Annotated in this window: 88 protein-coding genes and 1 pseudogene (2 of these 89 running past the window's edge); 52 read left to right on the plus strand and 37 right to left on the minus strand. The window is 41.0% G+C overall.

Translation table 11 applies throughout. The annotated features are described in order from the left end of the window. A protein-coding gene (locus ABJD64_RS04265; RefSeq protein WP_348177747.1) for a UDP-glucose/GDP-mannose dehydrogenase family protein crosses the window boundary here: on the minus strand, nt 1–1,305 show its 5' portion. The gene continues 9 nt to the left of window position 1, outside the view; 1,305 of the gene's 1,314 nt are visible here — the first part of the coding sequence; the start codon lies at nt 1,303–1,305; its stop codon lies beyond the left edge, outside the window. Nucleotides 1,306–1,528: 223 nt separating this feature from the next. Here ABJD64_RS04265 and ABJD64_RS04270 point away from each other — a divergent pair, with 223 nt between their 5' ends. The 6 genes from ABJD64_RS04270 (at nt 1,529) to ABJD64_RS04295 (ending at nt 7,415) form a co-directional block, all read left to right on the plus strand. After that, the gene (locus ABJD64_RS04270; RefSeq protein ID WP_348177749.1) at nt 1,529–2,692 is read left to right on the plus strand and encodes an acyl-CoA dehydrogenase; all 1,164 of its coding nucleotides are present in this window, start codon (nt 1,529–1,531) and stop codon (nt 2,690–2,692) included. 87 nt (nt 2,693–2,779) lie between these two features. Then, nucleotides 2,780–2,974 carry a 30S ribosomal protein S21 gene (rpsU, locus tag ABJD64_RS04275; RefSeq protein ID WP_348177751.1) on the plus strand — a complete coding sequence of 65 codons (195 nt, stop codon included), beginning with the start codon at nt 2,780–2,782 and terminating at the stop codon, nt 2,972–2,974. A gap of 63 nt (nt 2,975–3,037) precedes the next feature. Then, complete coding sequence (locus ABJD64_RS04280; RefSeq protein WP_348177753.1) at nt 3,038–3,916, plus strand: tyrosine-type recombinase/integrase; 879 nt, start codon at nt 3,038–3,040, stop codon at nt 3,914–3,916. A gap of 29 nt (nt 3,917–3,945) precedes the next feature. After that, nucleotides 3,946–4,245, plus strand: coding sequence for a ribosome-associated translation inhibitor RaiA (raiA, locus tag ABJD64_RS04285; RefSeq protein WP_348177755.1), 300 nt, complete (start codon nt 3,946–3,948; stop codon nt 4,243–4,245). Between the two features lie 141 nt (nt 4,246–4,386). Beyond that, nucleotides 4,387–4,722, plus strand: coding sequence for a helix-turn-helix transcriptional regulator (locus ABJD64_RS04290; RefSeq protein ID WP_348177757.1), 336 nt, complete (start codon nt 4,387–4,389; stop codon nt 4,720–4,722). Continuing rightward, the gene (locus ABJD64_RS04295) at nt 4,722–7,415 is read left to right on the plus strand and encodes an FtsX-like permease family protein (protein ID WP_348177759.1); all 2,694 of its coding nucleotides are present in this window, start codon (nt 4,722–4,724) and stop codon (nt 7,413–7,415) included. The genes ABJD64_RS04290 and ABJD64_RS04295 overlap by 1 nt, the downstream gene beginning before the upstream one ends. Nucleotides 7,416–7,456: 41 nt before the next feature. On the opposite strand, the gene ABJD64_RS04300 is transcribed toward ABJD64_RS04295, so the two are convergent. Continuing rightward, nucleotides 7,457–9,391 carry a T9SS type A sorting domain-containing protein gene (locus ABJD64_RS04300; protein WP_348202665.1) on the minus strand — a complete coding sequence of 645 codons (1,935 nt, stop codon included), beginning with the start codon at nt 9,389–9,391 and terminating at the stop codon, nt 7,457–7,459. 68 nt (nt 9,392–9,459) lie between these two features. Further along, nucleotides 9,460–11,115, minus strand: coding sequence for an SUMF1/EgtB/PvdO family nonheme iron enzyme (locus ABJD64_RS04305; protein WP_348177763.1), 1,656 nt, complete (start codon nt 11,113–11,115; stop codon nt 9,460–9,462). 247 nt (nt 11,116–11,362) lie between these two features. Here ABJD64_RS04305 and ABJD64_RS04310 point away from each other — a divergent pair, with 247 nt between their 5' ends. The 3 genes and pseudogenes from ABJD64_RS04310 to ABJD64_RS04320 all read left to right on the plus strand — a co-directional run bounded on the left by ABJD64_RS04310 (nt 11,363) and on the right by ABJD64_RS04320 (nt 13,215). Continuing rightward, complete coding sequence (locus ABJD64_RS04310) at nt 11,363–12,103, plus strand: alpha/beta fold hydrolase (RefSeq protein ID WP_348177765.1); 741 nt, start codon at nt 11,363–11,365, stop codon at nt 12,101–12,103. 27 nt (nt 12,104–12,130) lie between these two features. Then, a pseudogene (locus ABJD64_RS04315) lies at nt 12,131–12,295 on the plus strand (DnaJ domain-containing protein); the annotation flags it as partial. Nucleotides 12,296–12,924: 629 nt separating this feature from the next. After that, nucleotides 12,925–13,215: an antibiotic biosynthesis monooxygenase gene (locus ABJD64_RS04320; RefSeq protein ID WP_348177767.1), complete on the plus strand. Its 291-nt coding sequence runs from the start codon at nt 12,925–12,927 to the stop codon at nt 13,213–13,215. A 71-nt stretch (nt 13,216–13,286) separates the two neighbouring features. Here the strand turns inward: ABJD64_RS04320 and ABJD64_RS04325 are convergent, their stop codons facing one another. Together ABJD64_RS04325 and ABJD64_RS04330 are read right to left on the minus strand one after the other, a co-directional pair. Further along, complete coding sequence (locus ABJD64_RS04325; RefSeq protein WP_348177769.1) at nt 13,287–13,898, minus strand: DinB family protein; 612 nt, start codon at nt 13,896–13,898, stop codon at nt 13,287–13,289. A 107-nt stretch (nt 13,899–14,005) separates the two neighbouring features. Further along, the gene (locus tag ABJD64_RS04330) at nt 14,006–14,584 is read right to left on the minus strand and encodes a LytTR family DNA-binding domain-containing protein (protein ID WP_348177771.1); all 579 of its coding nucleotides are present in this window, start codon (nt 14,582–14,584) and stop codon (nt 14,006–14,008) included. Between the two features lie 342 nt (nt 14,585–14,926). Here ABJD64_RS04330 and ABJD64_RS04335 point away from each other — a divergent pair, with 342 nt between their 5' ends. Next, entirely contained in the window at nt 14,927–15,271 is a 345-nt protein-coding gene (locus ABJD64_RS04335; RefSeq protein ID WP_348177773.1) for a helix-turn-helix transcriptional regulator, read from the plus strand. Next, entirely contained in the window at nt 15,264–17,861 is a 2,598-nt protein-coding gene (locus ABJD64_RS04340; protein WP_348177775.1) for an ABC transporter permease, read from the plus strand. Before ABJD64_RS04335 ends, ABJD64_RS04340 begins: the two co-directional genes overlap by 8 nt. Nucleotides 17,862–18,022: 161 nt before the next feature. Here the strand turns inward: ABJD64_RS04340 and ABJD64_RS04345 are convergent, their stop codons facing one another. From ABJD64_RS04345 to ABJD64_RS04355, 3 genes are all read right to left on the minus strand, one after another. Next, nucleotides 18,023–20,620 carry an FtsX-like permease family protein gene (locus ABJD64_RS04345; protein WP_348177777.1) on the minus strand — a complete coding sequence of 866 codons (2,598 nt, stop codon included), beginning with the start codon at nt 20,618–20,620 and terminating at the stop codon, nt 18,023–18,025. Beyond that, nucleotides 20,607–20,933 (minus strand): PadR family transcriptional regulator, encoded by a 327-nt coding sequence (locus tag ABJD64_RS04350; protein WP_348177779.1) that lies wholly within the window; start codon nt 20,931–20,933, stop codon nt 20,607–20,609. Before ABJD64_RS04350 ends, ABJD64_RS04345 begins: the two co-directional genes overlap by 14 nt. A gap of 162 nt (nt 20,934–21,095) precedes the next feature. After that, a complete protein-coding gene (locus tag ABJD64_RS04355; RefSeq protein ID WP_348177781.1) occupies nt 21,096–21,848 on the minus strand; it encodes an MBL fold metallo-hydrolase in 753 nt (250 codons plus the stop codon). Nucleotides 21,849–21,937: 89 nt separating this feature from the next. Between ABJD64_RS04355 and ABJD64_RS04360 the strand changes: the two genes are divergently transcribed. Next, complete coding sequence (locus ABJD64_RS04360) at nt 21,938–22,420, plus strand: DinB family protein (RefSeq protein ID WP_348177783.1); 483 nt, start codon at nt 21,938–21,940, stop codon at nt 22,418–22,420. Here ABJD64_RS04360 and ABJD64_RS04365 read toward each other — a convergent pair. Beyond that, on the minus strand, nt 22,402–23,469 hold the full coding sequence (locus ABJD64_RS04365; RefSeq protein WP_348177785.1) for a PA0069 family radical SAM protein: 1,068 nt from the start codon (nt 23,467–23,469) through the stop codon (nt 22,402–22,404). The two genes, ABJD64_RS04360 and ABJD64_RS04365, sit on opposite strands and share 19 nt — an antisense overlap. A 174-nt stretch (nt 23,470–23,643) precedes the next feature. On the opposite strand from ABJD64_RS04365, the gene ABJD64_RS04370 reads away from it, so the two are divergent. After that, on the plus strand, nt 23,644–23,997 hold the full coding sequence (locus ABJD64_RS04370) for a hypothetical protein (protein ID WP_348177787.1): 354 nt from the start codon (nt 23,644–23,646) through the stop codon (nt 23,995–23,997). Between the two features lie 36 nt (nt 23,998–24,033). Here ABJD64_RS04370 and rmuC read toward each other — a convergent pair whose 3' ends face one another. Together rmuC and ABJD64_RS04380 are read right to left on the minus strand one after the other, a co-directional pair. Beyond that, the gene (gene rmuC / locus ABJD64_RS04375) at nt 24,034–25,371 is read right to left on the minus strand and encodes a DNA recombination protein RmuC (protein WP_348177789.1); all 1,338 of its coding nucleotides are present in this window, start codon (nt 25,369–25,371) and stop codon (nt 24,034–24,036) included. 54 nt (nt 25,372–25,425) lie between these two features. Next, nucleotides 25,426–26,382 (minus strand): CPBP family glutamic-type intramembrane protease, encoded by a 957-nt coding sequence (locus ABJD64_RS04380; protein WP_348177791.1) that lies wholly within the window; start codon nt 26,380–26,382, stop codon nt 25,426–25,428. A 182-nt stretch (nt 26,383–26,564) separates the two neighbouring features. Between ABJD64_RS04380 and ABJD64_RS04385 the strand changes: the two genes are divergently transcribed. Both ABJD64_RS04385 and ABJD64_RS04390 read left to right on the plus strand, forming a co-directional pair. Then, entirely contained in the window at nt 26,565–29,048 is a 2,484-nt protein-coding gene (locus ABJD64_RS04385) for a response regulator (RefSeq protein WP_348177793.1), read from the plus strand. A gap of 75 nt (nt 29,049–29,123) precedes the next feature. Then, nucleotides 29,124–32,105, plus strand: coding sequence for a CHAT domain-containing tetratricopeptide repeat protein (locus ABJD64_RS04390; RefSeq protein WP_348177795.1), 2,982 nt, complete (start codon nt 29,124–29,126; stop codon nt 32,103–32,105). Here the strand turns inward: ABJD64_RS04390 and ABJD64_RS04395 are convergent. Together ABJD64_RS04395 and ABJD64_RS04400 are read right to left on the minus strand one after the other, a co-directional pair. Then, nucleotides 32,102–32,839, minus strand: a complete 738-nt coding sequence (locus tag ABJD64_RS04395; protein ID WP_348177797.1) for a hypothetical protein — start codon at nt 32,837–32,839, stop codon at nt 32,102–32,104. The genes ABJD64_RS04390 and ABJD64_RS04395 overlap by 4 nt on opposite strands. Then, nucleotides 32,836–33,390, minus strand: coding sequence for a sigma-70 family RNA polymerase sigma factor (locus tag ABJD64_RS04400; RefSeq protein WP_348177799.1), 555 nt, complete (start codon nt 33,388–33,390; stop codon nt 32,836–32,838). The genes ABJD64_RS04395 and ABJD64_RS04400 overlap by 4 nt, the downstream gene beginning before the upstream one ends. A gap of 160 nt (nt 33,391–33,550) precedes the next feature. On the opposite strand from ABJD64_RS04400, the gene ABJD64_RS04405 reads away from it, so the two are divergent. Next, on the plus strand, nt 33,551–43,078 hold the full coding sequence (locus tag ABJD64_RS04405; protein ID WP_348177801.1) for a T9SS type A sorting domain-containing protein: 9,528 nt from the start codon (nt 33,551–33,553) through the stop codon (nt 43,076–43,078). A gap of 431 nt (nt 43,079–43,509) precedes the next feature. Here the strand turns inward: ABJD64_RS04405 and ABJD64_RS04410 are convergent, their stop codons facing one another. Further along, complete coding sequence (locus tag ABJD64_RS04410; protein ID WP_348177803.1) at nt 43,510–43,881, minus strand: co-chaperone GroES family protein; 372 nt, start codon at nt 43,879–43,881, stop codon at nt 43,510–43,512. A gap of 199 nt (nt 43,882–44,080) precedes the next feature. Here ABJD64_RS04410 and ABJD64_RS04415 point away from each other — a divergent pair, with 199 nt between their 5' ends. From ABJD64_RS04415 to ABJD64_RS04435, 5 genes are all read left to right on the plus strand, one after another. Beyond that, nucleotides 44,081–44,962 (plus strand): aldose 1-epimerase family protein, encoded by an 882-nt coding sequence (locus ABJD64_RS04415; protein ID WP_348177805.1) that lies wholly within the window; start codon nt 44,081–44,083, stop codon nt 44,960–44,962. Further along, nucleotides 44,928–45,827, plus strand: coding sequence for a DUF1684 domain-containing protein (locus tag ABJD64_RS04420; protein WP_348177807.1), 900 nt, complete (start codon nt 44,928–44,930; stop codon nt 45,825–45,827). Before ABJD64_RS04415 ends, ABJD64_RS04420 begins: the two co-directional genes overlap by 35 nt. After that, entirely contained in the window at nt 45,824–46,144 is a 321-nt protein-coding gene (locus tag ABJD64_RS04425; RefSeq protein WP_348177809.1) for a cupin domain-containing protein, read from the plus strand. Before ABJD64_RS04420 ends, ABJD64_RS04425 begins: the two co-directional genes overlap by 4 nt. Nucleotides 46,145–46,225: 81 nt before the next feature. Then, nucleotides 46,226–46,501 carry a hypothetical protein gene (locus ABJD64_RS04430; RefSeq protein WP_348177811.1) on the plus strand — a complete coding sequence of 92 codons (276 nt, stop codon included), beginning with the start codon at nt 46,226–46,228 and terminating at the stop codon, nt 46,499–46,501. Nucleotides 46,502–46,511: 10 nt separating this feature from the next. Beyond that, nucleotides 46,512–46,748 (plus strand): hypothetical protein, encoded by a 237-nt coding sequence (locus ABJD64_RS04435; RefSeq protein ID WP_348177813.1) that lies wholly within the window; start codon nt 46,512–46,514, stop codon nt 46,746–46,748. A 1-nt stretch (nt 46,749) separates the two neighbouring features. Here ABJD64_RS04435 and ABJD64_RS04440 read toward each other — a convergent pair whose 3' ends face one another. Continuing rightward, entirely contained in the window at nt 46,750–47,256 is a 507-nt protein-coding gene (locus ABJD64_RS04440; RefSeq protein WP_348177815.1) for a metallophosphoesterase family protein, read from the minus strand. Nucleotides 47,257–47,370: 114 nt separating this feature from the next. Here ABJD64_RS04440 and ABJD64_RS04445 point away from each other — a divergent pair, with 114 nt between their 5' ends. The 10 genes from ABJD64_RS04445 (at nt 47,371) to ABJD64_RS04490 (ending at nt 63,320) form a co-directional block, all read left to right on the plus strand. Next, the gene (locus tag ABJD64_RS04445) at nt 47,371–47,898 is read left to right on the plus strand and encodes a 3-hydroxyanthranilate 3,4-dioxygenase (protein ID WP_348177817.1); all 528 of its coding nucleotides are present in this window, start codon (nt 47,371–47,373) and stop codon (nt 47,896–47,898) included. 82 nt (nt 47,899–47,980) lie between these two features. Beyond that, nucleotides 47,981–49,276, plus strand: a complete 1,296-nt coding sequence (kynU, locus tag ABJD64_RS04450; RefSeq protein WP_348177819.1) for a kynureninase — start codon at nt 47,981–47,983, stop codon at nt 49,274–49,276. A 120-nt stretch (nt 49,277–49,396) separates the two neighbouring features. Continuing rightward, nucleotides 49,397–51,901: a nitrite reductase large subunit NirB gene (nirB, locus tag ABJD64_RS04455; protein ID WP_348177821.1), complete on the plus strand. Its 2,505-nt coding sequence runs from the start codon at nt 49,397–49,399 to the stop codon at nt 51,899–51,901. A 12-nt stretch (nt 51,902–51,913) separates the two neighbouring features. Further along, complete coding sequence (gene nirD / locus ABJD64_RS04460) at nt 51,914–52,291, plus strand: nitrite reductase small subunit NirD (protein WP_348177989.1); 378 nt, start codon at nt 51,914–51,916, stop codon at nt 52,289–52,291. Nucleotides 52,292–52,423: 132 nt separating this feature from the next. Beyond that, a complete protein-coding gene (locus tag ABJD64_RS04465; protein ID WP_348177823.1) occupies nt 52,424–53,770 on the plus strand; it encodes a histidine kinase in 1,347 nt (448 codons plus the stop codon). Between the two features lie 4 nt (nt 53,771–53,774). Further along, nucleotides 53,775–54,455 carry a response regulator transcription factor gene (locus ABJD64_RS04470; protein WP_348177825.1) on the plus strand — a complete coding sequence of 227 codons (681 nt, stop codon included), beginning with the start codon at nt 53,775–53,777 and terminating at the stop codon, nt 54,453–54,455. Between the two features lie 215 nt (nt 54,456–54,670). Continuing rightward, nucleotides 54,671–58,204 (plus strand): molybdopterin-dependent oxidoreductase, encoded by a 3,534-nt coding sequence (locus ABJD64_RS04475; protein WP_348177827.1) that lies wholly within the window; start codon nt 54,671–54,673, stop codon nt 58,202–58,204. Between the two features lie 30 nt (nt 58,205–58,234). Then, the gene (locus ABJD64_RS04480; RefSeq protein WP_348177829.1) at nt 58,235–59,656 is read left to right on the plus strand and encodes a rubredoxin; all 1,422 of its coding nucleotides are present in this window, start codon (nt 58,235–58,237) and stop codon (nt 59,654–59,656) included. A gap of 70 nt (nt 59,657–59,726) precedes the next feature. Beyond that, nucleotides 59,727–60,035, plus strand: coding sequence for a hypothetical protein (locus tag ABJD64_RS04485; protein WP_348177830.1), 309 nt, complete (start codon nt 59,727–59,729; stop codon nt 60,033–60,035). Between the two features lie 390 nt (nt 60,036–60,425). Beyond that, a complete protein-coding gene (locus ABJD64_RS04490; protein ID WP_348177832.1) occupies nt 60,426–63,320 on the plus strand; it encodes an IPT/TIG domain-containing protein in 2,895 nt (964 codons plus the stop codon). A gap of 203 nt (nt 63,321–63,523) precedes the next feature. Here the strand turns inward: ABJD64_RS04490 and ABJD64_RS04495 are convergent, their stop codons facing one another. Then, nucleotides 63,524–64,147 (minus strand): GyrI-like domain-containing protein, encoded by a 624-nt coding sequence (locus tag ABJD64_RS04495; RefSeq protein WP_348177835.1) that lies wholly within the window; start codon nt 64,145–64,147, stop codon nt 63,524–63,526. Nucleotides 64,148–64,306: 159 nt separating this feature from the next. Between ABJD64_RS04495 and ABJD64_RS04500 the strand changes: the two genes are divergently transcribed. Both ABJD64_RS04500 and ABJD64_RS04505 read left to right on the plus strand, forming a co-directional pair. Beyond that, nucleotides 64,307–65,029, plus strand: coding sequence for an ABC transporter permease (locus ABJD64_RS04500; RefSeq protein WP_348177837.1), 723 nt, complete (start codon nt 64,307–64,309; stop codon nt 65,027–65,029). Between the two features lie 136 nt (nt 65,030–65,165). Then, nucleotides 65,166–65,306 (plus strand): hypothetical protein, encoded by a 141-nt coding sequence (locus ABJD64_RS04505; protein ID WP_348177839.1) that lies wholly within the window; start codon nt 65,166–65,168, stop codon nt 65,304–65,306. 26 nt (nt 65,307–65,332) lie between these two features. On the opposite strand, the gene ABJD64_RS04510 is transcribed toward ABJD64_RS04505, so the two are convergent. The 5 genes from ABJD64_RS04510 to pyrF form a co-directional block, all read right to left on the minus strand. Continuing rightward, nucleotides 65,333–67,555, minus strand: a complete 2,223-nt coding sequence (locus ABJD64_RS04510; protein WP_348177842.1) for an amino acid permease — start codon at nt 67,553–67,555, stop codon at nt 65,333–65,335. Nucleotides 67,556–67,558: 3 nt separating this feature from the next. Continuing rightward, a complete protein-coding gene (locus ABJD64_RS04515) occupies nt 67,559–70,285 on the minus strand; it encodes a hypothetical protein (RefSeq protein WP_348177845.1) in 2,727 nt (908 codons plus the stop codon). Between the two features lie 64 nt (nt 70,286–70,349). Beyond that, complete coding sequence (locus ABJD64_RS04520) at nt 70,350–71,492, minus strand: class I SAM-dependent RNA methyltransferase (protein ID WP_348177847.1); 1,143 nt, start codon at nt 71,490–71,492, stop codon at nt 70,350–70,352. A 72-nt stretch (nt 71,493–71,564) separates the two neighbouring features. Next, complete coding sequence (locus ABJD64_RS04525; protein ID WP_348177849.1) at nt 71,565–72,926, minus strand: dipeptidase; 1,362 nt, start codon at nt 72,924–72,926, stop codon at nt 71,565–71,567. A gap of 425 nt (nt 72,927–73,351) precedes the next feature. Continuing rightward, on the minus strand, nt 73,352–74,164 hold the full coding sequence (gene pyrF, locus ABJD64_RS04530) for an orotidine-5'-phosphate decarboxylase (protein WP_348177851.1): 813 nt from the start codon (nt 74,162–74,164) through the stop codon (nt 73,352–73,354). 128 nt (nt 74,165–74,292) lie between these two features. Here pyrF and ABJD64_RS04535 point away from each other — a divergent pair, with 128 nt between their 5' ends. From ABJD64_RS04535 to ABJD64_RS04555, 5 genes are all read left to right on the plus strand, one after another. Then, a complete protein-coding gene (locus tag ABJD64_RS04535) occupies nt 74,293–74,592 on the plus strand; it encodes a hypothetical protein (protein ID WP_348177853.1) in 300 nt (99 codons plus the stop codon). Then, nucleotides 74,577–74,855: a hypothetical protein gene (locus tag ABJD64_RS04540; RefSeq protein ID WP_348195203.1), complete on the plus strand. Its 279-nt coding sequence runs from the start codon at nt 74,577–74,579 to the stop codon at nt 74,853–74,855. The genes ABJD64_RS04535 and ABJD64_RS04540 overlap by 16 nt, the downstream gene beginning before the upstream one ends. Before the next feature lie 9 nt (nt 74,856–74,864). Next, a complete protein-coding gene (locus ABJD64_RS04545; RefSeq protein ID WP_348177855.1) occupies nt 74,865–75,845 on the plus strand; it encodes a radical SAM protein in 981 nt (326 codons plus the stop codon). A 735-nt stretch (nt 75,846–76,580) separates the two neighbouring features. Continuing rightward, nucleotides 76,581–85,400, plus strand: a complete 8,820-nt coding sequence (locus tag ABJD64_RS04550) for an RHS repeat-associated core domain-containing protein (protein ID WP_348208191.1) — start codon at nt 76,581–76,583, stop codon at nt 85,398–85,400. Between the two features lie 12 nt (nt 85,401–85,412). Next, a complete protein-coding gene (locus tag ABJD64_RS04555) occupies nt 85,413–86,099 on the plus strand; it encodes a hypothetical protein (RefSeq protein WP_348177859.1) in 687 nt (228 codons plus the stop codon). Between the two features lie 113 nt (nt 86,100–86,212). Here ABJD64_RS04555 and ABJD64_RS04560 read toward each other — a convergent pair whose 3' ends face one another. The 5 genes from ABJD64_RS04560 to ABJD64_RS04580 form a co-directional block, all read right to left on the minus strand. After that, nucleotides 86,213–87,013, minus strand: a complete 801-nt coding sequence (locus ABJD64_RS04560; protein WP_348177861.1) for an ABC transporter ATP-binding protein — start codon at nt 87,011–87,013, stop codon at nt 86,213–86,215. Next, nucleotides 87,010–87,678 (minus strand): molybdate ABC transporter permease subunit, encoded by a 669-nt coding sequence (gene modB / locus ABJD64_RS04565; protein WP_348177863.1) that lies wholly within the window; start codon nt 87,676–87,678, stop codon nt 87,010–87,012. Before modB ends, ABJD64_RS04560 begins: the two co-directional genes overlap by 4 nt. Further along, complete coding sequence (gene modA / locus ABJD64_RS04570; RefSeq protein WP_348177866.1) at nt 87,679–88,437, minus strand: molybdate ABC transporter substrate-binding protein; 759 nt, start codon at nt 88,435–88,437, stop codon at nt 87,679–87,681. Between the two features lie 275 nt (nt 88,438–88,712). Next, nucleotides 88,713–89,123: a hypothetical protein gene (locus ABJD64_RS04575; protein WP_348177869.1), complete on the minus strand. Its 411-nt coding sequence runs from the start codon at nt 89,121–89,123 to the stop codon at nt 88,713–88,715. A gap of 112 nt (nt 89,124–89,235) precedes the next feature. Beyond that, nucleotides 89,236–89,652 carry a VOC family protein gene (locus ABJD64_RS04580; protein ID WP_348177871.1) on the minus strand — a complete coding sequence of 139 codons (417 nt, stop codon included), beginning with the start codon at nt 89,650–89,652 and terminating at the stop codon, nt 89,236–89,238. Between the two features lie 216 nt (nt 89,653–89,868). On the opposite strand from ABJD64_RS04580, the gene nqrF reads away from it, so the two are divergent. Continuing rightward, entirely contained in the window at nt 89,869–91,173 is a 1,305-nt protein-coding gene (gene nqrF / locus ABJD64_RS04585; protein ID WP_348177873.1) for an NADH:ubiquinone reductase (Na(+)-transporting) subunit F, read from the plus strand. A gap of 104 nt (nt 91,174–91,277) precedes the next feature. Beyond that, nucleotides 91,278–92,432 (plus strand): formimidoylglutamase, encoded by a 1,155-nt coding sequence (locus tag ABJD64_RS04590; RefSeq protein ID WP_348177875.1) that lies wholly within the window; start codon nt 91,278–91,280, stop codon nt 92,430–92,432. Here the strand turns inward: ABJD64_RS04590 and ABJD64_RS04595 are convergent. From ABJD64_RS04595 to ABJD64_RS04610, 4 genes are all read right to left on the minus strand, one after another. Next, on the minus strand, nt 92,429–92,614 hold the full coding sequence (locus tag ABJD64_RS04595) for a PspC domain-containing protein (protein ID WP_348177878.1): 186 nt from the start codon (nt 92,612–92,614) through the stop codon (nt 92,429–92,431). The two genes, ABJD64_RS04590 and ABJD64_RS04595, sit on opposite strands and share 4 nt — an antisense overlap. A 72-nt stretch (nt 92,615–92,686) precedes the next feature. After that, a complete protein-coding gene (locus ABJD64_RS04600) occupies nt 92,687–92,896 on the minus strand; it encodes a hypothetical protein (protein ID WP_348177880.1) in 210 nt (69 codons plus the stop codon). A gap of 182 nt (nt 92,897–93,078) precedes the next feature. Next, nucleotides 93,079–94,311, minus strand: coding sequence for a dipeptidase (locus ABJD64_RS04605; RefSeq protein ID WP_348177881.1), 1,233 nt, complete (start codon nt 94,309–94,311; stop codon nt 93,079–93,081). A gap of 94 nt (nt 94,312–94,405) precedes the next feature. Beyond that, on the minus strand, nt 94,406–96,280 hold the full coding sequence (locus ABJD64_RS04610; protein ID WP_348177883.1) for an ABC-F family ATP-binding cassette domain-containing protein: 1,875 nt from the start codon (nt 96,278–96,280) through the stop codon (nt 94,406–94,408). Between the two features lie 354 nt (nt 96,281–96,634). Here ABJD64_RS04610 and ABJD64_RS04615 point away from each other — a divergent pair, with 354 nt between their 5' ends. Then, nucleotides 96,635–97,165 carry an outer membrane beta-barrel protein gene (locus tag ABJD64_RS04615; protein ID WP_348177885.1) on the plus strand — a complete coding sequence of 177 codons (531 nt, stop codon included), beginning with the start codon at nt 96,635–96,637 and terminating at the stop codon, nt 97,163–97,165. Between the two features lie 67 nt (nt 97,166–97,232). Here the strand turns inward: ABJD64_RS04615 and ABJD64_RS04620 are convergent, their stop codons facing one another. Then, nucleotides 97,233–97,514 (minus strand): hypothetical protein, encoded by a 282-nt coding sequence (locus ABJD64_RS04620; protein ID WP_348177888.1) that lies wholly within the window; start codon nt 97,512–97,514, stop codon nt 97,233–97,235. Nucleotides 97,515–97,641: 127 nt separating this feature from the next. On the opposite strand from ABJD64_RS04620, the gene ABJD64_RS04625 reads away from it, so the two are divergent. The 3 genes from ABJD64_RS04625 (at nt 97,642) to ABJD64_RS04635 (ending at nt 99,495) form a co-directional block, all read left to right on the plus strand. After that, nucleotides 97,642–98,268, plus strand: a complete 627-nt coding sequence (locus tag ABJD64_RS04625) for a uridine kinase (protein WP_348177891.1) — start codon at nt 97,642–97,644, stop codon at nt 98,266–98,268. Between the two features lie 73 nt (nt 98,269–98,341). Beyond that, the gene (locus tag ABJD64_RS04630) at nt 98,342–98,914 is read left to right on the plus strand and encodes a hypothetical protein (RefSeq protein ID WP_348177893.1); all 573 of its coding nucleotides are present in this window, start codon (nt 98,342–98,344) and stop codon (nt 98,912–98,914) included. Nucleotides 98,915–99,075: 161 nt separating this feature from the next. Next, complete coding sequence (locus ABJD64_RS04635; RefSeq protein ID WP_348177896.1) at nt 99,076–99,495, plus strand: CBS domain-containing protein; 420 nt, start codon at nt 99,076–99,078, stop codon at nt 99,493–99,495. 49 nt (nt 99,496–99,544) lie between these two features. Here the strand turns inward: ABJD64_RS04635 and rocD are convergent, their stop codons facing one another. Then, nucleotides 99,545–100,780 (minus strand): ornithine--oxo-acid transaminase, encoded by a 1,236-nt coding sequence (rocD, locus tag ABJD64_RS04640; RefSeq protein WP_348177898.1) that lies wholly within the window; start codon nt 100,778–100,780, stop codon nt 99,545–99,547. Nucleotides 100,781–100,821: 41 nt separating this feature from the next. On the opposite strand from rocD, the gene ABJD64_RS04645 reads away from it, so the two are divergent. The 3 genes from ABJD64_RS04645 (at nt 100,822) to ABJD64_RS04655 (ending at nt 103,306) form a co-directional block, all read left to right on the plus strand. Further along, nucleotides 100,822–101,055: a DUF5522 domain-containing protein gene (locus ABJD64_RS04645; protein WP_348177900.1), complete on the plus strand. Its 234-nt coding sequence runs from the start codon at nt 100,822–100,824 to the stop codon at nt 101,053–101,055. A 76-nt stretch (nt 101,056–101,131) separates the two neighbouring features. Further along, nucleotides 101,132–102,595: an aminoacyl-histidine dipeptidase gene (locus tag ABJD64_RS04650; RefSeq protein WP_348177902.1), complete on the plus strand. Its 1,464-nt coding sequence runs from the start codon at nt 101,132–101,134 to the stop codon at nt 102,593–102,595. A gap of 144 nt (nt 102,596–102,739) precedes the next feature. Continuing rightward, entirely contained in the window at nt 102,740–103,306 is a 567-nt protein-coding gene (locus ABJD64_RS04655) for a hypothetical protein (protein WP_348177904.1), read from the plus strand. A 4-nt stretch (nt 103,307–103,310) separates the two neighbouring features. Here the strand turns inward: ABJD64_RS04655 and ABJD64_RS04660 are convergent, their stop codons facing one another. Next, nucleotides 103,311–105,575, minus strand: coding sequence for a UvrD-helicase domain-containing protein (locus ABJD64_RS04660; protein WP_348177906.1), 2,265 nt, complete (start codon nt 105,573–105,575; stop codon nt 103,311–103,313). 147 nt (nt 105,576–105,722) lie between these two features. On the opposite strand from ABJD64_RS04660, the gene ABJD64_RS04665 reads away from it, so the two are divergent. Further along, on the plus strand, nt 105,723–107,036 hold the full coding sequence (locus ABJD64_RS04665; RefSeq protein WP_348177908.1) for a Na+/H+ antiporter NhaC family protein: 1,314 nt from the start codon (nt 105,723–105,725) through the stop codon (nt 107,034–107,036). A gap of 9 nt (nt 107,037–107,045) precedes the next feature. After that, entirely contained in the window at nt 107,046–107,495 is a 450-nt protein-coding gene (locus ABJD64_RS04670; RefSeq protein WP_348177910.1) for a GNAT family N-acetyltransferase, read from the plus strand. Between the two features lies 1 nt (nt 107,496). Here the strand turns inward: ABJD64_RS04670 and ABJD64_RS04675 are convergent, their stop codons facing one another. Together ABJD64_RS04675 and ABJD64_RS04680 are read right to left on the minus strand one after the other, a co-directional pair. Next, the gene (locus ABJD64_RS04675; RefSeq protein ID WP_348177912.1) at nt 107,497–107,832 is read right to left on the minus strand and encodes a helix-turn-helix transcriptional regulator; all 336 of its coding nucleotides are present in this window, start codon (nt 107,830–107,832) and stop codon (nt 107,497–107,499) included. Between the two features lie 54 nt (nt 107,833–107,886). Continuing rightward, entirely contained in the window at nt 107,887–110,496 is a 2,610-nt protein-coding gene (locus ABJD64_RS04680) for an ABC transporter permease (protein WP_348177914.1), read from the minus strand. A gap of 217 nt (nt 110,497–110,713) precedes the next feature. Between ABJD64_RS04680 and ABJD64_RS04685 the strand changes: the two genes are divergently transcribed. Together ABJD64_RS04685 and ABJD64_RS04690 are read left to right on the plus strand one after the other, a co-directional pair. Beyond that, entirely contained in the window at nt 110,714–111,196 is a 483-nt protein-coding gene (locus ABJD64_RS04685) for a lipocalin family protein (RefSeq protein ID WP_348177916.1), read from the plus strand. A 13-nt stretch (nt 111,197–111,209) separates the two neighbouring features. Then, a complete protein-coding gene (locus tag ABJD64_RS04690) occupies nt 111,210–112,043 on the plus strand; it encodes a hypothetical protein (RefSeq protein WP_348177918.1) in 834 nt (277 codons plus the stop codon). Here the strand turns inward: ABJD64_RS04690 and ABJD64_RS04695 are convergent. Then, nucleotides 112,015–112,812 carry a Rossmann-like and DUF2520 domain-containing protein gene (locus tag ABJD64_RS04695; RefSeq protein ID WP_348177920.1) on the minus strand — a complete coding sequence of 266 codons (798 nt, stop codon included), beginning with the start codon at nt 112,810–112,812 and terminating at the stop codon, nt 112,015–112,017. The genes ABJD64_RS04690 and ABJD64_RS04695 overlap by 29 nt on opposite strands. Nucleotides 112,813–112,848: 36 nt before the next feature. On the opposite strand from ABJD64_RS04695, the gene ABJD64_RS04700 reads away from it, so the two are divergent. Continuing rightward, nucleotides 112,849–113,712: an alpha/beta hydrolase gene (locus tag ABJD64_RS04700; protein ID WP_348177922.1), complete on the plus strand. Its 864-nt coding sequence runs from the start codon at nt 112,849–112,851 to the stop codon at nt 113,710–113,712. 51 nt (nt 113,713–113,763) lie between these two features. Here ABJD64_RS04700 and secDF read toward each other — a convergent pair whose 3' ends face one another. Then, nucleotides 113,764–115,343: the 3' portion of a protein translocase subunit SecDF gene (gene secDF / locus ABJD64_RS04705; protein ID WP_348177924.1), read on the minus strand. The gene runs 1,405 nt beyond the window's last position; 1,580 of the gene's 2,985 nt are visible here — the last part of the coding sequence; its start codon lies beyond the right edge, outside the window — the gene reads right to left on this strand; it ends in the stop codon at nt 113,764–113,766.

Below are 115,343 nucleotides of genomic sequence, written 5' to 3' on the forward strand. Positions count from 1 at the left end.
TACCGTTGCTCGACCAATGCTATAATAAGTATACCCGAGCTCGGTCATAGTCTCAGTGTTATAAAGGTTTCTTCCGTCGAAAATCAATTTATTTTTAAGCGTGTTGTTCAACTTGTTGAAATCTGGTGTTCGAAAAACAGGCCATTCGGTCATAATCAACAATGCATCTGCATCTTGAGCTGCATCATATTCATCCTGGCAAAATTGAATCTGTTCTCCGAATATTTCTTTGACATTATCCATGGCCTCAGGATCGTAAGTTTTAATAGCCGCCCCAGCGTCTAATAATTCCTTGATGTTGAGTAAAGAAGGTGCTTCCCTAATGTCATCTGTATACGGTTTGAAAGCCAGTCCCCAGATGGCAAAAGTTTTGCCTGACAAATCTCCATTATAATGATCTTTGATTCTATCTATCAATTTCATTTTCTGAGATTCATTTTTGTTCATCACAGCCGTCAAAATTTCGAAATCATAATTCACTTCTTTGGCTGATTTTGCTAAAGCCTGAACATCTTTGGGAAAACAGCTTCCGCCGTAACCGATTCCGGCAAACAAGAATCTTTTGCCTATTCTTGAGTCTGTACCTACTCCCTTTCTGACCATGTCCACATCTGCACCAACCAATTCGCACATGTTGGCAATTTCATTCATGAAAGTAATTTTGGTCGCTAGAAATGAGTTGGCTGCATATTTTGTAAGTTCGGCAGACTTTTCATCCATAACGATAATAGGATTACCCTGTCTTACCAAAGGAGAGTAAAGGTCATCCATGATCTTTTTGGCCCTTTCAGAAGATGTGCCAATTACAACTCTGTCTGGTTTCATGAAATCGTCTAGTGCTACACCCTCTCTCAAGAACTCAGGATTTGAAACAACGTCAAAATCTACCTTTGCCCCTTTTTTGATATTGGCCGTCACTTTTTCTGCGGTGCCTACGGGAACGGTACTCTTATCGACAATTACAGTGTAATCTTCTAAAAGTGGACCAAGATCATTGGCAACTCCAAGAATGTATCTTAAGTCTGCTGAACCGTCTTCTCCCGGAGGGGTAGGTAGAGCTAGAAATATAATTTTCGCATCTTTGATGCCTTCAGCCAAGTTAGTTGTGAAGTGGAGTCTTCCTTGTTTGATATTACGCTCAAATAGAAGATCTAAGCCAGGTTCGTAGATCGGCATGATTTTATTTTTCAGCTTTTCTACCTTCTTTTCGTCAATATCTATGCACGTCACTTGATTTCCTGTCTCCGCGAAACATGTTCCCGTTACCAATCCTACGTACCCGGTTCCTACTACGGCAATATTCATAATCTAAGTCAATTTTAAAGGCGCAAATCTAAGGCGATTGGTATTAATATCAAGTGGCAATGGTATAAAATAACTCGATAAAACCATATTCTTAACTGATGGTACTAAATACATGAAAGAGGATAATTTTCTTCGAACCCCAAACATTATTTGAAACATTGAGTATAAATAGCGAAAAAATATTTTAATATTGCTATTAACAATTGATAACCAACAAGATAAGATGAATAATATTAGCGAAAATACGCCGGAGCTGGTAGCAGAAAACTGTCAGATGATCAAAGAAATGCTTAGAGATTTCTGTGAAAAGGAAATCAGACCGAATATTATGAAATGGGATGAAAGCCAGGAGTTTCCAATTCCTCTTTTCAAGAAACTTGGAGAGCTTGGGCTGATGGGTGTTTTGGTGCCTCAGGAATATGGTGGAGCCGGATTTGGTTATCATGAGTATGTTACTGTTGTTTCAGAAATATCAAAAGTTGATGGGTCAATTGGATTATCTGTAGCCGCACATAATTCATTGTGTACCGGGCATATTATGCAATTTGGAAATGAGGAGCAGAAAAAGAGATGGCTGCCAAAGCTGGCGAGTGGCGAGTGGATCGGAGCCTGGGGCCTTACGGAGCCCAATACAGGATCTGATGCTGGCAACATGAAAACAACCGCGGTTAGAGATGGAGATCATTGGGTGATCAATGGGACCAAGAACTTTATTACCCACGGTATATCAGGAGACGTGGCCGTAGTGATGACTAGAACTGGCGAGGCTGGCGATTCTCACGGCATGTCGGCATTTGTGGTGGAAAGAGGTACTCCTGGTTTTACTGGTGGCAAAAAAGAAAACAAATTGGGTATGCGTGCCTCGGAAACGGCAGAAATGATCTTCGATAATTGTCGAGTACCTGCTGACAATCTATTGGGAGAAGTAGGAGAAGGTTTTGTTCAAGCACTCAAAATATTGGACGGAGGAAGAATTTCTATCGCAGCGCTGGGCTTAGGAATAGCGCAGGGAGCTTTGGATGCGGCAGTGGCATATTCACAAGAAAGACAGCAATTCAATCAATCCATTTCTAAATTCCAGGGTATATCATTCAAAATAGCCGACATGGCTACTCAGGTGATGGCTTCAAGGTTGTTAATCAAAGAGGCCGCGGAACTAAAAAATCAAGGAAAGAGTGTAAATCAGGAGTCGGCCATGGCCAAACTACATTCATCCGAAACAGCTGTTAGTGTGTCTAACGACGCGGTGCAGGTATTTGGAGGGTATGGTTACGTAAAAGATTTTCCAGTTGAGAAGTTCTATCGTGATTCTAAACTTTGCACAATAGGAGAAGGTACTTCAGAGATTCAAAAATTGGTGATTGCAAGGACCTTGTTTGATAAATAGCATAAATTAATTAAGATAATTATAGAAACAGGTTGTGAATTAATGACAAGTATCATAAATTTGCAGCCCGTTTAAAAATAGAAGATAATGTTGATTATTAACGTAAAAGAAAACGAATCGATTGATCGAGCACTTAAGAGATTCAAAAAGAAGTTTGAAAAAACTGGTGTTTTGAAACAATTGAGGTCAAGAACAGCATTCAAAAAACCTTCCGTAGCAAGAAGAGAAGAGATGATTAAAGCGGCTTACAAGCAAAAAATGTTTGCCAAAGAAAACTACTAGTATCTGTAGCTTTTGTGCTTGGTTTTTTATAAGTTAGTATAGCCTTATATCAAGGTTGTACTAATGATAAAACCATTCCTAAAATACCTCCTGCAAGAAAAAAGATACAGCACTCACACCGTGAGTGCATATGAAACTGATCTTCTTCAGTTTCAAGATTACCTGGAATGTATTGACTTAGAATTGACTCCCCAAGAGGCGAACCACAAAATGCTTCGTGCTTGGGTGGTATCATTGATTGAGGCTGAGATCAACCCAAGATCTGTAAACAGGAAAATTGCCTCCCTACGATCTTTTTACAAGTTTTTACTTAAGCGAGAAGTCATTGTTGAGAACCCGGCCATTAAACTCCGGCCACTCAAGACCCCGAAGGCCTTGCCAGAATTTGTCCTGAAAGATGAAATGGATAACCTGCTAGACAGAGTTGAATTTTCTAGTGGATTTGAAGGAGCCCGCGATAAACTGATCATAGAGCTTCTGTATGGGACGGGCATGCGCCTGTCAGAATTAATACATTTAAAACACTCAGACGTCGACTTTTTCAATCAAAGCATTAAGGTTTTGGGTAAGAGAAACAAAGAGAGAATTATTCCTTTGACTTTGGACAACATCAGGCTTGTTGAGGCGTATGCTAAAGTAAGGGAGTTGATCGATAGTTCCGATAATGACTGGCTCCTTATCACTGATAAAGGAAAAAAGTGTTACCCTATGATGGTGTATAGAATCGTACAGAAATATTTAGGATACATTTCAAAGGTCTATAAGAAAAGCCCTCATGTGTTGCGGCATACCTATGCAACGCATTTATTAAACAACGGTGCAGACCTCAATGCGGTCAAGGACTTGCTGGGTCATTCCAGCCTGGCTGCCACTCAGGTGTACACGCACAATTCTTTGGATAAGCTGAAATCGGTTTTCGACCAGGCACATCCAAAGGCGTAAATTATTTTCTAACATTAAATATTAATCTTATGAAGTTACAGTTTCATTCCCTTCATTTTGACGTAGATCAAAAATTGATTGATTTCATTCAAAAGCGAGTTGACAAATTAGAAACGTTTTATGATAGGATCATCGACGGAGAAGTAATCTTAAAAGTCGAGAAAGATGATTCGAGAGAGAATAAGATCGTAGAGATTAAATTGAACATACCTGGCGCACAGGTGTTTTCAAAGGAGCAGGCAAAGTCATTTGAAGCTGGAACTGATGAGGCTGTTGAAGGACTCAGAAGACAATTGAAAAAGAGGAAAGAAAAGATGCTGGCGCATTAGAGTCAGTAAAACATATTGATTTAAAAACCCGATCCAATGGATCGGGTTTTTTTGTGCCATAAAACTTTCCAATAATATCTACGTTTAGGAGTTTTATCATTTAATTTACATTTAGTAATTTAATAATAAACCCTTCTGAAAATGAAAAAATATCAACTAGGCGAGTTTGAAGAAGTAGTGCTGTTAACGGTGGCCGTACTTTATAATGATGCCTATGGCGTATCAATTCGGCAAGAGATTGAAGAAAAAATGAAACGTAAAGTGAGCGTGAGCGCATTGCAAACCGCCTTGAGGCGAATGGAATCAAAGGGGTTTCTGGATTCAAGATTTGGACAAGCCACTGCAGTACGTGGGGGCAAAAGAAAAAGATTGTTTGCAGTGACACCCCTAGGTAAGGATGCACTGGAACATGCAAAAGATACACGAATGAAGCTTTGGGAGTCCATTCCTTCAATAGCTTTCGATTTTGGTAATTAATGGCAGAAGTAGAAAATGGAATCCCTCCGACTCGTGCTACCAAATTCCTTAAATGGTTTTGCAAGCATGAATACTATGAAGATATCCAGGGAGACTTGGAAGAAGAGTTCCATTATTTGTCTAAAGATTCCACACTGGTAAAGGCAAAAAAATGGTACAGATGGCAGATCATTAAGTTGTTTCGTCCATCGATGATGAAAAAGATTAAAGGTCAAGAAGAATTAGAAACTCAAAATACAATGTTCAAAAACCACTTAAAAATAGGAATCCGAAATTTATGGACGTATAAATCGGGCACCGCTATCAACACCTTAGGATTAGCGCTCGGCCTATCTGCGTTTATGCTAATTGCTCTTTTTGTCAAGGATGAACTGAGCTATGATAGGCATCATGAATTTGCCGATGAAATTCATCGTGTAACAGTTGAAAATTTCACCCTGGATGGTGAGTTAAGCCGACATTGGGCATTTGCTTCTGCTGGTCATGCCGAGCGATTGAAACAAGATTATTCAGCTATAACACATGCTGTAAGGTTCTTTCTATGGGCGTTTCCAGACATTCAGTATGAGCAGAAAAAGCTACCCAGTCAACAAGTGGTATTTGCAGGCGATGAGGTTTTTGATGTGTTTACTTTTCCCTTTATTCAAGGAAACAAGGAGGAAGCATTCAAAGATTTGTACTCGCTGGTGCTTACAAAAACTACGGCCATAAGGATTTTTGGAGAGGACTGGGAGGAGAAAAACATTATTGGCGAGACGGTTGAATTATATGCAGAAGGCCAGAAGTCGCTATTCGAAATTAGTGGTGTAATTGAGGATATGTCTAATCAGCAACATTTCCAATTTGAATATTTGGCACCAATACGCTTTGTATATAGCTTCTTTGGTGAGGAAGAAATGAACAATATAGGGGGTAATTACAATTGGCTGACTTATGTACGATTAGAACCAGGCACCGATGCTGTCGAACTGGAGGAATATTCAAAAGAATTTTTTAATAAGTACATTGGAAAAAGAAGAGGGCGGGATGCAAGTGAATTTTATGGATTTAGATTTCAGCCTTTGTTGGATATTCACCTTAACTCTAACCTGGAAGGCGAGGTCCAGGCCAATGGAAGTCTGCAGCAGGTCTATATCTTTAGCATTGTTGGCTTGTTGTTGCTATTAGTGGCGTGCGTCAATTATATGAATCTGGCCACCTCTCATTTTTCGAGAAGGATGAAAGAAGTAGGCGTCAGAAAGGCTATTGGTGCTGGACAGTCGTCATTGCTGGCTCAATTTTTAACAGAATCTGTATTGATTTGTATTCTGGCCATTCCTCTGGCGCTTGGATGTGTGTATCTGGGACTTCCTTATATCAACTCCTTTATGAGCAAAGAGCTTATGTTTTCTTTGACTGAAAATTTGGAGTTAACGCTTTCTGTATTTGTATTGACCATTTCTGTTGGGTTGATTTCTGGACTATATCCGGCTCTGTTTTTGTCACGAGTAAAATTGCTGAGCGCATTGAAAGGAGAGTCATCGATCAAGGCTTCCAGATGGAATTTCAGAAACTGGCTGGTCACATTTCAATACATTGTCACCATATCCCTGATCTTCGCATTGTTGGTTATCGATGGGCAGATGAAGTTTATTCAGACTTCTGATCCAGGATATACCAGAAGCCAGGTAATCGACCTAGGACTTTCCCGCGAAGTAAAAAACTTAGAACGTTTGAAGCGAGAATTGCTAGAGCATCCTAATATTGAGATGGGAACCTATTCTTCAAGAATTCCTACTGGAAGGCTTGCCGATAACTGGGGCTCACAATTTTTCAAGGGGGATTCTTTGGTGCCCAATAATTTTAGAATGCCCTGCATCATGGTGGATGAGGATTTCATACCAACTTATGAAATCGAATTGATAGCCGGAGAGAATTTTGATAAAAAAATGGAAATGTTTGAAGACTCAACCGGCTATTATATCATCAATCGAAGAGCTGCAGAATTTCTTGGGTATGCTGATCCCAGCCAGATAATTGGCGAGAGACTGGCCTATGGTTCATTTGACGGCAAGGATATGGGACTAGGTAGAATATATGGAGTGGTAGAAGATTTTCACTTTGAGTCATTGCATAGCCCTATAGTACCTATGGTGATGCTAAAAACAAATGAAAATATTAGAGAGTTATCATTGAAAATTAAGGAAAGTGAAATACAATCGACACTTGAATTTATAGAGCAGGTTTGGGTATCGCATGACACCCAAAATCCAGCACGTTACAAATTTGTAGATGAGCTTTTTGACAGGCAATATATGCAGGAGGAAAGGCTTGGTACCATGATTAAGGTTTTTGCTATTATTGCCATTTTTATCGGTTGTCTGGGATTGATAGGTATGGTTGGATTCATAATCGAAACAAAAACAAAAGAGATAGGTATCAGAAAGGCTCTTGGAGCCTCAACATCTCATATTTTGTTTATTATCAGTAATCAATTCTTCAAATTGATTGGACTGGCTTTCCTGATAGCTCTGCCGGTGACTTATTGGCTGATGACCGATTGGCTACAGAGTTTTGAATACAGGATGGGAATTTCTGTCCTACTCATATTGATGCCACTTGCACTTACATGTATTTTTACGATGATCACCCTTGGAGTTCAAACGCTCAGGGCAGCGATGGCTAACCCTGTTGACAGCCTACAAGATGAATAGCTAATATGAACGGGTGACTTCATCAATAATCAATTATGGACTTATTGAACTAGCTCTATTTTTCTGGTTTCCGTCATTGAAGAGTTTTGAATGCGAATAAAATATATGCCTGATTTCATGTTCGATAGGTCAATAGGAATCAAATCTGTGGTAGCCTGCTGAGTTTTTAGTAAGGTTGTGCCAGATATATTGGTCACAGACAGAAGTGTAGGCTGATTTGACCTAAGCTGGATGTACACCAGATTGTGGGCAGGATTTGGATATATACTCAAGTTATGACTATTTATAATAACTGATACTACTTCTGAATAGGAGGTGCTGCCATCAAAATCAACTTGTTTAAGTCGGTAATAAGAAAGTCCAGGATATGGACTGGTGTCGTAGTCAGTGTAGTCTACTTGAATGCTGCTATTTCCTACTCCTTTGGTTTTCCCTAAGGGCTTCCAATCGTGAAGGTTGGAAGAGCGTTCTATCAGAAAGTAGTCATTGTTTGTCTCAGAAGCTGTAGACCATTCCAGCTTAACACTTTTGTCTTCAACAGTGGCATGAAAGAAGATGAGTTCAACTGGCAAGCTAATAGATGATGAGGAAATTGTGAAAGCAAAACCATCACCATTGCCTCCAAAGTTATTCGTACATGCTGTATTGGTGACGGCCAGATTGGTTGATACCGTTGCACAGGCGTTGCTGACTTGCACAGTGACATTTCCAGAGGTATTACCAAAGAGTAAATTGGCATATCCATCGATTTGTTGTGAAGCCACGGTGGTTCCAGTGGGTCCCGTCCAAAGGAAGTTGTCTGCAGCACCAGCGGTGACGTTGATGGAAAAGGTCTCATTGCTGTTGTCGCAAAAAGAGGAGGGTCCAGAGATCGCGCCTATGGTTAGTCCAGTTCCCACACCGTTCAAAGTGGTACTACACGAAGCCTCATCATCCTGCCCGTCATTGTCGCCTCCAAAGAACTGTTGGCAGGCGGTGTTAGTCACAGCCAGATTGGTTGATACCGTTGCACAGGCGTTGCTGACTTGCACGGTGACATTTCCAGAGGTACTGCCAAAGAGTAAATTGGCATAGCCGTCAATTTGCTGCGAAGCCACGGTAGTCCCTGTCGGACCAGTCCACAGGAAGTTGTCCGCAGCTCCAGCGGTTACGTTGATAGAGAATGTCTCGTTACTATTGTCGCAAAAGGCAGAAGGCCCAGAGATAGTACCAATGGCCAGTCCGGTGCCAACGCCGTTCAAAGTGGTACTACACGAAGCCTCATCATCCTGCCCGTCGTTATTGCCTCCAAAGAACTGTTGGCAGGCGGTGTTAGTCACGGCCAGATTGGTTGATACCGTTGCACAGGCGTTGCTGACTTGCACGGTGACATTTCCTGAGGTACTGCCAAAGAGTAAATTGGCATAGCCGTCAATTTGTTGTGAAGCCACGATGGTTCCTGTAGGTCCCGTCCAAAGGAAGTTGTCCGCAGCTCCAGCGGTTACGCTGATAGAGAATGTCTCGTTGCTATTGTCGCAAAAGGCAGAAGGCCCAGAGATAGTACCAATGGCCAGTCCGGTGCCAACGCCGTTCAAAGTGGTGCTACACGAAGCCTCATCATCCTGCCCGTCATTGTTGCCTCCAAAGAACTGTTGGCAGGCGGTGTTAGTCACAGCCAGATTGGTTGATACCGTTGCACAGGCGTTGCTGACTTGCACGGTGACATTTCCAGAGGTATTACCAAAGAGTAGATTGGCAGATCCATCGATTTGTTGGGAGGCTATAGCAGTGCCTGTTGGACCGGACCAGTTGTAACTATCTGCACTACCGGTTGCAATTGAGATACTATAGGTTTCAGCACCATTGTTGCAGAAGATAGACGATCCACTGATGGTTCCTATTGTGAGGGCCGATGAGGTTCCATTTAAATTGGTGTTACAGGTCGCATCAGCATTGAAGCCATCACCATTTCCTCCGGAATATTGTCCATAGCTCATATGTCTCATGCTTAACAGCACAAATACGCAAAGTATTATATTCCGCAAGGATACCATTGTCTGGTGACTTAAGGGGCTGTTCTTATCCCTCTTCCTCCGTTCCTGGTGTCTCTACCAGTGAGACCTGTCCAAAGTGAGTATTGCCTGTTGGCCACCCTGAGCCAGGCTGTGGTGTTGTACGTGCCACCAGTAAAGCCTGCTCCAGCTCGTCCGGTAACTCCGGTTGTTCCTCCATATGTACTGTTGGCATTGGTAGACGTATTGTTTCCATTGATTCCTGGCCAGTAGTCTACGTCTGCATGTCCCGAAGCATTCAATGAACCATTACCATGAAGGCCGGTATAAGACCTTCCGGCTACGGAGCCAAGTCCCACTGCATCCTCCCAGACATTTCCCGTCAATTCCATGACGCCATAGTAACTGGCTCCAGCAATCACCCTTGTCGAGGAAGCAGTTGCAAAAATCCCGACTCGCAAAGGTCCGGTGGAGTGCGTAGTACTATAAACCGCATTGCCAGCTGTTGCACCTACACCGGGCGAATTGGGTAATTCACTTTCTCCACCGCTGTTGGTCAGTGCGGTATACGTACTTGCATGAATAGCTGCAGTCCCCCACGCGTATTCGTTAACTATAGGTAATTGATTACCCCTACAGGATTTTTCAAACTCGGTTTCGGTGAACGGTCTGAGGCCAGCCCAATCCAAATATCCGGTTAAATCAGGCCAACTTATAGCACTCAATGCGATACCGAGTCCATCGCTGCCTACTTCATTATAAGTATCGTCATCGTCTAAATCACAGCCATATACACCGGCAACAGATCCACTCGGAGCAATCTGACATTTGAGGCCCGCACGGGCCACCGGAGTTGCAGAATTCTCATGGAAATTGCCGGCAGTGGTGGTGCTTGCCCGTACTGCTTGTTGCGCTGCGGTAAGTGTATTAAGAAATTCAGCATATTGCTGGTTGGTGATTTCATACTTCATGCAATAAAAAGCATCGTAGCCTAATGGGAAGGCAGCCGGTAGCGTTTGGCTTGAAGCGTCGTTGAAATCATCCACACCTCCTGATTGACCGGTGGCATTGTGGTTGCCTAGGGAACCTGCTCCACCGCCGCCTAGTGTTAACGTGCCGTCACTGGTAATTAGAAGCGGGTTACCGGAGACACCGTCTTCAAATTCTCCAGGTTCCGTGCCACCAGAGCCCAGGAAGAAGTTGGATTGGGGTACGTAGACCATTTCTACAGCAAAAACCTTTACCGTTACTTCACAAGCGTCCAATAACCCATCAGAGCCATAATTCCATCTAAGTCGGACCTGATCCCAATTGATTGAGCCGTTTCCATTGGCATTTCGATAGAGGAATACACCCATCCCGTCTGAGGAAGCTGAAAAAGCCGGAGTCACTCCGTTATCGGTTTGCACACTGTGATGAGCATTGTTTGTACTTAGTGTGGCATGTTGCCAATCTCCTGCGGTACATCCTGTTCCTCCTTCTATTTTATATTTTATAAATACCCAGACGGCGTCCCAATTGCTTGGCCCGGTGGATACTCTCCATGAGTTGTCCCAGTTTAGATCAAACTCTACGTTTGCGAAGTTTGCTGCATTGTTGACCCCAGCAGAAACGTCCTGACCTTGTGTGGAGACGGCCGATACATCTACATTATTTGCATTTAGGGTATGGACGCAAACGAGAATTGCGACTATAATTAAATTTTTCATAACTACTTTATTGCTGCTAAGTAAAAATAATACGGATGAGAGGTAATCAAGAATTACTTCGATGAATAATATCTGAACACGGATGAAATGATGGCCTTAAGAATAGAATTTTACAGGGAGACAGTTTGTAGTAATGGCCTGAGCACCCATACAGTATTTAGATTGTGTTTAAAGGTATTCTGTCGGGTGCAACTCACTGTTTACTCCTAGCTTGCAGCTTATTGTTATTAAAGAAGTAATTAAAAGTATGAAAAGACATGTCTATATCCTACTGCTTTTGATTACCTATAGTCTTCCAGCCCAAACTCAACGTGAAGTTGAATTCAAAACCAATGACGGACTTACCATCTTTGGCGATTTATATCTAAAAAACAAGGACAAGTCAATGATTCTGCTTTTTCATCAAGCGGGCTCGTGTGCTCAAGGTGAATATGAGAATATTATTCCTGTATTAAGTGAAAATGGATTCAACATTTTAGCCATTGACCAAAGGAGTGGAGGTAGTAAGCTTGGTGGAATCAATAGGACTGTGAATAAGCTAGATGGGGAAGAATATGGATATTGCGAGACCTATCCTGATTTTGAAGCGACCCTCAATTATGTGACAAACGAACTCAATTACACGGGTAAGATCATTGCATGGGGAAGTAGCTATAGTGCGGCCATGGTTGTTCAATTGAAGGCCGATTATCCAGATAAAATTGCTGGAATTTTGGCTTTTTCTCCAGCTTCTGGAGGACCAATGAAACCTTGCAGTCCTAATGATAAATTCAATGATTTGAACGGGAGTGCGCTCATTCTGCGTCCGGCAAGAGAAATGGAAATTCCTTCTGTTCAGGATCAGTTGGCATTGGCAAAAGAAGCCGGCTTATCAACCCATGTGTCAAAGAATGGAGTTCATGGTTCCTCTATGCTCAATCCGGACAGAGTGGATGGAAGCACAGATGAAACCTGGGCGGCAGTATTAAGCTTTTTAACCAGCTTTTAGTCTCGCCTTTTTTCTTACATTTGGTTAATGAATAACCAGTACCTGGAAGTACTTGGGCTTGCGCCTGGTGCTACAAAGCCCCAAATAAAGAAAGCGTATCGGCAGTTATCCAAACGCTATCATCCTGATGTAAACAAGGATGAAAATGCTCGAGAAAAGTTTATTGAGATCAACGAGGCGTATAAATTTCTAACGGCAGTGGGACCTAGACCTTCGACTATAAGATCCTCTGCTCAGGCCTATGACTATGATACTCATAATAAAGCATATGAAGAATGGAGAAGAAGAGCCAGAGTGTTTGCGCAAAAAAAAGCAGAGGACGCAGCTCGAAGACAAATTGAATTGATCAAAATGCTACTCCAAGGCATGAATGTCCTCGCGATCTTAGTTGTTAGCTTCAATGTGCTATTGACGATAGACTATTTTTTGCCAAAGCAATTTATTGAAGCAACTAAGTTCATTGAAAAAGACATATATGAAAGAAGAGTGCATAAGTATACGGATGTAATTTTCGACGAGCATACTTTTAGATTAGCACCAGCTGGAATTATGCCGGTGAAATACATAGATGGTATAATAATTCACGAGACAAAACTTTTTGGCATTCCCATTCGATTGGATGTGCTGAGTAATGAAGCTATTCAGATTTACTGGCCTCAATATAATATTTATAGAGTTTTTGGCTATCTCATACCGATTTTGTTCATAGCTATTTTTTTGTATAAGTATGTATTTGAGTCACTTGAGAATCAACTGACTATTGCGATTTTCTTTGTTTTTTTTGCCTTTTTTCAATTCTATATTTTTTTGAAATTCTGATCATGATACTAGAAGTAGCCATTTTAAATGTAAAGCTTGATGAAGGAGAAGAATTTGAAAAAGCCTTCGACGAAGCTCGATTGATCATTTCCTCAAGGAGTGGTTATATAAGTCATGATCTGATGAAATGTATGGAGCAAACAGATAAGTACATATTGTTGGTAAAGTGGGAAACTATTGAAGATCATGAGATTGGGTTTCGTCAATCAACAGAATATCTGGAATGGAAGAGGCTGCTCCATCATTTCTATGATCCATTTCCAACGGTGGAGCACTACCAGGCTCTAAACTAAAACTGGTCGCACCAGGCGACCAGTAAACTCAAAAACCAACAGCATTGCCGTTGGTTTTCCATCTGTATTCTTTACATCGGATATCCGTCTGATGATTGGACCTCCACAATCTGTGCTGTATGCCTTTCAGCATGTGCACTTAGTAGAATAGTCCATTGATAAGCCGAAAGCTTGTTGCCCAGGGGGCTTGGCCAGTAATAATCATTGAGGTTTATCTCCGTTGTTTTAATAAATTCGACGGTGGCTTGTCGAGCAGCTTGGTACTCTTTCATAAATTGGGCTGGGGTTTTTAGTGCACCTGTTGGTTCAAAGCGCTCATTGGTTTTTCTGCGTTTGCCTTCACCTCGATCCTTAAGACCGAGTATGATGTCTTCGTTTGTGACCAGGTCAGACGGATCAACATTGCGATTGGCCTCATCTGTAATGATCTTGTTCTGAATGAGTACCAGAATGTTTTTTTCTGCGATTAGCATGTGCTCACATATACCAGCAATTGACCAGGTATCTACATCCGGTTGATAATTCCATTGTTCAGTAGAGATATTCTCTACCGCACTAAATGCAAGAGACATTGAAGAATCGAGGTACTTTGTAGAGTATTTGATTTCTTTTTTTGACAGTGAACTGTTTGATCCCGCGCTCATTAGTACCAAAGCCAGCATCATTAGTGAAATTGTTTTCATAGTATTTAAATTTTGGTTTCTGGCAATGGTTACGACAGTCCACGATCTGGAAAGAAGAATGAGACGGAAAGTGAAATGAATGGTGTTAGATTTTAGAATGAATGGTCTTATTGTGCCATCCATTTTTTGAAATCTACGCTGCGATATCGACTGATCATTGCTGCTTCGGGTATGTCCGGGGCGGACGGAGAAAGTTTAATTTTAAGCTTCTGATTTACTTCCTTCATAACTGTATCTATGGCTTGTGGCCGGACTAAATACTGACGATTGACTTGAAAAAATGAATCCAAATCGAAGGCCTCCTTGACTTCATTGAATGAATTGAATTGAGTCAATATTTTTCTACCATCATGAGTGATGAGATAGACGATACCGGCCTGAGAATACAAATAGGAGATATCAGATTCCTTTACCATTTGAGTTTTTCTACCGCTTGAAATTTGCCAGACTTCGGATGTAGAAGCCGACACTAGCGTATTCTTGGACACGTATAGATCCCGTGTAATGAAATATAAAGTTTCAACAAGTATAATTAGCTCTGCTATTAATAAGGAGGACAGGAAACGAGTAATAGGCGTGATTATTCCGAAAATGAAATAATTGATACTATATACAAGGAGTCCGAATACGGCAGCTGTAAGTATACCGGATATCATTAATTGGCGAGCAATATTTGACTGATTCATGTGGCTCGAGTTGAATCGCCTTTTTATCGAATTATAACAGATAAAATTAGTTTCACAACATATGGCACATATTAGAAAAACAAACCCAAAAGTCATTATAGGAAACTGATAGCCCACTTCGAAAGGAAGTTTCCTGTAGGAAACTAAATGTGTGAGAATTAGCGCCAATACAGGAAGTATCATGTAGCGCAGGAGCCGTGTATTGGTCTGGTAGAGTTTAGTGAGCATGATGCTAGGCTTACGCAAAAATGGCAGAGCGGGTTGAAAGTCATTTCCTTTCATTTTGCAGAACTAATTAATATTTCATTCGTATATTACCTCTGCAAAGTAAAAGTATATGCCATGAAGCGGACCTCAATCGGAGAATTTGAAGAAACAGTTTTGTTGATGGTCCTCATCCTTCAAGATGAGGCCTATATGATTGCACTTCAGAAAGAGCTGAAAGATCAGGCCAATCGATCAATTACCATGGGAGCCTTACATACTACACTTTCCAGATTGGAAAAGAAAGGCCTGCTTTCATCCGAAATGGGTGAGCCAACGAAGGAAAGAGGAGGTAGAAGGAAGCGTATTTATCAGGTGACCGCTGCGGGGAAAAGTGAACTAAGCACAATTAGGGAAATGCGTCAATCTCTCTGGGATCGGGTACCCCAGTTTTCATTAAAATTTGAGAACGCCAATGGATGAGAATCACATACCACGCTGGGCGTTGCGCCTAATACGGCGATGGTGTCGTGAAGAATTGCATGAAGAGATTGAAGGAAATCTGATTGAATATAAAGAAGGATTAAGCGAGAATTCTGTAAGAGATAAATGGAAATTTTTCTATCAGGTCTTCACCTACCTAAGACCATCTACAATAAAATCAATAAGTCAAAACTCAAAATACTACATCATGTTCAATTTCAACATCATACAGACCGTCAGAAGTCTTTGGATGCATCGCTCCACTACCATACTCAATATTAGTGGCTATGCCATAGGAATGCTTTGCGTCTCCATCTTGTTTTTTTATATCAAAGGTGAATTGTCTTATGACAATTTCCATGATAAAAAAAATGAAATTTATCGTGTCATTCGGCTAAGTGAAATGAATGGCGAAAAGTACAAAATAGGTGTCACATCAGGTCCATATGCGCCACATCTTCAGCTGGATTTTTCCTCAGACATAAAAAGTACACTGAGAATTTATTCTACCGAGGCGCTTTTCGAATATGGACAAAAATCGTTTAAAGAAGATAAGCTACTCTTTGCAGATCCAAATTTCTTTCAATTTTTCTCTTTCCCTCTGTTGGTAGGGGATCCGGCGGCGGTGTTGAATGAACCAAATGCTATCGTATTGACCAAAAGCTCGGCCAGCAAGTACTTTGGGAATGAAAATCCATTAGGAAAGACTTTGATTTTGGATAAAGAGGAACCGTTTGTAGTGGCCGGCATTATGGATGATTTACCTTCCAACTCTCATTTGGACTTCGATTTCATGTGTTCCATGAAATATCTTGAAGATCTCCGGTTTATGAAGCGCTGGTGGAACAATGGTCTATTTACCTACGTCCAGGTGGAATCACCTACAATAGCGGCTGGTCTGGAAGCCAAACTTCCGGGATTTATGGATAAGTACTTTGGGAAGGACTTTGAGAAATCGGGTAAGCGTGTTGATTTGACACTGGAACCTCTAACAGATATCTATTTTGATGCGGTTCGATATGATTGGGCAAAGCATGGTAATAAAGAAGCCGTTTTCCTTCTGATTGGAGTGGCGATTGCCATTCTCTTCATTGCGTGTTTCAATTATCTGAATATGGCCATAGCCCTGTCGTTTAGAAGGGCCAAAGAAATAGGCATGCGCAAGGTACTGGGAGGAAATCGGTTGAGATTGGTCCTTCAATTTTTGGGCGAATCCAGTGTTGTTGCTTTGTTGGCGATTGCCTTGGCCATTGGGTTGACAGAGTTGATTCTGCCTGCATTCAATAGGGTGCTGGATTTATCTATCACCACGTTTTGGCTAGATCCCGTTGTGATGGGTTTCTTTGCTTTACTAGCCTTAATTACAATATTGCTCTCTGGTTTGTATCCCGCTCTATTACTATCAATGTTCAAACCATTGGATATTTTCAAAGGACAAGCACACCTTAAACGAAACAATTTGTGGCTGAGAAAGGGTTTGGTAATCGCGCAATTTTCCATTTCCATTTTCATGATTATTTCTACCCTAATCATAAGAGAGCAACTGGATTTTGTCAACAATAAAAGCTTGGGGTTTGATAGAGATGCCATCATAATGGTTGATTTTGATAATGATGAAATCAGGGAAAAGCGAGAGACCTTCAAAGAGCGATTGTTGCAAAGTGCCAAAATAAAAAACGTAACCAGCATGTCAGGAGAGCCTGGCGGTTTTCATGACGCTACCACGGTAGATTTTTTGGGCGACGTGGAAGACATTAGAACCAGAACGGCTTTTGTAGATGAAAACTACCTCAGGACCTTTGGTATCAAATTGGTGGCGGGTAGAGATTTTTCTAATGAGTACCGAATGAATGATGCACATGCCGCGATGATCAATGAGAAGGCTGCACAAGATCTTGGACTGAGCCTGGAAGAGGCCGTAGGAACCAAATTTAGAATCTCTATGTGGGATACCCTTGAGCATGTCGTGGTAGGGGTAACCGAAGATTATCATTTCAATTCCCTAAGACATGAGATAGAGCCACTTATCGTTGTTCCGGGTTTGTACCATCGGAGAATGGGGATAAAATTAGAGCCCAATCAAATTTTCGATGGATTGAGCGAAGTAGAGAGCATCTATGCAGAATTAGCTCCGAATTATCCGATTACCTATGAGTTTATGGATGATTCGCTGAATCAGCTTTATGCAGAGGAGCAAAAACAAAGTCAGATATTTCAGATGTTCTCAGGCGTGTCGATTTTCTTAGCCTGTTTGGGCATATTTGGACTGGTATCTTTCGTGGTAGAGCGCAGAAAAAAGGAATTTGGTATTAGAAAAGCACTCGGAGCTGGTGTAGTTTCCTTATTGCGAATCATATCTGGTGAATTTGTAATCATGATCGGTGTGGCAAGCCTGATTGCTGTTCCGTTAGCATGGTATGTGATCGGCCAGTGGTTAGAGAATTTTGCCTATCGGATCAACCTGCTGGACTCATGGAATATTTTTGTTATCGGTGCAATACTGGCCCTGATCCTTGCTCTTTTTACGATTCTGATCCGTTCTCTTCGCACCGCAAACGCAAACCCCACCGAGAGCCTGAGGTACGAATAATGTCACATAAGGTGAGTTGATTCTGATTTTTAAGTAGTTTCAAGCGATTTAGATCAAAGTCAGAAGCAGTTCTTTCTTCCGACTTTGATCCTAAATCTTGAACGGTATTTAACTAAAAATTCAACTTTTGTATGAAAAATTGATGTCTTATCCTCTTGGGTTTATTCGGTCCTTAGTGTATCCACGGGATTGGCCTTTGCTCCTTTCAAAATGGTTATACTAGTAGTGGAAAGTCCAATGATAAATATAAGTAGTGCACAAAGAACGACCGAAATGACACTCACCGGAATATGATATGCATAAATTTCATCGAGCAATATACCGATGAGAAAGTATCCTCCGAGAGCACCTAAAAAACCTGCAATGGTCAATACGATTACAAACTCTTTGTTCATAAGAGTCATAATATTTTGAATGGATGCACCCAACGCCTTTCTAATGCCGATTTCTTTACTTCTTTTTTCTGTGTTTAGGGTGGCAAGTGAGAATATGCCAGAAGCGGAAAGCATACCCCCCAGAAAGGTAAGAAAAAGGAATATTGTTTTGAGATTTGCATTGACATTCCTTATTTCATTAAACAGCAAATCTTCCTGAAAATGGAGTTGAAAGGGTATATCAGGAAATTCACTTTTCCAAATTTCTTCTATGTCGTTCTTTAAAGATAGCAGGTTGTCAGAATTGGCTCGCACAAGCAAGTAATGATACTGCTGTGGAGTGGCAGGGTAGAAAACAGAAGGTTCAGGTTCATTGCTAACAAAAAGGTTGTCTATATGATCTTCCACCACACCCACAATACGTCTCTTTACTTCGTGAACGCTGATTACTTTCATCAAGGGATCAGACATTTGTATTTTTTTCAAGAATGCTTTGTTGACAACTACCGAGCCTTCAAGATCAGTGGTGCTCTCCAAATTGAGATCACGTCCTTCAGCTATTTCGAGACCCATCACGTCAAAATAATTCTTGCCTATACCGTAATGCCAAACCTCGTGATGGGCGGTGTCCACTGTTACTGGCGCTTGATAGTAGATCCCGCCAAGCGAATGTGCAGTTCCCCCCACTTCTAATATTTTAGTATTGTTTTTAAGTCGATTCTCAATGACTTCGTATTGCTTTTGACTTTTTACATTGACCAGAAATACCATGTCCTTATCATAGCCAAAGTTGACTTGTTCCTGAAAATTGGTATTTTGTATAAAGATTACCCCCGCTATTAAAACTATAACAGAAAGTGCGAATTGAACAGAAATAAGTCCTCGAGTCAGGAGATTAGAACCTTTTATCTTCACACCTCCTTTGAGTAAAACAACGGGTCTGAACTTGCTACTAAAAAGCGCCGGGTAAATACCGGCTAGTAATGAGGTGAAAAAAATCAGAAACAGCAGCGTCAAAAACATATTCAGTCCACTGAGGTCTTCCAGGCCATAATTGAGTTCCCACATGTCAGCAAAGACTGGAACAATAATATATGACATGGCAATCCCAACGAATACTGAACCCACCGTGACCAAAACTGTTTCCAACAGGAACTGAGTAACTACCTGCCATTTGGAAGCACCAATAACCTTACGGATACCTACTTCTTTCATTCGTCTGGCTGTCATTGCGATGGAAGTATTTGTCATGTTGAAACATGCGATGAGCAGGATCATGAGAGCCATTGTCATAAATACGATCAAAGGTATTATGGACATGCGCAAATTGACTTGAGACCAGCGCACGTCATCCTGGCCAAAATTGGCTTTGAAATGCTCCAATTTGTAGGACAGAACAACTCGATCAGTTCTTTCTTTGTTTCGCCGTTTGATGTACTTGTCGAATTGTTCATTTATGACAGAGACCTGATCGTGCGATGTCAACTCAAAATAAGTTGAAGGGTCTCGCCAATCCTTCCAGTCGTCAGCCCCAAGGGCATGTATTTCCATAAAATGCTCTTCGCGAAGCAGCATGTCAAAAACAAATGTACTGTTCGTTGGTACCTTTTTCAGAACACCACCTACTACAGCCTGAATCTCGGTTTGGTTGGGAAAATTCATGAGCAAAACCTTACCAATTGGATTCTCATCGCGAAAATACTTTTCTGCCATTTTTTGACTTATAAAGACGCTGTGCATGTTTTTGAAAGATTCATGACTGCCTTGAATCAGGGGAAAATCGAACATGTCAAAAAATGAGCTATCGGCAAATGAGATAGATTCATTGAATGTATGGTCTCCATATCTTACATAACCTTGTTCATTGTTGAACCTGGTGAATCGCTTGATTCCCGATAAATCGGCAGCGGCGTTTGGTGCCAGATTGATGGGTGCACTAATGCACTCATAGGTTCCTCTTTCAGTTTTGAGCAAATGCGAATGTATACTGTAGATTTTGTTCACTTTTGAATCGGCATGGAAGTCGTCGAATTCGATATTGTAAGCCACAAACAGATAGGCGGATACACAGCAGGCCAATGCTATTCCCAATCCAAAAGTATTGATAATGACATAGCTCTTGTTTTTTTGTAGATTTCTAAGTCCTGTAACGAGGTAATTTTTGAGCAAAGACGGTCTTGGCGTTTTCATAAGATTTGGTTTATAGAATATGAGAACCATGAATACTTCGAGGCAAAATTTGCGTCTTGCATATCGCAGACTCTTTATTTCCGAACGCCATTCAAAGGCTTCAAACAGATCACCCTGAATTTCCTCAAGTAGATCATCCGGACAGATTTTCTCCAACAATCGATTGGCCCAGGTTGGTGGTTTATATTCTGACATATTCAAAAGAGGGTTTAATACTGTCCCAGAGTCTGGCTTTGGTTTCATGAACCTGTGTTACTACTGCTCTACCGGATGAAGAGGCCCAATAAATCCTTTTGCGCCTTCCTCCCCGTGCTGCAGTTGGAGACCCAAACTCTGACGATACCCAGCCTTTTTTTTCCATACGCTTGAGTACCACATGTATGGCTGGCAGTGAGATTGCCTTATTCAATGCCTCATCATGATATTTGGCAATCTCTACCCCGCTGCAGCGTTCATATTTCATCAAAATCATGAGTACAATTTCCTCCAGCGATCCGATATTATTCATTTTATTAACTATTGTTTAATATATAAACTGATATGATTAACTTTTGTTTTAAAAATAAACACTTTTTTCCTTAAAGGCTGTTTTTGGAGCTGCAGGAGGGTTTTAGTTCTTCACTACGATATCATTTGTTCGTAATAGAACCGCTTTGAGTGAGATAATTTATTACAGGGTTGGGTACCAATCAATCAAACGAACCTCAGTCCGATCAGAGCTTACGTTGATCAATCTTTTGAAATTCTCAACATCGCTATACCCATTTTTCCCACGGTAGTGAAATGGGTAGACTATTTTAGGATTGAATGCCAACACGGCATCAGCAGCAGCTTCAATAGTCATTGTATAGGGCAAATTCATGCATACAAATGCGATATCAATATTTTGTAATGAGCGCATCTCGTCGATGTCCTCGGTGTCTCCGGAGATATAAATGCGTTTTCCTGCTATCGTTAGCACATAGCCATTTCCACGACCTTTGGGATGTCTGGAGGTCGAATCTTCAGGGAGGTTGTACATCGGAATGGCTTCAATATTGATCTGACCCATGTTTAGCTCTTTCCCATTTCCTAATGAAGTTAGTTGTGTGAAGTCTGGTGAAAGTTTTTCTATGACAGCTTGAGGCGCAATAATCTGCATGTTTTGAGCTTCCATTTCCCGTAAGGTTTCCAAATTCATATGATCTCCATGGATATCGGTGATAAGAATGAAAGTAGGAGATTCAATTCCATTAAACGCCTTTTTACCACCATAAGGGTCTATGTAAATCACTTGTTCCTTGTATTGAATAGCCATTGTAGCATGTAAGACGGGATAGATTTTTATTTCGCCTGAAGCCACCGGGATAATTTCGGGCTTGATTTGAGCAGAGACGAGAGTTGATATGAGGAGGAAACCCAGAAGGAATGTGAACGTTTGCATGTAGATTAGAATTTACGAGACTCAATTTAACTTTTTTGACTTCTCGATACAATTAGAACATCTAATTAAGAATTATTAAAAATATTGAAATGACAGTAGACCAACTCATTCACAAACTAGAAGAAATTTATGGAGGAAACCCTTGGCACGGAGCATCAATGACAGGTCTGCTTAGTTCAGTCCCTAATGAGCATTTTAGTTTGCCTGTAAGCCCTGGGGAAAAGACCATTTCACATATTTTAGAACACATCATTGCCTGGCGCCAGTTTGCCATTGAGAAACTGAAGGAGAATCAGAGTTTTGATATACCACTGAATACTGAAGCCGACTGGCCTAAACCTCAATCTAGTAGCAATCCTAAGCAGTATTATTTGGATAGACTGAATCAATCGCAGCGAGAACTTTTGTCATTGCTCAAGACCAAAGACGATACCTGGCTCAATGAGGACACACATAATAAATCTTATAAGAATAATTATCTCATTCAGGGAATAGTCGAGCACGATCTGTATCACTCTGGTCAAATCGGCATTTTTAATTCACTATTAGTTGCTCAAAACAATTCTAATTGATTTTCGTCTACCGATCTTCTGAATAGCTTTAAGTCAAATGGATGTTTTTCGAGGCCCAAGCCATACTTGCGTTTGGCCATGGCAAACATTTGATGGATATGATTTGACATTTCTCCTTCACCTCGCATCCTCAGCTTGAACCGACTGTCGTTGAGTGTACCACCATGTAAATCTTTGATCTGGTTAAGCACTTTATCCACTCGATCAGGATAATTTTTTTCTAACCAATCCGTAAATATTTCAGGGATGATACCATTGAGTCGAATGATTGTGTAGGCTAAATCTGTTGCACCATTTTCTGCTACTTTTTCTGCCAGTTTCATAATTTCCATGTTGTTGATCGACGGAATAATGGGTGCCATCATCACCATAGTTGGGATGCCAGCGTCCGAAAGACTTCGGATAGCATTCAAGCGGATACCGACGGCACTTGTTCGCGGTTCTAATACCGATCTGGTTTTATCCTTGAGCGAGGTTAGCGAGATGACCACCTTGGCCAGCTTCATTTGGGCCATTTCACTCAGTATATCTAAATCACGTAAGATCATGGCATTTTTGGTAATGAGCCCTACGGGATGTCGATACTTGAGACAAACTTCTAAAAGCGATCGGGTAATTTTCAGTTTTCGCTCGATGGGCTGATAGCAGTCGGTATTACCAGAAAGCATAATAGGAGAGGGACGCCAGGATTTGGATTTGAAGTGAGCACGCAGCAGATCCGCAGCATTCTCTTTGATTAGAATCTTAGATTCGAAATCCGTACCAGCACTATACCCCCAATATTCATGCGTGTTGCGCGCATAACAATAAATGCACCCATGTTCGCATCCCTGATATGGATTCATCGAATAGGAGAAACCCAGGTCGGGGCTGGTGACTTTGTTTACAATCGTTTTAGGATGTACCTGGATATATTCTGTTTTCGGTTTGTTTTCTTTTTCCCCGGCTTGATGCAAGTGTTGCAAAAAGGATAAGTCCTTTTCGTAGTTGTGTTCAAAAAAACGATTGTCGGGGTTGATTTGAGCACCCCTACCCTTGATGTAATCCATGAAAAATAGAAATATAGTTGCCAGAAAATTGGCCTACTAAATTACTAATATTATTAGTAATTCGCTTCTCTACCTGACAATTTCTTTTGGGGTGATAATCACGAAAACGTTTTAAAGAAACACATTGTGAACAATCAAAATTTGTAATATTGTGAAAAATTTAAATTTTACTGAATGTCAGGATACAGTCTTATCAATTACAAGGGAAAGGATATTCTCTATGTCGACTATACTGGAATGAGCAAGGATGAAATTCTAAGAACCATGGATGAAGCTACTGTATATGCCTTGGAGCTAAATAAACCATTACTTCGTCTATCTAATATGACTGGTGTTTTTGCAGTAAAGGAAGTGGTAGAAAAGGCAAAAGTCAGCGGAAAAACCACTAATCATCTGACGATCAAAAGGGCCGCTGTAGGTATCACAGGAGCAAAGAAAGTACTTTTTAACGCGTTTAATAGATTTTCAGGAAATAGTACCCGAGCCTTTGACACTGTGGACGATGCTAAAGATTGGTTGGTTATTTAGTTCAGTAATGAGCACTGAAATAGTTAGTAGAGCTGTTCAGTCCTCTCCAGATCTCTCCAGCAGTTTCTGATCCATGTTTTTGGTAGCTTTGGCACCGAGCTTTTTCATTTTTTCTGCTCGACTGATCAGGTTGCCTTTACCTTCGTAAAGTTTTTTGGCGGCCTCTACATATACCTTTTGGGTTAGATCGAGTTGGCGACCAATACCTTTTACGTCTTCGGTAAATGCCACAAACTTATCGTAGAGATTACCACCCTCTTTGGCGATTTCTATGGCATTTCTGTTTTGATACTCTTGCTTCCAAATACTGGCGATCGTTCGCAACGTAGCAATCAATGTGGCAGGGCTTACAATTACGATGTTTTTGCTGTAAGCATCATTGAACAGTTCTGCATCTTTTTGAACTGCCAAAGAAAAAGCAGGCTCTATTGGTATGAACAGCAACACAAAATCCAAACCTTCTACCCCATAAAGACTCTGGTAATTCTTTTCACTCAGTCCTTTGATGTGTGCACGGAGAGAAAGTAAATGAGCCTTGATCTGCTTTTCTCTTTCTTCCTTGTCGTCTGTATTGGCAAATCGCTCGTAGGCGATTAAGGAGACTTTTGAATCTACAATGATACTTTTATCATCCGGTAGCTTTACGACAACATCGGGCTGGTACCTATTGCCTTCATCGTCTGCATAAGATTGTTGTACAAAATATTCTCGCTGTTTTTCGAGTCCAGATTTTTCGAGAATACTTTCAAGAATGAATTCGCCCCAGTTACCCTGAGCCTTGGTGTCACCTTTCAAGGCATTGACCAGGTTTTCTGCTTCTTTCGTAATTTTCTGGTTCAGCTCTTTGAAGCCAGCTATTTGCTCTTTAAGGGCCGAGTTGCGTTCAATATTTTCCTTGTTGGTTTCTTCTACTTTCTTTTCGAAAGCAACTATTTTCTCTCCCAGTGGTTTCAGGAGCTGATCTACTTGTTCCTTATTGTGTGTAGTAAATTTCTTACTGTTCTCTTCCAGAATCTCATTGGCCATGTTCTTGAATTCGGCGGAGAATTTCTCCCGGATTTCATTAAGTTCCTCCTTTTGAGTTTTTAGAGTCTCCTGTAGGTTTCTGTAATCTGATTCTAATCTCGTGTGCTGATTATTGAGCTGCACATTCATCTCTCGCTCTCCTTGAAGCTTATCCTCATTTTCCTTTACCTTCTCGCTCAAACCACTCACTTTTTCAATTTCATTAGCAAGTTTGATCTCCAGCTCTTTAGTCTTAATCTGCTCTTCAGCATTTTGTGGATTTTGAAATTTTGACTTGGCTACGAACCATGCAGCTCCGGCGCCTAGAATTAAACCAGTAAACAGGTATACGAAATGATAAACTTCCATGAAACAAATCTATGAAGTGTGAGCAGTTTTTACACCGAGGCGGTATCAATTTTTCTAAGAATCTGCATAGAGTCGCTGTAGCCAGGCGAAAAACTCCATGCTCCAGGCCAGCGCGACATGCAAGACCACACCACCCCATATTCGTTTGGAATAAAAGGCCAAAATACCAATAAAGTATCCGCCAAAAGCCGAGCTAATGGCTTCAGTCATTGGTTTGCCAAAGTGAAGGAAGACATAAGACCCGACCATGGCCAGCACGGCGTGACCACCAAGAACCCGAGCAAATCCTATGACCAGAAATCCTCTAAAAAATAGTTCAACGTTAAGAAAATTTGAACCGTAAATCCCTTCATAAAATATCATAGGAATCCAGCCGGCCAATTCGTGTTGTTCCGCAAAACGCCCTCCTCCGCTGTATAAATACCTCGGATAATAGTTTGTAAGATCTGATAGAAATGAGGCCAGGCCTATTCCGACAACCACGGCCAGCAGTAGAATCGCATAAGGCTTGAAATCTGTTTGCCGAAAACTTAGCCCATACCAGCTTTGATGTTCATCTTTCTTCTTTTCGTAGAAATAATAGAAAAGGAGTAGAGGAATAAAGAGTGTAAAAAAAGATTTAGCACGCCAAAGTACCTTGCGAGCAAAGTGATGATCGATTGGCCCGAGATGGTCAATTAATGCATAATGATAATAGAGCGTTCGGCTGAATCCAATTAGGATAAATCCAAAAATGAATAACAGCCAAAACTCCCCAGATCTGAACCAGACTGTGTTAACTTTGAAAACAGTCAGTAATCCGCAGGTGACCAGAAATGGGAACCCCATATAAAGGCTCATATAAAACCAGTGCAGCCAGGTTTTATGATAGCTATCTACTACACTATCTTCAAAATCATAAGTAAAATTGAGATACGTGCAGATAGCGATAAACGCTGCCACCGACAGGTACAATCCCAAGTGAAAATTTTCGTTAAGGTACTTGGCAAGGTAGTTCCAAAGCTGTTTCATTTATCCTGTAGGTTTCCTGTTCGCTGTAAACATATTGTATGACTGGAAATTTCAAAAAATGTGGAAATCATAGAGGGGTTCATTTTTGGATTAAATATAAATACAATATCATTGAATAGTCCGCAGAAATCGAAGTTGGGAAGAATAATAAATTGATTAACTTTTAGGAAATTTTACCTGTTGTGAAAAGCGCTAAATCTTATTTGAGTTTGTTGATCCTTTTCTGTTGGTTCAACATATATGGCTCAGATCAAGACGTTGTTCACCCCGAATATTTCCTAAAGGATTCATTGTCGCTAAATGACCACCTCCAGATTTTGGTCGACCCTTCAGGCGAATTGACCATTTCCGATATCCTGAAAGAGAATCCGCTTTTTAGCCAAATAAATGTTCCGCTCTCAAAAAGTAATGTCTATTGGGGAAAGTTAATTGTCGAGAACAATCTGGACAACATTAAACTATACCTGCTTTACGTTGGCAAAAATGATTATATCGATTGCTACTATGTGAAGAATGATTCCGTCGTGCAAATTGAGCAGAGTGGTTATTTGTACCCCGAAACCGTAAAGTCGGTGCCGAAGGGAAGCTACTACGTCCCTTTACTCATGAGCGCCAACGCCAAACAAGAATTGTATATCCGAATTGAGGAAAAGGTGCACAACGATCCCGAATTTGATCTTCACCTGATCAGTGGAGCTGATTGGGTTTATAAAATTTTAGATAGACACATTGTAGACTTTATATTTCAAGGACTTTTTTGGATCATCATGTTCTACAACCTGTTCATGTATGCATCCACCAGAAGCAGAGGCTATTTGCATTATGCCATTTATCTTTTCTGTACGGCAATTAATTACCTCTTTCTTACGGACATTCTGAGGGAATACTTCTTCAACAATGTACCCTGGCTAACTATTTATTTCGTTCCTACTACCATTCTGGCAGCAGCTGCTTATTGGGCTTTTGTCAATGATTTTATCAGTGCCAGAAAGCACTTTGTACTTTATCATAGATGGATCAAGATTACTGCTTGGACAAATACTTCCATTTTCGTTTTATCAGTAGCAGTAATTCACTTTACCAGTGAAATTTATATTGTCACAGATGTACTGCGTGTGGCAATTGTCATCAACGTGCTTCTTGTTCTTGGGCTGATCTCCAGAATTTATGATTCGAAGTATGAGATGGTAAAATATTTTATCTATGGCACAGCTGCAATGGTGATCATGGTATTGATAGATGTGATACTCTGGAATCCATCTACCTCTCAGGCCAATTTTGTAAAATATGGTCTTCTCGCTGAGATTATAGTATTTTCAATGGGATTGTCCCAACGGAAAAAAATCAGGGAGAAGGAAAGAAGAAAGGCTCTTAACAAGCAGATCGATCAGTTGAGAGTAAATGAAAGTCTAGCTCAATGGCAAAAAGAGGAACTGGAGAAAATTATAGACCATCGTACTCAAAAAATTAAGAAAAAGAACAAAAAATTAAAAAGGGCCATCAAAAAAGCCGAGACTGCCGCCAGAGTGAAATCTGACTTCCTTTCGGTCATGAGCCATGAGATTAGGACACCGATGAATGCGGTAATTGGAACGATTCATTTGCTTCTCGACGAAAACCCTAAAAAGAATCAACTCGAACACTTGAAAACGCTAAAATTTTCTTCGGAAAATCTATTGATTTTGATCAATGATATCCTCGACTATAGTAAAGTAGAGTCAGGCAATGTAGAGCTTGAGCATATTGATTTTCATTTGAGAGAGCTTACGAAAGGTCTTGGCAACACCTACGAACAAAAGGCTAGTGAGAATGGAGTAAAATTTAACATTCTTATTGATCACAATATTCCTTCAATGCTCAAAGGTGATCCGGCAAGACTTACTCAAATTCTCAATAACCTGATTAGCAACGCTTTCAAGTTTACACCAAAAGGCGAAATCAAATTGCTTATTCATTTATTGGCGAAAAGCAATGGTAGGGTGAAATTGGAATTTGCTGTGGAAGATACTGGCATTGGCATATCTAAAGATAAATTGAAACTTATCTTTGAGAGCTTCACACAGGCACATGCGGATACCACAAGAAAATACGGAGGAACCGGTTTGGGGCTTGCTATTACTAAAAAACTGATCAAGTTGTTTGATAGTCAAATCTTTGTGAAAAGTAAAGTAAACAAGGGATCTAAGTTTTACTTTTCGCTTTACATGGAAGAGGCAGCACATGCCAATGCAGCAGTGGTAGTGGATGACGAGCTGATGAAGGAGGAGGTCAAAGACAAACGCGTACTGGTGGTAGATGATAATGAAATCAACTTGATGATGGCGAAGAAGTTTCTTGACAAATGGGGTTTGATTAGTGATGTGGTTACTTCCGGAAAAGAGGCATTAGAACAGGTGTTCGATGCTGACTATGACTTGATCCTGATGGATCTTCAAATGCCAGAAATGGATGGTTATGAGGTAACGGCCACTATACGTTCACTCGACAATCTGGACTTAAAAAATATTCCGATAGTGGCAGTATCAGCCGATACTTATGACAATGTCAAATTAAAAATCGCTGAGGTAGGTATGAATGATTTCCTTTCAAAACCATTCAACCCTATTGAGCTTTTGACTGTAGTTTATGAGTATACCAAAGGACAGTCGGAAACTTCAAATGTATAATCTTTTATCAATTTGCATATCATCGTTTATATAGCCCAATTTTTATATTTTCGTTCACCTTAGCACCTTTTTGATATGAAAAATGTTTGCCTAGCGCTACTCACCCTAATCCTTACACAGGTCTGCAAAGGCCAATTTAGCCCTTTGGAGCAAAGTTTCACCACACATTATAAGCTGGCAGATTCTTTAAGAAACATAAGGGACTTTAAGGGTGCATTAATTCAACTGGATTCAAGCCTCATGATGCTAGGTGAAGACTCGTTAGAACTCACCTACAATATGTTGGAAAGAGCACAGATTTACGAAGAGACAGAGGTCATGGACTCGGTATATCATTATTATGAACGAACTGAGCAACTAGCAAGAGGTATTGATAATAAAGAACCTTTAAAGGCTTTTTTGGTACTAAAAGGGTATCTATTAATTAAAGACAGAAAATTGCAAGAAAGTAATCAACTGGTACGTGAGGCAATAGGCATGTTGTCAGTTGATGATTTCAAAGGAGCATTTTTCTTGGGACATGCATACAAGACCCTGGCAGAATCATATATTCTTCGTAATCTGCTGGATAGCGCATACGACATGGTCCAAAAGATGCAATATTATACCAAGGCTGACAGCAGTGGTCAATTACTTCCGAATACCTACAGAACTGTTTCGTGGCTCTACTACAGGTTAGGAGATTATGAAAAGTCCCTGGAAGTAATGAGGGTTCCATTTGACGCACAAAATATGAATCTCAACAATCTGGGGCCATCAGGATCTGTCATGGCTGGAAATATTGCGCTCAACTATATGATGTTGGGAGATTATGAACGTGCCGAAGAATATTTAATCGCTGTGACAGAAATGCATCGTCGCAATAACCAGACCCAAGCGTATGGGTATTATCATAACATGCTGTTTTTGGCTGCTTGTTATAAAGACATGAAGGAGTATGAAAAGGCGTTGGAGGCTATTAATGAGCATCTGCAGTCGTATCGTGAGCTCAATTCAAATTATCGTACACCTTACTATTATAATTCACTCCTTTCAAAAGGGAGGGCGCTTGCGGGACTCAATCGCTGGAAGGAAGCACAAGAGATTTTTGATGATATTGTTACTTTTCAAAAACAATTAGAAGATAATCGAGCGCCTTTGTTACGTACCTATCTTGAAATAGGTATGGCAAATATTATTGGTGAGCAATACGAGAAAGCATTGAATTATCTTTTTCAATCTCTGGAATTGCAAAGATCGACTGATCAATTGAAGGGGCCGAACGCTATTCCGATCATGGGTAATTTAGCAGATGCTTATTTCGGTATGAAATCCTATGATTTGGCCATGATTTACATGGATAGTTCACTTTTGATGAATCAGTATTTTGTACCCTACGATTCAAATAAGGTAATGCGTTATCGTGGCACACGATGGCAGATAGAGTTACTGAACAGCAAACTAGAATTTCTTCGTCAGATGTGGAGTGAGAATCCGTCCGAAGAAATTATGCAATCAGCTTTGGATGTAATCCATCAAACTAACGTCACAATTGACCTGGTCAGGAAGGCCATACGAGGGGACAATAGTCGTCTTGAAATTGCAGACGATTTTTATGATCATGCCGTCTTTTTTTACATTGAGAAATATAAAGTGACCGGTGATCCATATGATTTGAGAATGGCTTTCTCGTTTACCGAAAACAATAAGTCATTTCTACTGAACGAAATAACTGGAGAGGCCGCAGTCAGCGATAGTGAAGATTATCAGGCTTTATTGGCCGAAAAAGCCAGACTCAAAAGTATGGTCAGTATCCATTCTTTAAAAGAAGGGTCCTCTCTGCTATACCAGTACTTTGATGAACTTGATTCTATACAGCAAGAAATTGATAATCAGGCGCAATACAACCACTTTAGACAAATCAGTACAGAAAATCTGATGGAATTGAGTACTGATCCGGTGTTGACCATGCATACTGCAAAAGATTATGTTTATACATTTTTAATTGATAATGGGTCGCTGTCCTATATAAAAATTTCAGTTGACTCTACATTTCAGGAGGAAGTCGTGAAGATGCGAGAAGGACTTTCAGACCCTACAGAAGAGATGTATCAGTTATCGATCACCAATGATATGACAGATTTCCTAAAGCACGTGTCCTCCAAAAAACTAACGATCATTCCCGATGGAATACTTAACTATATTCCTTTTGAACTATTGGCCCTTGATGCCTCCGGGGATTCATTACTTATGGACCGATTCAATGTCAACTATCGAAATAGCATTTTTCAATTATTAGATCAAAAGAGTCAAGATAATGTCTCGAAGTCCTATGGTTTAGTAAGTTTCGCACCTGACTTCAGTACTGATAATTTCTTAGCATCAGATGATGCCGTCAGAAGTGAACTGTCATCAATCCCAGGAGCCTTCGATGAGGTCACGACGATCTCTGAGATGTTTAAGGGCAAAAAATTTATAAAAGAAGCAGCAACTGAATCCAACTTCAAAAACATTGCCTACAAGTATGGGATGATCCATTTAGCTACACATGCCCTGGTAGACGACAAGGATCCAAAGCAGTCCCGCATGATATTTAACATTGGCAGTGATACATTGAACGATGGTTATCTTCACGTTCACGAAATTGCGTATATGGATCTTAATGCACAAATGGTCACCTTGAGCGCTTGCAACACAGGCTTTGGCAAGATCAAGAAAGGAGAAGGCGTAATGAGCCTTTCGCGGGCATTTGCTTACGCGGGAGTACCAGCAACGGTAGTCAGTCTGTGGCCCGCTTCGGACAAGTCCACTCCGGAATTAATGAAATATTTTTATCAAAACCTTAAGGATGGTCAATCCAAAAGTGAAGCTCTAAACAATGCAAGAAAACAATACCTTGCAACTGCCACCGGGAAGGCCCGTCACCCGTTTTACTGGGGTGGCTTTGTGTTGATTGGAGACGATAGTCCAATCAAAACCGGTAATTCTAATTTAGCAAGCCTGTTGGCAGTTCTGTTTTTACTGACATGTGTACCTCTAATTTTGATAATCAAAAATAGATATCTGTCGATAGACTAGTTCAGTTCCTCCAGAAGTTTATGTGCTCTGGCTTGATAGTCTTTAGATGAGTGGAGTCTTTCCAGATATCGTTTGGCTTTGTCCAGGCGATCAAATTTTAATTCTATGAGCGACATGTACCAAAGTGCGGCATCCGAATAATAGGGATCATTACTTTCAATAACTGTCATTAGGTCACTTAAGGCCTTTTCATATGATTGCGCTTCAATTTGGCACAATCCTCTAAAAAAAATGGCTGGGACATCCATGGAATCAACTAATATCACCTTGTCAAAAAACAGGGCTGCCTTAGCGTAATTCTTAGCATCGTATTCGGTGTAAGCCTTATGTTTATCGGAACTGGCTTCAACTTCTTCCCTTGTAGGCGTATATTCAAAATTCTCATAAGGATGATAATAAGCCAGGAAGAGATCTTCTCGGTTGGAGGGCAAAAGCATTTTACCTAGATATAGAAAGGCCAGAATCAAGGAGGCCGCTATTCCCATTTTGAAAAATGGAAAGGGCCTTTTGACAAATTCTGAAGAGGCCTCTTCGTCCCAGGATTGAAATTTTGATTTAAGCTGCTCACGCCCATGCGATCGAATACCCAATAGTTCTACTTCTATCTGGTCTGCCAACACTTTAAATTCGGCATCATTGTCGTACCGATCCCTAAAAGATTGGTTTTCTTCCGTACTTAGCCTTCCATTGAAATAATCTCTGATGAAAACTTCAGCCTCTTCCATTTTTCTCATTGTTGGGTACTTTTTCTCAACCTTTCAAGACATCTTTTCTTTTGGTTTTTAGCTACGCCGTCATTCTTATATCTCATTCGATGGGCGATGTCTTTGAATGACAAACTCTCGTAGTAAAACAATCGCAACAAGGTTTTGCACGGCTCCAGCATCCGCCGAATTTCTTCTTTGATCAACTGAGCAGTTGCCACCTTATCACTATCCGTCTCTTCTGTACCTTTCAGGAATACCAGATGTTCATTGAGTCGATCTTCATGTTTGGTTGTAGTGGCCGACTTTCGCTTTCGCATCTTGATTTGATTTTTTGCAATCGCATACAAATAAGTGCTCAATTGGCTGGTCAGCTCATCCAGTTTTCCCAAAACAATGTTTTCGTACAAGTACATTTGCGCCTCCTGATAGAAGTCTTCGGCCTCTTCCGTAGCCATCAGCAATTCTCCGGCACACCAGGACAGAAATTTATTTCTCTCCTGTATATAGAAACTTTTGAAAAGGTTGTCATCACCTTTTTTTAGTTGTTCAATAATCTCCTTATCCAAGTTTCTATCCATTAATAGCTTTAGTACCTAAAGGTATACATCTGATCAATATTTATCAAAAGGTTTTTTTGGACATGAGTGATTGAAACCCTGTTTGCTTACAAAAAAGTGACTTGGTGTATACCTTTTTATTTCAGCGCAATAAAGGAACATGAACAAAAACCTTTATGCCATGAAAATCAATGAAACAATCAAGCCAATTGTATTTGACAAATTGAAAGAACATTGGGTGCACATAGACAAGGCGCTGCTCACGATTTTACTATCTTTTATGTTTATGATGTTGGCACTTGTTGCCAATTCACAATCGCTCTCCTATAGATCTTCATTTGACCTTACATCTGGAGGAAGTTTTGTCGACAATTTTTTGTTGCCGGTAAATGGTGACGTGACCTTTAGCACAGATGGTAGCAAAATGTACTTATTGGACGCCATCAACGACCAGATACTGCAGTATACACCTACTAATCCTTTTGACATTGCTGCAGGTGGTTCGGATGACGGCACGCCATTTAGCATTGCTGCTCAGGAGACAAGTGCCAGTGGTCTGGCCTTTAGTAGTGATGGTTCCAAAATGTTTGTTGTTGGTATTGTGAATGACCAGGTACATCAATACAATCTGAATACTCCATTCGATATTACTGCAGGAGCAACCTATGTTACAAGCTATAGTGTAGCTGGGCAAGATTCAAGTCCATTCGACCTAGATTTTAGCAAGGACGGTTCTAAAATGTTTATTCTGGGTGCATCAGGTAAAGATGTTAATCAATATAATCTGGCTAGCCCATTTGACATTACATCCGGAGTCACTTTTGAAGGTACTTCCGTTAAGTATAGCGGGCAGATAAATAACGCGAGAACCATTGCGTTTAGTCAGGATGGAAAGAAAGTGTACATCTTAGGTATAACGCATGATGCAATTGCTCAATACAGCTTGACTACCCCATTCGATGTTACTTCAGGCATGTCGTATGACAATGTTCAATTCTATGTAGGAGCAAACTATGCCATCCCTGGAAGCATGACGTTTAGTGGAAATGGTGCATCGCTATTTGTAGCCGGTAGTTTTGGTGGTACCATCTCGGTCGGTCAATATCAGCTCAACACTTCAATTTTTACCGAATCTGACGTCAATGACGGTTCACTTCCGCAGTCTGCCGGTGTTCAAATATCGGGAGACACATTCACCAATGCAGGTGGCACTTTGACCTCTGGAGTTGATTTTACAGTTGACAATCTCCCGACTGGTTTGACGCCTGTCATATCAGTAGGTGACGACGGCTCATATGGATTATTGAGCTTCTCTGGAAGTGCAACCAACCATCAAAATGTGAACGATTTAGCCAGCCTGCAATTTACATTTCAAAACTCTGCGTTTGTCAGTGATGATGCTGCAGGAGTTGCCAATGCTACTGCAGCCAACAGTGCCATTTCGGTTGATTTTAATGATAATAATCCGGAGTTGACCTATGATTTTGCATACGACTTTAATCCAGATATAACCTTTGAAACTTCCCATCTTATTTCTATTCAGGAAAATTCTCCTCAAGGGCTTAAATTTTCAAGTGACGGTATGAAATTGTTTGTTATCGGTGAGTCGGGAAGAGAAGTAAATCAATACAGTCTTCAACATGCTTTTGACATTTCTTCTGTGCTTTTTGACGGATTATACAGTGTAATTACTCAGGAATTCACTCCTAAAGATTTGGCTTTTAGTAATGACGGTATGAGCATGTTTGTTATAGGAAGCAATCAAAGAAGAATTTTTCAGTATTCTCTCGCATCAGCATTCGATGTTACATCTGGAGTTACCTATGATGATGTCTCTTTAAATGTAGGTACCGAGGAAACTACTCCACAAGGAATATCCTTTAACAATGATGGAACCAAGCTATATGTGGTGGGTAGTTCCGGTCGTGACATCAATCAGTATACCCTTACTACTCCCTTCAGCATCGCTTCAGGTGTAAGTTTTGACGGTAGCCCATTTAGTGTGGCTGGTGAGAGTACAAGTCCATTTGCTATTACATTTAATGGTGACGGCACAGAAATGTTGATTGCTGGTTTAAATGAAATTCATCTTTATCAACTTACCACACCATTTGATGTTACCTCAGGTGTGTCTTACACTGGCGTTACATTGGACATAAGCAGTATTGGGAGTCGTCCTACCGGAATAGTCTGGAGTGGTGACGGTACAAAGTTATTAATAGTAGAATCTGATACGGATCGAGTACATCAATATGATGCGCCTACTTCAAATTTTGAAGAAAACGCCGAAAATTTGGGAGGTGTAGACGGCTCCATGATTGTTAAACTCGTTGATGACTTCTTTGTAAATGCAGGAGGAACGCTATTGGAAAGCACTCATTTCACCATTCCAAATAAACCTACTGGGTTGACTGCTTCTATCTCAGTAGATGCGAATGGACAAGATGCGACGCTTTCGTTTACAGGGGCTGCTAATAATCATCAAGCCATCAACGCGGTCAATTCCTTGACAGTTAACTTTCTCAATGTCGCCTTTGTAAACAGCAATGCCGCTGATGTGGTCAATGCAGTTAATCAAAGTACGGGCACGAGTATGGAGTTCCATGACAACAACAAAGCGCTGCAATACGGGAGCGCATTTGAACTTGTAAATGCTACACTAGCAGGAACTTCAGGAATTACAGGAGATGGGCATCCCGATTTCGCTTTCAATGCCGATGGGTCTATCATGTTTCTTTTGTTTTCAGATGATCGTATTTATGAGTTAATCTTGACCGATAAGTTTGATGTCTCTGGAGGATTTGATTTTGGCAGCAACTTCTCAGTGGGATCTCAGGATGCATTTCCTACTGCCTTTACATTCAGCTCGGACGGCATGAAGCTATTTATGACAGGTGGTGTCACGCATGCTGTACATCAGTATTCACTGACTTCTACTTTTGATATTACAACGGCTTCTTTTGAGGGATCGTATGGTGTTTCAAATGAGGGAGGAAGCCCTGTGTCTGTTGCATTCAATGAGGTTGGGTCCAAAATGTTTGTATTTAGTAGTGCCAATGACAAAATTCATCAGTATAGCCTCACCACAAATTTTGATATCACATCAAGTGTGGCTTACGATGATATTTCTTTCAATTTAGGATTCGAAGACGATTTTGTAAATGATATCACGTTTGCAAATGGAGGCAAGAAATTATATACAGTAGGCAACGTCAATGATCAAATCTATGCCTACGATTTGGTAAATCCCTATGACCTTGCTTCTATGTCGTTTTCTGAGAGCCTTGATGTTTCTGATCAGCAGTTTGGTCCATCCAATCCAGGCCCATTGGGAGTTACTGTAAGACCCGACGGAGGAATGATCTATTTGCTAAGTAGAAGCCAAAATGAATTTGCTCAATATGATCTTGATGCCGGCGGTTTCAATGAAGCCAGTGCCAACAATGGAGCAGTTGAGGGAGGTCTGACCATCTATATTCAGGATGAGACGTTCACCAATGCAGGTGGCACATTGACCTACACTACAGATTATACGCTTGGAAACCTACCAACAGGCCTTAGCTCCTCCCTGAATGTTGCAGCGGATGGGTTCTCTGCCACTTTGACCCTTTCAGGAATAGCAAACGTGCATCAGGATGCCAATGATGTTTCAAGCTTGGGATTTAACTTCAACAATTCTGCATTCGTAGGAGGAAATGCCTCAGAAGTAGATAATGCCACAAGTGCAGAGAGTGGAATCGGGATTGATTTTGTCGATAATAATTCTAACCTGAGCTATGGGTATTCATTCAGTATTGAGAATGGTGCCTCTGAAGGGTATACAGTAGATATTGCAGAAGAGAGCAATCCTCAAGGCCTGGCTTTTAATGGAGACGGCACGAAAGTGTATATAGCAGGAAATGCTACAGATCAAATTCTCCAATACTCACTTCTTTCTCCTTATAGGATGGATCTTGGAATGACATTGGATGGGACTCTTGCAATGTCCGGGCATGATATTACACTTTTGGATATGACTTTTAGCCCTTCAGGAGACAAACTTTATGTTCCTGGGATTCAAAATCATGGGATTTATCAATTCAGCTTAAGTACTCCATTTGATATCACAACAGGAGTAACCTATGATGGTACTCCCTCATCAAATCCAACTTACCCAAGAGCAGTAACTTTTAATGATGATGGAACCACGATATTCCTTGTAGCTGGTTTAGGCTCTGGCCAAAGAATATATGAATATGGTATTTCTGTGGCCTATGATGTGACTTCAACCTGGACGTTGCGAGGAAATTTTGATCCCAGAACCCAAGAGCCAAACCCTACAGGGTTATTATTCAGTGATCATGGGTTTACCATGTTGATTGTCGGGTTAAATCGGAGTGTGCATAGCTATCGACTGACCGTTCCCTACAATATAACCAATGGAGTTACCTATGATCAGGCATTCAATTTTGCCTCCATAGTCGTCTCTTCTTCGGGTATGGCGTTTGATAATAGCGGTTCTATGTTATACATCACAGATGCTGCGGGAGGAGGAGATATAACAGAGTTTAATATAAACACAGGGGGATTTAATGAAGTTTTGAATAATGGTGGTGGGGTCGAAGGAGACATGACCATTCGTGTCTTTGATGCAACTTTTGCCAACTCAGGAGGGAACCTAACAGAACCTACGGACTATGCGGTTTCAGGTATTCCGTCTGGGTTAACTTCGAATTTGGCTGTAGCCGCTGACGGACTAAGTGCTGTACTTACACTTTCAGGAATGGCGACAGCTCATCAAAATGTCAATGATGTATCGAATCTGATATTTACATTTGAAAATTCAGCTTTCACTAATGACGTTTCGTTGATTGAAAATGCCAGTGCGGCGAGTTCTAATCTTGGCATTGATTTTAGCGACAACCATCCGGGTTTGATCTATGGAGATGCTTTCGATGTCACCAATGGGGTTAGTTATAGTGAGACATCTTTTTCAATAGGCGACGAGGCTCTGGACTTAACCTTTAGTCCGGATGGTACCAAAATGTTTATTGTCGATTTTTTTGACAATGTAGAACAATACACGTTGGCTAATCCATTTGATCTTTCGAGTGGAGTAACGATGAATACACCTTCATTTGGTTTGACTGCAGAGGAGGTTTCGACCGGTGTTACGTTCTCGTCAGACGGTATGAAAATGTTTGTCGTTTCGAACTTACGTTTGATTCATCAATACAGCCTGACGACTCCATTTGATATTACATCAGGGGTAAGTGATGACGGCAATCCGCTGAATATTCTCAATCAAGAAACAGGCCCTGCTGCCATATTCTTTAAGCCAGATGGTACTAAATTATTTGTTTTGGGAGGAGGATCAGACGCAGTCAATCAGTATAGTCTTACAAACCCATTCGATATTACATCAGGAGTTATTTTTGATGGTAACCCTTATAGCATAGTAAGCGAAGAATCAAATGCCCAGGGACTTGCTTTTAGCAAGGATGGAAGAAAAATGCATATCGTTGGACTAAATGATGAGGTATATCAATATAGCCTGGCCTTTCCATATGACGTAACAGCCGGTGTGACCTATGTAGGTACTCCTTTCAATTTTGCTTCCGAAGATGGGCAGGCCACTGGTTTGGCTTTTAGTGCCAATGGTGATCGGATGTTTATTACCGGAAGAGACAATGATGAAGTGTTTCAGTATGATCTGGATGTGGGCCATTTCAATGAAGTTGCACTTAATGATGGTAATGTAGCAGGAACCACGACCTTATATATAGCAGATGATTTGTTTAGCAATGCCGGAAGTACTTTGACTCTCAATTCTGATTATTCAATCAGTAATCTTCCTGTCGGCCTTATTCCGACATTGAATGTAGCTGCCGATGGATTGTCTGCCAGCCTAACAATTAGTGGTCAGGTCACTGAGCATCAAGCCATAAATTCAGTTGCTGGGCTGGAATTTACATTTCAAAATTCTGCATTCGTTACCAATCCGGCGTCTAATGTGGCAGGAGCAGTTGCTGCCAATAGTAACCTGGGTATTATTTTTAGAGATAATAATCCTGCAATTACTTATGGAGATTTCTACGATTTTACATTCGCTAGCCACGATGGGTTATTTGATGTAGCAACCCAGGATGACACTCCAACCAATGTTACTTTCAATGCAGATGGATCTAAAATGTTTGTGACCGGGAGAAGAAATGATGCTATTTACCAATATGGTCTCGCCGCTCCTTTTGTTGTGACCAGTGGAGTTTCATATGAAGGATTGCTGGATATATCTGTGGAAACCCGAGATGCTATGGATCTTCAGTTTAGTCCTGATGGAATGACACTGCTCGTATTGAGCGATAATATCTCATCCAACTTTGGTAGTGTCATCGCACAATATGATCTAACCCTGGCATTTGATATTACTTCGGGCGTTACCTATTCCGGTCACTCTTACGACCTGAGTTCACAGATGACTCAGCCTTCAGGGTTCACCTTTAATGGTGACGGAACGAAAGTTTTTATTACCAATGGATTCCACGCAAGTGAATGGATTTACTACTATACGTTCAATAATGCTTATGACATTTCCGGCGGACTGACATATGATGGCAATTTGCGTTATGAAGTCGAAAGCGAATCCCTATATGATTTGAGTTTCAATGGAGACGGTACAAGCTTATTCGTATTGTACGGTGCGCTGAGCGATCAGATAGATGAACTGAAATTGGATGCCCCCTATGACCTAACCGGTACAATTAATTTAGTCAATACTTTCTCTGTAAGCAGCCAGGAAGACTTTCCGCAAGGGTTCATTTTTGGACCTGGTGGCAGTAGGTTGTACGTCGTAGGAGCCACTGGAGATGAAGTCAACCAATACACCCTTACCAATGACGGGTTTGAAGAAAATTCAGCAAATGATGGCAATATTGATGGGTCACTTACGATAAGACTAGTTGATGATTTCTTTGCAAATCAAGGAGGAAGCCTGAGTTCACCAAATGACTTCACTATTACAAACCTTCCTACCGGTCTTACCTCCTCTTTGGCAGTTGCCGGAGATGGTTTAAGCGCCGTACTAACTTTAGGAGGAAATGCAAGCAGTCATCTGAACAGCGAAGATGTTGGGAGCCTGCAGTTTACTTTTGAGAATTCAGCCTTTGTTAATTACCAGGCCAATGAGGTCAACAATGCTACTACCGCCGAAAGCAGTGTAGGTATTGACTTCATTGCCAGTGCCGAGACAGATATTCTCACCTTTATGTTGACGGAGGAAACTGGATCTGCCACTATTGATGCAACCAATCATACGATTGATATTGAAGTAGTATTTGGAACAGATGTAATTACACTTGCACCTTCTCTAACCTTATCAGATGGTGCACAGGCCTCTCCAGTAAGCGGTGCTCAGGTAGATTTTACCAGCGCTCAGGTTTATACGGTTACAGCAGAAGATGGCGCCACTGTTCAGGATTGGGATGTCACGGTTACTGTGGCTCCGAACACCGAGAATGATATCACAGTATTCACTTTTAGTGAGATTAACGGAAGTGCAGCCATTGATAATGGGGCTCATACTATAACGGCCGAAGCAGTGGCCGGAACGAACATTTCGGCAATAAGTCCGGATATTACCGTCTCGGTTAATGCCGCTATTTCACCGTTGAGTGGAACAGAGCAGGATTTTAGCACTACAGTGACTTACACAGTGACTGCAGAAGACGGTACTCCACAGGATTGGGATGTTTCGATTACCGAAGCAATTGCTACTCCAACAGATATAATTCTCTCTTCAACAACTGTTGATGAAGGGAGTTCTCCTGGAACTATCGTAGGATCCTTGTTAGGAGTCGATGCCAACTTCAATGAAGGTTTTACCTTCGCTGTTGTAGATGAGTTTGACAATAGTGATGATGATTATTTCCAAGTAATCGGAAGTAATCTTGTGACCACTGACTTCGAATCATTGAATTTTGAAAGCAATTCTTCTTTCTTCTTTTACATTTCTGTAGAGGATGATGACGGTGAAACATTAGAGAAAGAGTTCAATATCACATTGAACGACATCAACGAAGCACCAACCGATATCATGCTCTCTAACAACAATATAAATGAGAGCAATCCCGCCGGTACGGTGATTGGCATCCTTTCCACCGAAGACGTTGACAATGGTGACACACACACTTACACTGTGGCAGATGGTTGCGGCGTTTGTCGTACAGAAGAGTCATCGAATTTTGAGATTGTAGGCAATGAACTCAGAAGTAAGGTGGTATTTGATTTTGAAACATTGAATGGATATGCCATTGATATTACTTCTACCGATGCAGGTGGTCTTTCGATTACAGAAGGCTTTGTTATCTCAATAAATGACATTCCGGCATCTGTTACAGCCGTAACGCTTGATGTTTCAACGATCGACGAAAATGAAGCTCCTTCATCATTGATCGGAACATTTTCAACTTCAGGTGAAGATTTGTCTGGCAGTTTTACCTACAACCTTGTGTCAGGTACTGGTGATGACGACAATGCATCCTTCACCACTTCCGGAGGTCAGTTGTTTACCGCAGAAAGCTTCAATTTTGAGGTGAAAAACAGCTATTCGATTCTGGTAATGACTGATGATGGTAATGGCCATACCCTCGATCAACAACTGACCATTTCGATAGGGGATGTTTCAGAATCTACTGACACCAATATCCTTACCTTTGTTTTGGCAGATCAGACAGGGCCGGCAGCGATCGATAATATCAATAATACTGTTGAAATCGAGGTAGCCCATGGCACAGACCTAACTAGTTTGACGCCAAGTATTACGATTTCCGCTGGTGCCAGTATCACTCCTTCTGGTTCGCAGGACTTTAGCAGTACCGTGACTTACACCATTACTGCTGAGGAGCCAACTAGCACTGAGGAATGGCAAGTGACGGTCACTGAGGCACCAAACAATGAGACCGATATATTGACTTTTGTGCTGCCAGAGCAAACCGGAGATGCAACAATAGATCGAACTAATCATACAGTCGCAATTGAAGTAGCAAATGGCACCAATGTGACAAGTCTTGAACCGACAATCACTTTATCAGCAGGTGCTGAATTTTCACCCTCAGGCGTTCAGGACTTCTCGGTTCCAGTTTCTTATACTATAACAGGCGAAGATGGTATTACTACTCAGGATTGGATCGTAACTGTCACTGAGGCACCAAGTAGTGAGACTGATATTTTGACTTTTGTATTGACCGAGGAAACAGAGGAAGCAGCTATAAACGCCACTAATCATACTGTAGTTATTGAAGTAGCAAACAGTACGGATGTAACCAACCTTACACCTACAATCACTTTATCATCAGGTGCCACTGTTTCTCCGGAAGGCGCTCAGGATTTTACAAACCCAGTCATTTACACTGTCACCGCAGAAGATGGAAGTACCACTCAGGATTGGACCGTGACCGCGACAGTAGAGCCGGGAGAAGTGACCGCTATTGATGATAGTGAATACGAAGTGCGTGTCTATCCCAATCCGGCATCAGATTGGTTGACAGTGATATCTCCTAACACTTCCACTTCTAATATTCAATTATTTGATTTGAGAGGTGGGTTATTGATGGCTCAAAAGCTGGAGGGGCAGACAAGGATATCACTGCAAGATTTGGAAAACGGCTTATACTTATTAAAGCTTACAAACGACGAAATTACCACAACAACAAAAATCCTTATCCGCAGATAAGCTTGGCATAAAGGTTTAGGATAAGTTAGAGCAGCTTCGGCTGCTCTTTTTTTTTGAATACGAACAATCGGCCCCTAAAATAGGGTTGATCGATAACTTGGACTCTTTGGTCGAGTAAATATGCTTTTTCAATCTTGAGAGCCTACTTTAGGTCAGAGAAATCAATTGATCATTAGGTTCAATTGATAAAAAGAAGGAATAAATAGATGAGCATGAAAGCAATTGAGAAAAATTACTACCCCCAGACCAAACCCAATAAAAAATCAAATTCCCTTACCGATACTATTTCCTACTGGCTTATGAATGTTATGTTTCGAGCAACACCGGGCATGAATGTATTAGTCGGTTCAATGGTCAGAGTGTCTAACCGATAATGAAGCAAGAAAAGCTGTTCTCTAGCTAAGCATTTGACCAGCGTGAGAGCAGCTTAATTACAAATCCTCTTCTCGTTCAAGCATTAGGATAGATGCTTGAGGTACAATAAAATATTTTTCTTTCTGATAGATCACCTCAAAGGCGCCATTTTGTAGAAAGATGGCCAGATCTCCTTCTTTGGCTTGAAGTGGCAGATACTTTACTTTGCTTTCTTCGGGCTTCCAATCCTCTTCTTCTACCGGCATAGGAATAGGTAAGCCAGGTCCAGCTTTTACAATATACCCAGACTGTATTCTTTCTTTTTCCTTTACTCCCGGTGGAAGAAATAATCCACTATCAGTTTTCTCTGCCTCCTTTTTAGGCTTGATCAGTAGGCGATCTCCCACTACGATTAACTTCTTTAATTTATTGTCTGCTGTCAATTCCATTTAAACAAAAATTACTAACTGCAAAATTATATCAACTCCGTAATTTTCTTCCTTACGAAAAAAGAAAACTGCACTATTCTTGGGAATCGTGTCATTCATTCTTTAATTTTTTTAATCATTTGTTCTGAGAGGGTCGGATTGGTCTCTATCAGTCTCAGATATTGATTAATTTGCAGTACAATTCAAAACTAAAACCAAAGTGAAATACTCGATCGAAAATGACCTGTTCAAAGTAGAAATCGATGAATGTGGAGCTGAACTCTGTAGTATTTTGTCTAAGACCTCCGGGTATGAATACATTTGGCAAGCTGACCCAAAAATTTGGAAAGGAGCTGCCCCAGTTCTGTTTCCGGTCATTGGAGCACTAAAAGATGGTAAATATACTTTCGAAGGCAAATCTTACGAGCTACCCAAGCACGGATTTGTAAGAAATAGCACTAAAGTGCGTTTGATCAACCGAACGAGTTCGAGACTGTCGTTTTCGATCTCCAGCGATGAGGAAACACTGGCAGTTTATCCTTTTAAGTTTGAGATGAAAATCAGCTTTTTCCTGTTTGAAAGTCGTTTGCAAGTTTTTCATGAAGTGGTCAATGCTGATAAAGGACCTATTTACTTTTCGATAGGCGGTCATCCTGCATTCAATTATCCATGGAAAGACGGCGAAAATAGAGACGATTATTATTTAGAGTTTGAGCGAAAGGAGAATAATTCGATTTTCATGATTTCAGAAAATGGTCTATTGACGAAAGAAGAGCAAACGATGATGGAGGAAACTAATAAACTGTCTCTGGAAAACGGTTTGTTTGACAATGATGCATTGATTTTCACCGAGCTGAACTCTTCTGAAGTAAGTATTAAGTCCAAAAGCTCCAAAGGTAAGATTAGCATTAATTTTGATGATTTTCCATTTCTAGGCGTTTGGTCGAAACCCGATGCCAATTTTCTATGTATAGAACCATGGGACGGGTTACCTGATTTTGAGGATTCTGATCATGAACTCATTCATAAGCCCGGAATAATTAAACTTGCACCAGGCAGTATTCACTATGCATCATACACTATCCAAATTTTTGAAGCTTAGCAGCTCTTTATTTTTTTTTCTGTTCCTTTATTCGTGTCAACAAAATGATAAGCCGCTTTCGGAAGATTATCTGAAAGCAGATAAAGAATTTCGTGAACGTCTGGCAAAAGGAAGAGATCACTATTTAAAGTTAGTTGGATTGCACCCTCTTGTGTCCGGAACTAATTTTTTTGGCGCATCCCAAGACAACAATATTCAGCTCACCAGCGCTGACATCCCACCTACAATTGGAGTAATAGAGTTTTCTGATGACGATATATTGTTTACCGCTTCAGATAGTGTCGAAATCAGAACTGTGAATCAAGATTCTCTAGTGAGTCAAATGGCTTATGAATTTGATACCTTTCCTAATTCTCCTATGCTTAAATATAAGCATCTGGAATGGCAGGTGATCAAGCGAGCAGAGGAGTATTTTCTTCGCGTTAAAGATCAAAACAGCAAAATAGCAAAGACATTTAAAGGTTTTGAAGCGTATCCTTTGAAAAGTAAGTATGTGGTAATTGCAGACTACCGGCCTTTTGAAAAATCAAAAACTGAGGATGTTAATACACAACTCGGTACCGCGCAGCAAATGGATTTTAAAGGCATATTGTCCTTTGAGCTTAATGGAATGGGATATGAACTATCAGTTGGCGAGGGAGGATTCCTGATCGTAGGAGATCTGACAAATGATGAGACCACTTACGGAGGTGGAAGGTATGTTTATGTAGACTTACCTCAAAACAACGGAAAAGTTACCATAGACTTTAATCGCCTGTACAATCCCCCTTGCGTTTATTCAGAATTTACTACTTGCCCATTGCCGCCGGCGCAAAATATCTTGCCACTAAAAATTCTGGCTGGCGAAAAATACAAGCGACTATGATATTTCACAATCTTAAGAATCTAGAAAAGAAAGAACTCCTACCTGGTATTGTTGGGAATTTGATTCATACTGATACCATGACCATTGGCTATTTCAATATTAGCAAAGGGGCAGTACTTCCTGCACATTCACATATCCATGAACAAGTGACAAGCTTATTAGAAGGAGAGTTTGAAATGACTGTTGCCGGCGAAACACAGTTACTCCTTGCTGGTAGTGTGGCCACTATTCCCGCGAACGCAGAACATTCTGGAAAAGCTTTGACAGATTGCAAAGTGATAGATGTATTTAATCCCGTGAGAGAGGACTATAAATGATACTTAATTAGCTAGTACATTTAAAACTGGTCTTCTAATCGATCATCGGATTTTGTGGTTGCATGAAAATGGATTATTTTGATGGAACAACTCAAAACATTCACAGACGTGTTAAAAAACATAATCATTGGAGTTCTAGTCTTCGTTACCGTATTCTTTGTGGTCTACGCCAACATTAAGGCAACAGAGGCGGAAAGGCAGACACTGCTTGCCGAAATGAATCTGAAACTTGCGAAGGAAAATGAAGAAAAAGCGAAGCTAGAAGAGCAAAAAGCAGCAGAACAGGCAGCACTTGCTACTATAGAAGCCCAAAACGCGCGTAAATTAGAGCAAGAGCTTGAAAATTGTAAGAAATGAACTTAACAAAATGATAAAAAACATCATCATCGGAGTATTGAGCCTATTGATAATATTTTTTGCTGTCTTTGCCAAAATCAAGGCAGATGAAGCAGAGAAGCAAACGATGTCGGCCAAGGTCAATCTTGAATACGCACAAAAGAATTTAGACATGGCAAAAGCTGATCAACAACAAGTTTTGGAAGTAGCCGTGCAAGCCAGCAAGAGGGTTAAAGAGTTGGAACAACAACTTGAAGAGTGCAAGTAGACTATACAAGCCTTGCTCTACTGCCTAATTTGATCACCTCAAGATCTTTGGTTTTCCCTGCCTCAATGGTAAATCTTAGCAATGTCCTCTCTTTGTGAAAACCATGCCTTCCGGCAGCGCCCGGATTCATATATAGAATGCCTGGCCTTTTCGGATCGTGCATCACAGCCAAAATATGGGAATGGCCACAAATAAATAATTGTGGAAGCCATTTATTTATAAGAGGTCTCACTCTTGGATTGTATCTGGGAGGTTTGCCCCCTATGTGAGTCATCCAAACACGCACTCCCTCACAGTCGAACTTTTGATCTTCTGGGAAAAGCTGCCGTACATCTTGTCCGTCGATATTGCCATACACTCCCAGTATAGGTTTGAAGGCACCCAACTCCTCGATGATAGCTGCAGTACCCACATCCCCGGCATGCCAGATTTGATCCACTTCCTTGAAGTAGTCAAATACCTTTGGATCTAAAAATCCATGAGTGTCTGAGATCAATCCTATGCGCAATTTTTATTAGTTTTGAAGGTCAGGTAATTCAATTCTGGTTTCTTTATAGTCGGCATAACCCTACCGAATTTGAAATTCGAAGTTGACACTTTTTTTTAATTAAACAACAACAATATGCCCATTCGCAGACCCTTCAATTTACAACAATGGATCGACGACAATCGTGATCTTCTTAAACCCCCGGTGAGCAACAAAAATCTTTACGTAGAATCAGAGGACTATATTGTCATGATTGTGGGTGGCCCAAATGCAAGAAAAGACTATCATTACAACGAGACTGAGGAGTTGTTCTATCAATTGCAGGGAGAAATTACAGTCCGAATTCAGGAAGACGGTAAGGCCGTAGATGTGGTGATCAAAGAAGGCGAAATGTACCTGCATCCCGCCAAAGTTCCGCACTCTCCGATCCGGGGGGAAAACACGGTCGGACTGGTTATTGAACGTAAGCGGAAAAGAGATATGGATGATGGTCTGATGTGGTTCTGCGATAAGTGTAACAACAAACTTCACGAAACCTACTTTTATCTGACCAACGTAGAGAAAGATTTTCAACCGAGATTTAAAGAGTATTACGCCTCAGAAGAGTTGCGTACCTGCGACAACTGCGGGCATGTCATGGAAACGGATCCACGATTTGTCTAGCAATTAACTCTTTCGTTTGGAAAGAATTTGATTTTCACTGTTCGTCTGAGCGTACTTCTCAAAATTAGAATTATACTTCCTGATGCAATACAAAAACACGTTAGATTTCGCACAAGAATGCGATTTCAATGACCCACTGCAATCTTTTAGAGACAAATTCCACATACCTAAGCATGAAGGTAAAAACTGCATCTATTTGGTAGGCAATTCTTTGGGTTTACAACCAAAATCAACCAGAAAATATGTAGAGCAAGAATTGGAAGATTGGCAAAATCTAGGTGTAGAAGGGCACTTCGATGAGCAAGCCACACGTCCATGGTTTCATTATCATAAGTTTCTGAAAAGCCATTTGGCTAAACTGTCTGGTGCCAAAGAATCCGAAGTAGTTTCTATGAATAGTCTGACCACCAACTTACATCTGATGATGGTGTCTTTTTATAGACCTACCTCGGAGAAATTTAAGATAATAACAGAAGCGGGAGCCTTTCCTTCCGATCAGTATGCCTTAGAGACTCAATTGAATTTTCATGCCTATCATGGTGGAAAGCAGCTATTCGATCCGAAGGAGGCCTTAGTAGAGCTCAGTCCACGACCAGGAGAGGAAACCTTAAGAACCGAGGACATATTATCAACTATTGAAGAGCATAAAGATCAATTAGCGTTGGTCATGATGGCTGGTGTTCAGTATTATTCCGGACAACTTTTCGATATCAAATCAATCACTCAAAAAGGACATCAGTATGGAGCATTGGTAGGCTTTGACCTGGCACATGCCTTTGGTAATGTGCCACTTCAGTTACACGATGACGGAGTGGACTTCGCGGTATGGTGTTCTTATAAGTATTTGAATTCAGGACCAGGCGGCGTATCCGGTGTATTTGTTCATGAGCGTCATAGCAGTAATCCGGATTTGCCTCGTTTCGCAGGGTGGTGGGGGCATGATGAATCCCAAAGATTCAAAATGCAGAAAGGATTCATTCCCATGTCAGGCGCTGATGCCTGGCAATTGAGCAATGTCAATGTGCTTCCAAGTGCGGCTCACTTAGCTTCACTTGAGATATTTTCTGAAGCGGGTATAGAAAAGCTGAGAAGCAAGAGTGTACTGCTAACCGGTTATATGGAATATCTACTCAATGAGCTAAATTCTGAAAAAGAAAAAATCCGGATTATTACACCTAATGATCCGAAACAAAGAGGTGCACAGCTTTCTCTTTCCCTGGCTAATGGAGGAAAAGACTTGTTCAATAAATTGGCAGACAATGGAGTCATAGCTGACTGGAGAGAACCGAATGTGATTCGTGTAGCGGCTGTTCCTTTGTATAATTCTTTTGAAGATGTGTGGAAGTTTGTAGACCTATTAAGAATGCTGTTGACATAAAGTTGGACCTGCACATCGCAGAGAAATATCTGCCCGATCGTAGTCAATCTCAAAATTAACTACGTAATTATTTCCATTACTTAGAAAAAACTACGTAATTTTACGTAATTAATCTAAGGTATGGAACAGATCATAGTAATAGGCAATGGTATGGTTGGGTACAAGTTTTGTGAAAAACTTAGATCCAAGGCCGCTAAGGGACAATTTTCAGTTAAAGTTTTTGGCGAAGAGCCGCATCCTGCGTACGACAGAGTGCATCTCAGTGAATACTTTTCCAATCGATCAGTAGCTGATTTGGAGATGGCACCACGAAGTTGGTACGTAGAAAATGACGTAGAGCTCATCACAGGAGAACTGATTGTCTCTATTGATAGAAATAATAAAAAGGTTACCAGTCACACCGGACTAGAAGCCTCGTATGATAAGCTGGTACTGGCCACGGGGTCAAGTGCGTTCGTTCCTCCCATCAAAGGATCCGAAATGCAGGGCGTTTTCGTTTATCGTACCATAGAAGATTTGGAGGCCATTATAGCCTATGGTAAAACTTCCAAAAAAGCAGCTGTTCTTGGCGGAGGCTTACTTGGTTTGGAAGCGGCCAAAGCCATGTTGGATTTGAACCAGGAAACTCATGTTATCGAGTTTGCTCCGAGGCTGATGCCAAGACAGCTGGACCAGACCGGTTCTGATGCCTTGAAAGATAAAATGGAAGCGCTCGGGATCAATATTCATATGAGCCGGAATACGGCCAGTATTCTGGGTGAAGAAAGTATGACCGGCCTTGAATTTACTGATGGTGAATTATTGGCGGCAGATATGCTCGTAATTTCTTGCGGTATAAAGCCCCGAGACGAACTTGCTGCTCAAAGTGGTCTGGAAATAGGACAAAGAGGAGGTATTGTTGTGAACGATTCACTTCAAACTACAGACCCGGATATCTATGCCATTGGCGAATGTGCGCTTCACAAAAATTTTATCTATGGCCTTGTTGCTCCCGGTTACGAAATGGCCGATGTAGTGGTAGACCAACTGTTGGATAGTGGCGACAAAGTATTTCAAAGCTACGATATGTCCACCAAGTTGAAATTGATCGGTGTTGACGTAGCCAGTTTTGGAGATGCACTCTGTGAAAACACGCCTCATAAGCCTATCATATTCGAGGACAAGCTGGAAGGAGTGTACAAAAGAATTAACATTTCCGAAGACGGAAAAAAACTACTGGGTGGCATCCTTGTAGGGGACGCAGAAGCCTATAACATGCTCTTACAAGTGACACTCAATGGAATGGCTCTACCCCCAAACCCTGAAGATCTCATCCTGGGGAGTAGAGGTGGAGAGTCCATGGAGATGGAGTTGCCGGATACGGCTCAAATTTGTTCTTGCGAAAATGTGACCAAAGGGGATATCTGTAAGTCAATCGTTGAACAGAATCTTGAAAGTGTAGCCGACGTAAAAACCTGTACCAAGGCAGGAACAGGTTGTGGCGCTTGTAGTCCAATGGTGACAGACATCTTTGACATACAGTTGAAATCCATGGGGAAAACGGTCAAAAAAGTACTTTGTGAGCATTTTGACTATTCTCGACAGGAGTTATTCGACCTGATCAAGGTAAAAGGAATTAAAAGCTACAACGAGCTACTGGATACTCATGGATATGGCGATGGATGTGAAGTTTGCAAACCGGCAGTTGCTTCATTAATGGCCAGTATCTGGAACGAACTCATTCTGAATCAAGATACCATTCAGGATACCAACGATCGGTTTTTGGCAAACATCCAAAAGGGAGGGTCCTATTCTGTTGTACCCAGAATCCCCGGAGGCGAGATTACGCCAGACAAATTGATCGTGATAGGTCAAGTGGCTAAGAAGTACGATTTGTATACCAAAATTACCGGAGGTCAACGAATCGATTTATTCGGAGCTACAGTCAATCAGTTACCAGATATCTGGGAAGAGTTGATTGATGCAGGATTTGAAAGCGGGCATGCTTATGGCAAGTCGCTACGAACTGTAAAAAGCTGTGTGGGTTCGTCCTGGTGTAGATATGGATTACACGATTCGGTCTCATTTGCTATTGAAATAGAAGAGCGATACAGAGGGTTGCGCTCACCGCATAAACTGAAAAGCGCAGTTTCGGGCTGTAGAAGAGAATGCGCAGAGGCTTTGAGTAAAGACTTTGGCATCATAGCCACGGATCTGGGTTGGAATCTATATGTATGTGGCAATGGCGGAGCTAATCCGCAACATGCCCAACTCTTAGCCGGTGATATTGACTCTGAAACCTGTAAGAAATTCATTGATAGATTCTTAATGTTTTACATCAAGACGGCAGAACCATTGAACAGAACAGCCACCTGGCTAAACAAACTGGATGGCGGTATGGAATACTTAAAGCAGGTGGTAGTAGAGGATTCATTGGGAGTAGCTGCAGACCTGGAAAGAGAAATGGAATTCATGGTAGACACTTACAAATGCGAGTGGAAAGAGGTGGTCAACAATCCTGAGCTGAGAAGGAAATTCAGCCACTTTGTGAATACAGAAATACCAGATCCAACCATGCAATTCGAAGATTTCAGAGGGCAGAAGAAACCTGTGGATTGGGACAAAAATTTGGTGGAAAGCAAATAATCAAAAAAGATGATGACCGACGAAATAGTAGCGTATAAAACAGTAAAAGAGAGTGAAGTTGATACCTGGCACAAGGTAGCCACTGTCGAAGATTTTCCTTCGGACGGTGGTGTCTGTGTAGAATATAAAGGACTACAAGTGGCTGTCTTCAACTTTAGCCGTAGGAGCGAATGGTATGCCACTCAAAATCTTTGTCCCCACAAAAAACAAATGATTTTAAGTAGAGGTATGCTGGGCTCCGATGGAGATGAGCCAAAGGTGGCATGTCCATTTCACAAGCAAACATTTTCATTAAAAAACGGGAACAATCTCAACGGAGAGCACTGTGCATTGGCTACCTATCCGGTCAAAGTGGAGGCAGGCCAGGTTTATGTTGGTTTCAAAAATTAAGTCAACAAAATTAAATTGTCATTTAAAGTCTAATTTAGAAGCCAGTTAAAACTTTACTTTCGGGCTCTATAGAAAGGCCTTTATGTTAGTATCTCATGGCTTTCGAGTAAGTTTAGCATCAAATTATTAAAATTGAAAAAAACACAGGCACTTAGCAAACTGGTAAAAGTATGCGTCGCTGCTTTAGCCGGAGTTACCCTCATGGCCGTTGCCGCGCAATATTTTTTTGTGGAGGACTGGCGCTGGTTAGTAGGAATATTGATTGGTACGGGATTAGCGGTTTTTTTCACCGTTGTTCGCCCTGCCTATGTCAAGTTTAGGGCCATCTATTCTGACCTCATCGAATCCGAGGAATCCGCTAAGAGAATGACGCAGGAGTTAAACAAACTCTACAATGAGCTAGGCAAATCCTATCAGGACCTCGAAGCAGTCAACCTTGTGCCAGAAGACCCAACCACCTTGCTGAAGCTGAGTACCAGTGGAGAGATAGAATTTATATCAGATCGGTTCAAGCAAATCATGTCTATCAGTGAAGACGGATTTTTTACCAACATTTATGATTGGTTCAAAGAAGAAAACCTAAACGAAGACTTTATCACAAGCTTAAGAAATATTCTTTCAAGAGGTCAGTCTTGGAATGGAGAGTTGAATTTAACAGATCTTGATGGTGACCTGATTTGGCTGGATATGTCTATGCAACCTGTACTACACGGCAAATCCGGTGAAACCAAAATTTTGGCCATTGGACGGGATGTGACCGAGGAAAAGGAGGCCAAGCAACGCTCCAGGGAAATTAACCGCGAAGCCATTGAAAAAAGAGTAAGAGAGCAGCAATATCGTTCCGTACTTATACTCGAAGGTCAGGAGGAAGAACGAAAAAGGATATCCCAGGAGATTCATGATGGTATTGGCCAGATGCTCACAGGCCTGAAACTCAACCTGGAGGGAATTACCCCTTCAGATTCGCCACACATGAAAAAAAGAATCAGGGATACTAAGGATCTGATGAAGAGTGTGATCAAAGAAGTGAGACGGGTTTCTTTCAATTTGACACCAAGCAGTCTGGTTGATTTTGGTATTACTCCTGCCATGAAAAAGATCAGTCAGGAAGTCTCCGCCTTAACCAACACCGAGGTTGTATTTGAGAATAGAACTAATTTTATCAATCGGTTAGACAAAAATGTAGAAACCAATTTGTACCGCATTGTCCAAGAAGCAGTAAACAACGGAATCAAATATGCTGCAGCTGATAAAATTGTTATTAGTTTTGAACATAATCCATCGCACTTGATCGTGATTGTAGAGGACAACGGCAAGGGCTTTGAATTTAAGAAATTGGAAAAAACCGGACATTTTGGAGCTTCCGGACATGGTATTTTCAATATGAAAGAAAGAGCAGCCTTTATCAATGGTTCGCTTGATATTCAAACAAAACTAGGGGTAGGGACGAAAATTATTATCAAACTACCTTTAAGCTAGACTTATGGACACGATAAAAGTAATCTTAGCCGACGATCATGTCATTGTAAGAAATGGCATCAAAATATTGCTCGAGAGTGAAGGAGAAGTAGAAGTAATTGCCGAAGCTTCAAATGGAGAAGAAGCGATTGAAAAAGTAAAGCAGTTCAAGCCTGATATTCTAATTTCGGATATCAACATGCCAATAATGAATGGGATAGAGACCACAGCTAAATTGAAAAAAATCTCCCCAGAAACTAAAACGTTGATCCTATCCATGCATGACGATGAAGAGTACATCATCAAAAGTGTGGAATCTGGAGCCTCTGGTTATTTGCTCAAAGACACCACCAAAGAGGAGTTTGTAAAAGCCTTGAAAAGTGTCCTTGAAGGCCACAAATATTTTAGCGGTGACATTTCTGATGTCCTGGTCAACGGATATCTGAATAAGGCTTCCGGAGTGCCAAGATCGTCTCAAGCCGGTGATAGCACACTGGTCAAAACCGATTATCATATTACGAAAAGAGAAAAGCAAATTCTGAAATTGGTATACGAAGGACATAGCAATAAAGAAATAGCTGATGAACTCCAAAAAAGCATCCGTACGGTTGAAACTCATCGATTTAACATTATGAAGAAACTGTCCGTGGGCAACGTCACAGAACTAATTCGAAAAATCGACAGCGAACCTTACATTATTAATTAAGTACTCTTTACATAAGGTCATTTTCAGATTATTGTAGGCAATCTATATAAAGCAAGACTTCTCCAGTCCTTGTTGAAATTAGCTTTATCCAAGTCTTTACCGAAGTCGTTTATAGTATAATTTATTACGTAATTATACGTAATAAATTTACTAAAAATACGTAATTTTACATTGTGCTTTGGATATGATCAGAGCGCAATGCAAATTCTACGGATATGAGTGCGTCAAAAATGAACCTTCCGGTAAAAGCTAAAACAACCTGCTCCTATTGTGGCGTAGGCTGTGGAATAGATGTTAGCATCAATAAAAAGGGGAATATTGAACTAGAAGGGACGGCAGATCACCCTGTGAATCGGGGCATGCTATGTTCTAAAGGGAGAAGCCTAAACTACGTAGTTCAGGATCAGTCAGACCGAATACTCTATCCGCAGATGAGAGGGTCAAAAAATCATCCATTGCAACGCGTCAATTGGGATACCGCCATCGACAGGGCAGCCGCAGTTTTTAAAACTTTCATTGATAACCACGGACCCAATTCAGTGGGATTTTACATCTCAGGTCAGTGTTTGACAGAAGAATACTATCTGGTCAATAAGTTGACCAAAGGCTACATCGGCACCAATAACATCGATACAAACTCCAGACTTTGCATGAGCTCAGCGGTAGTGGGATATACCAAAACGCTTGGTGAAGATGCTGTGCCTATCTCCTATGAAGATATTGAATTAGCCGACTGCTTCTTAATAGCCGGAGCCAATCCGGCCTGGTGCCATCCTATTCTGTTCAGAAGAATCGAGCAGCACAAAGAACAAAATCCTGATATTAAGATAGTTGTTATCGACCCCCGGGTGACGGATTCATGCGCAATAGCTGATTTGCACATGCAGTTGACACCAGGTACAGATGAGACGTTGTTACACGCCATCGGTCGTGTCCTGATCGAAAGTGGCAATTTCGATTTGAAGTTCATTCAGGACCATACTGACGGTTTTGAAGATTATAAAGAAAAGGTATTGAGTACCTCACTAGCGGAGGCAGCTGAAATTTGTGATGTGCCTGTTGATCAAATCAGGTTGGCCGCTCAGTACATAGGAGATGCTAAGGGATTTTTGTCCCTATGGACAATGGGACTTAACCAAAGTACGCAAGGAGTAAATAACAATCTGGCGTTGATTAATCTAAACCTAATTACGGGCCATATTGGTAAACCGGGTTCCGGGCCCTTCTCTCTGACAGGTCAGCCCAACGCTATGGGAGGAAGAGAAGTGGGAGGCATGGCTTCTTTATTAGCCGCTCACCGGGTTCAGTCCAATGAAGATCACCGCAAAGAAGTTGCTAATTTTTGGGGCGTGGAGACTTTATCTGACAAACCGGGGCTTACTGCTACACAAATGTTTGAGGCCCTGGACACTGGAGAAATGAAGGCCGTGTGGATTATTTGCACCAATCCTTCAGTGAGCATGCCCAATGCTGAGCTGGTAGACCGGGCTCTGAAAAAAGCTAAATTCGTAGTGGTACAGGATATTTCTTCCAGATCCGATACAGCCAAATATGCTGATCTGTTGTTGCCAGCGGCCGGATGGCTCGAAAAGGAAGGCACTATGACCAATTCGGAAAGACGAATTAGCTATCTGCCTAAGGTGGTGGAAGCACCAGGAGAAGCGCTTCCGGACAATGAAATTTTAATTCGGTTTGCACGACGCATGGGCTTCGAGGGCTTCGATTTCCATTCGATAGAAGAAATTTATACAGAGCATGGTCGGCTGACCAAAGGTACGAATATCGATATCTCGGGTCTGACTTATGAGCGATTGAAAGCCGAAGGTTCTGTGCAGTGGCCTGTACCTTTTAAAAATCACCCGGGTACGCCCAGACTTTTTGAAGATAGGAAATTTTATACCCCATCTGGCAAAGCACAAATTTTAGCAGGAGGAAGCAGGAATGACGCGGATCAACTTTCAGAAGCGTATCCACTGATATTGACTACAGGCCGAATCCGTGACCAGTGGCACACCATGACACGCACAGTCAAGGTGAACAAGCTCAATAAGCACATGCCCAAACCATTCCTTGAAATGCACCCAGAAGATGCCAAAACCAGAGGAATCGAAGATGGTATGCCGTTAGTCGTGCAAAATGAAAGAGGTGAAGTACGGGTAAATGCTGTCCTGACAGATAAAATCAAGAAAGGCGTGGTTTTCCTGCCCATGCACTGGGGAAAAATTTTGCAAAATGCATTCGGCAGAGCCAACAATATCACAAATAAGGAGGTTGATCCTACATCAAAACAGCCGGGCTTCAAATACTCTGCTGTACGAGTAGAAAAGTATAAAAAGGCCAAACAAAAGATCGTAATTGTAGGTGCCGGAGCTGCTGCGTATCGCTTTATTAATTCATATCGGACACTTAACAAAGAAGATGAAATTCATGTTTTCTCAAAAGAGGAACACCCGTTCTACAATCGTGTATTACTCCCTGAGTATGTAAATGAGCATAAAGAATGGGAAGACCTGCTTAAATTCAAATATGGCGAATTTGAAGAGCTGAATGTGACTCTGCACAATGCTACAAGCGTGGAAGATGTGGACAAGGTGAAGAAAACAGTAGTCGACTCAAAAGGAGTTACACATCATTACGACCTATTGATATTAGCTACAGGCTCAAGAGCTTTTGTGCCTGGAAATATACCTATGGAACTGCCAGGATTGTTTACCATGCGTGATAGGCACAGTGCAGATGGACTTAAGAAATATATTGACCACCAGGGACATGTGCTGATTGTGGGGGGTGGATTGTTAGGATTGGAGTTGGCTTCTGCGCTGAGAGAGATAGACGTCGAGGTGTCTATAGTGCAGTTGTCCACCCGTCTGATGGAGCGACAGCTAGATACCATGGCGAGTACACTTTTGCGCCAGCTCATTGAGGAAATGGGCGTGCATGTCTATACCAATGACGAGGTGCATCACATCAATGTGAAAGGAGAACGAGACATTAAAATAGAGCTAAAGAGTGGTAAAAAGATCGATTGCCACGCGACAGTCTTTGCTATAGGGACAAGACCAAATGATCAATTGGCACGAATGGCTGGTTTGAAGTGTGCACGCGGCATCATTGTCAACGATTACATGCAAACGAGTGACGAGCAGATTTATGCCATAGGTGAAATTGCGGAACACAATCAGAAATTGAATGGCACTACAGCCGCCGCCGAAGATCAGGCCGACATAGCAGCCAGGCATATCGCGGGCGACTTAAGTACGCTGTACTCAGGCACAGTGTCTATGAACATTTTGAAATTCCCGGAGCTGGATTTGTGTTCAATTGGTATGGCCGATGCGCCACTCAATATGAAGGGTCACGACGAAATCATCTTTATAGATAAGTCACTGAAGTACTACAAAAAATGTATTATTCACCAGGATCGACTCATCGGTGCAGTTTTGATGGGAGACAAGGCCGAATTTGCCGAATTCAAAGAATTGATAGAGAATGAAGTAGAACTTTCCGAGAAAAGAAAGGAACTTCTTCGCTCCGGCGAACCCGCTGAGCCAATGTTGGGCAACCTGGTTTGCTCTTGTAGCCATGTAGGTACCGGCAATCTGGAAAAGGCATTCAACTCAGGCTGTCATACGTTGATTGAGGCTTGCCAGGCTACTGGTGCAGGACTGGGCTGTGGAAGCTGCAAGGGAGAAGTCCAGCAAATGCTCAAAAAACATTTGGCGCATGAAGAGGCAACACTCATTTCCTGATTGATTTATATTTGAAGTAAAGAATTAGCAATGCAGAAAAAGAATTTGGTCAGGGTTTTCGTGAAGGGTGGTATTCTTTCTCCTGGCGACTTTTTGAAGGTTTTGACTACAGCAAAGGAGCTGGGGTCAGAATTTATTCATTTGGGTTCCCGACAGGATATTCTTTTTCCCGCGAAGGATCGTAGCAAAGCATTGCTAGAGAATATTTTCAAGTCGATCAATACCGAATACGAAGTCAACGAATTTACTCATCAGAACATTGTAAGTTCTTATGTTGCCCTTGATGTGATGCCCAACAAAAAGTGGCTCGTGCCACATGTATATCATCACATTTTGGACAGCTTCGATTTTCGGACCAAGCATCGTATCAATCTGGTAGATCCCTCGCAAAGTCTGGTGCCACTGTTTACAGGTAATATCAATTTTATCGCCTCTTCTACCGATAATTATTGGTACATGTACTTGCGCCTGAAGAAGTTCGATAACATGCCGATCCCTTATGGTAAACTCATTCATGGCTATGATCTGGCCAAAGCTGCCAAAAGCTTGAACGAGCGTGAATTAGAAGGTGAGAATACTACCATAGAAGAATTTTTTGCAGCGGTAGATCAGTTGGAAATTAACACGCTCAATCCGCTGGAAGAACTGAAATATCCGGATGCCGCCTTTCCCTATTATGAAGGCCTGAATCGTGAGCCCGGAGGTAATTATTGGTTGGGCCTCTATTGGCGAAACAATAAATTTTCCATCAATTTTCTAATTGAATTGTGTCGTCGTTGTATGGAAACCAACGTCGGAAAAATCAGTCTGACACCCTGGAAATCATTGATTATAAAAGGGATAGAAGAGAATTACCTGGTGGGTTGGGAAAAGCTGATGGGACGCTTTGGAATCAACCTTCGACACTCTTCACTTGAACTCAACTGGCATTTGCCGGTATTGAGCGATGAAGCGCTGGAGTTGAAAAAGTATCTGGTTCGGGCGCTCGATCAACAAGACATAAGCACATCCGGGTTGACCTTTACGATCAAACCAAATGACGACATCTATCTTTTTACCTCAGTCGTGATTGAGATCAATACCGAGGAAGGTGATGGAGGAAATACTTATAATATTCTCTATGCGAAGGATTTCAATCCTAATTCCGCAGCGTATGTGACTTACGTGAAAAACGTAACGAAAAATGTACTGCCTGCCCTACTGATGGAGCTGAGTGTGATGTATTTTGATCAGATCGATGATCAGCCAAAGCACTCAATCAAAAAGGAATCAGCTCCCGTACAAGAACCGGTATCCGAAAGATATCAGTGCAAGCATTGCCTGAGCATTTACGATGCTCAATATGGCGACGAAGCTGCTGATATCGCACCCGGTACATCTTTCCATGATCTGCCTGACACTTACCTATGCTCGACCTGCGAGGCAAAGAAGGAGGCATTTATGTTGGTGTGACCTGTTACTCATTTGTTAGCCATTATTGAGCGTATTATATTTATTATTTGGTGTTTGAATAAATACTGTCATGAAATATAAATTTGTCTTAATACTACTCGTTTTGGTTGGCTTAATGAGTTCTTTGGCTTACCTTCTTGAGTACTTAGAAAAGAAGAATGAAGATTCAATTTTAGGTTTTCTTTGGTTATTCCTTTTACCCGGATTGATACTTTATGTATTGGTAACAGGTGATATCCATGGATGGCAACCTGGCCCAATTGGTGAAAGAGGGAGAATTCTAGTTACTGGGTTTGGGTCTGCCTTTTTCTGGTCAATAATCATATATTTTAAGACTAGAAAGACTGCAATTGTTACTAAAAAAGCAAAGAGAGAATAACAACTGCTAAACATTTCTTTTATTAATACTAGTAACTACGGTCGATGGACTAAGATTTGGCTTTCACCTGGGAGAATTGCTATTCCCTAATTATGGATTATTAGGACCAGAAAAGGATGAAGAAGGTAAAGTAATACTGGAGTAGCACTTAACAAATACCTCCTTAAAACTACTGAACCGATTAATAGGTCAGTTAAGGTAGAATTAGACCCCTAATACATTATCCGAATTAAACATTGTAAGAACAATTGTTCCAATACCCTCTTTCTTTCCGCAAGTACCTACTACCTCACCCTCACTTTTTTAACTAAAAATGCCAAAATAGGGGACTGTCTTTTCATAGATACGCCGCATAATTTTGCCGCTGATTTTAATTAGATATCTACCAAAATGAAAAGGAAATTCTCAATACTATCCAAAATAGCACTATCCATTCTGTTATTGGTAAGCATTAGCTTTTATGCTTGTGAAGAAGATGATAAGACACCGAGTGCTACGATCACCAGTTTTATACCTGAATCTGGACCTGAGGATACAGAAGTAACTATTACAGGTACCCACTTCAGCACTACAGCGGAAGACAATCTTGTAAGTTTTAATAGTACGGTTGCTGTAGTCAAGTCAGCTTCCGCTTCAGAGTTAAAAGTAAATGTCCCATCGGGAGCAACAACGGGAAAAATTTCGGTCGAAATAGATGGTGTAAGTGTATCGAGCACTAAAGAGTTTACCTTTATACCCACGCCTACGATCACCGACATTAGCCCTAAATCCGGAACGGTAGGTACCGAAGTAACCATCACAGGTACTAACTTTAGTGCCGTCACCAACGAAAATACGATTAAAATAAATGATACGGCTGTTGCTGTAAAATCCAGCTCCACCACTACAATAACAATCGATATACCCGCAGATGCTACTTCTGGTCAAATCACGGTTGAAGTCAATGGAATAATCGCCACCAGTTCAGATAGTTTCACCATTGAAGAAACCCCTGACACTGCTCCTACAATTAGTAGCTTTTCGCCAACTTCCGCAGCAGTAGGCGCTGAAATAACCATTACAGGAACCAACTTCAGTACAGATGTAAGTAAAAACATAGTAGAGTTCAATGGAACAGTAGCAACTGTTAAGTCTGCTACACTTACCGAATTGAAAGTTGCAGTACCTGCAAGTACCACATCAGGAAAAATCAAAGTTACAGTGGAAGGGAATATAGCCTTGAGCACAGAAGGTTTTGTGATTATTTCACCTGCCATCTCCAGCTTTTCTCCTACTTCAGGGCTGGTAGGCACTGAGATAACTATTGCAGGAACTAACTTCAGTACAGACGTAAGCAAAAATGTAGTAGAATTCAATGGGACTGCGGCGACAGTAAACTCCGCCAGCCTCACAGAATTGAAAGTTATAGTACCGGCAGGTGCTACATCAGGAAAGATCAAAGTCACTGTAGAAGGTACTATTGGTTCAAGCGCAGACGACTTTTCCGTTCTGTCACCGGCCATATCCGGCTTTTCACCGACTTCCGGACTGGTAGGTACAGAAGTAACGATCACTGGTACGTTTAGCGGCGAGATAGCTGAGAATATCGTGACATTCAACGGTACGTCAGCAACGATAAAATCGGCTACGGCTTCTGAGTTGATTGTAGATGTTCCGAATGGCGCAACTACTGGAAAAATCAAAATCACGATAAGCGATGAAGTTGGTCAGAGCGAACTAGACTTCACCGTGGAAACTGTGCCTACCATCGCCAGTTTTTCTGCTTCAAAAGGAATCGTGACAACGAAACTGACCATAACGGGTACTAATTTCAGTACAGTCCTATCAGAGAATATAGTGAAGTTTGGCGGTGAAAATGGAACAACCGCTGTTGTCTTTTCTGCTACTGAAACAGAGCTCGTAGTATTCATTCCGAACGAGACTGGTAGTCAGAACGTCCACGTTGCTGTAAAGGGACACTCAACATCAAGTACAGAGACAATAGAAGTACTACCTGAATTCAGAGTGATTTCTCTTTCTGTTCTTGAAGTGGCGGTTGGTGCTGAATTGACTATCCATGGTTTCAATTTCCTGCCTGATGAGTCTTATAGCGTGAGTTTTCTGTCAGGTGGTCATCAGGCGGTGGCAACGGTAAAGTCTGTAACTGCAAGCGCTATTGTAGTAGATATACCGGACAATGCAATATCCGGAGCCAATTCAGTCAGGGTAGAAACATTGGGTTATAGAGTAGGTTTTAGTACAGGTGGTTTCAGGATCTTCCGTCCATGGGAACTGGTGGGTACAAATGGTGACGACATCGCTCCAGGTGACACAAATGGTCATCATGATATGGCCGTGGCAGAAGATGGAACTGTATATGTAGTCTACCGAGAAGTTAATAACCAAGATAAACTATCGGTGAAAAAATTCAATGGGATCACTTGGGAGCTAGTAGGAGGGCAAGGTATATCAGATGGTACACTGTCCAGTCTGCCAACTATCGTTGCACACAATAATACGCCGTACATAATGTATACGAGCTTTTCGAATACAGACCCGCAAGATGATGGGCTAAGAATGAAAAAGTTTGATGGGATGAATTGGGTAAATGTCGGTAACAGTGTGATATCGAGTAGTACCAATTCGCGTGGAGCCAAACTTGCTTTCAACAGCACTGGGAAGCTTTATATAGGTTATCTGGAACCTGATAATATGAATGGAGGGCAGCTGGCTGTCAAAACCTTAAATGCTAGCAATAATTGGACAGATGTAGGTACGAACCCCATCATTACGACTTTCCCCAGCAACTATTTTATTGGATTTGATGCAGCCGGGACATTAATAGCTGCGGGAAAATCAAATCAAATTGCAACTTTAGCTGATGGGGCGTCTGATTGGACGGTTGTGACAACCACAGGTTTGCCGTTTGTAAGAGAAGGTTCTATGGCCATGGATTCACAAGGGAACTTGTACTATGCGTATAATGATATTAATTTCAGGGCCTATTTGGCCAAATTATCAGGGGCAACCTGGAGCAATGTGATCTCAGAACCATTGGTAACTAATGCGCTAAGAATCAATTTGGCCTTTGCTTCCGACATACCGCATGTGGCCTATACCACGACAACGACCGCAGATGTGAGCGTTTACAAAATGGTTCAAAATCAGTGGAACGCTGTAGGTGATAAAAAATTCCGAACCAATGTCGGACAGCCCCGACTTGTCTTTGATAATACAGATGACCCCTATGTGATGTTTGCGAACCCAACGAATATGAAAGTTTATTCTCCTAAAAAATTAGATTAATCTGACTTAACAAAAGATGGTTGTCTTCAGGATATAAGGTTCAACCAAACTTAGTTAGCATGTCTGAGACGGAAAGGAAATGTACTTGATCACCTCCTGCTTTTTGTTTCAAAAAGCATGTGAATAATAGAAAAAGGCTGGTTCATTATTGAATCAGCCTTCGTGCTGAAGTTCGTGTCGATACCATTCTCAGCAGTTATATGTTACTCAACACCAAACCTCAATACAGTCTTTAGCTTTTGTGCAGCTACTTTTCTAAAGTCAGATAAATAGATCTCCCGGTGCACTTTCGATTTTCTGGTAAGATTAGCTTGCTCAGCAAATGCTTCCATGAGCGCAAAACTTTTAGGCTCGTCGTCATAACTTCCTACATGAAGCATTTGTATGCACTTCCCTTCCTTTGTTTTTCCAAAGTTGAGTCGATCCAGCAAGTCGTGTGGTTTTTTGATCTTTGTCTGTTCAATCATTTTACGAACATATACCTCATCTACAAAGTCAGGCTGTCGGATCATTAGTTTGAAAACCAGGTCGTCCTTATTGATTTTACCTTGAAAAGTCTTTTTGGCCTCCTCGTTAATATCCCATACACCTTCCAGCGGGTAAACTGTGTAGTCCATATATCCGGCAGGCTTTGTTTCTTTTTTCAGCGTCATTTTGATAGCATAAGAGACGGCATATAACACGCCAATACACTCAGAAAAAAATTCGCTGTTGGGGTTACCTTCTCCTTTAATGGTGAGGAATTGATATTCAGGGATTTCAATTACTTGAGGCTTGTTTTTGGGCAGATAAATACTCTTTTCTTTTTTCCTCCATTCGTATTTCATGATGAATTTCATTTTGTAACGAAGCCAATCTATCTGAACCCGGTGACAACCCTATGTCAGTGTTATCCATGTATTTTAAAATAAAATATTCATCAGTCTTATTGGTACATGACCTTCAAGTGAATACTTTAGGCGGCACGAAATAACCGATTCCAACTCATGGACAAATCCATTCAACTCATATCGATCCCCAATCTGCTGGTGGCCTTGCTGCCTGTTCTGGTTGTATTGTTTGTTCTTTGGAAATGGCAGCAGGGTATCAAAACTTCCGTTTGGGCGGTGGTTCGCATGGTGATTCAGTTGATATTGGTAGGTTATGTTCTCACTTACATTTTCGAATCGGATAGTTCTTGGATAGTGATTGGTGTACTTGCAGTAATGCTTTTTTCTTCCAGTTGGATTGCACTGAGAACGCTTAGCGACAGAAGAAACGAACTGTTTCTGAAAGCGCTTGCCTCGATTGTAGTCGGAGGAGTAGCCGTACTGATTTTAATCACACAGGGTGTACTGATGCTAGACCCATGGTATCTGCCACAATACTTGATTCCACTTGCCGGAATGATTTTCGCCAATGCTATGAACAGCGTAAGTCTGGCTGGTGAGCGCTTGACTTCTGAGTTGAGCCGGGGAGTAGATTACACGGAGGCCAGAAATACGGCACTTCGTGCGGCATTGATTCCCATTACCAATTCACTATTTGCAGTCGGGCTGGTTTCACTACCAGGCATGATGACGGGGCAGATTTTGTCCGGAGTATCTCCTCTGATCGCCGTGCGCTATCAAATCATGGTCATGTGCATGGCTTTTGGTTCGGCGGGTATCTCAGTAGCACTATTTCTGGTATTGGTGAAAACGAATTTCTTACGGGTTGAAAAACCCTAGTATTCATTTCGATTAGTCAACCCTTCTACTTTTAGCCAGTTATACCCTGATTTTGTAAGGGGTGGGGTATAATACTCCTTGTTCGTTTTATATCTAAAGGCCTAAGCGGCTAATTGGAAATTAAAACCATAAGGATATGAAAACTAAAGAAGAAAACGCGGAAGTATCGATAAGCAAAGCTTCAAATAAAGGCAATAAAGAAGATCAGTTTTATATTGGATTGACAGGTCTGGCCTTGGCAGGATTGGCAGCACTGTTAATTTTAGCACTGTATTAACAACTATTTTTTGCAAAGGGTGAACCTTATTTGATTTCCTTCGACTTCGTGCTATTCACAAACATTACGTCGCCGATGGCATCATAACCCTGGAAGATCTCTTCTCCCAGCTGCTTTATGGCTTCAGATCTAAAGCCAAGAATAGTAAGATCTGCATCTTTTGAATGCTCGTTGATGACCTGGCGATTGTCTACACCTTCAGAACGCTCGATGATGTTTACATTGTTAGCTGAAATTGGTAAGCGACCTGTTTTGATCAGATTGAGTAACTCTTCTTTCTGTTGTTCCTGCTCCTCATCATATACAATGGCTGATATTTTAATTTCAGCCTTTTTCCATTGCGGGTGGCCAAGGATCACAAAGCCTAGTAGAATCATGAGGTTTGCGTTGTTGAAATCTGAGGGTTTGATCCATATGTGAATTTCTGCTTTTGAGTCGAGCCCGCGATCGCTACTGGCCAGAATACAGGTATCAAAGCCTGAGGCACGAACCATGGCGTAGTTATCCATGATTTCCTGCAATCCTTCCGGTTGGTTCTTTGAGAACTCAAACAGCATCATATTGATGTCTTTGCCCGATACGCTGGGCAGTTGCAATGCTTGAGCGACAGCCGTTGTATAAGATGGTGATACCAAAGTATCCACATACACATTGCTTTCAGAAATATCGGCTACACGAATTAAACGTGCGAGCTCTTCTTTCGACTCTTCGTTCGTCTCATTAGAATAATAACCCTTAATGTAGTGGAGGTAGGTGCCAAATCCATATCGGTGCGAAATCCAACTCATCATCTCAAAAGCGGAGGGACGTTCGAAAGATGAACCCGAAATACAAATGACAGAAGGTCGCCAGTTGTCGTCATCCTTATCTGCTTTTTGAATAAAGACTTGAATCTGACGAATCAGCTGAAAAATCACACCCTGAAAAATATTCGCCATTCCGGCCTTATCGTCATTGAATTTGGATAGACCAAAATAGATCAAAACCATAATCACAATGGAAGCTACGGCATAGCCTGCGTCCATTTTAAATATCAAAAAGAGGCACATGATGGCGCCAAGTAAAGAGATATACCACTTGGATCGGAAGGCCGGGCGATATGACGGGTCAGCAGCAAAATGCTGAAAAAATGAAATCGTGCAAATAGCACCATAGGTCACCATAAAGAACATGGAAATGACCTTCGCTACAGAATCAATACTACCTAAACTCACAAAGAACAAGGCGAGTAGCACCGTAATTACAGTTGCATTAACTGGTTCGTTGTTTTTGGCATTCCCTTTGGACAGAAAGGCATTGATTCTCATCGTTGGGAAAATACGATCAGCAGCCAGTGCCTGCAATGTACGTGGAGCAACCATGATCGAACCTAGTGCGGATGAAATGGTGGCTGCGGCCAAACCAATTGGGATAATAGGCCCCCATAGTGCAATTTTTGACATGATGAGCTGATCATTCACCAGGTCATCCGGGCTGGCATTTGAAGCTAACTTGTAGGCAATGAAAACGTAAATCACCATGCCGATCAGCGTGGCAGACAATGTCCCCCAGGGGATAGATTTTTTTGGATCTTTTAAATCTCCGGACAACCCGACTCCTGCGGTCATACCTGTAAAGGCCGGAAAGATGATGGCGAATACAATAAAGAAATCCTTGTGTTCCGTCACCCGGGCCATGATGTTGAACTTTTCCAGATTGGCATTGTAATCGGTGCTACCCATGAAGAAAAAGGTGAGTGATACAAACAAGGTGGCCACTACGATGTAGAGTGCTTTCATTCCCAGGTCGGCACCTTTTGTGAGCATAAGAATGCTAAGGAATAAAACGGCTGGAATGGTAATCCATCTTTTGTCTGCAATCCAGAGGCCGTAGGTTTCATTTACCCAGGCAATGACCGGATCGAAGGCTTCTCCAAACGCTATGATATAAAAAGCCACGCTGATGGCTTGCGACATATAAAGGGCAATCCCAATGGATGCGCCTATGTTGATACCAAACGACCTTGAAATGATATAGTATTCACCACCCCCTTCTACTTTTTGGTTAGTCGCAATTTCGGCAATTGACATGGCTGTTGGTATAGTAACCAAATGTCCAATGATGACAATAGCCACGGTGCCTAGAAAACCTACACTACCAACTGCAAAACCAAAACGCAAGAACATCACAGCACCAAGTATGGTCGAGATGGCGGTTAGAAAAACAGGTAAAGTGCCAAAATTGGCTTTTTTTGATAGGAGGTCGCTCATTAATTATTTTTTCAGAGACACGATGTTCAATTGATTGCCACTGCTGCAATATAGATCATATTGCCCTTTACTTTCCTGATAAAGCACTGCCATTGGGTAAGCAACTTGAAGTGGCTGACTATGCAATAAGCGCCCGGATTCATTGTACAGGTATCCTTGTTTTTTGGATTGATCAATAATGATAATGAGCTGATTGTCTACACCGAAGTAGTAATACTGAAAGGTCAATTGGTTGGATGCCAATTCTATTGAAAATTGCTCTACGAGGACCTCATTATAAAAAGTCAATTGAGTCTGGTCATTTTTCACCACAACAAACTCTTTCGCCGTTCCGGAATTTACCAATGAAAATGTGACTGAATCACTTTCTCTGACCAGCTGTCTTCTATCAGTGACTACTCCTGCCAAATTGAATGATACCAATTCGCCCAGGTCAGTCAGGGCTGAAATGACCGTGTTGGCTGGTTTACTGCCCTTATTTATGAAATAGTCTTGCGAAACCGGGCCTTTTAGATCTATTGGGAATCCATCTTTCGATATACCTTTTCTGCTCAAGCTTTGGAAAATGCCATTTTTCTGAACCATTAAAATGTAATCGGTTGATTGTACACGTAAATGTCTCGCTAGCGTAGCTGGGCTGCTGCCCAGTTTCTTTGGATTCCACCCGTCAAGTAACTTCCCTGTTTTGTTGTAAAGATAGTAGTTGCCTTTCTGGTCGGCTGCCATGATGCGATAGTTTCTGGAATTGTCATAGTCAATGAGCGATAGTTCAGCGATTGGACTTTTAGATTTTATTTTTACCGGATAGCCAGGTATATAAGTTCCTGTCCGGTCTATCATATGAATGGTTTTGTCCAACGCAAACAAGTATTGAAGTTTCCCATTTTTATAATAATCTATCTGGTAGATTTTACTCCTCAATTTTTCTGTCAACGGAATTTGAAGCACCGGTTTTAGATTGGCATCGAGCAAATGCAAGTTGAAAGCTTCATCCTGTACCATCATTTCTAAGGTGCGATCGTTGTGGTTGCGTACGGCATAGGGTTTGGATATCAGATTATTGGCAAAACCCTGTTGAGTTGTTACTTCAAAGGATTTTGGATTGACCTGTTTGATCAACTCGCCGGGATGTTGGAGCGAAACGCTGGTGTAATACTGTCCATCTACGTGGGTGAACTGTATAGCAGCGTATTCTATCTGTGACAAAATAGGTTTGTGTTCTTCCAGATACTTTGCCCAGTTGTCATTCAGTTTTCTTCCTACTTGGTTCAATGCCCCGTTGGATTTTACATACATGCTGAAGTTGGCGTCTTCATGGGTTATTTCAAGGAAGTCATTAGTTCTCACTGACCTTCGCCATGTATTTTCATTATCTATGTCGTCAATCAAAGTTTCTAATACCTGCTGACTATTTCCGAAATAAACGTAGCTACCATCGATAAAATAGAACGAAGTTGGAAACCCTTCATACATAGATCCGAATAATCTGGCGGGGAGATCATCGATATGGATCTGTTTGATCTGTCGGTCGGCATAGGTTTCATTATAGGTCGTAGTATCGGTGTTTGATTTTTCTCCAAGGCTTTCAAAAAACTGAACGGCCAAATCTTTGCTTTTATGTTCAATACAGAAAATTAATTCTGAATCATACGACCGACTCGATTCCAGTACAAAATAACCCACCTCGTTGGCCATGAATTCATAAAATTCGCGGATATCGAAGTCGTATCGATTCTCCAATTCACCAATTTTAGTCAGCTGTCCGGGCTCGTGTTTGCGCCAATAATTTTTAAGACCCTTGTGCCATAGACTAACATTCTCAACCGACGCATGCAAAACATAAGATGTGCTGGCAGGCACTATATTTTTCATATCAAACCCAACGCCTCTAATGCCATCAAAGGCCGACAGGTAATTGATTTTGGCAGTGTCGTTGACAGCAAAGCCCGACAAGTTAATTTTGTCGTCTTCAAAAGAAAGGTCGAGATACATAAGATGAGTGAGCCATTTCAATGGTGTGGTATCAATCTCTACAGGATTGGCAAATATTCCCGCTAGTTTGTTGAAATAGTTGGTATTGATATAGCATCTGCCGGCACCAGCAGGGCCTTGAGTAATTTCTGCTACGTGTAGTTCTGTTTCCTGATAGGTATTCACCTTGTCATCAGCAATCATTCGAATGGCATCTTCTACGAGAAAGGGCGAAAAACTGGCAATCAAATAATTCTTATGAAAGATGTAGGCAAGCGAGGTTCCGTCCTTTTTGAATTCGGTGATTAAATAGTTTTGATAGTTTCGTTCACTCTGCTCGAAAGCCAGGCTGTCTTTTAAGTATTGCTGCAAATCACTCAAAAGGCTGTGTTGTTGAAGTTCTTCTACCTCGAGCAAGTAAAGTGCGGCTAATGATTCGTTTGTGTTTTGATGAAAAGAAATGAGTAAATGACCCTGATCAATAACCCTTGAAAATCGATAGTTAGTTGCTGAGTCGAGTTTGTTAATAATTTGCTGAACAGAGTCTAACTCAGGTAGTGATTTGAGGTTTTTAACAATCTTTCTTTTTTCATCCGGATGCCAGAGATAAGAAAAGTCGTTCGGCTCAAAAACCAGAATAGAATTATCAGGAACGAAGGACCAGATGGTAATTCGGCTCTGTTTCCATAAATAATATCCTCCAATTCCTCCTCCCGCAATAAGGAGTCCCAAAACGATAATGATTACTACTTTTTTCACACGAGCACTTTTCATGCAAATTATGGCGTGCAGTACTAGAAAGCAAGTGGCCTAAGAAAGATATTTACCTTCTGCTTCCTTCGTAGAGTTCATATTCCAACAAACGACATTCAATACGAGCGTTCATAAATTCAGTTCGGCTTTTGGTTCGTAGACCAATAGATTTTGCCAGGCTAGAATTTCCCGTAAAAATGAAACCCGTTTTGCCTCGGCAAGATTGTTTGAAAAAGTCTCCAATGTCCTTGTAGACTGATTTGAGCATAGTTTCTTCACCCAGTCGTTCTCCATATTCCGGATTGAGCATCACGATGCCCGGACCTGACGGCACAAAGGTTTTTTCAAACGGTACTTTATCGAAATCTATCATTTTCTCGACACCAGCGGTGCGTGCATTTGCTTTGGCAGCCTCGATAGCATCACCGTTCCAGTCAGTTGCGATAATGCTTGATTTGATACGATCCTTGTATTGAACATTGGCCAATGCCTCTTTCCAAAGCGATTCATCGTACCCATCGATGTGCATGAACCCGAAATTGTCGCGATGCAATCCCGGTGGAATACCAGCAGCCATCAATGCCGCCTCAATGGCCAGGGTACCACTTCCACACATGGGATTGATGAAGGCCTCTTTTTTGTCGTTCCAGCCGGCTGAAATCAGGCAGGCAGAAGCCAATGATTCCAGCATGGGAGCCTTGAAAGGCAGTTTTCTGTAGCCATGTTTGGTTATGGTTTCACCCGATGTGTCAAAATAGACATGGACTTTATTTAAGTGCCAAAAAAGGTACACGACTGTATGGTCTTTGTCGTTGCCAGAATCTGGACGTATCCCAGTTTCTTCCTGCATGCGATCGACTATGGCATCTTTCAATTTAAGGTTCGCAAATCTGCCATCTCGGATATAATCGTTCTTTACATAGGACTGTACTGAGATTTTAGTCTTTTCGGGAAGCAGTTTGTGCCAGGGAATTTTCTTAGCCTCTTCGTACATTTTGTCCGGATGATTCGCTTCGAATGATTTGATCAACCAAAGAACTCTGGACGCCGTCCGAAGATTGAGGTTGAGATGCATCACCTCTTTCCAGCCACCTTCTACAGTCACTCCGTTTTTTTCAGCTTTGAGAATTCTATAACCCAGTCCTTCGACTTCTTTTTTTAAGAATGGAGAAAGCGAAGGTTGACAATTGATGACTAGTTTGGATCGACGCAAGATTCAATGATTTAATGTGAAAATGAATCAATGAGTCAGTGTATTAGATCATTGACTCATTAAATCCTTGATTTATTGTTTAGCAAAGTATTGAAAGAACCAGCTAATGGTTTCAATTCCTTTCATGTAGTTGAAAACTCCATAACTTTCATTTGGGGAATGAATGGCATCTTCATCCAGACCAAACCCAAGCATAACGGAATCCAGACCAAGCTCTTTTTGAAAGAGTGCGACGATTGGAATACTTCCACCATCTCTCATCGGTATGGGTTCCTTGCCCCAAGCTTTTAGAAACGCTTTGCTTGCGGCTCTGTATCCATCAGAATCTGTTGGGATGATAGCCGCTTCGCCACCGTGGTGTGGAGTTACTTTTACTTTTACATGAGTTGGAGCGATACTTTCGATATGATTTTTCACCAATTCGGTAATCTCACCACTGTTTTGATTGGGTACCAAACGAGTGGATATTTTGGCATATGCTTTGGACGGCAAAACAGTCTTTGCACCCTCGCCGATATATCCACCCCAAATTCCATTTACGTCCAGTGTCGGACGGATGCCAATTCTTTCTAGAGTTGTGAATCCATCTTCTCCTTTTACATCAGCAATGTCCAGCTCATTTTTATATTCTTCCAGATCAAACGGTGCCTTTGCCATTTCTTCTCGTTCGGCCTGGGTAAGTTCTATTACTTTGTCATAAAATCCAGGAATGGTGATATGACCTTGATCGTCTATCAAAGAAGAGATCATGTCGCATAAAGTGTTGATTGGATTGCCTACAGCACCTCCGTACATACCTGAGTGCAAATCTCTATTTGGCCCCACGACTTCTACTTCCAAATAGCTCAATCCTCTTAAACCGACAGTCATAGATGGACAGTCATTACTTATGATACCAGTGTCAGATATAACTATGACATCTGCTTTTAGCATTTCTTTGTTAGCCTTCACAAATACACCGAGATTCTCAGACCCTACCTCTTCTTCTCCTTCGATCATGAATTTGACATTACAAGGAAGTTCATCATTTGCCATCATGGCTTCAAATGCCTTTACATGCATATACATCTGACCTTTGTCATCGCAAGCACCACGAGCATATATTTTGTCATTTTTTATGACTGGTTCAAACGGAGGGGAGTCCCACAATTCATAAGGATCAGCAGGCTGAACATCATAATGTCCATAAACAAGAACTGTTGGGAGACTGGAGTCTAAGATTTTTTCTGCATAAACAACCGGATGTCCTTTTGTTTCATGCAGTTCTGCTTTATCTACACCGGCACTTATGAATTTTTCTTTGATAAACTCTGCAGCTTTACGTACATCGCCATCAAATTTGGAATCGGCACTTACCGACGGGATTCTGAGTAAATCAAATAACTCGTCTAAGAATCGTTGTTTGTTTGAAAGTATATAGTCTATGGATTTCATTTTATGGAGTTAAAAGTCTGAAAGTTGAAAGTTAGAGAGTTTTGATCAATCCACTAAGGAGTTTTGATATCTCTAATGAGAGGTTATAAAGTTTTTGGTATTCGTCATCTGTGATTTTGTTTAGCTCTTTGGAAAGTATGAACATGGAACGAACTTCACCACAAGACCCCTTGGCCACGAATAAAAAGTATTTAAATTCTTTATTTGTCTTTCGCTCAAAACCTTCAGGATATTGTTCATTACAGATACGGAAGCTCTTTCTATCTGATTTTTGAAGCTAAAGTCACCAGTGTTCTTGAAAATGGAATATATCTCAATAGTTAAGACCTTAGCCTTTTGCCATGATAAGATATCTTCAAATTTTTCAATTTTCATTCGGTAGAATTCCTCACTTTATACTTTAAGAACTTTCAACTCAGAACTTTCTACTTTAAGCTTTTCACGAGTGGAGCCATTTGCTCCTGCAATTTTTTTGCTTCTTCTTGAGCCACTTCGGCGAAATCTTTACCGGAAGAGGCATAGATGATGCCTCGTGTAGAGTTGATCAAAAGTCCACACTGATCATTCATTCCGTTTTTGCACACCGCTTCAAGGTCTCCTCCCTGAGCACCTACTCCAGGTACCAAAAGAAAATGGTCAGGGATAATTTTTCTGATAGACTGCAGGTATTCCGGTCGTGTGGCACCTACTACATACATCATATTTTGGTCAGAACCCCAGGTCGACGACTTTTCCATTACATGTTGATAGAGTGGCTTGCCGTCAGACTCAAGAAACTGAAAGTCTTTTCCTCCTTCATTGGAAGTGACTCCAAGAAGAATGACCCATTTGTTATCGAATGCTAAAAATGGTTTGACAGAATCAGACCCCATATAAGGAGCTACGGTCACGGAATCAAAATTCATGTTATCAAAAAAAGCTCTCGCGTAAAGCGAGGATGTATTGCCTATGTCTCCGCGCTTGGCGTCAGCAATTGTAAAAATATCTTTTGGAATGTAGTTGACTGTCTTTTCTAGCGAAGCCCACCCTGCCGCACCCATGGCCTCATAGAATGCGATATTGGGCTTGTAGGCGACGGCGAAGTCCTTTGTGGCATCGATGATCTGTTTGTTGAATTCAAAAATTGGGTCTTCCGTGTCCAGTAAGTGCTTTGGAATTTTTTTGATGTCTGTATCCAAACCCACACAAAGAAAAGATTGTTTCCGTAGGATTTGTTCGAATAGTGCCTCTTTCGTCATGGCGCAAAAATAGGTTAAAGAGCAGAATTTATCTTTTCATGTGTTTAGAGATTTGATTAATTCTCAGGATTTAGGGAATGGAACTGTTGCTGTTCTTTTGTTTCAAATAAAATCCATAATTTTGGTTAATGGATTCTATTCTCATAAGCCCCAAAACCGAAAAAGAGCTACAGTATGTGCTGGAACTTTTGACATCATTGGAGATAGAAGCAAAGAAGATCAGCGAAAAGGACAGAGATGACTTTGAATTGGCACAGTTGCTAAAAGATGTGGACGCCTCGGGAATTGTGAGAGAAGAAAAAAAACCAATTAAACTAACTGTTACCCAAGTAAAACTGCTAGAGCTGAGTGAGGCAGAAATGGCAGGCAAAACAGTGATATCTGAAAAACATATCCAGGTGGATGAAGACGAATGGCTAAACAAGTAATTTGGACAAACACAGCCCGGGAAGAAAGACAGAAAATTTTGGAAAAATATTTCAAAAGAGATGGTCATAAAAATGAATGTAAGAAACTGGCTTTTTTGATTCGCTCTAATGTTAAGTTCCTGTCTAATTATAATTTTGGAGGTATAGAATCAAGTTATCCGGGAATGCGAGAAACCACTTGTGGTCAATGTACGCTCTTCTATAAAATCCGATCGTCTTCTCTTACGATCACGGGAATATTCGAAAATTCGAGCAAAAAATAATCAATCGGGATGAGACTGATCAAACATCCCGTACTCTGCAACTATTATGTAACCTATCGCTGCAATGCCAAGTGTGGGTTTTGTGACATTTGGGAAAAACCTTCTCCTTATGTAACACTGGATAATGTCAGGGAAAATCTAATAGCACTTAAAAAGCTAGGTGTAAAGGTCATTGATTTTACCGGAGGCGAGCCTCTGCTTCATCAGCAAATTGATCAATTTTTCGAGTTGGCAAAAGAGTTGAAATTCTTAACAACTTTAACAACTAATGGGTTGCTTTATCCGAAGTTTGCCAAAAGACTAAAAGGTAAGGTAGACATGTTACACTTTAGTCTGGATACAGCTGATAGAGATAAACATGATTCTATGAGGGGTGTGCAGTGTTTCGATTTTGTCATGGAATCCATAGCCCTTGCCAAGAGCTTAGGCGAACGGCCGGATATTTTATTCACGGTATTTGAGGAGAACAAAACTGATATCAAAGAGGTATATGAACAGATATGTCTGCCCAACAATCTAGTACTTATTCTCAATCCGGCTTTTGAATACAACCAGGTAGGCGATCACCTGTCCAATGAGACACTTGATGAATTGGAAGCCTGGGGAAGAAAGGAAAATATATTCATAAATCAGGCCTTCATCGATTTGAGGCGAGATGGCGGAAACCACATCAACAATCCAATCTGCAAAGCTGCCAGTACCACGTTAGTAATTAGTCCGGAAAATGAATTGATTCTGCCTTGTTATCATTTAGGTGAAAAGTCGTTTACCATAGGTGGTGACTTAGAAGAGTTGTACCATAGCTCCGAAGTTCAGCAACAAATTGCAACTGAAGGCAGACTGCCTGCATGCGAAGGTTGTACGATTAATTGCTATATGCAGCCGTCTTTTTCGGTGGAGACCAGTAAATATTTTTGGAAATCATTGCCGAGTACAATCAAGTACAATCGTATGAAGGGGACTTGGAAAGGGTTGTTTAGGACTGGTTAATCCTATTTAGCATTATTGAAACAACTACATCGAGATTGTCTGGTGGACGCCTTAACAGATAAATTCTTGTTGTTTGCAATTCCTCGAAGGGTTGGAACTTGCTTAAAAATAACGTTGATATGTTCATTCGCTGGTTGGAAAACCTTCAATAATCACAGATTTTCAGTGGTTTTATTTTTTATTTCTCCATCATAAGTTTTAACATCGCATCAGCATATTTTTGAGAAAAATTACTCTTTATTTGTTTCGGCCTGCCTACGTGTAATAATTAAATTAGAAGTAATTATATGTGCCACTTATGTCCTTCCGGGACGACGAAACCCAAGCGTTCATCTTATTTTTTTCATACGATTAAAGAATTTTACTTCAAGGTGTTGACCTTTTGTGAAAACAGACATTAACACATATAAAATTATAATAACTCGATTACCAGCAATCTCCAATGATTATCAACTCTATGCCTAGACCATACTGCATGTTAATTCTATGCGGACTCTCACTTTTAAATGAACATGCTCTTGCTAAGAAAATGGAGGATCTGACCTTGCATTTGGTTGAAATGAAAAAGAAAATTGATGTATTAAAGAAAAAATAGTACTCAGAAAGAAAATTAATCGCTCGAGCAACCGAAATGCTAAAACAATGAAGTCCACATCATCAAAATATCATCGAATTATGTTTTTAAAGCTTAATAATTACATTTTAGGTAGATCTGCGTTCTTTAAATACTATTTATTGACTTTAATCGCCTTTTTTACTTTTGAGGCTACCAAAGCACAGGGACCTTCTCAGGTACTTTCTCAACCTAAAGGCAGTGGAGCAATGAGTATGGCTGGAAGTGCCAGCAATAATATAAATCTTAACACTGGAGAAATTAACATTCCAGTGACTCTTGCGACTATTCCAGGACGTAATGGACTGGGAGCGAGTGTAAGCGCCAGTTACAATTCAGCCGGGGTCAGGGACAAAGTAGATGTACGTAATCTACAGGCATCCACAGGCGTGCTGGGTTTAGGCTGGTCCATAGGACTCGATAAAATCAGCTGTGATCATAAAGGGACAGGCTCAAGGTTAGATGATGAGTTCTATATCAATGGAAACAAGCTGCTGAAAACCGGAGGAGATGCAACCACCTGGACCTATAGCACTTTTAGTCAGATGTTTTGGAAGGTCACATACTATCATATGGCTGACTATTGGGAAGTAATAAAGGAGGATGGAACAAAATATTTTTACGGCCAAAATGAGGATGCAAAGCAAACCATTATAAAATGGGGTAATTGGATAGGACAGTCCAGAGAACCTACTAACAGGCAAGTGATGAGTGTTAGTTGGTGTCTAAATCGCCGCGAAAACATCTATGGTGATCAGGTAAATTATACCTATGATAAGGTAACAGAACGAGTTCAGGGCTCAACTCAACTTTATACGAAAGCCACTTATTTGAAATCAATTGAGGGCAACTTAGGGCACAAAATAGTTCTTGCTTATTTAGAAAAGGATTCCAATGAATATGCCGATCCTCATACTGAGAGGGCAGAAGATACCACCAATCCAGATGCCTATCAGGAAATGTATGGCACCCGATATCTTAAATCTGTGGCAGTGATAGACCAAAGCCATTTGGTGTCACACGTAGACCACGTTGGTACGATCATAGATGCTAAAAGTTCTGTGATTGAATATCCAACGCTTGCCCAGGGCTCATGCCCAATCACGGAAACCAATGGAATAATTTCATCTGATTGTAGAATATCGCATCAGGTTACCTTTGAATATACCGCAGTTAATGATGGCGCCGATAATGAAAAGAGATTACTAAGTAAGATCAAAAGATACAATGACAAAGGGCAAATTTCTTCACCGACAAGTTTTGCCTACACATTAAGCGCAGCTCATAAAGGCATTTTATTTTCTCAAACAAGTCCAGCTGGTGCGATAACCTCTTATGAATTTAGTACAATCGCAATTCCAAATTCGGATAGAGAGATCACGGTAAATGCTCCGTCGGGATATGATGACCCAAGGATATGGCATGCAGACAATTATAGTGTGATCACCTGGTACAATGATGTGTCGGATAAGGTTTGGTTGCAATGTTACTATTGGACTGGTAAGTGGGTAAAAGTAATCGATCAGGAGATAACGCAGTACAGTGGAGCTACTATTCCCAGGACCAATGGAGAGCAGTCTTTTGACGTGGAAGTGAGAGATGATTTTTTCGCCATATTTTTTACCACATCAAAGGACATTGGAAAAATAGCCATAGGCTATAAACTTGAAAACTCTGTGAATCAATGGGCCTTACATGAAGAGGGAATTTATCTGGGAAATGGTGTGAATGCTGATCTTGTGGTGGGAGAAAAATTTGTTGCCGTGTCAGTAGAAAACAGAAGTCTATATCGATATGTGAGAACAAGTGATGATTGGATCTACTCTTATGTCAATAGAGGCTTGGGTGAATATAAAGCAGCAGCCTATCAGAGTACCCTAGTAACACATAACAATTCAGATGGCAAGATATACAGCTACTTTCTTGATCAGGATAATAACTGGAATACCAGCTCTGTAATTAACTCAGGCATCCAGGGCTTTAGCAATATTGAAATAAAAACTTCCGGAAGCTCATTTATTATTCAGTCCGAAGAGACGGTTACGAACAATAGTATCAAATACAACCCGCATCCAGTATTGCGTCAGGAATTTAACTACGAATTTCAGATGATTGAGTATTGCATTGCCAACCCCACTAAATGTTCGGAAGGAACCTGGAATAATATCGGGGTCATGAAAGCCGGAGGTGGTTGGGAGGAGCTAAAGCTTCACATGGCATATACAAATGATGCACAAAATTTCATCGACAATAATTGTAACCCGCCCTGTCCAGCCACCTGGAATACACAATACTCACCTTACACCAATAGATGGAGTGATGTATGTAAGGGAGTTGGAAATTATATTGTGGATTGGTCTGACTCTTATGAGCCTTGCTTTGTACCATGGAGCTATAATTTGGATAATGATTTGAACTACAACTGGACGACGGGTGCTTCTAGTTACCAATGCGGCCAGTGGACGAATGTGATTGACGAACGATTTTTCACCAGACAGGCCAAATTATATGAAGTTGTGTGGGATTATGATAATGGTGTGCGGTATCACTATGATGTATACAACCTTTCTGAAACCGGGTTTCTTGCCGCAAACAGCATGAACTCGTTCGATAATGAGGTTCCTAATGCCCATTTGGACGAGAACTACGTCCTGACTAATCACGATCAGATGATTACCGCAGACCCAGAGGAAGTATTACATTACAAATACTCACCGGACGGAGGGGGTACCTGGAAGAGCAGTTCAATGAACCGTTTCGATGGCAATTTGAACGATGTAGCTATGGGATCTGATCGGTACATCTATGGAGATGTTGATGATGAAAATAGATTCTACGTAAAAACTTGGGATGCCAATACCGAATGGTGGAACAGCACCCGCTATGATGCCTGGTCTTATTCCAGGATAGGAAACGATATGTTATCCCTAAATAATCAAATTTATTTCTTTGAACCGGACGGAGCACTATCCGCTGCCAACGTCTTGACCAGCAACGCGGGTTACTATTCCAGCGGAAATGAAATCAGACACGGCGCAAATTTCACTGCCTATCGAAGCTATCTGGACACGACTGACCCAGTACTGATTTATAATAGCCGGTACTCTGCTGTACAGTTTTATAAAAGTGGAGCTTTTTTGAATGGTCCCATTGAACTTGGATTCAGACGCTCATTTAGTCAGGAGTTTGAAGAGAACAATGACATATCCAATCTAGTTGGGAATTTTTCGATTGCTTCATACTACGAGGTGGTTTTAGAGAACCTAAACTTTCGACTACAAAAGTTAGATGAAGTAAGCTCAATCAAATTGCATCGGGCCGTAAATGAAAACATCTCAGGCACGCAGACGGCTTATGCAGTCACGAAAGTCACTCACAATGATGGCCATGCGATAGACGGTGTTGATGCCGTTTATGTAGCCATTGAATACCGAGATGGGCAAATGATGCCAAATGGACAGTCCGCTAGGTTCGGTAATACTTCTATCATGCCTGGAACCTATAGTAATATCACCTCAGTTCCATCTTCTTCAGGAGGCGTGATCACTTTTGGTGGAAGCACGGATGTCGCATATCGTCAGGCAGGTTTGCCATTAGGTTTCACAACTTTTTTCTTCAATCAAGATGGGGTAGCTGCTACAGAAGGCTTGGTCACATCGAAGTTTGAATACGATGCTGACATGAACGCGGTCACTAGAGTTTCTACTACGTATGATGTGATCACGGAAAACCTGGGGGCAGGCATCGGAAATTCATATTATATAAGGCCAACTTATAGAATTTCGAGTTTGGATGGATTGATCACGGAAACTACCACAACATACAATGACTTCGGACTGACTTCCACGGTTGCCACTACAAATAATGACCATAATAATATAGAGCAAACGCTGACTACGCACATCATTTATGCGAATGAAGGACAGAATCGTGAAGGGGAAGCTGATAAATTGACTAACCGAAACATTCTCACTTTTCCTTTGGGACAGTTTACAGAAGACGGGACGAATATTATTTCTCGTCAGTATGCCAGTCATTACAATTTGTACGGTGAGGGCACCCCTGTGAGTGAGGGATTACGAATTCAATCCGAAATTACTCCCTATGTGGCCTCTTCCACTCCATATAGAGAGCTGGAAGGTTCCGGTACGATAACGACGCAAGAGATTTATGCCCGAGACGCTTTTGGGAATGTGACAGAGGCCAGAGGCTTAGATGGAGTTTTTTCGACCACAGTTTACGGGTTCAATGCTTCTGTCCCACTGGCCACATTTGTCAATGCGCGGTCGAATGAAGTTTTTTACGAAGATTTTGAAGATGGATCTGCTCTGGATGGCTGGCCGGGTATGTTGGATATTGAGCCTGAGCAAACGACCAATGGAACAATGATACTCGATGGTGGAAGCGCCGATCAGGTAGTTCCGGATATAACATATGTCGGTAATACAATTGTAGAGTACAATCTTCGATTTGAGGATGGAGCCGGCATTTCCAGCGTGAGCCTTGTATCGAGTAATACCATTAAGGCTGATGTTAACGCGAATGGGCAGATTACACTTCAACGAGTTGGAGGAAGCCTGGATACTAAAACATTAAGTATCGATCCATTCGAATGGAATCATATCCGGATTGTTAAAGAGGGAGGTGATATAAAATTATATGTGAATGGAACTAAAGAGCTTGGATTGACAGAATCCTCTGGCAATGGTCATGTTCTCTTCCAAGGGTTTAGTGCCGATATAGAATATGACAACATTCGTATTTATCCGGCAGATGCATCGTGCACTTCCAAATCAATTGACCCTACAACTAAACTTGAGAAAAATGCAACCGCTCCAAGTGGGTTAACTGGTAAAGCTCTGTTTAATGATCGAAACCAGGTGGTAGCCACCATAGATGGCTATGGCAAACCAATTGGGACCCATGCATCATCATTTCGATTGACGAATGTTTATAACTCAGCCACTCCGGATCTAAGCACAAGTACCAGTATTTTAGGAGAAAATGCATTTTATGATGATTTTGAAATAAATAAAGATTGGATTGAGTACGATGCGGGACAAGGCACCAATTGGACGAGTGCTTTAGGCCAGTTGATATCCGCTGCTCCTGGCGGAGGCTCCGGCAATCCTGATGCCTTCTATTATGATTTGGGAGAAGAGTACCAGGGCTCAGTAAGTGTTGAATTTGATGTCCGCAGTTCTTCAAGTCTGTCGAGCTGGAATTTTGGTTTTGCAGCTGGAGGGAGTGACTTTGATGGTCGTAGCCCGGGAAGTAGTGAAAATGCCATTTGGGCAGCATTTAATGGTACTAACTGGCAGACGTATCATGGGTCAGTCTGGCATACGATTTCAAGCGCTCCGGAAATCAATCTAAGAAGTTATAGGATCAAAATCGTAATCGATTTAGATCAGGATAGGGCTGATTACTATATTGATGGAAGAATATTCCTGAAGGACCAGCCTCTTAGACAACCTACTTCTGGGATTCAGAAGATTACATTCCTTAATTATGGGAGTACAGCTGCAGATTGGATGATTGACAACCTGTTGGTTTATGAAGAAGGAATTCAATCCACCTCGTGGGTGGATGCCCATGGTAAAACGATACAGTCGCAGGAAGAAACTGGAGATGACAAGCGAATGATCTCTCAAACCTTTTACGATCATGCAGGTAGACCGCATCTCTCGACTAAGCCGGTCGAAACCACAGGGAAGCTAGAGTTCATTTCCAACTTTGCCATTTACAATTCATCCACCGGCGCAATGAGCGGCCTGGCAGCTACTTTGAATAGCGATTGTGGCAATTATCCATATGCAGAAGTTAAATATGAGCATTCTCCATTGAGCCGACAAAAAGAAATCGGTCAGTATGGTAGCACATTCAATCTGGCTTCCGGACATACAGCTACTTCCGATAGTTATATGCTGAGCAATGCTTCGGCAACGGTAAAGGGACTCTTTCCAGGATATACCGAAAGCAGGTATTATGTTAGAGAATCCGAAAATCAAGATGGACATACATCCTATGTCTTAAACGATAAACTGGGGAGAGTGATTATGACAGCTTCACAAACTGGAGCAAGTACATATGTCAAGACTGGATATGAATACGATGCACAAGGGAATGTCATTAAAATCAAACCTCCGAATTATTACAACCCTCCTCATGGAAGTGCCAATGATTTTGTATCCACCATGCAATATGATGGCTTGGGTCAGTTGGTCTATGAAGATCGACCAGACACTGGAGTAAGACGTTATTATTATGATGTATTAGGTAGGCTGAGGTTTATGCAAGATGCTCAGGCTGCCTCAGATGGTATGGTATTGTATTGGATCTATGATGAGTTGGGTAGACTTACCCAGAACGGTAATTATAGCTCGGCATGGGATGAGGAAACTTTCGCATCACTTCTATCGGATAGTGAGCTCACTTTTGCGAATGGTACTTTCACTGGTACTTACGATGTAAAAAGCAAGAATATTTATTTCGGAAATAGTGCAGGAGATCCAACCACTTTTGAGTCCGGGTCTAACATGACTGCAAAGGCTGACTATGTAATTATAAAACCAGGTACGTGGATCAAGCCAGGGGCTGTATTTTCAGTAAAAAATCTAACCAATCCATTGATTTGGAAACGTAAATTCGAGTACTCCGAGCATGCCGATCACACGATCAATAATTACAGTCTCGAAAGCGTATCTGGTCATGAAAGCAATGGAGCCGAAGTAATAGAGGAGTACGAATATAACGACCGTGGTAACCTGGTCAATAAAAAGCAAAAAACAACAGGCTTTGACGATAACTTCTATGACATAGGCTATACTTATGATGCACTTGGTCGAACAGTGAGTGTGGACTATGGAGACGGACTTGAAGTGGGGTATACCTATGATGCTTTGGGAAGAATACAAGCCATAGGTATTCCTGGAGATCAGGATTTATTTGCCACCTATTCCTACGATGATCATGGCCAATTGGCCAATGCCTTGCTCAACAATGGAAGCATCGCAGTGGGCTACACCTACAACGAGTTGGGTTGGCTCACAGGTATAAATAGCAACCCTTACAGTGAGTCTATCGACTACACGAGCAATGCCTATGGGTCACCGAGTGGGTATTATACCGGTAAGATCTCTAGAATTTCACATTCATATGCCGGTTCCCTCTTAATACCGGATCATACCATGAGCTATAGCTACGATGGTTTGAATCGCATGACCAATGAAAATTCAAGTATCAATGGTGCCTTCAATGTTCAGTATGATGCCAATGGCAACATTACGTCTCGAAAAATGCCCACACAGGGCAATCAGGTCAATACCTATAATTATTACCCGGGTACCAACCGAATTAAGAACTGGGATGGAGCAGGTGATGATTATACCTACGACGCGAATGGCAATACGGTCGGTAATACCAAGAAGGGTTTAAGCTTTACCTACGACACGTTTACCAATCTGACCTCGTCCTATACATCTGTGGTGAGTGGAGAGTTTCATTACGGTGCCAGTGACCAGCGTGTACTTAAAACCAGCAACTCAGAGAAGATTTTGTATGTCCACGGGCAAAATGATTATCCCCTGGTAGAGTACCATGAGGAGCCTGATGGATCTATAATTAAGTATGCCTACATCTATGGATCAAATGGACTCGTAGCCAGTAAACAAGGTGCTGAAGGTTGGAAATATTTGATTAAAGATCACCTGGGTTCGGTTCGGGTCGTGATGAACAGCAGCAATGTGGCTGAAGAAGGTCATGGATACACAGCCTACGGTAGTGAATTGATCACTCCTAGTACAGAGAACATCAGCTACCAATACACGGGTCAAGAACGTGATCCGGAGTTGGATCTATTCAACTATCGCGCACGATTGTACGACGAGGAAACGGCAACGTTCTACGCAACTGATCCTGCCGGACAATTCCACTCCCCATATTCTTATGTAGGAGGCAATCCAGTCAATATGGTGGATCCTACAGGAGAGTGGGGATGGTTGTTAGCCGGAGTAGTGAATTACTTGTGGTCTGTAGGCGAGAGCCACTTTGAACAAGGACTGTCCTGGTCGGATTCCTTCTCATTCGACAATTCACCACTAACCTTTTCAGGAAATATTGAGGCGAATTGGGGATATCAGTCTGGTAGTTATTATGCTCCGGGATCGTATAGCGGGGCATTGGATTATCAGGATGCACACAGCCCTATTAGCGGATTTTATGGCTTTACTGATGCCGCTATTTACAACAGGCACGTTAGCGCAGGGACGAGATTGCCAGTTCATGAGGTTGTAGCGCAAAATGGATATTTTACTGATTACTATAGTCAAAACTTTACCGGTGTTTATTCTCATAGTTATGAGTATGATATTTTTGATTTTATTTATTTTCGTGAAATAGTTTCTCCTCGAGCGACAGGAGCAATAGAGCCTGTCAATATTGAGTTTGAAATAGCACTACTGATAACGACTTCAGGAATTGGTAACGCAGCGACTAAGTCTGCACAATTGACGTCTAAAGTAGCGACTAATTTAATAGATGACGGTATTAGAGTCTTTGCGGATGATGCACTATTGCTTGCTAGTAATACTGCTAAGAAAGGACTTACAAATAACCAGTTAGTTACAAAGTCGGCAACACTTGCTGAAAAGGCTGTAGGAGGTACCGGAAGATTTGCTGGAACGGCTAAGCATACATATGCAACTAATTTGTTGAGAAGATATCAGGGTATTTATGGAAATAGAGGGCTTCGAACGAATGTTTATTTTAACGGTCGAAACGGGCGAGGTTTTTTAGATGTCTTGGATGAAACAAATGGTATTATTTATGATTGGAAGTTTGGTAGACCTTTTATGAGTAATTCTCAATTTACCAAATACTCTCGACATTGGAGGTTGCCGGTTAATATTGTCGATCGTGCAGGTAATGTAATTCCACGTTAAAAGTTTTGAAATATGCCAATAAGCTCTGCAGATAAAAAAGAAACAGCTAAAACATGGATTAAAGCATTTCCAACGCTTTGTGCTTATGCACAAGATAAATTGTATAAAGTTGTAGGACCATTCATAATGGGAATAGAAATTATCAAATTACCTAGAGTTGATGAATATAGACCGCATTTTGTTCTGTATCCGCTTTATGGGAATTCGTCTGGAAGTGATCTTAAGGCTTGTATGACCTATCCCGTTTTGCTTTTTGAGTTCTTTAATAAAAAGAATTTACAATATTCAATAGCTTATAAGAATAGTTTGTCGATACTTCAGGAGGTATTTACAGATGTTAAGAATCAATTGGCATTTAATATTGACGGTGAAATAGATGTCACCTCTTTTTATAAATTAATTGATACACAGATTAACAATGGGCTAGTGAAAAAACAATTGAAGGAACCTGAATACTATGAAGTCAAATATTATTCAGCTTTATATCTTTCAAGTAAAGAAGCAGAAGTCATATTAGAGCAAATACAAAAAGATAGTAAGTCTTGGGACATGAATAGATTTAGCGCTTATTATGGAGACTTTGAAAATTGGCTCAACGATCTGAAGAAGGTAAAAAGAAGCAAATTTATTTCCGTTATTGAAAAAAACAAATCAGATAAAAGGATTGCAAAATTGCAGCAATCAGAATTGAAAATTTAATTTTTGTCCCAACTGAGTGCAGAATAAAAAGAAATGACTAGGCGTAATCCCGATTACTTATTGGGACTGCGCCTTTTTTTAGATTATAGCAGATGCTGTGACGAGAAGGTACTTCAAGAAATAGTATTGTCAGGCAAATTCACACTCACCACTTTGCCGTCGATCATAATGGCCATAGAGGTTTGGTCACTGGTTTTAGTTACAGCCAATACTTCGCCTATCGTATCAATAGTTTGGGTACCCTTAACAAAAATATCTGATGCCGCACCCCTTTGAGAAAAACTACCATTCTCCATAATCAATACTTCGTCAGACAACTTGAATACCTCTGGCAAGTCATGGCTTACAAATAGGATCGAGGTATTGACAATTTCCTGGAAGGCCAGAATCTCCTCCTGGAGTTTAATTCTCATTTCAGGATCAAGTGCTGATAGCGGTTCATCCAGAAGTAACAATTTGGGTTTCCTGACAATCGCACGAGCCAATGCCACGCGTTGTTGTTGACCTCCCGACAAGCTAGCAGGCATTCTTTTCAGTAAATCGCCCAGATCGGCGATATCAATGATTCTTTCAACCAGTTCATGGTCGTTCTTATCTTCCACACCATATCGAATATTTTTTAGAATATTCATATTGGGGAAAAGGGAATAATCCTGAAACAAGAACCCAACATTTCTTTTGTTGGCCTTGATATTTATTTTTTTAGAACTGTCGTACCAGATTTCATGATCTATAGATATTACTCCGCTATCTGGTTTCATCAGTCCCGCAAGCATACGTAATAGACTACTCTTCCCCACTCCTGATTTCCCATAGAGCGCCATGATTTTTCCCTGTTCCCATTCAGCCTTGAGTTGAATACCAACTCGTTTGCCGTGAGAAACAAAGGTCTTATGTAAATCAAATGTTATCATTTTACAGAACTAAATCCTTTTTTGTTGAAAAGATAGACCAGCATCAATATAGTGAAGCTAAAAAGAAGGAGAATGAAAGAATAGGTGTGAGCGGCACTATAATCCAGCCTGTTTACACTATCATATATGGCTATAGAAGCGACTCTCGTTTCATCCAGATTTCCTCCGATCATGAGTACTACTCCAAACTCACCGATGGTATGGGCAAAACACAAAACAATCCCTGTAAGTAAAGATGTCTTGATATTTGGCAGGAGGACTCTGATCAACGTTTGCCATCTGGATTTGCCCAATGTATAGGAGGCTTCCTTGAGTGATGGCGACAGATTCTGAAACCCAACCTGAATAGGCTGAACCATAAAGGGTAAGCTATATATCATTGAGCCTACAACTAATCCAGTGAAAGTAAAAGGGATGTTGACATCAAAATGATGAGCTAAATAGGCACCTATGGAACTGTTGTTGCTAAATGTAACTAAAAGGTAGAAACCCAAAACAGATGGAGGAAGAACCAGTGGCAGTGCCACCAATGCTTCAAAAAGGAACTTAATTCTGGCCTCAGAATAAGCCAGCCAGTAGGCGAAAGGAATCGCAACTATAAATAATAATGAGGTCGTTGTAAGCGCCAGTTTTAAAGTAATTAATAAGGGACCCCACTCTATCATCTAATTAACATTGTACCCAAAGTTGAACAAAATACTACGTACTTCATCAGAAAACATAAAATCATAAAATAACTCCGCATGAATAAGATTGTTCTCCTTTCCATGCTTTAGTATAACTATTCCCTGATCAATAGGGGCATACAACTTTTGGTCAATCTCAATGCTTTTCCCTTTTTCTGTTACATGAGGGGAATAAAGTACCGATTTGCTAGTGATGCCAATATCAACGGCTTTCAATTGAATGTATTGGTTCACCTGACCAATGCTCTCTCCAACAATAAACTTGGTTCTTAACTGATCATATAATGAATCATTATTTAGAGCTTCCAGTGCCGCTATGCCATACGGAGCTATTTCAGAATTAGCTATGGCTATTTTTTCTATCTCATTTTGTCGTAAACAATTTAATCCACCGTCCAGATCCACCGAACTTTTAAGAGTCCACAAGATCAAGGCTCCGTGGGCATAGGTTTTTGGCTTACTGGCGGCAAGTCCTTCCTTATATAGTGTGGATGGATAGAGCATATTGGCAGACATAAAAATATCAAAAGGTGCACCTTGCCGAATTTGAGTAGTTAATATACCGGACGAACTGCTAGAGGCCTCAACTTTAATTGAATATTTAGCCTCGAATTTTTCAATGATTTCCTGCATGGCATATTGCATGTTTGCCGAGACTGCTACCGTGACTTTGGCCTCATTAGAATTTCTACATGAAAAAGCAAAAAGTAAAAAAATGACGGCTATTACCTTATACATTCATAAAATTTGATTGCTATTAGTTGTTAATGTAAACGGGTCGTCCAGTTAAATGAACCACAATCCTATTGAATATCAAATTTAGTTTAAACGGATAAGATGGGAAAAGAGGACAGTTTTTCATTTGAAGCCGAAACTTAGGGCCTTGATCCTCATCTTCGTTGCATGAAGGGCTGCATCATTAATTCGATGCAACCACAGTCATTTGCAACGGATGTACGCAGAACCTTATTGGAATTATCGAAAGAAAGAAGCGATGTATAATTTCCAAATGGCTATTTCTTCTCTGTTAGCTTCCACCCAATCCACGCCATGGGTAAATATGCTCCCACGAGGTCAAGTACATTGAACCACATGGGGCTTGGAAAGTCCATCACCATGGAAGCACCACCATAAAGGAACCATACACCTATGGCGAGTGCAAACTTCATCTGATGGTTAGAAGCAATTTTTGCAGCTGTAAATGCGCCCACAAGTGTACCTAATGCATGTGCCAAAAATGGCGCAATGAAGTGTTTCGTTTCAAATAATGGCATGTGGGCTTTGAGACTCTCCATATCCATTGGATTCATACCTTCAGGTGGGGGAATAATTACATGTCCGAGCATGATCAGGCCTATATTAACAATGCTACCGATGATAATTCCAGTCACCAGGGCCAGGATGTTTTTGAGTATTGGATTCATTCTATAATAGTTTAGGGCTTAACAATATAATGATTTCGTTTGATTTGGCTAAGAATTCCGTAATCCCATCCTCTTAATAAACAAGGAGACTACAGTTTTCTAAAAAACATTTCTACATGGTGGTTTTTCCATCATATTCCTTTGTAAATACCCCATCTATTGGCTCCCAAAGCTCAACCTTATGCCCATCCGGATCCATAATCCAGGCAAACTTACCGTATTCGTATTCTTCCATTTCGCCAACAATTTCAACACCTTCTTCCTTGAGAACTTTGAGTAATTCTACCAGATTATCTACCCGATAATTGATCATAAACTCACTCTTAGACGGTGCATAATATTCCGTGTCTGATCCCATGGGACTCCATTGTAAATAACCAATTTTATCAGGGCTAGCACCTTGTCGAAATTCAAATAGAGAACCATATTCATTAGTGACTAAACCCAAGTGTTTACTGTACCATTCTTTTGCTTTTTGCGGACTCTTACTTTTGTAGAATATACCGCCAACTCCTGTTACTCTTTTCATAATTATTGGTTTTGATTTAGCCAAATATACCAGTTGGAGCCCGTTTCAAGCTCACCCGAAAGTATGATTTACAGTCTTTTTGGTGTCGCATCTTTTTTATTAGAATTAATTGCTATTAACCACTATTTAAATGGGTATCGTACAGGGAATTTTTACTATTTATTCTTTTATATTTGTGCCTGAAAAATGGAGACGGAAAATTTTAATTAGAGAAAGATGTCCTTTATCATATTTACATCAATAGTCGCTTTTACTGTCGTAATACTTCTATTGGTTTTTATCCTGCTTTTTGCACAGTCCAAATTGGTTCAATCAGGAGACGTAAACCTTGTTATCAACGGAGACTCTTCAAATCCTGTGGTAGCCTCTGCGGGCTCTACTTTGTTGACTACATTGAGTGCACAAAAAATATTTCTACCCTCTGCTTGTGGTGGAGGTGGTACCTGTGCCATGTGTAAATGTACAGTGACAGATGGTGGCGGAGACGTTTTACCCACTGAGGTTGGTCACTTAAGCAGAACAGAGCAAAAAGAAAATGTACGCTTGGCTTGCCAGGTTAAAGTAAAGCAAGACATGGACATAGAGATTCCGGAAGAGATTTTTGGGATTAAAAAATGGGAATGCGAGGTGATCTCCAATTATAACGTAGCCACATTCATTAAAGCATTTATAGTGAGACTACCAGAAGGTGAGAATCTAGATTTTGAAGCTGGAGGATATATTCAGATCGATGTGCCGAAGGTAGAAGTTGATTTCAAAGATATAGACATTACACCAGAACCTGGTGATCCTGCCGGCCCGGACAAATTCAAAGAAGACTGGGACAAATTTGGTCTTTGGGATTTGAAAATGAAGAATGACGAGGAAATCTTCCGAGCTTACTCCATGGCCAACCATCCTGCCGAAGGGAACATTGTGATGTTGACCATCAGAATTGCTACCCCACCTTGGGATAGAGCAAAGAACGCATGGATGGACGTAAATCCTGGGATTTGTTCTTCATACGTATTCTCAAGAAAGCCTGGAGATAAAGTAACTATTTCAGGCCCATATGGTGAGTTCTTTATCAAGGAGACACCTGCTGAAATGATCTACGTAGGTGGTGGAGCTGGAATGGCTCCCATGAGATCACACTTATTCCACCTTTTCCATACCTTGAAGACAGGCAGAAAAGTGACCTACTGGTATGGCGGAAGATCGAAAAGAGAGTTGTTCTACGAAGACGATTTTAGACAGATCGAGAAAGAATTTCCGAACTTTCAATTTGAAATCGTTCTATCTGAACCTCTTCCCGAAGACAATTGGGTAGAAAAAAAGTCTATCGATGACAAAGAAGGTGATGGTTTCTTGGGATTTGTTCACGATGCGGTAATTAATCATCAATTGAAAGCTCACGAATCTCCAGAGGATATTGAGTTCTATTTCTGTGGACCTCCTATGATGAACCAGGCAGTGCTCAAGATGTGCGACGATTGGGGTGTGCCAGATGAAAATGTATCATTTGATGATTTTGGAGGATAATTTGAAATCTCAATCGAAAGAAAATAAACAAAAAACCCTGGCGATAACGTCAGGGTTTTTTTATGTAGTTTTGACAAAGACATCACCTTAACAATGCCTGAAGTATGGACTTGAAACTTTATTTCGATCCTGTAGATCAAAGCCTGTCTAATCGACGTTTTTCCACCGATTCCTTTATCCAATCTGTTTATCTGAATGAGGATAAAATGCCTGATATCAAACTGATGGATGTGGCTATAATAGGCTTGAAGGAGACGCGAGGAAGCAGCACGCTTGGGCAAACAGGTGTGAAATTGATTCGAGAGAAACTATATGGCTTAAAAAAGGGAGAGGGTGCTTGCAATGTTGTAGACCTTGGCAATCTCAGAAATGGTCCAGACTTGGACGAAACATATAAACGGATTCAGACCATTTGCCATTATCTAATGACTAAGGATATTCTACCCTTTCTCATTGGGGGTTCGCATGATTTGGATTTGGGTCAATATCTGGCCTATCAGGAAGAGGATAAAATGGTGAGTATGCTCAATGTCGATTCCAGATTTGATCTGAATGACAAAACAGAATCGGATCCAAATGAAAATCATATTCACAGGATTTTTACTCATGAGCCAAATTACCTTTTCAATTTTAGCCAGTTGGCTCATCAATCATACCTGGTAAATGCGTCTGCAACTAAAGTACTTGAGCAATTGAGTTTCAGTCCGGTTCGATTAGGGGCTTTGAGAGATGATATCAAAAGAATGGAACCTCTTATCCGTGAGGCAGATATGCTGACTTTCGACCTTTCGGCTATTCAAAGTATTTATTGCCCGGGAGGCCATAGAAGTGAGATATTTGGTTTGACCGGTGAGGAAGCCTGCCAGATTATGTGGTATGCGGGTATGAATGACAAGCTAAGCTCGGCTGGAATCTATGAGTATAACCCTGAAAAAGATACTCCTGATAACCCTACGGCTATGGTTGTCGCTACCATGATATGGTATTTCATTGAAGGCTTTAAAAATAGAAAAGGAGAAAAGGGGTTCCAGACTAATGACTACATGAAATATGTGGTATCATTTGACGCCGAACCCGAATCTATAGTTTTCTACAAAAGTAGACTTTCGGATAAATGGTGGATGGAAGTACCCAATACAACGCATGTAGGAATTTATGATAGACATTATATTGTGCCCTGCGATTATACAGACTATGAATTGGCCACCAAAGGAGAGGTTCCGGAACGATGGATCAATACGTATTCGAAAATGACTTAATAATCAGGCATGATTAGCCATAGAATAGCATAAACCAACAAGCCCGGAAATCCTACAGAACAAATAGAAAGAACTACGTATGCAATTCTTACCAATGTAGGGTCCAGGTCAAAGTAGTTGGCAATACCACCGCATACACCTGCCAGCATTCGGTCTGAGGATCTTGTGAGTCGTCTAGTCATAGTTTTATTATTTGATTACTAATTTATCATACTTTTTGAGAATGGGAAAGGTACTTTCTAAAATTGAAATGATTATTTCAATAGACTGAGTAGCTTAATATGCAGCTTTCCCGTGGGGTCGAAAATGGGTGCTGAATGCTCAATAGCATCCCTGTCAGGATCTGATAGCTGCGACTCAGAATCGAAACCCACTGCATTTGATTGAAATCCGATAGCGATAGCCGCCAATACACCTAACAGAATCAGGAGTATTTTAGAATATCTGGCATCAAATTTTTTCATTACAGTGAGTTTAAATTCTTGAGTAAAGGTTTGAGTTTTTGACCTTGCCAGAATTTTTACAATACTTGTGCCAACTTTTGTAAGTCACTGTTATACAATAAGATACAGGTATTAATGAAGGAAAATCAAAAAAGAGTGTCTCAAATACGGACACTCTTTTAACTAAATGTGATCGATTTGTATCAATTTTTGCCTGCAGCAGTCAGGACAGCATTCCAGACTCTGAATACATTTTTGTTGCATATTTTTTCAATATCTTCTTCCGAATATCCTCTTATCAACAATTCTTCGATAAGCTTAGGGTAGTCTGCAGTGGTCTTAAGACGGGTGGGAAGAGAGTTGCCCACACCATCGTAGTCGGAGCCGAATGCCACATAGTCTATACCTACCAGGTTCTTCACATGATCGATATGATCTGTGGCGTCTTTTACGTCAGCAAAAAAATCGTTGGATTCCATCCATTCATTTTCATATACTGACCATACGGAATCAGATGCGCCAGGATTTTGGGCCATGAATTCCTTCTTTACTTCTTTTAAGGTGTCGTACTTAAGCCGTGATTTATGCAGTAGGAAAGTGGAACCAAAATTGATTTGTATTACACCGTTGTTTGCAGCCAGCTTTCTAATCATGTCATCACTCATATTTCTTTCGAACCCGGGAGTAAATTTCCTTACTGATGAATGAGATGCAATACATGGCACGTTGGTCATAGCCATCACTTGATAGAATGTACTATCAGATACGTGAGAAATATCGACCATGATGCCCTGGGCATTCATTTCCTTCACTACCTCACGTCCGAATGGACTCAATCCATTCCAGGTTCTGGAAGGGTCGTATGATGAATCGCAAATTAAATTGTCTTTTGAATGAGTGAGCGTGACGTATCGAATACCCCTATCGAAGAAATATTTTACATTTTCTAGGTCGTCTTCGATCCCTGACCCATTTTCCATACCCATTGGAAGAGAAACCAATCCATTTTCAAAATTTCTTTGCACATCGCTAGGCCCACTTGCCAAAGCGAAGTGTTTTGGAAATGTAGTTGTAATTTGTTCTACCATGGTGATGAGAGAATCCGCCAAAGCTTTCGATGCTCCTGATTTTTTTTGTAACGATGCGGGAATGTAAATGGACATAAATGGTGCATCCAGACCACCCTCTGAAGCTTTTACGTAGTCAAAATTACCATTGACCAACTCAGATAAATCAGGCAGTTCACCGGATGTCATATGGCCTTCTTCGGCTAGTCTGTAGGGTAAATCTATATGACCATCGGTAATAATAAATTTTTTGGCTAACAGTTCCGCCTGTGCTTTGTAATCGGGAGCAGAAGAAGTCGATTCTTGTGTTTTTTTGCAGCCCGATAGAACTGCAGAGGCTAGGAAGGTGACTAGTACTAATTGTCTCATGGTTTGTTATTTAATATTCGAGTCGGAAATTAGATAATTATGTTGGCTATTGAAAAACAAATTATTCAGCGGTAATGCCGCTTGGCAGCTGATGTCAGTTTATTTCTGACAATTCGAGCCAGCGCATTTCCATTTCATCCAGTTTTTCCACAATTTTTTCAACTTCATTTGACCACTCGGTGAGTTGTACGTGATCTGTCTCTCCAGAATTTAGAAGGTCGGAAAGTTCTTCCTTTCGCGACTCTAGTTTAGGCATCTCCTTTTCAATGGCGTCGAATTCTTGTTTTTCTTTGAAAGTCAGTTTTCGCTTATCCTCTTTTTTGCTTTTGGGTGTTTCTTTTCCTCCGGAATTTTGTTTGGACGGTTTTTGTTTATCGATCGGCTCAAGGCGATAATCAGTATAATTTCCATGAAAATCCCTGATCTGATCACTTTCATCAAGCACAAACAGATGATCTACCAATTTATCCATAAAGTATCTATCGTGCGATACAATCAATAAACACCCGCCAAAGTTGTCGAGGTAATCTTCCAAAATGTTAAGAGTAACAATATCCAGATCATTGGTAGGTTCATCAAGAATTAGGAAGTTAGGATTGGCCATTAGAACTTTAAGTAATTGAAGCCTTCTTTTTTCACCGCCGCTGAGTTTTGAAATGTGAGAATATTGCGATTTTGGAGGAAACAAAAATTGATTTAATAGTTGAGAAGCCGTGACAGTGCTGCCATCTTCCAATGTGATCACTTCGGCTATTTCTTTAATGGCGTCGATCACTGTTTTGGACCCATCTTCCTGAATGGTATCTTGAGTATAGTAGCCGAATGCGGTATTAATTCCTTTGTCAATGGTGCCAGAGTCGGGTGACAAGACGCCAGTAAGGACATTCAAGAACGTGGACTTTCCAGTACCGTTTTTGCCGACAACCCCTACCTTTTCACCACGAGTAAAAATGTGGGAGAATTGTGAGAATATGGGTTTGTCTCCAAATGACTTCGTAACCTTGTTTAGTTCCAGAATCTTCTTGCCCTGTCGTTTGCCGCTGATTTTGATCTCTAGTTCGGACTTACTCAGATTCACATTGGCCTTTTCCTTGGTTTCATAGAAAGCGTCAATACGATACTTTGCTTTTGTCCCTCTTGCCTTGGGCTGTCGGCGCATCCATTCAAGCTCTTTGGATAACAGGTTTTTTGCTTTGTCTTTGGCTTGCTGTTGCCACTCTTCCCGCTCGGATTTCCGTTCCAGGTATTGACTGTAGTTGCCATTATACTTAAAAATCTGTCCCTGATCAATCTCAAGAATTTGGTTACATACTTTATCTAAAAAATACCTATCGTGAGTCACTATCAGGATGGCAAGATTTTGAGAAGATAAATACTCTTCCATCCATTCAATTATATCCAGATCTAAATGGTTGGTAGGCTCATCGAGGATTAGAAAATCTGGCTCGTCCAATAGCGCTTTTGCCAATGCGATTCTCTTCTGCTGGCCTCCGGACATGTCTTGGATGGGTTGAGAAAGATCATTAATACCCAGTTTTCCCAGAATTTCCTTAAGACGGTATTCATAGTCCCAGGCATTAAGACTGTCGATCTTTTCAATCAGCTCTTGTACGCGTAATTGCTCTTTGTCGGAGGGATCTGGTTTTTCGATTAACTTCCAATATTCACTAAGTACCTGGGCTTCAGGGTGAGTGCCTTCTGTTATAGAGTCCAGTACGGTATGAAACCCACTTAAGTCCGGTGCCTGGTCGAGAATGGAAACTTTCAAATCTCTCTGAAAAGAAACCACTCCTTCATCCGGATTCATCTTTTTGGCTACTATGTTGAGCAGCGTGGATTTCCCACAGCCATTCACACCAACTAGCGCTACTTTTTGGCCTTGGTCAATACCAAAGGTAATGTTTTCGAAGAGTTGTTTGTCATTGAAACTCTTGGTGAGTTTTTCTACTGATAAGGCAATCGGAGGCATGTAGTAAGTTTCTTGTAAGTGTGGCTGCAAATATAGAAGCTCCTTAACTTATAATGGATAGAAAAGTAACTGAAGTGAATAGCGGCATGACGGAGATCGATAATTCTAAAAAAATGGTTATTGACAGATTTATCAGCCTTTCCTAAGAATTAAGAATAGTAGGGCCTTATCAGGTTTTAATGATATATGAAGTCTATGTTATTTAATATTTTTATTAGTTCGATTAAAATTTAAATGTATACTTGCGACTGTCTCGTAGTTGATCAGCCTGTTCGAGGCTCTTTAAATAGAATCAGATGGGCTGTGATTCAAGATCGAGCATTAATAGATTTATACTCATCAAATTAAAAAGTAATGAAGAAAACATTAGCAATTATTTTACTCACGTTAAGTGTATCAGCTGTAAGTTATGCACAAGAGTACAAACCGTTTCAGTTGTATATTGGCCTTGGATACGCCATTCCTGATGGTGGAGGAGGAGTTCTTTTTGATATAGAACCTGCCTACCGTATCAACGACCAACTAGCCGTTGGGTTGAGGTATGAAGCTGCTGTGATGGCAAAAAATCTAGGAGGTGGAGTTGAGGCTAGCGCTTCGGGAGTTAGCTCTTATACCTTAAATGGCAGATATTATATTGGAGATAGCAATTTTAGACCTTATGTAGGTGCCGGTTTTGGTATTTACAGCTTAGGTACTGTGGAGGTTGATGGTTCTACGGCATCAGCCGACTTCGGTACAAAGTTTGGGTTTTATCCAAGAATTGGATTTGATGCAGGGCATTTCAATATAAATATTGACTACAACATTATTCCTAAGGAAAACGATGTAAAAAACAGTTATATCGGAATCAGAGTTGGAGCCTTCTTGTTCGGTGGCAAGAACTAAGTAACATAAAATGTAAAAAAGGGCTGATTTTGAGTTCAAAATCAGCCCTTTTTTTTAAAGCTTGTGTTTAGCTCTTCTTCCTGAAAGCCGCTTCAGCAGCCATTTTTATTTCTTCGGCGGCAGAGCTCAGATGTGATTTGATCTCATCCCACTTCCCTTCGTTTTTTTCCTTGAACGACTGATATTCATCGTCTAGCTTACCCTTTTTCTTTTTCAACTCTTTGATTTTTTCCTCAACCTCATCGCGAATATCATCTTTGGCATCCTTGGCCTCTAAGATCAAGTCATCAATTTTTTTACCTAGTTCTTTAAGAATTTTCTCGACTTGTCCTTGTTGGTCTGTGCTCATGGTGGTAATTATTTTATTTAAAATTAATTAATAATACTGAATATTGAATCCAGGGTTTTGCATGTGTCCAAATTATATTTTATCTAAAATTGCATATCTTTTATAAGTACGAACAACTCATCTTCAAATGATCACACCCTATATCGTCGGGATTACAGGCGGAAGTGCTTCTGGAAAAACTTTGCTTTTGAACGAATTGAAAAAATCGTTTAAGGAAACAGATTTATGTGTACTGTCGCAGGACAATTACTATAAACCATTGGCAGAACAGTATGTGGATGATCATGGCATAGAGAATTTTGATATTCCATCTTCCATAGATCATGAGGCATTTGCTCATGACATTGAAAGGCTGAAAAACGGTGAAACCATAGAGGTAAAGGAGTATATGTTCAACAATAGTGACCGGGAGCCAGGGGTATTGATTCATAAACCTGCACCGATTCTAGTCATTGAGGGCATTTTCGTCTTTTATTTTCAGGATGTGGCGGAGAAACTTGATCTAAAAGTATTTGTTGATGCCAGGGACCATCTAATGATCAAGAGAAGGATTTTGCGGGATGCCAAGGAAAGAGGCTACGACTTGGAGGATGTGCTCTATCGCTTCGAAAATCATATCATGCCAGCATACAAAAAATACATCAAACCTTATAAACACGATTCGGATATCATTATTCCAAATAATAACGATTCCTTCAAAAATGGATTGGGCGTGTTAACAGGTTTTCTAAAAAGTAAGATTCAAAAGGGGTAATTTTTGTATTTGATCTTCATAAATTAAAAGTCAGAATTGATGGATCTAATGCAACTCAATTAAGCCATTTGATATGCAGGGGAAAACAAGAAAATGCGTGTTTGTCATTGGCCCGGAAAGTTCTGGGAGTATGCTAATAGCTAAGATCTGCTCCCACGTTCTTGGTATTCAAGCATATGGAAGCTGGGATGGGGCTGGCTGGAGCGACGAAGGCCATCACAAGGTATGTCACCGTTCTTTACCCTATTCTAACCCACCGGTTTTCCCGGATATAGATGCCTGGATTTCCACCAACAAGGACGAGTATAATATTCACTTCGTTCTGACAACAAGAGATCTTATGATTTCTGAAATTTCCAGATTTGATAGGTTTGCTAAGCCCTTAAGACAATCCAAACTAGAATCGGAAAAAGCCAAAGAAATAATGAAGGGTGTAATGAATAAAGATCAAAAATATCTGATTTGGTCTTACGAGACTTTTCTCTTTCTTGGGCTTGACTATCTTCAGTTGCTCTACCAATTTTTAGATGTGAAGTCTGATTTTATTCCTGACCTTGTCGATGGAAATAGAAGTAAAATTGTAAAAATCGGATTCGGTAGGAAAGTGAGACATTTTTTGCGTCGCATCTATAAGCTTATTAGCTAAACTCTTTTGGTAGTTCTAAATAATCTTTTACAGGTGTTGACGAGCGCGATCTTACCCATATGCTTTGTTATTGAGTAAAGTCATGTTTTGATCTGACCTAGCCCATTCGTTTGCTCGAATCCATGGTCTAATTTGATGCAACAATAAATAGAGGTCAAATTATGAAAAGAAGAGAGCATATATCCGCAATTATGACTAGGGATGTTTTGACAATCGATGTAAATCAATCCCTGCATGAAGTAAATGAAATTTTAGCAAAGAATCACATTCGCCATTTACCAGTGGTTTCAGGGGAAGAATTAGTGGGTATCATTAGCCAAACTGACATTCTTAGGATTAGTTTTGGAAATACCTTTGGAGCGGGACAAGAAGATGCAGATGAAGCTATTTTTGACATGTTATCCATAAATCAGGTCATGAAGCACGAACCAATGATTATTGGACAGAATCAAACCATTCGGGAAGCTGCTCAGATATTTACTGAACAAGAGTTTCATGCGCTGCCAGTTTTGGATGGAGATAAAATTGTAGGGATTGTGACCACTACTGATATCATCAAGTATTTCCTTGAGGCATATTAAAAGGCCAGCGTAAAATATACACTGGCCTTTTTATTGAGTGATACTCAATTTATTTCGTAAACGCTCTAATTGTCTTCTCAATAATATCACAGCAATCGTGTAACTGCTCTTCAGTCATTACCAAAGGCGGAGCAAATCGAATGATATTGCCGTGAGTAGGTTTGGCCAATAAGCCATTTTCTTTCAACGCCACACAAATATCCCACGCAGTTGAGCTGTCAGGGGTGTCGTTGATAATGATGGCATTAAGAAGACCTTTACCCCTTACTAGTGTAACCATGTCTGTCGTTTCGATGAATCTATTCATACGATCTCTGAATATTTCACCTAATCGCTGAGAATTCTCTGCTAATTTTTCTTCTTTCACCACGTCAAGTGCCGCCATGGCTACTTTCGCAGCAATGGGATTACCACCGAAGGTAGATCCATGCTGACCTGGCTTGATCACATCCATGATACGATTGTCGGCCATTACAGCAGATACAGGATATACGCCACCCGAAAGTGCCTTACCCATGATCACCATATCCGGCTTCACGTTTTCGTGATCTACAGCTAATATTTTTCCAGTTCTTGCAATACCCGTTTGGACTTCATCCGCAATAAACAAAGCATTGGCTGCCGTACAAGCTTCTTTGGCTGCGGTTAAATATCCTTCGTCCGGAACGAAAACGCCAGCTTCACCTTGAATAGGCTCTACTAAGAAACCAGCTACATTAGGGTCTTTCAACGCTTCCTTCAGAGCATCAATGTCATTGTGAGGGATTTTGATAAATCCACCTGTGTATGGGCCGAAATTCTTTTGTGCGTCTGGATCATTAGAGAACGAAATGATCGTAGTGGTACGTCCGTGGAAATTGTCTTCAGCCACGATGATCTTGGCTTCGTTTTCTGGTGTGCCTTTTACTTCATAAGCCCATTTTCTACAAAGCTTGATAGCCGTCTCTACAGCTTCAGCACCTGTATTCATTGGTAAAATCTTGTCGAAGCCAAAAAATTCAGACATGTACTTTTCATACTCACCGAGTGAGTCGTTGTAAAATGCACGAGACGTCAAAGTCAATGTTTGAGCTTGCTCAGTAAGTGCACCTACGATTTTCGGATGACAATGTCCTTGGTTTACTGCTGAGTATGCAGAAAGGAAATCATAGTATTTTTTACCTTCCAAATCCCATACATGTACGCCCTCTCCACGCGATAGTACTACCGGAAGTGGATGGTAGTTGTGTGCGCCGTACTTATCTTCTAAGGCAATCGCCTGCTCGCTAGTTAGTTCTTTCACCATGATCGTATATTTTGGGTTGTTCAAACAAAAATGAGTTCTTTGTGAAGAACTCATTAATTTCGCTCAAAATTACGAAAAGCATTCCGAATAACACAAACGAAACCCTTTTTGCTTTGAGCGATAAAAACGATAACAGAGAGTCAAATGCTAATAAATCTGAAGACTTCTACTTCAATGAGCAAGGATTGATGGTGTTTACCAGTGTCTATCATCTCAAAAGAGGGTATTGTTGTAAAAATGGATGCAAGCACTGTCCCTTTGGCTTTAAGCAATGAAACAGTGAATTAATAAAACAATGAATTAATGAAACGGTGAATCATTAAAATCTTTAAACCTTAAATCATTTACCCAATGAGCAACGACGTAAGAAATCTCGAACCCAAAGAAATGTGGAATTGCTTTGCTGATCTGAATGCAGTCCCCAGGCCGTCTAAAAAGGAAGAACGCGTCATTGAATTTGTCAAAAATTTTGGTGAAAGCCTGAACCTTGAGACCTACGTCGATGACGTAGGAAATATCATTATAAAGAAACCGGCCACTCCTGGTATGGAAGGCAGAAAGACGGTTACCATTCAAAGCCATATTGATATGGTGCATCAGAAGAATGCCGACACTGTGTTTGATTTCGATACCCAAGGTATTGAAATGTATGTAGACAGAGATTGGGTGAAAGCCAAAGGCACAACTCTTGGCGCGGACAACGGAATTGGCGCGGCTTCTATTATGGCCTTATTGGCTTCTAAGGATATTGCGCACCCGGCGATTGAGGGCTTGTTTACCATAGATGAAGAAACAGGTATGACAGGGGCTATGGGTTTGAAAGGTGGCCTGCTAGACGGAGAGATCATGCTCAATTTGGACACTGAAGATGATCATGAATTGACAATAGGCTGTGCCGGTGGAGTGGACGTGACCGGAGAAGGCACTTATGAACAAGAAGCCACGACGGGCGACCGAGTTGGATTAGAGGTAAAAATCAAAGGCCTATCAGGAGGGCATTCTGGAATGGAAATACACCTCGGCAAGGGGAATGCAAATAAATTGATGAATCGATTACTTTATGCACTTGATTCGGAGTTTGATATTCGAATGGCCAGCATTGACGGAGGTGGACTAAGAAATGCCATTCCGCGTGAATCAATCTCCACGCTCTCAATATTGGCTTCAGAAAAAGAAGCAGTAGAAGAAGAAATTATCGGGCTTGCAGAAATGATTATCGAAGAGCATGACACCACAGACCCGGAATTGGAAGTGCTTATCGAATCTATTGATGCACCAAAAAAAGTAATGAACCAAGACTTCCAATATAAGTTGCTAAGGGCGGTGTATGCCTTACCCAATGGAATTTATAGAATGAGTCCGGATATGGAAGGGCTTGTACAAACTTCTAATAATGTAGCCAGAGTTTTAGTGGCAGGAGGATCATACACCATGCAATGCTTGACCAGGAGTTCTGTTGACACTGAAAAAGTAGATTTAGCGCTACAAATTCAGGCAATTATGGAGTTGCTTGGCGCAAATATTAGCCTTGATGGCAATTACCCGGGTTGGGCACCAAAACCAGAAGCTGATATTGTAAAGCTCATGGACAAGTTGTACGAAACACAATTTGGCCAAAAGGCTGATGTCAGTGCTTGTCACGCAGGGTTGGAGTGTGGTATCTTAGGAACTAATTATCCGGACATGGAAATGATCAGTTTCGGACCCAATATCAGAGGAGCACATTCTCCTGATGAAAAAGTCCAGATCAGCTCGGTGCAGAAGTACTGGCCATTTTTGCTAGAGACTTTGAAGAATATTCCAGAGAGAGGGTAAAAGGGGGGTGCTCCTTTCAAAATGGCACTTCCAAAGTTCAAAGCTTTGGAAGTGTTTATTGTTTGATTGAATGGCATCGAACTTTTTAAAATCTTGTGCTGTTAAAGACTTTTATTATTTTAGGGAAAACTAAAAAGCATTGCTATGGATCCGTTTGAATATGTCATTGTCTTAATTTCTTTGATTTTGGGCATGGGTATCGCTCAGCTGTTGAATGGCCTTGCAGATATGCTCGCTCAGTATAAGAAGGTTAAATTTAGCACAGCCCATACGATTTATATTCTAATTATTTTTTTAGTATTTATTCAGGATTGGTGGTATAGTTATCAATACTCTAAGCAGATCAATGCATGGACGCTGCCAATCGTAATGGCTTTATTGAGTTTCCCGATATTCTTGTATCTCCTAGCTCGGTTTTTGTTCCCAACTGGCTCTAGGAGCCAAGAAACAGACATGGTGACATATTTTTCGGAGAACTGGCGCTGGCTTTACTCATTCTTTGTTTCCACAATTGTTATTAGCATTCTACAGAATGTTTATATCTCCGGACTCACATGGAAAGAAAATATGCCTCACTTTTGTTATATGGGGGTTTATTTGATTTTTATTGTAGGGAATTTTAAAAATATGCGCTACCATAATGTATTTATGATTCTGCAATTAATCCAATGGATAGTGCTTTTTGCTGTAGACAAGAATATGCTCCACTGAGCTATTAAGAAACAATCCTCAGCTTCGCGAAGCTCAACAACAAAGTCTTATCACCGGCTTTTTCAAAGGAGATATGTGCTTTTTTATTGGCGCCTTGTACATCAATCTCTGTCACCTCTCCAAAACCGAATTTTGGATGCTCCACTTTGTTGCCAATGGCCAATTTTGAAGTATCACTCGGACGGAAGTTGGCTGATGGCTTGTGAATAAGTTGATTTGGAGGAGGCTTGGGAGCCGTTCGCTGCACATTGCTGATAAAGGTTTTTGCATATTGATCTCCCGGGGATGGGGTGCTACTCATCTTCTGATTGAACTTGATAAAATCCTTGTCGATTTCTTCCAAGAATCTGCTCGGCTCACAGGTTTTTAAGCGACCAAATCGGTAACGAGTCAGGGCATAGCTCAGATAGAGCTTGGTTTCTGCTCTGGTGATGGCGACATAGAACAGTCGTCTCTCCTCTTCCAAATCCTGCCTGGAACTAATCATCATTTGAGAAGGGAATAGATCCTCTTCCATACCTACGATAAAAACATTTTTGAATTCCAGGCCCTTGGCCATATGAATGGTCATCATGGTTACAAAATCTTTGTCTCCATCCTTGTCCTTGTTGTCAGCATCAGTCAGCAAGGCAATTTCCTGCAAAAACGCCGACATACTTTTGTCTTCGTTTTCAGGGTTGTCGACAAATTCTTTGATCCCATTCAGTAGCTCCTGTACGTTTTCGTAGCGATTACGACCCTCAATAGTCTTGTCGTCGTAGAGCTCCTTCATCAAGCCAGAGTTCTTGGCAATGTGCGAGGCAGCCTCGAAAGCATCTTTCTTTTCAATGGCAAGCTTGAAGCTTTTGATAGTTGTAACAAATCCGTCAATGGCTGAAGCCGTTCTGCCAGAGATTACATTTTTGGCATTTTCGAGCACGGTCCACAGATCAGTATTTTGTTCAGCAGCTTCCACGAAAAGCTTATCAACTGAAGCTGCTCCGATTCCTCGTTTGGGTAGATTGATAATTCGGCGCAGGGCCTGCTCATCATTTTGGTTAACTGAATATCGGATGTAACCGAGGAGGTCTTTGATTTCTTTCCTTTGGTAGAAAGACAGGCCGCCCACGATCTGGTACTTGATGTTGTTTCTTCGGAGGGCCTCCTCCATCGCTCTCGACTGGCTGTTGGTTCGGTAAAGAATGGCGAAGTCTGAATTCTTGTACTGGTTATTGGCCTTGGATTCAAAAATGGCGGAGGCTACTAACTTACCTTCTTCATTGTCTGTGGTCGCCTTGATCAGTTCGATTAGGTCGCCCTCGTTATTGTCAGTCCAAACACTTTTCCGTAACTGATTTTTGTTTTTGGTTATTACAGAATTGGCGGCATTCACAATCGTTTTGGAAGAACGATAGTTCTGTTCTAGTTTGATTACTTTCAGTTCAGGATAATCCTTTTCAAAATTGAGAATGTTTTGAATATCCGCCCCGCGGAAGGCGTAAATACTCTGCGCATCGTCTCCTACGATACATATGTTTCTTCGGACGGCGGCTAGTTTTTTTGTTATCACATATTGTGAAATGTTGGTATCCTGAAACTCGTCGACCATTACATAGTGATAGCGTTGTTGGTATTTGTTGAGTACATCTATGTGATCCCGAAAAAGAACATTGGTATTGAAAAGTAAATCATCGAAGTCCATAGCATCCGCCTTGAAGCAACGGGTGGCATACTCTCTATAAATCTTTCCCATTTCCGGCTTGCCGTTTTCAGTATCATCTGCCAGATAGATAGGATTATTGTTGTATTCCTGCCAGGAGACCAGGCGGTTTTTGGCGCTCGAGATTCGGTTGAAAACCACGTTGGGCTTATAGACCTTGTCGTCCAGGCCAAAAGATTTGACAATTTGTTTGATCAGGGATTTTGAATCATCTGCATCGTAGATTGTAAAGTGACTGGGATATCCCAGTCTATCTGCCTCTGAGCGAAGAATTCTTGAGAATACAGAGTGAAAGGTCCCCATCCAAAGATTACGAGCATCGTTACCTACCACATCCTCTATCCGCTGACGCATTTCTTTGGCGGCCTTATTGGTAAAGGTGAGTGACAAAATATTGAATGGATCAACCTTGTGTTGTTTAATTAAATGAGCGATTCTGTAGGTAAGTACTCGTGTTTTTCCTGAGCCGGCTCCGGCAATGATCATGGAAGGTCCATCTACATTTTCTACTGCCTCCCGCTGTGGAGGGTTCAGTGCATTCAAATAGTCTAAATCCGCATTTTCCAACATGGTTGCAATTTACGCACTCGGAGATTATTTTGAGACATCCATGGTCAGAAATGGAACGCTTATTACCCAATCTGCGTATTTTCATTTTCTATCTATTATCCATAGCTTAGCGATCGTTCAATCGCAACCGAACTAAAACTGAATTACATGGAAAAGCAAGGGAGTTTTAAATCATTGATACCACTGATGGTATTTATTTTTTCTTTTTTGGGAATTGGTATTTTACTAGATGATTTTTATGCGCTTCCTGCTCCCATTGCAGTCATACTGGGTATCATGGTGGCCTTTGTTTTGTTTGGCGACAGCCTACAGGAAAAAACCAAGCAACTGGTGGATGGCTGTGGCGATTCGAAGGTTATGACCATGGGCATCATTTATTTATTAGCTGGAGCGTTTGCCACTGTATCTAAAGAAATGGGTGCGGTGGACTCGGTGGTCAATTTTGGTTTGGACTTTATCTCGGTGCGGTACCTACCGGTCGGCGTGTTTCTGATAGCCAGTTTTTTGTCTATTGCTACTGGTACGTCAGTGGGGTCGATTGTAGCCTTGGGGCCCATTGTTGTCGGACTGGCGGATAGGTCAGGCACTTCATTGGCTTTAATGTCTGCCACATTGCTTAGCGGCGCCATGTTCGGAGACAACCTTTCCATTATATCAGACACCACAATTGCAGCGACGCAGTCATTGGGTGTAAAGATGAAGGATAAGTTCAGGGCTAATGTTTACATCGCTTTGCCTGCAGCCATTGTGACAGTTGTACTGCTTTTGGTTTTTGGTTTGACCAAAGACTTGTCTGGGGTAGAAGCACTGACAGAAACTGGTAATTATGAATTGGTGAAAATTATTCCTTACCTCTTGGTTATCATTTTGGCTGTGATGGGCGTACCGGTATTTCATGTGTTGATCATTGGAATTATAGTGAGTGGCTTTATGGGGATGTCTTACGATCATTTCACTTTAATGGGGTTTGCTAAAACCACCTACTTAGGATTTGAAAGTATGACAGAGGTTTTTTTACTTGCTCTATTTAGCGGTGGACTGGCAGCGATGACGGCGCATGACGGAGGAATCAATTATACCCTGCGAAAAGTAAAAGAATGGGTGAAAGGTAAGAGATCTGCTCAGTTTGGATTGGGGGCTTTGATTGGGATCACCAATTTGGCTATAGCTAATAATACGGTTACACTCTTAATCACAGGCGATATTTCCAAAGAGATTAGCGAAAGCTATGAAGTGGATAAAAGAAAGGCCGCTGCCCTCATAGATATATTTTCTTGTATTGTACAGGGTTTGTTGCCCTATGGAGCGCAGGTTTTGATTTTGTTGAGATTTACAGATGGCCGTTTGAATTTCTTTGATCTGGCGGGAAATGTCTGGTATCTGTATTTGCTCCTGGTATTTGCTATCCTCGCAATTATGCTCAAGCCCTGGGACAAGAAAATTTCTTCAATGGCAGAATAATTTAGAAGTATGAACATAAGACACGCAAGAGAAGAAGAAGCTCAAAGCATAATTGATTTTCAAATTGATATGGCTAGGGAAACCGAGGATGTGGATTTAGATAGGAATCTCATCACTCCAGGAGTGAAAGCTGTGTTTAGTGACGAATCCAAAGGCTGGTATTTTGTGGCTGAAATCGATGGACAAATAGCAGGCAGTTTGCTAATAACCTTCGAATGGAGCGATTGGCGTAATGCCATGATCTTATGGATTCAATCCGTCTTTGTAGGCAAGGAATTTCGGGGCAGGGGAGTTTACCGGGCCTTGTATGAGCACATTCAAAGTATTGTGAACAATTCTGATGAATATGTTGGTATTCGGCTCTATGTAGACAAAACCAATACAGATGCCTTGAAAGTCTATCAGAAGCTTGGAATGGACAGCGAACACTATGGCATGTGCGAGTGGATAAAGTCCTGAGTTATTTAATTCCGTCGAACACTACTTCCGGTATTGTGCTCCAAAGTTGGTCTCTTTGCTCCTTCGCCTTCAATAGCGCAGCCTTTCCTGCTTGAGAGACTTCGAAGAATCGTTTTCTGCGACCCCCACGAGCCCTGGTGGCTTCGCCTAACCTAGATACTATCAAGTCCTTATCTTCCAGTCGGTTTAGCACCGAATGAACCACACCAAGCTTAACTTTTCGACTGGTTACCCTCTCTATTTCGTCACAGATAAGAACGCTATAGGCCTGATCGATCTGCGAAGCTATGGTCAGCAAGACCAGTTCTTCAAATTCACCAATGTTTGTTCCTTTCATGATTCTACAAGTTTAAAGAAGTACCCGGAAAGCTTGCTTTCCGGGTACAATATTTTATTCATTTCTTAATGTATCAGCCGGATTTGTTTGAGCCGCCCGGTAAGTCTGAAAACCAATCATAATCAAACCAATAAAAAACACAACCATTAATCCGCCAAGCACATCCCAAATGGTCATTGGAGTGAGGTAAGCAAATTCCGGAAGAATTACTTCATTCACCAAAAAATAGGTAAATGGGGCAGCAATAAGACTGGCAATGATCAACAACCACACATACCCTTTAGATAGGAGATACACTAGCTTGAAGGCCGTTGCTCCCATCACCTTCCGAATACTGATTTCTTTGATTTTGGTTTCTACAGCATACACGCTCATGCCGAATAAACCCATAGCTGCTATTGAAATAGCCAGGAAGGCTAAAAAACCAACAATTTTGATCAGCATACCGAAAACCATGTAGGTTTGTTCAATGTGATCGTCATAGAATGTGGCTGAAAATGGGTGCAATTCGTCAATTTTTCTCCATTCGGCTTCTAATTTTTCTATAGTCGACAGATAATCCTTTGATTCAATGACTAGATTGAGGTATTCGTATTCCTCCGGATTGTACCTAAAGGCATATGGTTCAATTGGTGCGTCGAGGGTCGAGTGATTAAAATCTGCCACCACTCCTATTATGGAAAGCATTTTACCGTCAAACTTTGCTTTTTCCCCTAATGCTTTTAGCGGCTCTCCGACATTAAATCTATCAAGGAATGTTTTGTTGACAATGACGTATTGTTCCTCTGCACTGTCAGGTCGCATTCTAAAGTTCTCGCCTGAAATTAATTGAAAATGATGGTTGGACAGATAATTTTCATCAATATAGTTTGTGTGCACCAGCGCTGAATCTGTGGGATCTTTGTACTTGCCATGCGTCATGTGAATGTTGTTTGAATGAATCACATTCCTACATCGCGATACGGCCTTTACATCCGGAACAGTACTAAGTGCTGAACCCATTAGTTTATGGTTATTACCTTGTAACTCTACATTCAGAATTTGTGCTGTTGAAAACCCTAGGTCGTAGTTTGTTGCATGTAAGTATTGTTTATTGAGTATGATAGTGGTAAGAATAAGAATGGTGGAGATGGTAAATTGAGAAATGAGTAGGACTTTTCTAAGTGTCATACCGGCAAATAGTTTTACACTTGATGTACTTCTCAGAACTTTTACGGCCTGAAATTTAGATAGTGTTGCTGCCGGAACTAAACTGGCGATTACTCCGGCAAAAAGGGCAAATAGGATAAAGAAAATGATTACTGTACCGCTGATCGGAAGGCTTAGACCATCACCATCTAACATTACAAGGAATTGTCCCCTCAAGGGTATATAAAGAATGCCAGATACCACCAGTGCTAATAGTGCTATAATTACTGATTCCACCACAAATTGAGCAAATATATTCCCTCGGGAAGCTCCAATTACTCTTCTGATACCTACTTCTGTTGTTCTTCGGAGAGACCTTGCGATCGAGAGATTGGTATAGTTGAAACAAGCAGTAAGCAATATGATGAGAGGCAGGATAGCAAAAATAACGGCTGCCATGGCTGGTACAGTTGGTCCGATTTGATTGCTGAGTGGTGAACCGTTGAAAATCTCATGAAGCGGCTGTAGCCTTGAGGTTATGGCCAGTGGGTCGATGAGCTTATTCTCACTTTCAGAAATCTGATTTAGTGTTTTAGTAATTCGCCCATGATCAGATTCGGTCGGAATTGTCATGTAGATATATGTCCTCCACATATTGGTTGATTTTGACCAATCTGGATCATCTCTTGATTGATTGACAAGTGTCGTCATAGAGGCAAGTGCTTCAAAGGTGAAGTGAGAATTTTTTGGTGGATCTTCGGCTATGCCTTTAATCAGAAATTCTGTATCATCTACCTCTATAATTTTACCCATTGCCTCTCCGGCGCCGAATAATTTTTTGGAGAGAGTTTCGCTTAAAACTATGCTATTAGGTTCTGACAAGGCTGTATTCTTGTCTCCCTGAATTAATGGAAATGTGAAGACGTTGAAGAAATCTTTAGAAGCCCAAAGACCAGACACAACAAGTTTTTTTCCTTCAGCATCTGCATCTCCACCGAACCCACGATGCAGCGTTGTTTTGTATTCATAGCCATCTACGTCTTCCAATTTTTGGCTCATGAAGTAGGAAGTAGATGCCATTTTCAATTCTTCTCCTTTTGCATCGACACGTGTGTTAATCACACGATAAATTTGCCCCCCTTTCGTATGAAAATCGTCGAATCCGAGACTTTCTACAATCATGGTGATCACAACCAGACCTACGGACATGCTAATGGCTAGCCCAACGATATTGATTATCGAAAACAGTTTGTTTCTCGCAAGGCTTCTTACTGAAGTCTTGAAATAATTTTTGAATAACATAAAACCATTCATCTTGTATTTGTTTTTGAGTTTTTTAAAAGTGTATGACCTAAAAAATTTGAATACATCTATGATAAAAATGAGATTGGCCATTCGAGGACCTTTCTCCAGATTTCGATCATAATATTCATATAAGTCCCCCTGAAGGTCTTCGAGTAAATCTTCTCGGCAATACCATTCAAGCAGCCTATTGGCCCATTTTGGAGGATGATTTGTAGATGTATCTGGATTCAAATCTATTTATTCATTAAATGTATGAAAAATAAGACGTTAGATGGATAGTTCCGGTTTCATTTATTCATTATTTGTATGTAAAATATAGAAATATTGATTTTCAACCACAGAGATGGTAGAAATGAAGAACAATTCTGAATAAATTTATGTTGAATTGATAATCCTGTGACAGTTCTGTGATGTTTGAACAGTAATATTGGATTCAAATTCGATTGAAATGAAATACTTGCGATACATTTTTTGGACACTTCTGACCGTAATTACCGGATGCAGTGTTGTGGTAGAAGAGGGCAATGACGCCTCCGAATCCAATACAATAACTTTTGAAAATGTTTTTCCTAATAGTCTAATTGATGCCAATACTTACTTGCTGGGGGGCGGAAACAGAACCTGGACCACTGTGGCTTTTACTATCGAGGGGGTTAATGGTTTTCAAAATTGCAGACTCGATGATGAAATTCGACTTAATGAAGACAACACCTATGCGTATGACGGAGGGACGATGCTTTGCGGTGCGGAGGATAATCAAAAAATTAAATCAGGTACATGGGAGATCGATGCGCCTTCGCGAACTTTGACCTTTGATAAAGGACTGGATCACGAATCAATCATGTATATCGAGAGCCTGACCAGTGAAGAGATTGTTGTTAGCTCGCACTATTACAGTTGGAAAGTGGTAGGGAAATTCACCCACGACTAATATTTCTAGTTATATGAAAAAGATATTTATCATAGGCCTGGTCTTGTTGACCGGACAGCACCTTTTTGGACAATCAAGTCTACAACAATATACTCCGTCGGTTTTGTTGAGCAAAGGCCAAATGGAATTCAAATTGTTCAATAATTTATATACGCAGACCAAAGTTCGGGACGAGAACGGGAATAGTATTGAACTTGGCGAACGGCAATCCTTTTTGAATCACCAATTCAGGTATTTATATGGCTTATCAAATAACCAACGTCTTAATGTGGGAATCGAAGCAAACCTTACCACCGCTTGGTACGGATCGGAATCAACCAGTTCACTCCTATCTTCTATCGGCCCCACTGTCAAATTCGTACCCATTGAGCATCGTGGAAATTTTAGCATACAAAGCACGTTTCTTTTTCCTATGAACGGCAGCGAGCTGGAAAACCCAAGATTTATTAACCATAACCGTTACACCTGGTGGACGCAATTTTTTTATGACCATTCTCTTAACGCCAAGTGGAACCTGTTTTTTGAAGCAGATGTACTGTATAGATTCAAAGTGGAGGATATTCAAAATGATTTTTTTAGAGTTCCTATAAGTGCCATCGTCAGTTTCTTTCCGTCGAATAAGCTCACACTTTATGGTAATATCCAGCATGCGGCAGCTTATGGTAAGTTAACGACCGTCGAGGATGCGGAATTTGGCAGAATTAGATGGTACACGCAGCTAGGAGTAGGCGCTAAGTATCTTATCCTGAACAATCTGGAATTGGAACTGTCCTATGCCAATTTTCTATGGTCTAAGCGCGATGGAGCAGGTCAGGTCTTTAATTTTGGTTTGAGAATTTTAAGATGATGGATTTGGTTACCTGCTGATAAATTTCAAGCAGTTCTGGCTTGTCTTTTAGCATCAATAGGTGTTTTTCAATCGTCTTGCCATCTCCCCTTTTGGCTGGTCCTGTGAGCGCCGCGTCGGGGCCTTGATTAAAAGCATTTTGGATGGATTGTTCCAAAAGCGGTTTCAAAATATGAAGATCCAAATTGGAATTGCTCAAAATATCCTCTGCGGCAGCCAGCATCCTGTTGGTAAAATTACTTGCGAACACTGCTGCCACATGCAGCCGCTGTCTATCCGATTCAGAAACTTCATGTACTTGTTTGCTGATGGCCTGACCCATTGTGTTTAGGATAGCTAATGCTTCTGAATTTCCGCCTTCAATCAAAATTGGAATTTTTTGAAAATCTATTTTGGAGTCAGCTACAAATGTCTGTAAAGGGTAGAAGATTCCGAAGGAGGAACCTGCGCCCGACAAGGTTTGCATCGATACCGTTCCAGATGTATGAAACAGATAGGAATCGGCACGAACCTTTATGTTTTGTGCGATAGCATTGATGGCATCATCATTTACAGCCACGATAAAAATGCCGGATTGACTAGATGAAAAGTCCAAAGAATCCGTAGGCTTTGCTTTGGGAATATTCACAACCAACTTCTCAGCGCGTTCAAGTGTTCGGCTATAAACTTCATTGATGCAGATACTATTTGACTGTAAGGCGTGAGCCAAACTGGTTGCCACTCTTCCGGATCCAATTATTGATACACCCTGGTTTAGAACCGCTGTCATATCGAAATGATTATCTTTAGTAACTAAAGCGAATCTATGCAAAATTGCTCACTCGATCAGTGGTATGGGTCTGCCAAGACTTTTACATGGTACGAACATTTGATCATCTACAAAGAGTGTCTATCAGACAATGAGACATTACTACTTATTCATGGTTTTCCTACCGCTTCTTATGATTGGTGGAAAATTTGGGAACCACTGTCCAATAAATTTTCGTTGCTGGCGCCAGACATGTTGGGATTTGGGTACTCTGCCAAACCTTCTGGGTTTCCCTATTCAATTATGAAACAGGCAGATTTGATACTTGATTTGCTAAAGGAGAAAGGAATTAATAAATTTCATATATTGGCTCATGACTACGGTGATACAGTCGCACAAGAAATTTTAGCAAGGGCCACTAAGGATAATAGATTAAACATAAAATCAGTGTGCCTGTTGAATGGAGGTATTTTTCCCGAAGCACATCATCCATTAATGATTCAAAAGCTGCTGATGAGCCCAATTGGCTTTGTGCTGAGCAGGTTGCTGAACAGGCAAAAATTTGAAAAATCCTTTTCAAGGATTTTCGGTGCTCAAACTCAATTGAGTAAGGAAGAGTTGGCTATCTATTGGAATTTGGTATCCAGAGAAAACGGACACCACATTGCACATAAAATCATTCGATACATGCAGGAAAGGGTCGTGAATCGTAAACGATGGGTAGGAGCTCTAAAGGATTATCCAGGTAAACGTGGTTTGATCAATGGGCCTGAAGATCCCATTTCTGGTCGTGTCATGGTTCGTAGATACCAGGAGATTATATCAAAAGAAAATATTTGGCTTCTTGAAGGAATAGGACATTATCCACAAGTAGAGGCTCCTGGTGAATTGCTGGAGAGGTATATTGAATTTTTGCAATAAAAAAACCCTTCCGTTTAAGAACAGAAGGGCTTTTGTCAAAGAATTTATTTTCTATTCTTTCTCTTTGTTGAAATCAATTACAATCGGCGTAGCAATAAACAGTGAAGAATAAGTACCGATCAAGATACCTATGATCAGTGCGAAAGAAAACCCTTTCAACACTGCTCCTCCAAAGAAGAAAAGAACAATCACAACAATTAAAGTTGTAATAGACGTAATCATGGTTCTGTTAATTGTGCTGTTCAAAGATTCGTTGAATACAGCTTTCATTTCACCGCCAGTTTTAATATCAAGATTTTCTCTAACTCTATCAAATACCACCACGGTATCATTGATTGAATAACCAATAATGGTCAACATCGCTGCAATGAATACTTGATCTACTTCAAAGGAAATCCCGAGTAGGTTAGCAATAGCAAAGGCAGAAAGCACAAATAGGGTATCGTGGAATAGAGCGATGATTGCACCCAGCCCAAATTGCCATTTTCTAAACCTAACCAAAATGTATAAGAAGATAACGATCAATGCAAAAACAACAGATCGAGTGGAGGCACTCTTGATGTCATCGGCAATAGTTGCTCCTACTTTAGAAGAGCTAGCGATTGTAAAATCCCCCGTGTCAGCCTTGGTGTCGTCTTGTACATAGTTCAATCCGGTGAATTCCGATACTCCACTCACTAGGGCAGTTTTCACGTTGGAGTCTGCCTCATCAGATTCGTCATTGATTAAATAACTGGTGGTCACTTTTAGCACGTTGGATGCACCGTAAGTTTTCACCTCTACACCCTGATTGTTGAATGAGGAAGCCAAAGCCACTTTGAGTGCGGATGATTCCACAGGTTTGTCGAAAGACACCACATAAGATCTACCACCAGTAAAATCAACTCCATAGGTCAACCCTTTGGCAACCATAGCAACAATTCCAATTGAGATAAATATGGTTGAGAATAAGTAAGCAAATTTTCTCTTCGAAATAAAGTCGAAATTCATTTGAGACAATAGGTTTTTAGAAAATCCTGTTGCGAATGAAATCTTGCTTTGATCTCCTTTTTTGCTCATCCATTCTACGACCACTCTTGTAATGAATACTGCCGAGAAGAATGAACAGGCGATACCCACCATCAAGGTAATTGCAAATCCTTTTACTGGACCTTGACCCAATGTGTAAAGAATAATACCAACCAAGAAAGTAGTTACGTTCGCATCTACAATAGAAGAGTATGCTTTTCTATACCCGGAAGAAATGGCCTGTTTTATACCTGCACCATTTTTTAGTTCTTCCTTGATTCTTTCGAAAATCAGTACGTTGGCATCAATAGACATACCAATAGTCAATACAATACCTGCAATACCAGGCAGAGTCAATGCTGCGCTCAACTGAGCCAAAATTCCTAATATGAAGAATACATTGAAGAATAGAGCCAGGTTAGCAATCATGCCTCCTTTAGAGTAGTAGGCGATCATGAACAGAATCACAATAGCTAAACCTGCGAAGATGGATAGCATGCCCTGATCCTGAGCAACCTTACCCAAGGTTGGCCCTATGACCACATCTTCTACAATGGTGGTAGGAGCAGGAAGACTACCTGCTTTCAAAATGTTTGCTAAATCCTTAGCTTCTTCTAATGTGA

It is taken from the genome of Reichenbachiella sp., assembly GCF_039944555.1.
In the GTDB taxonomy this organism is placed as follows: Bacteria; Bacteroidota; Bacteroidia; order Cytophagales; family Cyclobacteriaceae; genus Reichenbachiella.

Coding starts and splice junctions, on each gene's coding strand:
- ABJD64_RS04655 (WP_348177904.1), top strand. CDS start 102,740: ATGGATCCGTTTGAATATGTCATTGTCTTAATTTCTTTGATTTTGGGC.
- nirD (WP_348177989.1), top strand. CDS start 51,914: ATGACCGACGAAATAGTAGCGTATAAAACAGTAAAAGAGAGTGAAGTT.
- nirB (WP_348177821.1), top strand. CDS start 49,397: ATGGAACAGATCATAGTAATAGGCAATGGTATGGTTGGGTACAAGTTT.
- modB (WP_348177863.1), bottom strand. CDS start 87,678: ATGATAGAGTGGGGTCCCTTATTAATTACTTTAAAACTGGCGCTTACA.
- ABJD64_RS04525 (WP_348177849.1), bottom strand. CDS start 72,926: ATGAAATCCATAGACTATATACTTTCAAACAAACAACGATTCTTAGAC.
- ABJD64_RS04545 (WP_348177855.1), top strand. CDS start 74,865: ATGAGACTGATCAAACATCCCGTACTCTGCAACTATTATGTAACCTAT.
- ABJD64_RS04480 (WP_348177829.1), top strand. CDS start 58,235: ATGCAGAAAAAGAATTTGGTCAGGGTTTTCGTGAAGGGTGGTATTCTT.
- ABJD64_RS04695 (WP_348177920.1), bottom strand. CDS start 112,812: ATGACAGCGGTTCTAAACCAGGGTGTATCAATAATTGGATCCGGAAGA.
- ABJD64_RS04365 (WP_348177785.1), bottom strand. CDS start 23,469: ATGGATTACATCAAGGGTAGGGGTGCTCAAATCAACCCCGACAATCGT.
- ABJD64_RS04620 (WP_348177888.1), bottom strand. CDS start 97,514: ATGAGCACAGACCAACAAGGACAAGTCGAGAAAATTCTTAAAGAACTA.
- pyrF (WP_348177851.1), bottom strand. CDS start 74,164: ATGACGAAAGAGGCACTATTCGAACAAATCCTACGGAAACAATCTTTT.
- ABJD64_RS04430 (WP_348177811.1), top strand. CDS start 46,226: ATGGAACAACTCAAAACATTCACAGACGTGTTAAAAAACATAATCATT.
- ABJD64_RS04280 (WP_348177753.1), top strand. CDS start 3,038: ATGATAAAACCATTCCTAAAATACCTCCTGCAAGAAAAAAGATACAGC.
- ABJD64_RS04490 (WP_348177832.1), top strand. CDS start 60,426: ATGAAAAGGAAATTCTCAATACTATCCAAAATAGCACTATCCATTCTG.
- ABJD64_RS04310 (WP_348177765.1), top strand. CDS start 11,363: ATGAAAAGACATGTCTATATCCTACTGCTTTTGATTACCTATAGTCTT.
- ABJD64_RS04675 (WP_348177912.1), bottom strand. CDS start 107,832: ATGAAAGGAACAAACATTGGTGAATTTGAAGAACTGGTCTTGCTGACC.
- ABJD64_RS04370 (WP_348177787.1), top strand. CDS start 23,644: ATGTCAGGATACAGTCTTATCAATTACAAGGGAAAGGATATTCTCTAT.
- ABJD64_RS04320 (WP_348177767.1), top strand. CDS start 12,925: ATGATACTAGAAGTAGCCATTTTAAATGTAAAGCTTGATGAAGGAGAA.
- ABJD64_RS04690 (WP_348177918.1), top strand. CDS start 111,210: ATGAAAAAGATATTTATCATAGGCCTGGTCTTGTTGACCGGACAGCAC.
- ABJD64_RS04590 (WP_348177875.1), top strand. CDS start 91,278: ATGGACTTGAAACTTTATTTCGATCCTGTAGATCAAAGCCTGTCTAAT.
- ABJD64_RS04435 (WP_348177813.1), top strand. CDS start 46,512: ATGATAAAAAACATCATCATCGGAGTATTGAGCCTATTGATAATATTT.
- ABJD64_RS04390 (WP_348177795.1), top strand. CDS start 29,124: ATGAAAAATGTTTGCCTAGCGCTACTCACCCTAATCCTTACACAGGTC.
- ABJD64_RS04555 (WP_348177859.1), top strand. CDS start 85,413: ATGCCAATAAGCTCTGCAGATAAAAAAGAAACAGCTAAAACATGGATT.
- ABJD64_RS04630 (WP_348177893.1), top strand. CDS start 98,342: ATGCAGGGGAAAACAAGAAAATGCGTGTTTGTCATTGGCCCGGAAAGT.
- ABJD64_RS04700 (WP_348177922.1), top strand. CDS start 112,849: ATGCAAAATTGCTCACTCGATCAGTGGTATGGGTCTGCCAAGACTTTT.
- ABJD64_RS04615 (WP_348177885.1), top strand. CDS start 96,635: ATGAAGAAAACATTAGCAATTATTTTACTCACGTTAAGTGTATCAGCT.
- ABJD64_RS04595 (WP_348177878.1), bottom strand. CDS start 92,614: ATGACTAGACGACTCACAAGATCCTCAGACCGAATGCTGGCAGGTGTA.
- ABJD64_RS04605 (WP_348177881.1), bottom strand. CDS start 94,311: ATGAGACAATTAGTACTAGTCACCTTCCTAGCCTCTGCAGTTCTATCG.
- ABJD64_RS04495 (WP_348177835.1), bottom strand. CDS start 64,147: ATGAAATACGAATGGAGGAAAAAAGAAAAGAGTATTTATCTGCCCAAA.
- ABJD64_RS04535 (WP_348177853.1), top strand. CDS start 74,293: ATGGATTCTATTCTCATAAGCCCCAAAACCGAAAAAGAGCTACAGTAT.
- ABJD64_RS04635 (WP_348177896.1), top strand. CDS start 99,076: ATGAAAAGAAGAGAGCATATATCCGCAATTATGACTAGGGATGTTTTG.
- ABJD64_RS04650 (WP_348177902.1), top strand. CDS start 101,132: ATGAGCAACGACGTAAGAAATCTCGAACCCAAAGAAATGTGGAATTGC.
- ABJD64_RS04305 (WP_348177763.1), bottom strand. CDS start 11,115: ATGAAAAATTTAATTATAGTCGCAATTCTCGTTTGCGTCCATACCCTA.
- ABJD64_RS04410 (WP_348177803.1), bottom strand. CDS start 43,881: ATGGAATTGACAGCAGACAATAAATTAAAGAAGTTAATCGTAGTGGGA.
- ABJD64_RS04420 (WP_348177807.1), top strand. CDS start 44,928: ATGCATCATACACTATCCAAATTTTTGAAGCTTAGCAGCTCTTTATTT.
- kynU (WP_348177819.1), top strand. CDS start 47,981: ATGCAATACAAAAACACGTTAGATTTCGCACAAGAATGCGATTTCAAT.
- ABJD64_RS04270 (WP_348177749.1), top strand. CDS start 1,529: ATGAATAATATTAGCGAAAATACGCCGGAGCTGGTAGCAGAAAACTGT.
- ABJD64_RS04580 (WP_348177871.1), bottom strand. CDS start 89,652: ATGAAAAGAGTAACAGGAGTTGGCGGTATATTCTACAAAAGTAAGAGT.
- ABJD64_RS04400 (WP_348177799.1), bottom strand. CDS start 33,390: ATGGATAGAAACTTGGATAAGGAGATTATTGAACAACTAAAAAAAGGT.
- ABJD64_RS04685 (WP_348177916.1), top strand. CDS start 110,714: ATGAAATACTTGCGATACATTTTTTGGACACTTCTGACCGTAATTACC.
- ABJD64_RS04345 (WP_348177777.1), bottom strand. CDS start 20,620: ATGTCAGAATATAAACCACCAACCTGGGCCAATCGATTGTTGGAGAAA.
- ABJD64_RS04485 (WP_348177830.1), top strand. CDS start 59,727: ATGAAATATAAATTTGTCTTAATACTACTCGTTTTGGTTGGCTTAATG.
- ABJD64_RS04500 (WP_348177837.1), top strand. CDS start 64,307: ATGGACAAATCCATTCAACTCATATCGATCCCCAATCTGCTGGTGGCC.
- ABJD64_RS04610 (WP_348177883.1), bottom strand. CDS start 96,280: ATGCCTCCGATTGCCTTATCAGTAGAAAAACTCACCAAGAGTTTCAAT.
- ABJD64_RS04470 (WP_348177825.1), top strand. CDS start 53,775: ATGGACACGATAAAAGTAATCTTAGCCGACGATCATGTCATTGTAAGA.
- rocD (WP_348177898.1), bottom strand. CDS start 100,780: ATGGTGAAAGAACTAACTAGCGAGCAGGCGATTGCCTTAGAAGATAAG.
- modA (WP_348177866.1), bottom strand. CDS start 88,437: ATGTATAAGGTAATAGCCGTCATTTTTTTACTTTTTGCTTTTTCATGT.
- ABJD64_RS04335 (WP_348177773.1), top strand. CDS start 14,927: ATGAAGCGGACCTCAATCGGAGAATTTGAAGAAACAGTTTTGTTGATG.
- ABJD64_RS04425 (WP_348177809.1), top strand. CDS start 45,824: ATGATATTTCACAATCTTAAGAATCTAGAAAAGAAAGAACTCCTACCT.
- ABJD64_RS04350 (WP_348177779.1), bottom strand. CDS start 20,933: ATGAATAATATCGGATCGCTGGAGGAAATTGTACTCATGATTTTGATG.
- nqrF (WP_348177873.1), top strand. CDS start 89,869: ATGTCCTTTATCATATTTACATCAATAGTCGCTTTTACTGTCGTAATA.
- ABJD64_RS04360 (WP_348177783.1), top strand. CDS start 21,938: ATGACAGTAGACCAACTCATTCACAAACTAGAAGAAATTTATGGAGGA.
- ABJD64_RS04625 (WP_348177891.1), top strand. CDS start 97,642: ATGATCACACCCTATATCGTCGGGATTACAGGCGGAAGTGCTTCTGGA.
- ABJD64_RS04670 (WP_348177910.1), top strand. CDS start 107,046: ATGAACATAAGACACGCAAGAGAAGAAGAAGCTCAAAGCATAATTGAT.
- ABJD64_RS04445 (WP_348177817.1), top strand. CDS start 47,371: ATGCCCATTCGCAGACCCTTCAATTTACAACAATGGATCGACGACAAT.
- ABJD64_RS04505 (WP_348177839.1), top strand. CDS start 65,166: ATGAAAACTAAAGAAGAAAACGCGGAAGTATCGATAAGCAAAGCTTCA.
- ABJD64_RS04560 (WP_348177861.1), bottom strand. CDS start 87,013: ATGATAACATTTGATTTACATAAGACCTTTGTTTCTCACGGCAAACGA.
- ABJD64_RS04355 (WP_348177781.1), bottom strand. CDS start 21,848: ATGCAAACGTTCACATTCCTTCTGGGTTTCCTCCTCATATCAACTCTC.
- rpsU (WP_348177751.1), top strand. CDS start 2,780: ATGTTGATTATTAACGTAAAAGAAAACGAATCGATTGATCGAGCACTT.
- ABJD64_RS04660 (WP_348177906.1), bottom strand. CDS start 105,575: ATGTTGGAAAATGCGGATTTAGACTATTTGAATGCACTGAACCCTCCA.
- ABJD64_RS04600 (WP_348177880.1), bottom strand. CDS start 92,896: ATGAAAAAATTTGATGCCAGATATTCTAAAATACTCCTGATTCTGTTA.
- ABJD64_RS04300 (WP_348202665.1), bottom strand. CDS start 9,391: ATGAGCTATGGACAATATTCCGGAGGAAATGGTGATGGCTTCAATGCT.
- raiA (WP_348177755.1), top strand. CDS start 3,946: ATGAAGTTACAGTTTCATTCCCTTCATTTTGACGTAGATCAAAAATTG.
- ABJD64_RS04395 (WP_348177797.1), bottom strand. CDS start 32,839: ATGAGAAAAATGGAAGAGGCTGAAGTTTTCATCAGAGATTATTTCAAT.
- ABJD64_RS04325 (WP_348177769.1), bottom strand. CDS start 13,898: ATGAAAACAATTTCACTAATGATGCTGGCTTTGGTACTAATGAGCGCG.
- rmuC (WP_348177789.1), bottom strand. CDS start 25,371: ATGGAAGTTTATCATTTCGTATACCTGTTTACTGGTTTAATTCTAGGC.
- ABJD64_RS04380 (WP_348177791.1), bottom strand. CDS start 26,382: ATGAAACAGCTTTGGAACTACCTTGCCAAGTACCTTAACGAAAATTTT.
- ABJD64_RS04290 (WP_348177757.1), top strand. CDS start 4,387: ATGAAAAAATATCAACTAGGCGAGTTTGAAGAAGTAGTGCTGTTAACG.
- ABJD64_RS04330 (WP_348177771.1), bottom strand. CDS start 14,584: ATGAATCAGTCAAATATTGCTCGCCAATTAATGATATCCGGTATACTT.
- ABJD64_RS04340 (WP_348177775.1), top strand. CDS start 15,264: ATGGATGAGAATCACATACCACGCTGGGCGTTGCGCCTAATACGGCGA.
- ABJD64_RS04575 (WP_348177869.1), bottom strand. CDS start 89,123: ATGAATCCAATACTCAAAAACATCCTGGCCCTGGTGACTGGAATTATC.
- ABJD64_RS04665 (WP_348177908.1), top strand. CDS start 105,723: ATGGAAAAGCAAGGGAGTTTTAAATCATTGATACCACTGATGGTATTT.
- ABJD64_RS04475 (WP_348177827.1), top strand. CDS start 54,671: ATGAGTGCGTCAAAAATGAACCTTCCGGTAAAAGCTAAAACAACCTGC.
- ABJD64_RS04295 (WP_348177759.1), top strand. CDS start 4,722: ATGGCAGAAGTAGAAAATGGAATCCCTCCGACTCGTGCTACCAAATTC.
- ABJD64_RS04510 (WP_348177842.1), bottom strand. CDS start 67,555: ATGAGCGACCTCCTATCAAAAAAAGCCAATTTTGGCACTTTACCTGTT.
- ABJD64_RS04540 (WP_348195203.1), top strand. CDS start 74,577: ATGGCTAAACAAGTAATTTGGACAAACACAGCCCGGGAAGAAAGACAG.
- ABJD64_RS04405 (WP_348177801.1), top strand. CDS start 33,551: ATGAAAATCAATGAAACAATCAAGCCAATTGTATTTGACAAATTGAAA.